Genomic DNA, 110,102 nt, shown 5'->3' with positions numbered 1-110,102 from the left:
ACGCCCTGGTGGACGCCGGCAAGCAGATCATCGTGAGCGCGGACAAGTCGCCCTCCGATCTCTCCGGCATCGAGGATCGCCTCCGCACCCGTCTCGGCTGCGGCATGGTCGCCGACCTGCACGCCACCACCTACGAACTCCGCATCTCCATCCTGCAGGCCAAGGCACAGAGCCAGGGCGTGCCGGTGCCGCCCAAGGTGATGGAATTCCTCGCCCACAAGATCACGTCCAACGTGCGTGAACTGGAAGGCGCGCTGAACCGCCTGATCGCCCACGCGAACCTGTTCGGCCGGCCCGTGACGCTGGAAGGCGCGCAGGAAGTGCTGCACGACATCCTCCGCGCCCATGACCGCCGCGTGACGATCGAGGAAATCCAGAAGCGCGTCGCGGAACACTACAACATCCGCCTGACCGACATGTCCTCCCCCCGCCGGGCCCGCAACGTGGCCCGGCCGCGACAGGTGGCGATGTACCTGGCCAAGCAACTCACCAGCCGGTCCCTGCCGGAAATCGGCCGCCGCTTCGGCGGACGGGACCACACCACGGTGATGCACGCGGTCAGCCGCGTGGCGGAGCTGATGCAGGCGGACAGCGCCTTCGCGGAAGACGTGGAACTGCTGCGGCGGATGCTGGAGACGTGAAGGAAGGCCAGGGGCGCCGCCCCTGGACCCCGGCAGGAGGCAGCGGCCTCCTGCACCACCGTCAATGGGCGCGGAGCGCCGTCAGTAGGTCCGCGAGCAGTTCGGGCAGCGCCAAGGGCGTCGCGTCACCGCCACCGCGGCCGAAATGGCCGGCAGCCTCCGCGGGGGTCTTGCCCAGGCGGACCGCCAGGCGCGACAGCCCATCCTGGCACTGGTCCCGCGTCGGCAAGGCCGTCAGGCGCAGATCCGCCGGCAGCAGGTCATTCGCGCCCACCAGCGGCAAGCGCTCCGCCCCCACCTGGCGCTGCGCGACGATGCCATGGGCGGCGCGCTCACCTTTCGCCACGACGAAGCTGCGATGCGTGAGGCCCGGCGCCACCCAGCTGATCCGCCGCGTATAGACGCCGCCGAACCGCGCCAAGGCCTCCGCCACCACCCGTGCCATCTCGTTGTGCATCACGACATAGGCGCGCTTCTCGGCGGGACCCCACTTCCACCGCGTGGCGCTGACCCGGACGGCGGTATGGTCAGCCCGCCAGGGGGAGACCGCATTGCCCCGCTCCTCGAACAGGCCGGGATCGTCATAGAGCACGGCCGGCGAAACGCCGCCGGGATAGGCCAGCATGTGCTCATAGGGCACCAGGCCCAGCGGTTCGCTGATGACCGCGCGATGCACCACGATGCCATCGGGATGCAGCAGCGGCGCCAGGCTGAACAACGCCTCGCTCTCCCCCTCCTCCCGCAACGCCAGCAGAGTCGGATCGGCCGGCGCCATCGGCACGAAGCCAGCCGCGATCAACGCGGCATTGATGCGCCTGTGCTCGGTGGACAGGATGTAGGGCTTCGTTCGCGTACAAGGCAGCAGCAGCAGCACGCGGCGCGGCGCATCCGGCAGCACAGGGTTGTAGTCCCGGCCGACGAAGTCGAACCACGCCCTGATGCGGGGATGCGCGAGGCTGTCGACATTGTCCTGCGGGCAATACAGTGCCAGCGAGGGCTCAAGCGTGAAGGGCGCGCGGAACTTCTGGGCGGATTCGCGCACGCGCGTCGCGCGGTCATCGGTCGTGACCATCGGTCAGGTTTCCAGCAGGGAAGCAGGGAACAGATCCTCCGGCGCCAGGTCGCGCTTCAGCAGTCCCTCATCCCGCATGTAACGGATCAGCGTCGCGAAGACGTGGCGGTTGGCGGCGAAGCCGGTGGACCAGAAATCCGCGCCCAACACGCGCTCCGTCTCCTCAAGGTGTTGCACCAGGAAGGGCAGGCCGAAGGCGAGCGTCGCGCTGTCATGCAGCCGCAGCCGCGACTGGCGCTGCGATTCGGCGAAGGCGTCGTAGAGCGCGCGTGGCAGCCAGGGATTCGCCTCGGCGATGGGCTTCTTCACTGCCACCAGGTGCATCGGCGGGAAGATGCCGGAACGCTGGAAATAGTCGATCTCCGCCGCCATCGGATCGGCGAAGAGCCGTCCGACCTTGTCGGGTGACTCGAAAAAGCTGTCGGGCGCGCGGGCGGTGTAGATCGCATCGATCTCGCCGCTCTCCAGCATCGCCGACAGCGACCTGTCCGTGACATGTTCGATGGTGACGCCGGGCGGATAGTCCTGCGGATGGTCCTCCCCCGCGCGAGCCGCGTTCAGCCCCGCATTGACATAGATCGGCGCGGCGACGGGAAGGCCGTAGTACTCCGCGAAGATGCCGCGCAGCCAGACCGCGGCGGCCATGTCCCACACCATGGCGCCGACGCGCCTGCCCGCGAGGTCCGCGGGCTTCGTCAGCCCCTTCGCCTTGTTCACATAGACGCAGGAGAAGCGGAAATGGCGGGAGGGGAAGACGGGGATGCCGACGTAATCCTGCACCGGCCGGTCGAAATGCCGCAGCCAGGTGGCGATCGGGAATTCGCAGCAATCGAATTCATGGGTGGTCATCTGCAGGTTGAATAGCGGCTGCAGCGGCATGACGGTCGTCGCTGCCTCGACACAAGCGATCGGCACGCGGCCTTCCGCCAGCGCGCGGGCACGGTCGCAATCGGAGACGCCGATGGTCAGGCGAAGCGGCGATGTCATGCGAGGCTGCTCTCCACGGGGATTTTCCGCGCGAAGGGCAGCGCGGCACGCCCCTCCCGCTCGGCATAGGCGACGACATGCGGCTCCAGCCGTGCCGCCAGCGCGCGCGATGGCGCCAGGCGTTCCATCAACGCCGCCAGCGCATCCCGCGCGCGGTCGCGCAGCGTCGCGGCAACGGGTGCAAGGCAGCGGCCCTGCGCCACCACCTGGCGCCCGCCGACGAAGACCTCCCTGACGCTGCCGGCGGTGTTGCAGGTCACGGCCTGGTTTGCTGCGTCATGCAGCGGCACGAAGGCGCGGTGGCCGAGGTCGAGCAGGGCGAGGTCCGCGGGCGCGCCGGGCGCGATGCGCCCGCCCTCGATCCCCAGCACCGCGGCGCCGCCTTCCGTCGCCATGCGCAACACATCGGCAGCCGCCAGCCATTCATCGCGCGGCACGTCGCGAAGGCGGGAGAGGTGGGAGGCCAGACGCATCGCCTCCGCCATGTCCAGGCTGTCCGCGGAATTGCAGCCATCGGTGCCGAGGCCGACCGTGATGCCCCGCGCGCGCATCGCGCTGATGCTCGCCACACCCGCGCCGAGCCGCATGTTGCTCGCCGGCATATGCGCCACGGTGGCGCCATGCGCGGCCAGCAGGTCCAGCTCCGCCGCCTCCAGCCACACCGCATGGGCCGCGGTGAAATGCGGCCCCAGCAGGCCGAGGCGGGCGATGTGGTGCACCGGCCCGGCGCCCCACATCTTGCGCGCGATCAGCGCCTGCAGCCTGGACTCCGCGATGTGCATGTGCAGCCGCAGGCCGCGCGCGGCCGCCAGGTCACGGCAGCCCGTGACGAAATCATCGGTGCAGTGATGCGGGATGGTCGGCGCCAGCGCGAAGCGGATGCCATCCGGTGGCGTGACACCTGAGAAGGAATCGCGCAGCGCCGCCAGCGTCTGCGCGGCTGGCGCCAGCCGGAAGGCGGCGGCCTGTTCGCGCAGATCGTCCGGCAGCGTGTCGAGGAAGCCTGGCAGGATCTCGAACAGCGCGCGGTCCGCCACCATCGGCGCGACCACCGCCCGCATGCCTGCCTCCGCATAGGCCGCGGCGACCGTCGCCAGCCCTTCCGCGCTGGGGCCGGGGAATTCGAAGAACAGGTCGTAGCAGGCGGTACAGCCGGCCTCGAGCATCTCCACCGCGCCAAGCAGGGTGGACAGCCGGATGATATCGCGGTCCCGGCGGCCGCCCATCCAGGCGCCGTTGGTCAGCGAGGATTCCAGCATCCACCGATCCGCCACCCCTTTCATGAGGGTGGCGTGCCCATGGGTATGCGCGTTGACCAGGCCCGGCAGCACCAGCCGGTCCCGCGCATCGAAGCGCGGCCCGTCGTCAGGCCCCTCCCCCGGCGCCAGCACCGCGGCGATGCGGCCTTCCCGCAGCAGCAGGTCCCGCGGCGCCGCCGTGCCGCCGTCCCAGACCAGCCCGCCGGTGACCAGCAGCGTCGTCACGCCAGCGCCGGCGCCAGGGCCTCCGCCGCCGCCAGCAGCATCGCGTCCTGGTAGGGCGCCGCGACCAGCGACAGGCCGAAGGGAATGCCATCCAGCGTGCCGGCCGGGATGTTGACCTGCGGCAGGCGGCAGAGGCTGGCGATGCAGGTCAGCGCCAGCGTGTTGTCGCGGAAGGCGAATTGCGCGGAGACCGGCGCGTTGCGGAGCGGCGGCAGGTCATGGGCCGTCGGGATCACCAGGATGCCGTCCTGGCCGAGCAGCGCGCGGATATGCTCGGACAGCTTCTCCCGCCGCACCCAGGCCGCGGCGATGTCGGCCATCGGCACGGTGGAGGCGAGCGCGATGCGGTCCCGCACCGCGGGGCTCAGCCGCCGTCCCGGCGCCGTCGCCCAGCTGCCATGGGTCGCCCACAACTCGCCGAGTTGCAGCGGCTTGAAGGTCTCCAGCCAATAGCCGTGCCCCCAATCGCCATAGGCCCGCACGCTGTCCATCGGCCCGAGCTTCGACGCGGCGTCGCGCATCACCTCGCCCAGCAGCGGCACGGGAATCTCGAAGGCGTCCTCGGCAAAGAGCAGCCGTGGCGTCACGGAAGGCGCGCTGCCGAAGAACAGCGACCCCACCTTCCGCAACAGCCCCGCATCGCGGGCGAACCAGCCGACCGTGTCGATGCTCGGCGCCATCGGCATCAGCCCGGCGGTGGAGACGCGGCCATGCGAGGTCCGGATGCCGAAGACGCCGCAGAAGGAGGATGGCACGCGGACGGAGCCGCCCGTATCCGTGCCGAAGGCGAAGTCGCAGAACCCCCCCGCCACGGCGACGACGGAGCCGGACGAGGACCCCCCCGGCACGCGGTCCGGCGCCACCGGGTTGATCGGCGCGCCGTAATGCGGGTTCTCCCCGAACAGCCCGCAGGCGATCTCATCCGTATGCGTCTTGCCGATCATCGTCGCGCCGGCGGCGAGTGCCGGCAGCAGCGCGCTGGCCGTGGTGGCGGAAGGCGGCGTCTGCTCCACGCGGTCCGGGTTGCCCCAGCCGCTGATGGTGCCCGCCACGTCGAACAGGTCCTTCACCGCGAAGGTGAGGCCCGAGAGCGGGCCTTCCGCCGCGCCTTCCACCCGCACATCGCCATGCGCGACGAAGGCGGAGGCCCTGATCCGGTCGGGCGTCATTCCGCGGCCGCCTTCGCCGGGGCGCGGTCAAGCCCGTAGCTGTCCATGAAGCCCTGCACCATGGCCTTTGGTCCCGTCCAATCGTGGAAGCGGTAGGAGTTACCGCGGATCGCGAATTGCGGGCCTGAGTAAAACATCTCGTATTGCAGGTGTCGCGAGCCGAATTCGGACCCGACGGCGTCCCAGGCCAGCTTCATCAGCTTCACCCGGTCCTCGCTGCCTGCCACCGGGGATCGCTGGCTGGCCTGGATGATGCGCTCCACCTCCCCGCCATCGAAATCGGCGGCGGAGGATGGGACCATGACGAGCCCGCCGCCGGACAGGCCGCGGATCGCCTCGATGAATTCCGGATAGATCGTCTGGGCCAGCACCTGCGCGGAGACCAGCAGCCGCCGATCCGGCACGAAGACCCCGTGGAAATCCTCGCCCTGCGCCTCCATGGCAACCACCATCGCCTCGATGCTGCTGGCCTTGGCGGCGAGCAGGCCGAGCGTCTCCCGCGTCTGGGGGAAGCCCAGGATGCCGTTGGTCTCCGCGATGCGATGCGCGAGGCCGAGCAGGAAGCGCAGCTTGACGGAAAGCCGCACGATGCATTGGTAGTTCTGCATCACATGGGCGCGCGTCTCGTGCCATTGCGCCTGCATCATGCGCAGGTCCCGGTGCACGAAGACGCGGTCCCAGGGGATCTTCACATCCTCGAAGAAGACGACGGCATCATTCTCGTCGAAGCGGGCGGAGAGGGGATAGTCGAAGACGGAGGTGACGGCAGCCTCGTAGCTGCGGCGGGACAGCAGCTTGATGCCCTTCGTCGCCAGGGGCATGACGGCCGTGAAGGCGTAGGGCTCATCCCCCGGCATCAGGGCGACGATGCCGGAGACCATCAGCTCATTCGCCATCACACCCGCCGTCGCCAGCATCTTGGCGCCGCGGATGGTGATGCCGCCGGCATCCTCATCCACGATCCGCGCGACCAGGTCGCCGCCGGGCTGGTCCTTCGCCTGGCGGGACTTGTCGGCCTGCGGATTGATGATGACGTAGCCGATCCAGTGATCGGCGCGGCGCGCTGCCTCGAAATAGGATGACAGCGCCGCGCCACCCCGCGAATCATAGGCGTGGCGGCCGGCCATGAAGCCCACGAAGGTGGAGGCGACGTGGTCGGGGCTCCGCCCCATCATCCCGCAGCTCCGCGCCGCGATGCGTTCCATCGCCACGCGGCGCTTCACGAGTTCCGCGTGGTTGCGGGGCAACATCCAGGCGAGCCCCGTGCGCGTGCCATCGCCGAGGTCGAAGGTCATGCCCTCCGGATCCTCAGCCTGGAGGTCGTAGAGCGACGCGGCCGAGGCCACCGCGCCGGCGAAGGCGGGGTCCGTCGTCACATCCGCCACACGCCGTCCATCGATGAAGATGGTGCGCGCGTCACGCAGGCCGCGCAGATGGGCGGCGCCGTCCTTCACCATGGGCGTGTCCCTTCCGATGCCAGGGTCAGGTCGACCAGCTCACGCTCGTCATAGGCGGCCAGCGCGGCATGGTCCGCTTCCGCCTGGTCCAGGAACAGGTCGCGCGTGATGCCGCGCGCGATGCGGTCGACCGTCGGCCGCAAGGTGGAGATGCCGCCGGAGGAGGCGGTGCTGGCCATGGCGGCGAAGGACGAACTGCGCAGCCGCCGCAGCCAGGGCGCGCTGCCCTCCACCCGTTCCGTGAAGGCGAAATCGGCGGTGAGGTAGGGGAAGGCGCCGAGCGCGGCATCCTCCTCCCCCGCCGGCGGGGTGAAGCGGTCCCGCCACCGGGCGATATGGGGCGCGGCGGCGGCGAGTTCCGTCCGCAGCGCGGGCTCCACCACCAGCCCCGTGCCGACGATGAGGAAATCCGCCGTGACGGCGCCGCGCGGCGTCTCCAGGATGATCGCGTCACCCTCCATCCGCAGCGCCCGCAGGGGCGCCGCGAGATGCAGATGAAAGACGGCATGCGCCGCGCATCTGGAGAATGTCTCCTGCGGCGGTGGCTGGTTCATCGCGAAGATGGTCCGCATGAAGCGCCACTTCAGCGCATCCGGCAGGTCCGCGAAGTGGTTGAGGAAGCCGGCGAACTCCATCCAGCGATAGGGATTGACCGCCGGCAGCCGGGGCCGCCGCGCCAGCAGGTCCAGCCGCGCCGCGCCATGTTCCAGCGCCATCGCCGCATTGTCGAAGGCCGAGGCCCCCGCACCCAGAACCGCCACGCGCCGCCCCGCCAGCGCCGCGAAATCGATGGGCTGCGCGGTATGGGCGTAGCGATCCGCCGGCAGCGATTGCGCGACGATCCCCGGCACCTGCCAGGCCCCCGCGCCATCCACCCCCGTCGCCATCACCACATGCCGCGAGAGCCAGCGCGCCCGCATCCCATCATCCCGTTCGGCGGTGACGGCAAGCAGGTCATCCGCCTCCGGCGTCACCGCGCCCACCCGCCAGCCGGCTTCCACCGGCAGCGCCAGCATGCCTTGCAGCCAGTCGAGATAGGCCTGCCACACCGCGCGCGGGATCTTCGCCAGGGAAGCCCAGGCGTGTTCGCCAAAGCGGGCCTCGAACCAGGCGCGCACGGAGAGCGACGGCACGCCGAGTTCCGGCCCCGTCACATGCTTCGGCGTGCGCAGCGTGTGCATGCGGGCGAAGCGCAGCCAGATGCCGGCGGGCGTGCCGGCCTCCAGCACTTCGGTGTTCGTGACGCGCGCGCGCCGCAGCGCGAATGACAGGGCGAGGCCGCATTGCCCGCCGCCCACCACCACCACGTCCCGCACGCCATCGCCGCGCGGCCGCACCCAGTCCCGCGCGGGATAGGCGAGCGTGGATAATTCCCACGCCACGCGGTCCGCCAGCGCAGCCAGCCGCGCTTCCGCATCCGGCAGGGGCATCAGGTGGAACGGGGGCAGCGCATCCATGGCCTGCGGGTCAGCTCCTGGCGACGGGCGCGCGACGATGCATCCCCTGCGGGACGCCGCCACGCCATGTCGCCCAGGCCCGTTTCTCCGGCTCACCAGGACATTGGAAATCTATCATGGCGGCGCGCAGGCGCGAAGATGTCATGAGGCCTGGCCGAACCACTTCTGGTCCAGCCCCGGCAGGAAGCCATCCGCCTGCATGGCCGCGAGGTGCCGGTTGATCTCCGCCATCAGCGCCACATCCGCATGCCGCGTGTTGATGCCGATATCCCGCGCATCCCAGACCGGGGAGACGCCGAGCCGCACGCGCGTGTTGCGCGCGATGTTCCAGCGCAGCACGGGCTGGGTGTTCACCACCGCCTCGATCCGCCCCACCACCAGATCCTGCAGGGCCAGCGGGAATTCGTTGTAGACGCGGATCTCCCTCACGCTGCTGGCGTGGTTCTGCCGCACGAACTGCTCGCCTGACGTGCCGACCTGCACGCCGACGATGCGCCCCGCCAGATCCTCCGGCCGGTCGATCGCAAGCCCCGGGCGGTAGCCCGCCGCGATCCCGGTCTTGTAGTAGGGGATGGAGAAGGCGATGCGTTCCGCGCGGTCCGGCGTCCAGGCCATGGCCGTGATCAGGCAATCCACACGGCCGGAGGTGAGGCCCGCGATCAGCCCCGCGAAGGCGATCACCTGCCACTGGATGCGCAGGCCCATGCGCCGGCCGAGTTCCTCGCCGAGATCGACGTCGTAGCCCGTCAGGCGGCCATTCTCCATGAACTCGAAGGGCGGGAAGGCGCCGCCATTGCCGACGACGAGGACGCCGGCGGCGCGCGCCTTGGCAAGCGTGTCACCCTCCTGCGCCAGCGCCGGTGTCGCCAGCGTGGTCGCCAGCAGCGCGCGGCGCGTGATCCGGATGCGGTTCATCGTTCCAGTCCCCCTCATGCCTCGATCGATTCGGGCCTCAGCACGCGGCCCAGGAATTCCCGTGTCCGCGCTTCCCGCGGACGGCCCAGCACCTCGGCGGGTGGCCCCTGTTCCACCACCAGCCCGCCATCCATGAAGATCACGCGGTCCGCCGCTTCGCGCGCGAAGCCCATCTCATGCGTCACGACGAGCATGGTCATGCCGTCCTTCGCCAGGCCGCGCATCACGGCCAGCACTTCGCCCACCAACTCGGGATCGAGGGCGGAGGTCACCTCGTCGAACAGCATCACCTCCGGCTGCATGGCGAGCGCGCGGGCGATGGCGACGCGCTGCTGCTGCCCGCCGGAGAGGTCGGCCGGGTAGGCATCCGCCTTGTGCGCAAGCCCGACCCGCGCCAGCAGTGCCCGCGCCTCCGCCTCTACCACCGCGCGCGGGCGCTTCAGCACCTGGACGGGCGCTTCCATGACATTGGCCAGCGCCGACATGTGGGGGAAGAGGTTGAACTGCTGGAAGACGATGCCGATGCGCCGGCGCGCGAAGGTCATCTCGCGCTCCGGGATGCGGGCGCCGCCACGGCCCCAACCGATATGCTGGCCAGCGACGATCACCTCCCCGGATTCAAAGGGCTCCAGGCCGTTCAGGCATTGCAGCAGCGTCGACTTCCCGCTGCCGGAGGGACCGATGACACAGACCGTCTCCCCCTTTGCGACCGCCAGGTCCACGCCCCGCAGCACGGGCGTCTTGCCATAGGATTTGTGCAGGTTGCGGACCGCGATGACGCTCATCGCAGCGCCGCCAGGGCGGGCGGCACCAGCGCGCCGTCCCGCATCAGGAAGTCGCCATCCCGCAGCACATGCGTCAGGTCCCGCGGGCGTGCCGCCAGCAGCAGGCGCGTGGCGATCTCATCGGGCTTGGCGCCAGCGAAGGCGGCGGCGCGGAGGTCGAAGGCAATCACATCCGCCCGCGCGCCCGCCACCAGCCTATGCCCGCCCGTCGCCATCTCCAGCGTCTGCGCAGGCGTCGGCCATTCCGCATCGGGGCGCCCGGCGCGCGGCAGCAGCATGGCGAACTTCGCGGCCTCCAGCATGTCCTGCGTATCGTTGCTGCCCGGGCCGTCCGATCCCACGCGCAGCCTGACGCCGCGGGCCAGTCCGCGCGCCACGGGCGCGATGCCGCTGCCGAGGCGAAGATTGGCCAGCGGGTTGTGCACCATGGTCGTGCCCCGCGCCACCATGCGGTCCAGCTCCGCATCCCTCAGATGGACGCAATGCGCGTATTCCACATGGGAACCCGCCAGGCCGAGGCGTTCCAGCCAGGCCACGGGATCATCGCCACCCGCCCGGGCGCGGCAATCCACCGCATCCTTCGCGGTCTCGCAGAGATGGAGATGCACGAAGGCCCCGTGCCGCTCCGCCAGCCGCGCCACGCCGCGCAGCAGATCGTCGCTGCAGCGCTGCGGGGCGGAGGGGCCGAGGCCGACCGTCGCGCCCGGCGGCGGATCGCGCAGCAGCGCCGCCGCCACCGCCAGCGCCTGGTCGGTGCTGGGCGGCGTGAAGCTGGCGGAGGGCGAGGGCAGGTCGCGCAGCATCATCGCGACGCGCGCGCGGATGCCGCCCTCCGCCCAGGCGCTGGCCGCCGCGGCCACGCTCTCCACGCTCGGCGGGATCTGGCGGAAATGGTCCGTCACCTGCACCGCGCCACCGCGGATCGCCTCCGCGCAGCTGATCAGGATGGCCTGGCGGATGCGCGAAGCGGGCAGCGCATCCTGGCCATCGGCGTATTCCACCGCGAGCCAGTCATCCAGCCGCGCCATCGGCGCCCGCCCGCGTGCGAGAGCTTCGGGCGAATGGGTATGGGCGTTGACGAAGGCGGGCAGCAGAAGGAGGTGCGACGCGTCGATGACCGCCGCGGCCTCCACAGGCCCCTCGGCGACGACGCCGTCGCGCAGCAGCAGGTCCACACCCGCGACGGGCGCCCAGTCATCGCCGCCGCGCAGCAGCGTCGCACCCCGGAACAGCACTGCGCTCATGCCACCCTCCAGCGGGATTCCAGCCGCGCCACCAGCCAGACCAGCGGCAGGGTCATCATCAGGTACATCAGCGCCACGCCCGCGAAGGGGCTGAAGGTATTGGCCTGCCAGGTCATGATGTCCGTCCCCGCCCGCAGCAGGTCCGGGATGGCGATGACGCTGACCAGCGCCGTGTTCTTCAGCAGGGTGATCGCCTCATTCCCGATCGGCGGCAGCACGCGCCGCAGCGCCTGCGGCAGCACGATCCGCCGCATCGCCAGTGCCCACCCCATGCCGAGCGACCGCGCCGCGCGCATCTGCCCGCGATCGATGGACTGGATGCCGGCGCGCACGATCTCCGTCACATAGGCGCCGTTGGTCAGCGACAGCGCCAGGATCGCGACGGTCTTCGCCTCCAGCAGCAATCCCAGGGAGGGCAGGCCGTAGTAGAAGAACAGCATCGTCACCAGCAGCGGCACGCCCCGCAGCAGCGTGACGCAGAACAGCGCGAAGGCGTTCAGCGCCGCGATGCCGGAGACGCGCGCCAGCCCGCCCATCAGCCCCAGCACCAGCCCCCCGCAGATGGAGACGAAGGCCAGCTCCGCCGTCGTCGCCGCGCCGCGCGCCAGCGCGGGCAGGCTCTCGACGAAGAGTGTCCACTCGAAATCCATCCCTCACACCACCGTCGCCGCATGGCGCGCGATGTCGCCAGGCCGGCAGAGCCACACTTCCTCCTGTGCCGCCGCGATATGCGCGAAGACGCGGCGGAGGTGTTTCAGGCGAAAGGCATGCCCCACGAGGAAGGGATGCAGCGACAGGTTGAAGGTCAGCGGCCATTTTTTCGACAAGCGCCGCTGCTCCTCGAACTGGTCGATCAGCGCATCGGCCCAATCCGCGGGCGGCCATTTCGCAGCGTGCAGGATGGGGATGTCGTTGGTCGGCTTCGAATAGGGCACCGTCACCAGCGACCCGGCGCCGCGCGTGACCAGGCGCGTCGGCTGGTCATCATGCGTCCAGTCCATGACATAGTCGAAGCCCGCCTCCGCCAGCAGGTCCGGCGTCACATGCGTCTCCGCCACCCAGGGGCCCATCCAGCCACGGGGCGCCACGCCTTCCTCCGCCGCGATGCGCGCGCGGCATGCGGCGATCATCGCGCGCTCCGTCGCCTCATCCATGTCGCATTGCCGTTCGGCATTGGTGCGGCCATGGCCCACCACCTCATCGCCCCTGGCGCGGAAGGCCTCGGCGACGGGCGGGCAGAGGTCGTAGATCGCGGTGTTCATCAGCGCGGCGGCAGGCAGCGCGTATTCGTCCAGCGAATCGAGCAGGTTCCAGACGCCGACGCGGTTGCCCCAATCGCGGAAGCCGTAGTTCTGCACATCGGGCTCCGGCAGCGGATTCACGAGCGGGATGCCCATGCCTTCCGCAAAGGGAAAGGCCTCCAGGTTCACCGCGATGAACACCGCGAGCCGCTTCCCGCCCGGCCAGTCCCAGGCCGGCCGTTGCGCGATGGCGGAATAGGCGTAGCGCCCGTGGTCCCGCATCACGGCTCGATCGCGAAGGCGACGCCGAATTCGGCATCGAGGCGCACCGTGTGGTGGTCCACCTCATTCGTGTCCGAGAGTTCGAGGTTCAGGAAATCCTGCGTCTCAGCCTCGAAGAACGGTCCCGCATGCCAGGTGCCGCGATGCAGGGCCAGCGCCTTGTCGCCGGGGATGCGGAAGATGCGGATCGCGGCCGGGTCGGGCTTGGCATCGGGCATGTCGGCATCGCCGGCGGGCGCCAGGCCGATGAACCACTCGCCCCCCATCGTCGCCGCCAGGCATTGCGTCACCCGGGTGTGGCGCGTGATGCCGCGCACCAGCATCGGGCGCTTCACCAGCCGCATGATGTAGAGCCGCGGCGTGCCGCGCCCCAGTTCAAGCCGCGCATCGGCGGGGCCGAAGGGCGTGCCGTCCTCCCCGGCCTCCACCAGCGTGCCGAAGGGCGCCAGGGCTTCCACCGTCGCCGCTCCCGGCTTCACGGGGATGATGCGTGGGTCGCTCATGCGGCTACGGTCTCCGGCAGGGTGGAAGGGGGCAGGTTGAAGGGGGCGAGTTCGGCGTGGTCGCCGCCCAGGAACCAGGCCCAGTCGCTTTCCTGCTGGTCCAGGAACAGCCGGCGTTTCACCCCCTCCACCAGCCGCGGCGCGACGTATTTCATCGCGCTGATCGACGCCGCGACGGGCCCCAGGCTGAGCGAGGCGTTGTTGGTGATGGTGAAGATCCGTCCGAGCCACGGCGCCGCCCCCGGCAGCCTTTCGGTGAAGCCGCCGAAGCGGTCGAGGTAGGGCTGCCGGCCGAGCCTGGCATCCGCCTGTTCGGCCGGCGGCGTGAAGCGGTCCCGCCACAGCGCGGCATGCGGCAACAGCGCGGCGTATTCGGACCTCATCGCCATGTCGGCGGTGAAGCCGGTGGCGATCACCAGCCGGTCGAAGACCAGGCGCTTGCCATTGCCTTCGACGATGATCTCGCCGCCCGTCCAGCGCACCTGGTCCCAGGGCATGCCGGTGCGCAGCCGGAAGCCGGGCTCGGCCATCGCGGCATCGAAGGTGGGCTGCGGCGGCGGCTGGCCGATCTGGCGCAGCCGGGTCGCATAGGCCCATTTCGCGGCATCCGGCAGGTCCACGTAATGGGCCAGGTGCCCGGCGCTTTCCATCCAGCGCCGCGGATTGTCGCGCGGCAATTCGGGCCGCCGCACGCAGACCTCCGCGCGCGTCGCACCGGCCTGCAGCGCCGCGATCGCGACATCGAAGGCGGTCGCCCCCGCCCCCAGCACGCCCACCCGTTCACCGGCGAAGGCGCCGAGGTCCAGGATGTCATTCGCATGCAGCACGCGGCCGGGTGGCAGGGCGCGGGCGATCGGGGCGGGAATCGCATGGCCGCCGGCGCCGCCGGTGCCGGTCGCCATCACCACGCTGCGGGCGTGGCGCAGCAGCGGGCCGTCCGGCGTTTCGAACAGCAGCCCGATCATCGTGCCATCGGCCGTCGGCTGCATCTCCCGCAGCCGCCAGCCATTGCGCACCGGCAGGTCCAGGACGCGGCGGAACCAGGTGAGGTAGGTGGCCCAGGCGGTGCGGGGGATGCGATACATCGCTTCCCACGACGCCTGCCCATGCTGGGCTTCCCACCAGGCGCGGAAGGTCAGGGATGGCAGGCCGCATTCCGGGCCGGCCAGGTCCTTCGGCGTGCGCAGCATCGTCATGCGCGCGAAACTCATCCAGGGGCCTTCCATCCCCGCCCGCGCCGCATCGAAGACGGCGATGCGCGTCACGCATTCGCGTTTCAGCAGCCCGGCCAATGCCAGGCCGTATTGGCCACCACCGATGATGGCGCAGTCCAGCGCCTCCGCCCCATCGGGCGCGACCAGGGGCGCCACCCAGGGGGCGGTCGGGAAGGCAGTCTGGGCAAGTTCGCGCGCCACCAGGCGCTCCAGCGCGGGCAGGCCTTGCGGGCAGGTCATGGCAACTCCGCCAGGGTTCCGGTTCGGGGATGATCAGGGTGTGGGACACCCACCGCGCGTCCCGGTGCGGGACGCGACGGCCACGGGATCAGGCCGTTGGTCGCCACCGGCCGCGCGCCCGGGCCAGCCCATGGGCGCGCGCCGGCCGGCCAGGGCGCCTGGGGCGGCCGGCGGCGGGACGGGCGGGAAGGGGCGGCCAGGGTGGCATGGGCCGCGGTCTCGCAAGGCCCGTGCCAGCCCCGCGGATGGCCTTTCGCCGCCGTTGCCCCCCGGCGCTGGCCGCGCTTTCGGCAGTCCTGCCCGATCCGCAGGCACCGGATGCCCCCGTTGCACCCTGGTGGGCGCCGTGGGCATTCTCCGCCCGCATGGACGCCGCGACCGACCTTTCCCCGCTGCTGTCAGCCGTCGCCGGGGGCGACCGGCACGCCTTGCGGGCGGTCTATGAACGCCAGTCGACGCGACTGTTCGGCGTGGCCAATGCCATCCTGCGGGACCGGGACGCCGCGGCGGATGCGCTGCAGGACGCCTTCCTGAAGATCGCCCGCCGGGCGGACCAGTTCGACCCCAGCCGCGGCAGCGCGGAAGCCTGGCTGGCCGCCATCGTCCGCTACGCCGCCCTCGACCTGGCCCGCGCCAGGGGGCGGGAGATCCCGACCGACGACCCCACCCTCGGCGACACCCCCGTGGAATCCGACGCGCTGGACCGCATCGCGGCGGAGGCCGAGGGCGCGCGGCTGCGCGAATGCCTTTCGGGGCTGGAGGAGCGGAACCGCCGCGGGATCGTGCTGGCCTTCGTGCATGGCCTGTCCCATGCCCAGATCGCGGCGCGGCTCGACCTGCCGCTCGGCACCGTGAAGGCGTGGATCCGCCGCGGGTTGCTGCGGCTGCGGGAGTGCCTGGCATGACCCCCCTGGGCATGACACCAGAGGAGAGGGAGGCGCTGGCCGCCGAATACGTCCTCGGCACGCTGGAAGCGCGGGAGGCCGCCGCCGTCGCCGCCGCGCTACCCCTCGATGCCGCGCTGGCGGAAGCGGTCGCGGCGTGGGAGGCGAAGCTCGCCCCCCTTGCCACCCTCGCCACGCCGGAAGCCCCGCCGCCCGATCTGTGGCGCCGGATCGAGGCCGCTCTGGACCCCGCGCCGGCCCTCCCCGCCGCGCCCTGGTGGCGGAAGCTGCTCGACCCCTGGCGCGCGGGGGCCATCGGCGCCACCGCCGTCGCCGCCGGCCTGGCCGCGTTCATGGTCCTGCGCCCGGCGCCGGAGCCGCGGCTGATGACCGTGCTGCTGACCGATCGCGAACAGCCGGCCTGGCTGGTGGAGGCCGATCGCGCCGGCATCCGCCTCGCCTCCCTCAACACGCGGCCGGCACCGCCGGACCGGGTGCTGGAATTGTGGGCGCTGCCGCAGGGCGCGACGGCGCCGACCTCGCTCGGCCTGATCCCGGCGGATGGCCGCATCACCGTCCGGCCGGCCACGATCCGCCCCAGCCCGGGGATGCTGATCGAGATCACGCTCGAACCGCCGGGGGGGTCGCCGATCGGCCGCCCGACCGGCCCGATCCAGTTCATCGGCCGCCTGGCGCCGGCCACGGGTTCGTGATCGCGATTATTTCGTAGCGGCTGCGTCCAGCCGCACCCGCCCTCCGTAACGCCGCCAGCGAGGCCCGATCGGCCCCGTGCCCGACAACGGAGAAACGCGATGTCCCCGACCCTGCGCTACAGCCTGTTCGCCGCCGCCCTCATCGCCGCCGCCCCCGCCAGCGCCACGACGCTGATCGGCCTGACGGCCGAGAACAGCCTGGTCCGCATCGATGGCGAAACCCGCCGCGCGAGCGCGCCGGTCCGCATCACCGGTGCCGAGGGCCGCGTCATCGGCATCGACCAGCGGCCGCAGGATGGCCGCCTCTATGGCGTGACGGATCGCAGCCAGATCGTCGCCATCGATCCCGCGACGGGTCGTGCCACGCAGGTCTCCCGCCTCGCCATGCCCTTCGATGGCGGCGGCCGCGCCGTGGTGGATTTCAACCCGGTCGCCAACCGGCTGCGCCTGATGGGCATGAACGGCACGAATTTCCGCGTGAACGTCGATACCGGGGAAGTCGTGCGCGACGGCACGCTGAAGTATGGCGAAGGCGCCAACGCCAACACCACGCCGCGCATCACCGCCGGCGCCTACAGCAACAGCGTCGCGCCGCCCGCCAATGCGCCGGCAGCCGGGCAGCCGGGCGCGCCGACGACGGCGCTCTACACGCTCGATACCCTGCTCGGCAGCTTCAACCTGCAGGCGCCGCCGAATGACGGCGTGCAGCAGCCCCGCGGCATGGTCGGCATGACGCTGCCCGCCAGCACGGCCTTCGACATCCTGACCGATGCGCAGGGCGGCAATACGGGCTTCGTGCTGGCCAGCGGCACGCTGCACACCATCGACATGGCGAATGGCCGCCTGACCGCGACCGGCGCCGTGGCCGGCCTGCCCCCGGCCGAGGTGATCGATATCGCCGCGATGCGGTGATGCGGTTCCACCGCGGCACGCCTGCGGCGTGACGCGGTGGTGGAGCCCACCATGGCCGGCCACCCCTCCCACCCCGGCCGGCCATGAGGCGGCGGCGGCGAACGCCCGCGATGCGGGATCGCGCCGCCGCCGCCCTGCGGGGACAGGGCGCTGCCGCAAACCGGCAGGCCGCAAGGCGGGCCGGGGCAGCGATCCCGGCCTCGCCCCGTTCGGCAGGGATGTCAGAACAGCGACATCTGTACCGGCCTCGCCGCGCGGGCGAAGGCGGTTTCCGGCACCAGCAGCCCGCGCAGCCCCGGCCGCTCCAGCCCCCGCGCGCGATGCCCTGGCAGGAGCACGAAGGGCAGCACCTTGGGGAGCGACACGCGCAGCCGCGCCAAATCCTCCGCCCGCACCAGCATGTGCCGGCGCGCGGCGATGATCCGGTCCACGGTCCTGGCCCCCAGCCCCGGCACGCGCAGCAGCGCCTCCCGCGGCGCGGTGTTCACATCGACGGGGAAGTGTTCCCGGTGCTTCAGCGCCCAGGCGGTCTTGGGGTCCAGTTCCAGGTCCAGCATGCCGCCCTCCCCGCCCGCCATGATCTCCTCACGCGAAAAGCCGTAGAAGCGCAGCAGCCAGTCGGCCTGGTAGAGGCGGTGTTCGCGCACCAGCGGCGGCGCGATCGGCGGCAGCAGGCGGGATGCATCGGGGATGGGCGAATAGGCGGAGTAGTAGACGCGGCGCATCCGGTACCCCGCATAGAGGTCCGTCGCGGTGCCGAGGATCACGCCGTCATCCGCCCCGTCCGCGCCCACGATCATCTGGGTGGATTGCCCCGCGGGCGCGAAGCGCTTGGGCTGCGCGCGGCGGGCGGTCTTCACGGCGTCCTGCGATTCCTCGATCCGCCCGCGCAGCCCCGCCATCGCCACCCGGATGCGGCGGAAATCCTTCTCCGGCGCCAGCGCCGTCAGGCTCTCCGCCTTCGGCAGTTCCACGTTGATGGACAGGCGGTCGGCGTGGCGCCCCGCCTCCGCCAGCAGTTCCGGCGCGGCATCGGGGATGGTCTTCAGGTGGATGTAGCCGCGAAATCCATGCTCCTCCCGCAGCGTCCGCGCCACCAGCACCAGTTGTTCCATCGTGTAGTCCGGGGACCGGATGATGCCGGAGGACAGGAACAGCCCCTCGATCGTGTTGCGGCGATAGAAGGCCAGCGTCAGGTCCACCACCTCCCGCACCGAGAACCGGGCGCGGCGGACGTTGGAGGATGCTCGGTTCACGCAATAGGCGCAGTCGAAGACGCAGGCATTGGTCAGCAGGATCTTGAGGAGGGAGATGCAGCGGCCGTCCGGCGCATAGGCATGGCAGATGCCCGACCCCTCCGTGCTGCCGAGGCCGCCCTTCAGGCTGTTGCGCTGCGTGGTGCCGGAGGAAGCGCAGGATGCGTCATACTTCGCGGCATCGGCCAGGATTTCGAGCTTCTCGCGCAGCTCCATGGGGGACGGAATCCAGCAGGTTTTCGTTCATGTTATGTTCAAGTCGCCGGGGCGCAAGGGCTGCCGCCCGCTACCGGATCCGCCAGCGCCGCCACATCGCCACCCAGGCGCCCAGCCCGCCGACGAAGACCGTGGTGGCGACCGCCCAGACCAGCAGGATCACGATCACCGCCTTCAGCGGCGACGGGCCTGCCATCATGGTCGCGGCCAGGCCGGCTGCCTCAGGCAGATGTTCAGCCGATGCGCTGCGCATGCGTCTCCTCCCGTCCCGATTGGGGCACCAACGCGGCAGCGCGGAAGTTCCCGCAACCGGATCGCTTTCTTGTGATGACCGGGGGGGCGGGCGGTCCCCTCGTCGCCCCTGGGCGGATGAAAGCCGGTGCGCAATGTTACGCCGATGAAGCGCTCGGACACGGATTGCATACCGCCGGTGAACACCCCGTCCCCGGCGGCGCCGTCGCTGGAGACCATCCTGGCGGAGCTGCGCCGCCTGGCGATCGGGGCGCTGGATGGCGGCCATCCGGTGGTGGCCGCGAGGATCGCCGCCGTGGCGGACCAGGTCGAGGCCGCCGCCTGGCCGCCCCGCCCCCCTCGCCCGCGCTACGGCGCCGGTCGCGCCGCCGCGCCGGCCGAGGAGACGCCACCGCCCATCACCGGCGCGCCGCCCCCGGCGTGATGCCGAAGGCCGCGCGGAAGGCCGCGCCGAAGGCCGGCGCGCTGGCATAGCCCACCGCCGCCGCCGCCCGCGCCGGCGTTTCCCCGCTGGCCAGCCGCGATGCCGCCTCCGCCAGCCGCAGAGTCTGCCGCCAGCGCGCGAAGCCCATGCCGGTCTCCGCCAGGAAGAGCCGTTCCAGCGTCCGCGGGCTTGCGCCGGCCTGTTCGGCCCAATCCTCCAGCCGGCGCGGGCTGGCGGGATCCTGCCGCAGCGCCGCCGCCAGGCGCTTCAGCCGGGCGTCGCGGGGTTCCGGCACGCGGAAGGGCAGCGCCGGCGCGCGGGCGATCTCATCGAGGATCAACGCCGCCAGGTGCCCGCCGCGTCCCGCGGGGTCCCATTCCAGCGGCTCCGCGCAGGCAGCCAGGATGAGTTCGCGCAACAGGGGCGAGACGGCGAGCACCGTCGCCTCCCCCGGCCCCGCCGCCGCGGCATCGGCGCGCAGGAACAGCGCCCGCATCGCGACGCCGCCTTCCGTCTCCACGCGATGCGGCTCCCGCGCCGGCATCCACAGCGCATGGCCCGGCGGCACCACGAAACCCGCCGCGTCGGTGGCGATGCGCATGGTGCCCCGCGTGGCCCAGAGGAGTTGCGCGCGGTCATGCGCGTGGCGGGGAACACCCTCCCCATCCGCGTAGTCCCGCGCGAAGGCGGCGAGCGGCCGGTCCACCCCGTCCTGCGGCAGGTCGCGCCGCGGGGCAGGCGCACGGTCGGTTTGGCGGTTTGGCGACATGGACTGTCGGGACGTCTCCGATGCGCCAGCCTAGCATGGTCCCAGTCAGGATAGTTGGAAACGGCACTCATGGACGCGGCCCGGCGGACGATCTGGTTCATCAACGCGGCGCATATCTTCACCCATTACGGGCTGCTGATCCTGGCCACCGCCGTGCTCGGCATCCTGCTGCAGGAACCGGAGGTCTTCGGCACCGGCTACGGCCCGATCGTCGCGCTCGGCACGGGCATGTTCGTGGTCTACGGCATCGGGTCGCTGCCCATGGGCAATCTGGCGGACCGCTTCGGCCGGCCGGCGCTGATGGCGGCCTTCTTCCTCGGCACCGGGGCCGCGATGGTGGCGGCGGGCTTCGCGACGGGGCCTGTCACGCTGGCCCTCGCACTCGGTTTCATGGGCGCCTTCAGCGCCATCTACCACCCCATCGGCACCGCCATGCTGGTGGATGCGGCCGGGGAGAAGGTGGGCCGCGCCATGGGCATCAACGGCGTCTTCGGCAATGCCGGCGTGGCGCTGGCCCCGGCCGTCACGGCCTTCCTGGCCGCCGCCATCGGCTGGCGCTGGGCCTTCATCATCCCGGGCCTGCTCTGCCTCGCCGTCGGCCTGCTCTACCTGCGCGAAGGCCCGGAGGACAGCGCCAAGGCCAAGGCGGGCTCCAAGCCCTTCCCGGAGATCCCGCCCGCCATCGTCCGCCGCGCCGTGGTGGTGCTGATGAGCCTGGCCGCCGTCTCCGGCTTCATCTTCAACGCCTTCACCATCCTGCTGCCGAAGCTGATGGAGGAGCGGCTGGCCAATTCGCCGGAGCTGCTGCCAGTGGTCGGCGTGCTCGCCTTCCTCGCCATCATCTGCGGCGGCATCACGCAACTCACGGTCGGGCGTCTGATCGACCGCAACACGCTGAAGCGCGTCTTCCTGCCGCTGGCCTGCGTGCCGCTGCCCGGGCTCGCGCTGCTGTCCTTCCTGGATGGCTGGGCGGTACTGCCCGTCGCGGGCCTGCTGGCGGCGGCCATCTTCGGCCAGGTCACGGTGAATGAGACGATGACGGCGCGCTATGTCGGCCCCGCCCTGCGCACGCGGCTCTATTCCATCCGCTTCTTCGTAGGCTTCCTCGGCGCCGCCGCGGCCAGCCCCGTCATCGCCTGGCTGCACGGCACGGCGGGCGGGCTTGGCAGCGTGTTGCTGGTGCTGTCGGCCTTCGGCGGCGTCACCTTCCTCTGCGCCCTGGCCTTCCCCGACCGGCGGGAGGAGCTGGCGCCGGAACTCTGGGCGCGCGCGCCGGAAGCGCCGCGCGGGCTGGCGCAGGCCGCGGAATAGCCGCCGGGCCGGGCAGCGACCGTCAAGCCCTGCTGTCCCGGCCGAAATCCCGCGCGACCGGCCCGAGCCGGTCGCGCATCCCATCGGTTACGCCCAGGAAGAAGGCCCGCAGCGCCTGCCAGCTTCGCCCGGCCGCGGCGTACAGCACGGATTGCGCCGCGATGGTCAGCGCCGCGCGGCATTTCCACGCCACCGGCACGGAGGCCAGGCGCAGCATCGCCACCTGGTTGCGCGCATGGGTGTACAGCCGCCGCGGCGGCTGCCGCGCCAGCCGCAGCCCGAGCAACGGCACGCGCAGCACCCCGCTGCCCAGCCGGTGCGGCATGGGCATGGTCGCCAGCATCCAGCAGGAGAAATGCCCCGCCCAGGCGCGCAGGCACCATTCGATGTCCACGGCATCGATGAAGAAATCCTCGCGGAACCAGCCCACCGCCTCGAAGGCCGCGAGGTCGATGAGCGAGCCGGAGGAGATGACGAATTCGAGCGGCACGGCGCCCGCGACCGGCGCCGCCGCGCCCCGGCGGAAGGCCCGCGGCGCCTTGCAGCCGCAGCCCCGCGCCGCCACGGGCATGGGGCCCACCACCGCCGGGCATTCGCCAGCCGCGATCAGCCGCGCCCGCGCGCCCCGCAGTGCCGCCACCATCGCTGATGGGGGGGAACTGTCCTGGTCCAGCAGCAGCAGCGCCTCGAACCCCTCCGCCCGCGCCACCGCCGCCATGCGGTTGTAGGCGACGCCAAGGCCCTGGTTGCTGCCATCCCCGAGCAGCACCGGCGCCCGCCGGCCCGGGCGGTCCAGCACCGCGCGCGCCGCCGCATCCAGTGGCGCGTTGAGGAACAGGTAGACCCGCGTCACGGAGGCCTCGAGCGCCGCCAGCGACTCCTCCAGCAGCGCCGGCGCGGGGTGGAACAGCACGATGCCGGCGGCGATCATGCCGCGCCCTCCCGCGGCCAGCCGAAGCGGGAGAAGGTGCTGTCGGCCGTGCAGGCCGCCAGCTGCGGCAGGTTCGGGTTGTGGAAGGGATCGGCGGCCAGGGTCTCCGCCCAGCGCTGGCGCATCACCGCGCGTGCCGCCTCCATGGCCGCCAAGCCTTCCGGCAGCGGCCCCGGCAGGGCGTCCAGCACGCCACGATGCATCAGCATGGCGAAGGGCGTGTGCAGCACGCGCATCCCGCGCCAGCGAAGCCGCAGGCACAAATCCACGTCATGCATCGCATGCGGCAGCGCCTCCTCATCCAGCCCACCGGCGGATTCGAACACCGCGCGGCGCAGCATCATGACGGCACCGGACACGGCGGAAACCTGCCGCGCCAGCGCCAGCATGCCGCCCGGGCCGACCTCCCCGGCCATGGCATCCGGCGCCACGGGCCGCACCACCGCCGCCGGGTCCAGCGCATAGCCCGCATGCAGCAGGCGCCCGTCATGGCCCATCAGCTTCGCCCCCACGGCGCCCACGGGCTGGCGCAGCGCCTGGCCGGCCAGTTCCCCGATCCAGTAGGGGGACAGGACATCCATCGCGGGGTCCAGCAGCAGCAGCAGTGAACCCCGCGCCTCCGCCGCCGCCAGGTTCAGCGCGCCCGCGCGGCTGGTGCCCGGCGGCACGTCCAGGAAGCGGACCCGCGCATCGAGCGGGCGGAAGGCGCCCGCCGGCGGACTGGCCGGATCGCCGCCGCGCTCCTGCATGGGCGCGGCGACGATCATCTCCAGCTCCGCCCATTGGGTCCTGCGCAGCACGCCATCGGCGCATTCCGGCAGCCGGCCGCCCCGCGGCATCGCCACCAGCACGCTGACCAGCGGCCGCGGCATGCGCACCGGATGCACCACGCGGTGCCAGCTCGGCGCCAGCGGCGCCGGCTGCAGCACCACCCCCACCTCGCCCGCGGCGGCCAGGCTTTCCATCACCGCGGCGCGGGAGGCACGGACGCAGCGCGCGGCCTCCCGCTTCGAGTAGCTGCCCTGGGCCGGCTGCCGCCAGTGATAGAGGATGCGCGGGATGTGATGGATGCGCGCCGGTGTCGTCGCCGCCGCCGCGCGCAGCGCCAGGTCATGGTCCTGGCTGCCATTGAAGCCCGGCCGCAGCCCGCCGATCCGCCGCAGCAGCCGCTTGGAATAGACGCCGAGATGGCTGACCAGGTTCTGCGCCAGCAGCAGGTCAGGGTCGAAATCCGGCTTGAAATAGGGCGCGAAGCGCCGCCCCTGCGCATCGATCTTGTCCTCGTCCGAATAGGCGATGTCGAGGTCGGGGTGCTGGCGCACCAGCGCCGCCACGTCATGCAGCGCGCGGGCCGGCAGCAGGTCGTCATGGTCCATCAGCAGCACGAAATCGCCGCGGGCCATGCCGATGGCATCGTTGGTGGCGCGGGCGATGTGGCCGTTGCGCGTGCGCCGGCGCCAGCGGATGCGCGGATCCACCGCCGCCATCTCCGCCAGCAGCGCCTCCACATGGCCGGATGGCGAGGCATCGTCCACCGCGCAGAGTTCCCAATGGGGGTAGGTCTGCGCCTTCAGGGATTCGATCGCCTGGCGCAGCAGCGCCGGCGGCGTCTCATGAACCGGCATGGCGATGGACAGCAGCGGCGGGTTGCGCCGCTCCATCGCCTCCCGCCGCATCGCCTGCGCCTCGGCCTCCGTCAGCGTGTCATGCGCCTCGATCCAACGCTGGTAGCCCAGCGCATCGGGCGTCGGCAGGGCGCGCAGGCAGGGACGCAGCAGCGGCAGCGCGGGACGGGCCAGGCCGCGAAGGCCGGCGCGCAGCGCGGGGTGCCGGCGCAACTCCCCCAGCAGCGCGGCGGCGATGCGGGCAACGGGCCGATGGGAAGCAAGGGGCTTGGAGGAGGTCATCACGGGGTCCGCCTTGTGGTCTGGCCGCACCATAGAGTGGGAAATTTTCCCACGTCAACGATGTGGGCTGATTTCCCACGTCACGACGTGTTACGCTGGCGCACACCCGGAAGTGTCCGTCCCTTGTCCGACCCGCCCACGACCCCCCAGGGCACCCCCCCCCAGGGCCCGCCCCTGGCGCCGGCCCTCATGCGGCCGCTCGCCCGGCTGCTGCGCCCGCTACTGCGGCTGATGATCCGCGCCGGCCTCACCTGGCCCGTCTTCGCGGAGCTGGTCCGCGCCCTCTATGTCCAGGTGGCGGCGGAGGAGATCGCGACCGCGGCCGCCCGCACCGACAGCCGCCTCAGCCTGATGACGGGCGTGCACCGGAAGGAGATCCGGCGCCTGCGCGAACAGCCCCCGGATGCGCCCGCGGTGCCGGCGGTGGTGACGCGCGGCAGCCAGCTCGTCGCCCGCTGGCTCGGCCTGCCCGCCTTCACGGATGCCGAGGGGCGGCCCCTGCCCCTGCCCCGCACGGCGCCGCCCGGCGAACCCTCCTTCGAGGCGCTGGTGAGCGCCGTGACGCGCGACATCCGGCCCCGCGCCGTGCTGGATGATTGGCTGGCCCAGGGCCTGGTGCGCCTGGACGGGGAGGATCGCGCCATCCTCCAGGCCTCGGCCTTCGTGCCGCGGCCGGGGACGGAGGCGCAGCTGCACTACTTTGCCCGTAATCTACACGACCACCTGGCCGCCGCCACCGCGAATGTCGCGGGCGCCTCGCCCGCCTTCCTGGAACGCGCCGTGCACTATGACGGCCTGCCGGAGCCGGTCGCGGATCGGATGGAGGCGCTGAGCCGGGCCGCAGTGGAACGCCTGCTGGTGGAGGTGAACCGGGAGGTCCTGCAGCTGCTGGACAACCAGCCCGACCCGCCGCCGGGCACGCCGACCCGCCGGGTCAACCTCGGCATCTATCTCTATGCCGAACCGGAGGTCCCCGCGGCCCGACCGGCTGCCCGGGCGGAGCCGCGGGCATGAGGGGATGCGCTGCCCTGCTTCTGCTGCTGGCGATGGCGGCCTGCGCGCCCGCGGCGCCGCCGGCCCACCCGGCCTGCCGGATCGGCCCGGATGACGGTCCCGTGCTCGGCAGCGGGGATCGCGGCATCGGCGGCACCGGCGGGCCCGTGGCCACAGGCGTCATGGCGGGCGGGGACCGCGGCATCGGCGGGACGGGCGTGATCGGCGTGGTCACCGGCTTCGCCAGCATCTGCGTCAATGGCGTGGCGGTGGAACATGGCACCGGCCAGGCCGCGGTGCCGCCCGATGGCGGCATCGGCCCCGGCGCCCCGCTGCGGGCCGGGCAGGTCGTCGTCATCCGCGCCCTGGGCGAGGGCGCGGTACTGCGCGCCGACACTGTCGCGGTGCGGCATGCGGTGGTGGGGCCCGTCACCGGGACGCGGCCCGACGGGCTTGTCGTCGCGGGCCAGCCCATCGGCTTCGCCCCGGCGCTCCGCGGCGGCAAGGGCTGGGCGCCCGGCACCTGGGTCGCCGTCAGCGGCCTCGCGCGGCCGGATGGGGTGATCGAGACCACCCGCATCGACCCCGCCACGCCTGGCCCGGTCCTGCTGCGCGGCATGGTGGAACGGGATGACGCCGGGCTCCGGCTCGGCGCCGCGCGCCTGGCGCTGGGGGGCGTCGGCGGCCTGGCACTCGGCCAGCCCGTGGTCGCCACGGGGATCTGGCGCGATGGCCTGCTGGTGCTTGATGCCGTGGCGTCGGACCTGACGCTGGCCGACCCGTCGCGGCGTTTCGGGCCGGACACAAGGCGCCTGCTGGTGGAAGCCTTCGTCGGCGGCGGCACGGATGGGCTGCGGCTGGGTCCCGGCGGGCCGGTCGTGCCAGTCGCCGCCCCCGCATTCCCGGCGCAGGACACCCTGGCGCAGGCGGCGGCAGCCCGCCTGGTCGTGGAAGTGACGCGCCAGGCCGATGGCCGCTTCCTGGCCATTGCCGCGATGCCCCCGCCGGCGATGTCCGACGGGAACGGGCCCCCGGGCGGGGCTGGCGGCCTGGGCGGCCCGCCGGGCGCCGCGCCCCCCGGGGTGGGGCCATCGGGCGCGGGGCAGCCGGGGGGCGGGGGAGGTAGCGGGCCAGGCGGCGGCCCGGGAGGCGGCCCCGGTAGTGGCCCCGGTGGGGGGCCGGGTGGCGGCCCCGGTGGGGGGCCGGGTGGGGGGCCGGGTGGGGGGCCGGGTGGCGGCCCCGGCAGTGGGCCGGGGGGGCGCTGACCCCGCGCGCGGCCTTTCCGCTGGCCTTTCGCCCCCTTCCATGCCATAGCCCCGCCCGGGCCGGTCCCCCGACGGGGCCCCGGCCTTCGCTGCGATGGCAGCGGATGCTTCGAGGATGGGCCGTTCCCGGATGGGAGGATGACGGCGCCTCCGGCCACATGGGCGGCCTTCCCACTGCGCAGACAACGCGGTGGGCCCTCCGCCTCCCCATGCCGCCCGAGTCGCCGACCATCCCTGTCCGATCGGACAGGAACGACATCGCGCGCATCCGTCTTCCTCGCATTCAGCCGTCCGCGGGAAACCCGCGCGGGCGGTGTCATGACGTGGCCCCGCATCCGGCGGGTCCGAGAAGGACGACGCATGTTCGACAAATACTTCCGCAAGGACATCTCCTGGGGCGGCCAGCTGCTGACGCTGGAGACCGGGAAGATTGCCCGCCAGGCGGATGGCGCCGTGATGGCGCGGCTCGGCGACACCATCGTGCTCTGCACCGTGGTCGGCGCCCGGAGCGTGAAGCCCGGCCAGGACTTCTTCCCGCTGACCGTGAACTACCAGGAGAAGGCCTTCGCCGCGGGCAAGATCCCCGGCGGCTTCTTCAAGCGCGAGGGTCGCCCCTCCGAGAACGAGACCCTGGTCTCCCGCCTCATCGACCGCCCGCTGCGCCCGCTCTTCCCGGACGGATTCCGCAACGAGGTCCAGGTGGTCGCGACCGTGCTGTCGCATGACCTCGAGAACAATCCGGACATCGTCGCCCTCGTCGGCTGCTCCGCCGCGCTGACGCTGTCGGGCATCCCCTTCTTCGGCCCGGTCGGCGGCGCGCGCGTCGCCTACATCGATGGCCAGTACGTCCTGAACCCCACCGCCGCCCAGCTGGCGCAGAGCGACCTCGACCTCGTCGTCGCCGGCACCGCCGAAGGCGTGCTGATGGTGGAGTCCGAGGCGAAGGAACTGTCCGAGGACGTGATGCTTGGCGCCGTGGAGTTCGGCCACAAGTCGTTCCAGCCGGTCATTCAGGGCATCATCGAGCTGGCCGAAGTGGCCGCCAAGGACGCCTGGGCCCTGCCGGAGGAGAGCGAGGCCACCCGGACGCTCAAGGCCCGCATCGCCGAACTCGGCCGCACGCCGATGGCCGAAGCCTACAAGATCGTCGAGAAGCTGACCCGCCAGAACGCCGTCGGCGCCGCCAAGAAGGCCGTCGTCGCCGCGCTGGAGGCCGAGGGCCTGGATGCCGGCGCCGCCAAGGGTCTGCTGAAGGAGCTGGAAGCCGACGTCGTCCGCAACGCCATCCTGGACACCGGCCTTCGCATCGACGGCCGCGATACCAAGACGGTCCGCCCGATCGTGGCCGAGGTCGGCATCCTGCCGCGCTCGCACGGCTCCGCCCTGTTCACGCGCGGTGAGACGCAGGCGCTCTGCGTGGCCACGCTGGGCACCGGGCAGGATGAGCAGATCATCGACGCCCTCGCGGGCGAATACCGCGAGAACTTCATGCTGCACTACAATTTTCCCCCGTATTCCGTGAACGAGACCGGCCGCATGGGTTCGCCCGGGCGCCGTGAAATCGGGCATGGGAAGCTGGCCTGGCGCGCCATCCACCCGCTGCTGCCGGAGAAGGAGAAGTTCCCCTACACCATGCGCGTGGTGTCGGAGATCACGGAGTCCAACGGCTCCTCCTCCATGGCCACCGTCTGCGGCACCAGCCTCGCGCTGATGGACGCCGGCACGCCGCTGAAGCGCCCCTGCGCCGGCATCGCCATGGGCCTGATCAAGGAAGACCGCGCCTTCGCCGTGCTGTCCGACATCCTGGGTGACGAAGACCACCTGGGCGACATGGACTTCAAGGTGGCGGGGTCGGAGAACGGCATCACCGCGCTGCAGATGGACATCAAGATCACGTCCATCACCTTCGACATCATGAAGATCGCGCTCGGCCAGGCCAAGGACGGCCGCCTGCACATCCTGGGCGAGATGGCGAAGGGCCTGTCCGGCGCCCGCGGCGACGTGGCGGCCACCGCGCCCCGCATCACCGTGATCAACATCAACAAGGACAAGATCCGCGACGTCATCGGCAGCGGCGGCAAGGTGATCCGCGAGATCACGGAGCAGACGGGCTGCAAGATCGACATCGAGGATGACGGCACCATCAAGGTCGCCGCCGTCAGCATCGAGGCCGCGCAGAAGGCCATCGACTGGATCCAGGGCATCGTGGCGGAGCCGGAGATCGGCAAGATCTACAACGGCAAGGTCGTGAAGACGGCCGAATTCGGCGCCTTCGTGAACTTCCTCGGCGCCAAGGACGGCCTGGTCCACATCTCCGAACTGGCGAATGAGCGGGTCCAGAAGACCAGCGACGTCGTCAAGGATGGCGATGCGGTCAAGGTGAAGGTCATCGGCTTCGACGACCGCGGCAAGGTGAAGCTCTCCATGCGCGTGGTCGACCAGGCCACCGGCGCCGACATCACCGAACAGGTCGGCGCCCGCCGCCCGCGCGAGGATGGCGAAGGCGGCGGCGGTGACCGTGGCGATCGCGGCGGTGACCGCGGCCCGCGCCGCGACCGCGGCGGTGAGCGTGGCTTCCGCCCCCGCCGCGAAGGCGGCGAATAAGCCACCCGCGCCGCGCAAGCGGCGGGTGAGCGACAAGGGGCGGAGAGTTTCCGCCCTGTCCCGGCCGGCGTTGAGGGCAGGACTCGGGTAATCCCGGGTCCCCCCCTCCCGCTCGGGCACCGGACACGCCATATTCACGCAGGACGGGACGTCTTCCGGGACGTCCCGTCATTCGCATGAGCCACCCCTCGTCTGAGACAGTCACCGGAGCCTAGAGCCTTGAAGGCGATCAACCCGATCCGCATGGGCGGCGTCGAAGTCCTGCCGCTTGTCGAAGGCGGCAAGGGCGTGGCGGTGTCCAACGGCGCCACCTGCGGCGGCTGGGCCTCCGGCGGCGGCGTCGGCACCTTTTCCGCCGTCAACGCCGACAGCTACGATGCCGATGGCAACGTCATCCGGCAGACCTACACCGGCCGCACGCGGCGCGAGCGGCATGAGGAGCTGGTGGCCTACGGCATCGCCGGCGGCATCGCCCAGGCGCGGGAGGCGCATGAACGCGCCGGCGGCCAGGGCCGCATCCACATGAACATCCTGTGGGAGATGGGCGGCGCCGAACGCGTGGCGCGCGGCATCCTCGAAGGCGCCAAGGGCCTGGTCCATGGCGTCACCTGCGGCGCCGGCATGCCCTATCGCCTGGCGGATCTCGCCCGCGAATACAACGTCCACTACTACCCCATCATCTCCTCCGCCCGCGCCTTCGCCGCGCTGTGGAAGCGGTCCTACAACAAGCAGCGCGAATTGCTGGGCGGCGTGGTCTATGAAGACCCCTGGCTGGCCGGCGGCCATAACGGCCTGTCCAACAGCGAAGACCCGAAGCGGCCGGAGGATCCCTATCCCCGCGTCCTGAAGCTGCGCCAGCAGATGCGCGAATTCGGCCTGCACGACGTGCCGATCATCATGGCCGGCGGCGTCTGGTGGCTGGAGGAATGGGAGCACTGGATCGACAGCGAGGAGCTTGGCCCCGTCGCCTTCCAGTTCGGCACCCGTCCCCTGCTGACGCAGGAAAGCCCGATCAGCGAGGAATGGAAGACCCGCCTCCTCCAGCTGAAGGAGGGCGACGTGCTGCTGCAGCCCTTCAGCCCGACGGGCTTCTACTCCTCCGCCGTGCGCACCGACTTCCTGAACGAGCTGGAAGCGCGCAGCGAACGCCAGGTGCCCTTCACGACCGAGCCGAATGAGGCACACACGGCGCCGCTCGGCATCGGCCCGCGCAAGCGCCTGGTCTATCTGAAGCCGGACGACCTGCCCCGCGCTGAAGGCTACATCGCGGCCGGCTTCACGGAAGCACTGCGCACGCCCGACGACACGCTGGTATTCGAGACCCCGGCCGCGGCGCGGGAGATCCTGAACGACCAGACGGATTGCATGGGCTGCCTGTCCCATTGCCGCTTCTCCAACTGGACGCAGAACGGGCCCGACTACAGCACCGGCAAGAAGGCCGATCCGCGCAGCTTCTGCATCCAGAAGACCCTGCAGGACATCGCCCATGGCGGCAGGCTGGAGCGGAACCTCATGTTCTCCGGCCACAACGCCTACCGCTTCGGCACCGACCCCTTCTACTCCAACGGCTTCGTGCCGACGGCGAAGCAGCTGGTCGAGCGGATCATGACCGGCCGCTGAAACACTGTTTGCATCGTTGCAACGGTTTCACCGCGCCGGTCCGGCGCGGTGACATGGCCCGGTTCCACTCGGTAGATTGCCCCTGTTGCTCCGGAGCAAAGGGAAATCATGGCGTCGCCGAGCCGCATCGCGGTGGTCGAGGATGAAGCCGATCTGCGCGAGGTGGTCGTCGACTACCTTCGGCTGCAGGGTTTCGCTGTCTTCGCCTGCGCCGACAGCACGGCGCTGGATGCCGTCCTCGCGGGCGGCGATGTCGATGTCGTGCTGCTGGACCTGAACCTGCCGCGGGAGGGTGGGCTTTCCATCGCCCGCCGCCTGCGCGCCCTGCCCCGCCCGCCCGGCATCATCATGGTCACGGCGCTGGGCGAGACGGTGGACCGCGTCGTCGGGCTGGAGGTCGGCGCCGACGACTATATCGGCAAGCCCTTCGAATTGCGGGAGATGCTGGCGCGGCTGCGCAGCGTGTTGCGTCGCCGCGTCGCCGTCCCCGTGGCGCCTTCCCCGGTCGCGGCGCCGCCGGAAGCGCCTGTCGGGCCGCGCAGCACCACCCCGCCGGCACCTGCCGCCCGCGCGACGCACCTCCGCTTCGCCGGCTTCACCCTCTGCCAGGACAGCCGCCGCCTGCTCGATCCGACGCAGCGGGAGGTGCCGTTGACGACGATGGAGGTGGACCTCCTCCTCATCCTCGCCACCCATCCGGGCCAGGTCCTGTCGCGCGAGAGGCTGCTGGTGCTGGCGCGTGGCAAGGATGCCGATCCGCTCGACCGTTCCATCGATGTCCGCATCACCCGGCTGCGCCGCAAGATCGAAGCCGATCCCGCCAACCCGCGCCTGATCCGCACCCTGCGCGGCCAGGGCTATGTCTTCACCCCCGATGGCACCCCCGATGGCGCATGACGAACCCGCCCTGCTCGCCCGGCTGACGGAAGCGGAGGCGCTGAAGCAGGGCGTGATCGATGCCGCGCTGGATGCCGTCATCACCGCGGACCGGGATTGCCGCGTCATCGGCTGGAACGCCGCGGCGGAACGCATCTTCGGCCACCGGCGGGACGAGATCATGGGCCGCCCGATCGGCGACACCATCGTGCCCCCGCATCACCGCGCGGGGCATGAGGCCGGGCTCGCCCGCTACCACGCCACCGGCTGCCCCCATGTGCTCGGCCAGCGGCTGGAGATGGAGGCCATGCGCGCCGATGGCAGCGTCTTCCCCTGCGAGATGTCGATCCATGAGGTGAAGGCCGCCGGCCGCACCTTCTTCACGGCCTGGCTGCGCGACCTGACGCCGATGCGGGATGCGGAGGCCGAACTCGCCCGCCAGCGCGAACGCCTGCACCAGACGGAGAAGATGTCGGCGCTCGGCAGCCTGCTGGCCGGCGTGGCGCATGAGCTGAACAACCCGCTGGCCGTCGTGGTCGCGCAGACGACCATGCTGGAAGCGGTGGCGGAGGATCCGGCGGTGCGCGACCGCGCCGCGCGCATCCATGCCGCGGCCGCGCGCTGCGGGCGGATCGTGAAGACCTTCCTGGCGATGGTGCGCCAGCAGCCGCCCAGCCGCAGCGCCGTCGACCTCAACGGCATGCTCCGCGGCGCGCAGGAGCTGGTTGCCTATGCGCTGCGCAGCGCCGGCATCGCGGTGGAACACGCGCTGTCGCCGGGGCTCCCGAGCGTGGAGGCGGACCCCGACCAGCTCGGCCAGGTGGCGGTGAATCTGCTGGTCAATGCCCAGGCCGCGCTGGCGGACCAGCCGGAACCACGCCGCCTGCGCATCGAGACCTTCGCCACCCCCGATGGCGGCGCCGGCTTCGCGGTGGAGGATACCGGCCCCGGCGTCGTCCCCGCGATGCGGGAGCGGATCTTCGAGGCCTATGTGACCACCAAGCCGCTGGGCGCGGGTACCGGCCTTGGCCTCGCGGTCTGCCGCAACATCCTCGGCGCCCATGGCGGCACGATCACGCTGGAGGACGGGTTGCTGGGCGGCGCCCGCTTCGTGGTGCGGCTGCCGCCGGGTGGTGGTGGCACCGCCGCCGCGCTGCCCGAAGCCCCCCGCGCCGCCCCGCGCCGCCGCCTGCTGGTGGTGGATGACGAGCCGGAGGTGGGGGAGGCGCTGGCCGACCTGCTGGCCGTGCAGGGCGTGGCGGCGGAGGTGGTGACCGACATCCCGGCGGCGCTGGCGCGCCTGGCGCAGGGCGGGCTGGATGGCGTCTTCTGCGACCTTCGCATGCCCGGCGGCGGCGGCGGCGCCTTCTATCGCCGCGCCATCGCCGCCCATCCCGGGCTGCGCGGCCGCTTCTGCTTCGTCACCGGCGATACGGTGGCAGGGCCTTCCGCGGTGGCCTCGCTGGACCCGGACAAGCCGCCGCCCGTGCTCGAAAAACCCTTCGGCCCGGCGGAGGTCGCGGCGGCGCTCACCACCATCGCCGGGCCGTAGGGCCCCTTACTCGCCCAGCGCCGGCATCGGGGTCCCGGTCTCACGCCGCATGCCCATGCGGGCGATACTGCCCCAGGCGCGGTCGTATTGCGGCGGCGTCCGCGCCGCATCGACACGGCCGAGCGCCACCGCGGCGCGCATCGGCCAGTACGGATCGCGCAGCGTGGCGCGGGCCAGCAGCACCAGATCGGCGCGGCCTTCCGTGATGATCGCCTGGGCCTGCTCCGGCTCCGTGATCAGGCCGACGGCGGCCACCACCATCCCGGCACCCTGCTTCACCGCCTCTGCCCCCGGTACCTGGTAGCCCGGGCCGAGCACGATCTTCTGCCGGGGATCGATGCCGCCCGAGGACACGTCCATGCCATCGATCCCAGCGGCCTGCAGGCGCTTCGACAATTCGATGGTTTCTTCGGTCGTCCACCCGCCCTCGATCCAGTCGGTGTGCGACACGCGGACGAACAGAGGCAAATCCTCGCCCACCGCTTCCCGCACGGCCCGGGCGATGGCCAGCGGCAGGCGCGCCCGGCCCTCGAAATCCCCGCCCCAGCGGTCATTGCGCGTGTTGCTGATGGGCGAGAGGAACTGGTGCAGCAAATAGCCATGGGCGGCGTGCAGTTCGACCAGCCGGTAGCCCGCGGCCACGGCCCGCTTCGCGCAGGCGGCGAACAGCGCCGGCAGCGCCTCGATCTCCTCCGCCGTCATCATGGTCGGCGTGGTGAAGTGGCCCATGGGGATGGCGGAGGGGGCCTTGATCTCCCAGCCCGGATCGGCCGGCGCATCGTCCCAGGCGGGCGCGCGGCTGGCCTTGCGGCCGGCATGGCCGATCTGGATCGCCGGCACCGCGCCGGCATGGGCGATGGCGGCGGCGAGCCGCGCATGGGCGGGGATCTGCGCATCCTCCCACAGGCCGAGGTCGCCGGGGGTGATGCGCCCATCCGCCGTCACGGCGGTGGCTTCCGCCATCACCATGCCCGCGCCGCCGATGGCGCGCTGCAACAGGTGGGCCAGGTGCCAATCCGTCGGCCTGCCATCCGGCCCCGCGCAGTACTGGCACATGGGGGAGATGCCGATGCGGTTCGGCAGGGTGACGGTGCGAATCGTGAGGGGCGCGAAGAGTTCGGCCATGGCGGTCATGCTCCGGGGCCCGGGATGCGGGCGGCTTGCCCCTGGCATACAGCCGGGACGCCAGCGGTCAATCGGCCACGGGCCGCCATGGCGGCAGCCGCCCGAGCCGGCTTTCCACCAGCAGCAGCAGCGGCCGGCGGCCCGGCGGCGCCGGCAGCAGGCGGCCATCGGGGCTGGCGGGATAGCGCGTCATCGTCACGGCATCGAGGACATTGCCCCCCACCGCCTGGACCTGCCCAGGCGGCGTCGCCACCACGATGTCGCAATGCATGGCCCGCGCGCGCCCGGCCTCCGCCAGGCGATCCGTCCAGTGGCGCAGCGGCGCGGCGCCGCGGTCGAAGCACAGCAGGTCCCCGGGGGCGGGGGCGCGATCCTCCGGCGCATGGGGGATGAAGGGGGCCTCGGCCGGGAAGCGCCGGGCGGTCTCGATCAGCCCGTCCAGGTAGAAGGCGTGGGTGGCGCTGGGCGGGAACTCCGCCACATCCACCCCCGCCGCGCGGAAGACCCAGGAGATGAAGGCCGCGGACCAGTAGGGGGTGGCCCAGAGCGCCGCGCCATCGGGCTGACGGGCGAGGGCCGCGGCGTAGCGCCGGCGGTTCAGCGGGATGGCGCCGTGATCCTCCGGCACCGCCTGCCAATAGGCCATGACGCGCGGAAAATTGACGGGATCGGCTTCCCGCGCCGGGGCTTCCGCGGCGTCCGTCCAGGCGTCGCGCGCGACCTCTCCCCAATCCCGCCACTCCGCCAGGGCGATGCGCACCACGCGGTCGGCCGCGGCGGGGGGATAGGACAGCGGCGGCGCGGGTGCCGGTGGCGGCGTGGCGCAGCCGGCCAGCACCAGCAACGCCGCCAGCCCGCCCAACCGCCTCACGCCGCTGACGCGGTGCCCCTTCACGCCGCTGACGCGGCGAGGCCCAGGATCACGGCATCCGGCGCCATCAGGCCGAGGATCGCGGCCGCCTGGGTCGTGGGCTCGGGATCGCCGCCGAAGGGGGAGGGCATGACCTCCAGCACCCCGCCCTGCAGCCGCACCAGGGGGCGGAGCAGCGCGATGGCCTGGTGGTGCAGTTCCTCCGCCTGGCCGATCGTGGCCTCCGCCAGCACGCCGGGGCTGGCGGTGGCGGCCAGCACCACCGCGCCGGCGGCCCGGGCCATCAGCGAGACCCCTTCGGCGTAGCGAAGCTCCGATTGCCGGATGGCATCGCCCACCCGCAGCCCCTCCGCCGCCACCAGGCGCGGCCCGGCCACGAGTTCCACCGTCGCGGGCCAGACCGCGGCGACCGCGGCGTGGATGGCGGGGGCCAGGCGCGCGGGGTCCAGCTGCGGCAAGGCGCGGGCCAGGGCCAGCAGCGCCTGGGCATGCGCGGCCGGGCTGGCGATACCGCCATCACGTTCGCGGAAGGCGCCATCCTCCCCCTGCAGGGCCAGCAGTCGCCCGGCCAGGTCGCCGAGTGCCGCGGCATGACCGGGCCGGCCTTCCGTGCGCAGTCGCGCCTCCACGCCCAGCGCCGCCTGGGCCAGGTCCTCCAGCCCCGGATCGCCGGCCTGCAGCCGGGCCAGCTGGGCGTCGAACCAGGCAGCCAGCGCGGCCCGGCGTTCCGCCGGCACGGGGGTGCGATAGGCCTCGGCGGCGGCGAACAGCAGATGGGTGCCGATGGCGTTCAGCGTGGCGCCCTGGGGCGGCAGGGGGTGCCGGTCCAGCCCCTCCATCCCCGCGCCCGGCAGCATTGCCCGCGCGGCCTCCGGCCCTGTCAGGCCGATGGAGAGGAGCCGGTCCTCCCGCACCGTCAGAGACCCGCCGGGCGGCAGGTCGATCGGACCGTGACGGAGCAGCAGCCAGTGCAGCTGGCCCGCCTTCAGGGCCGTGGCGCTGGCGTGCATCACCCGGGCGGGATCGGCGGGACGCAGATGCAGCGAGGGACCATCCGGCCACCAGCCATCGGTCGCCACCCCCAGATGGGTGACCGGCCCGGTCGGCGACACGGCGGCGGTGCCCGCCGCGGCGGGGGGCGCGAAGGCGGTCCAGGCCCCGGCGGCGTGGACCGAGACGTCGGCGAAGCCGCTGTCGGACAGGCCATCGGCCGCCGTCGTCACGCGCAGCCGCCGCAGCGCCGCGGTGGCCGTGAAGGTGACGGTGACGCGCAGGAGGGGGGAGCTGGCGGAGATGGCGTATTCGTAGCGCAGTCGCCCGGCTTCCACCGGGCGGGGCCGCAGCCAGCCAGCCCGGCCCATCACGCGGCTTTCATGCCACAGGACGATCTCGTCCCCGTCCTGGCGCAGGCCGGAATCGGTGATGGCGTTCTCCACATCCTCGCAATGGCGACGACGGCCGAGCTGGAACTCCACCAGGTTGCCGCTGTGGGTCACGGCGACCAGGCCGGCCAGGGGGCCGCGCGGGCGCTGGTGCAGCAGCCCGGCGGAGAGGTCGCCGGTGAAGACGTGGAAGGGCGTCAGCACCACCAGGTCCCGCGGATCATCCCGCTGCACCACCAGCCCGTGGTTGCCGAGGCAGCGGGAGGGCGCGGGCGCATCCTCCATCGCCATGGCGAAGTCGATGGCGGTTTCCACGAGGCCGGGCGCGGCATCATGGATGTCGGGCATGGCCAGCAGTTCCGCCGCCCGTGCATTGGCCGGGGCGACGCAGTAGCTGCCCCCCGCCGCGCCTTCCGCCAGCGCCCCCACGGGACGGCCGCCCAGCGTGACGACACGGTCGATGGGACCGCGGAACCAGGCGGCCAGGCGATCGCGGTCGGTTGCGTGCAGCAGGTTGCGCATGAAGGGCCGGGGAGCCTTCGCCATCGGGTGGGGCCGCGCAGGATACAGCGCCCGCCGGGGCTCCGTGAAGGCTGAGGCGCCGCGAAGGCTGGGACGCCGGGTCCGATCGCCCTATCCTGCCGCGCATGGGCACGAATGATGGCGGCCGCCTGTTCTTCCGATCCGAGGTCTTCACCCCGCGGGCCCGCGCCCGGCGGGCCGATACCGGCCTGACGGTGCGGGAGGAAGCGCGGGACATCCCCGTCCATGCCGAGTGCGACGTGCTGGTGGTGGGCGGCGGCCCCGCCGGAACCGCCGCCGCGGTGGCGGCCGCCAGGCTCGGCGCGCGCACCATCCTGCTGGAGCGCCACAACCACCTGGGCGGCCTGTCCACCGGCGGGCTGGTGGTGTGGATCGACCGGATGACGGGCTGGGACGGCAGCCTGCTGATCCGCGGCTTCGCGGAGGAGCTGCTCGGCCGCCTGCCGGCGGAGGTCGTCGCCGGCCCGCCGCGGGAAGCCTGGGGATCCCGCGATGCCGCCACCGCCGCCTGGTGGGCGCTGCGCACCGCCGCCTTCCACGGCACCGTCACCCATTCCCCCACCGTCTGCCCGGAGCATCTGAAGGCCGCGAGCCTGGAGCTATGCGCGGAAGCGGGGGTGGAGATGCTGTTCCATGCATGGGGCGCGGCGCCCATCCTGCGCGATGGTGCCGTCGCCGGCGCGATCTTCGAGAGCAAGCAGGGCCGCCGCGCCGTGCTGGCGAAGGTGACGGTGGATGGCACGGGGGATGGCGACCTCTATGCCCGCGCCGGCGCCGCCTTCGCCGAGGATGTGGACGAGCGCGATATCCACCACTGCATGAATACGTCCTGGACCTGGGGCGGCGTGGACATGCCGCGCTACCTGGCCTGGCGGGCGGAAAAGCCGGACGAATTCAGCGAGTTCATGCGCCGCGGCAAGGAAGCGGTCGGCTTCTTCGACAAGGCCTTCGCCAGTTGGCGGGACGATGTGGCGCTGTTCATGGGCCCGCGCCTGGCGGGCTATTCCGCCGTGATGGTCGATGACCTGGCGGCGGTGGAGGTGATCTCCCACCGCCTGATGTTCCGCCACCTCGACCGCTATCGCGCGGAATGCCCGGGCTTCGAGCGCGCCTTCCCGATGCTTTCCGCGCCGCAGCTCGGCGTCCGTCACGCGCGGCGGCTGGCCGGCGTCACGCCGGTGACGCGGGCGTGGTGGGATGGGCGTATCTCGGCGGAGGAGATCGGCGTCTCCCCCAGCCTGGCGCCTTCCTTCGCGCCGGTCTCGGTGCCCTTTGGGGCGATGGTGCCGGTGGCGCTGGACGGGCTGCTGGCGCCGGGCCGGCACCTGTCCTGCGATGCCACCAGCCATTCCTTCCTGCGGGAGATCCCGCAATGCTGGCTGACCGGCCAGGCGGCGGGGGTGGGCGCCGCGCTGGCGGCCGCGCGGGGCGTGGCGCCGCGGGCGGTGCCGGTGGCGGCCATCCAGGCGGCGCTGGTCGCGCAGGGCGCCTTCCTGCGCCGGCCCGCGGAAGGATCAGCGCCGGCATCGATTGCAGCGCAGCGTGGCTGACCAAGGCTTCACCTGCCGGTCACGCCGGCGTCAGGCCGGAAGGCGCAGAGGATGGACGGTCAAGGCATTGCCTCGACGTTTTCTCCCGGCGGTCTCGCACATGGTGTGCGGACCAACACTTCCCCGGCGCTGCGAGGCGTCGGGGTTTTTTTTGGCCCGCGCTTTCCGGGCCCCGTCGTTCCGGGTCGGCCTGTGGCCGGGGCGCCACTAAAATCTAAAGCCCCTTTAGCCGATTTAGGACGTTTAGCACCGTTTTCGGGGCCATCCCCGCGGCGGCCGGCCGGCCGGCCGCCGCGGTCAGCGCTTGCGCGTGGCGGCGGCGCCACAGGCGCGGAGGGCCCAAGGGCCAGCCGGCGGGCGTGATGGGGCCGCTTGGTGGCTTGAACATAACAGGAACACAGCGCCGCCGCCAGCGGTTTCGCGCTCAATCCAACAGGGCGGCCCCCAGCGCCGCCTTCTCCGCCTCGTCCAGCGTCCGCCAGTCCCGCCCCTGCAGCCCGGCCGCCATGGCCCAGAGCAGGTTGCGCGACGGCTTCGCGCCCATGAACCGCAGCCGGCGGAAGGCCCCCGCCGCACCCAGCGCGCGAAGGTCGCCCACCGTCTCGATCCCCGCATCCGCCAGCATGGCGGCGCTGCGGGGGCCGAGGTTGCGCAGCCGATGCACCCCGGCGCGATCCACCAGCGCTGCGCCGCTGCCCATGGTCCCGGCCTTCACCCGCCCGCCTTCAGCCCTTGGCGCGGTCGGCCTCGTAGCGGGCCTTGGTCTCGGCATTGGGGGGATAGAGGCCGGGCAGCGGCAGGCCCTTCTCGACCTCCTGCATGATCCAGCCTTCCAGGCGCTCCTGCTCCACCGCCGCTTCCGTCACGGCATCCAGCAGCGCGGCCGGGATCACCACGGCGCCGTCCTGGTCCGCCACGATGATGTCGCCCGGCACCACGGTGACGCCGCCGCAGCCGATCACTTCCTGCCAGCCCACGAAGTTCAGCGCGGCGACGGAAGCCGGGGCGACATAGCCCTGGCAGAAGACCGGCAGGCCGGTGCCGATCACCCCGGCGCCGTCCCGCACCATGCCATCCGTCACCAGCCCCGCCACGCCCTTCTTCGCCATGCGGGCGCAGAGGATGTCGCCGAAGATGCCGGCGGCCGTGTTGCCCATGGCATCCGCCACGGCGACGCAGCCCTCCGGCATGTCCTCGATCGCCGCGCGGGTGGAACGGGGGGAGGACCAGCTCTCGACCGTCGCCAGGTCTTCCCGCGTCGGCGTGAAGCGGAGCGTGAAGGCCGGGCCGACGATGCGCTTCGTCGGGCCCTGCACGATCGGGCGGCTGCCGGCGATGTAGCAGAAGCGCACGCCCTTCTTCAGCAGCACGGTGGTCAGGGTGGCGGTGGTGACGCCCATCAGGGCGTCGCGCGTGGCGGGGTTCATCGGCGTGGCTCCGGCTGCCATGGCAGTATGGTGGCGCGCTTGAAGCCCAGCAGGGCGCCGCCGTCCAGGGTCACACCCGCGCGAGCGACACCCCCCAGCCATGCAGCACGCCATCCGGCGGCGGCACTGCGGGGCCAGGGAGGGGGCTGCCGGCAAGGGCCATGCCGCCCGCCAGGCCGGCGGGCAGGGGGACGGGATCGGGCGACAGGTTGAACAGGCAGCGGACGCGATCCATGCCCTCCGCCCGATCGAACCCCAGCAGCGGCGCGGGCAGGTCGAGGGGGCGGAGGCTGCCCGCCACCAGCGCCGGGCTGGCGCGCCGCGCCGCCAGCAGGGCGCGGGTGAAGGACAGCACGCTGCCCGGCCCCTGCTGGGCGGAAACCGCAAGCGCCCGATGGGTGTCGGGCACCGGCAGCCAGGGCGTGCCGCTGGTGAAGCCGGCATGGGGCAGGGCCGCGTCCCAGGGCATCGGCGTGCGGGATCCGTCGCGGCCCGCGAAATCCGGCCAGAAGCTGATCCCGAAGGGATCGCGCAGCGCCTCGAACGGCAGATCGGCCTCGGGCAGGCCCAACTCCTCCCCCTGGTAGAGGCAGGCGCTGCCGCGCAAGGTCAGCAGCAGGGCCAGCAGCAGGCGCGTCACGCGGGCCTCCGGCACGCCGCCGGGGGACCAGCGCGTGGCGGCGCGGACCACGTCGTGGTTGCTGAAATTCCAGCAGGGCCAGCCCTCGGGAATCGCGGCGGCTTCCACCAGCCCTCGGGCCACGGCGTGGTCGAAGCCGGCGCGGAGCGGCGCCAGGGTATAGGCCATGTGCAGCAGGCCGGGCGCCGTGGCGCGGGCGACGCGCGCATGGGCGCCGGGCTGGGACGACAACTCCCCCAGCAGCACGGCGCCGGCCTCGTCGGCCTCCGCCCGGAAGCGCCGCAGGATGGCGTCCGTCCCCTGCCCCATCATGTCGTGCTGGTGGCGTTGCATCCCGAACAGCTTGGCGGGCGGATCGGGGCGCGGCGGCGCGGCCGGGTTGTCCCGCAGCGCGGCGTCATGGGCGAGGAAATCCAGCGCATCCAGGCGGAAGCCATCCACGCCGCGGGACAGCCAGAAGCGCATCACGCCCGCCACGGCATCGAGCGTGGCCGGGTCCTCCAGGTTCAGCGCCGGCTGGTCGGGCAGGAAATGGTGCAGGTAGTACTGGCGGCGCCGCGGCTCCCACCGCCAGGCCGGGCCGCCGAAGACGGAAAGCCAGTTGTTGGGCGGCGACCCATCGGGCTTCGCCTCCGCCCAGACATAGCGGCGGGCCAGCGGCCCGTCCCGCCGCGCGCGGCTTTCCCGGAACCAGGCATGGGCGGTGCTGGTATGGCCGGTGACGAGGTCCAGCATGACCTTGAGGCCGCGCGCATGGGCGCCGGCGATCACGGCATCAAGGTCCGCGAGCGTGCCGTATGGCGGGTCCACGGCGCAGTGGTCGGCGACGTCATAGCCGAAATCCGCCTGGGGTGAGGCATAGACGGGGGCGAGCCAGACCGCGTCCACGCCCAGCGCCGCGATATGGTCGAGCCCCCGGAGGATGCCCTTCAGGTCACCCACCCCGTCGCCATCCGAATCCCGGAAGGACCGCGGATAGATTTGGTAGATCACCGCGCCCCGCCACCAGCCCGCCATGCCACGCCCTCCGTCGTTCCGGGACTGCAAGGCGCGACAGCGCCGCGGGTTCCGCGCAACCCCCACGCCTCGCCTGGCGTTCCCGGCCCTCAGCCAGGAGGACTTCCATGGACGACAAGGACAGGAACGACGAGGCCCGCGGGTCCGAGGACGCGCTGCGGCCGACCCTGCCGGGGGGCGAGCGGGTGCGGCCCGGGGAGACGGGCGACGACGCGGACGACAACCGGGCCGCCGGCCAGGTGGATGATCCGATCCATCCCGGGGAGACGCAGCCGGGGGAGATGATGGAACAGGCGCAGCTGCGCGGGGGGCCGGTGGATGTCTCGCCGGACCGGGTGCGGCGCGGGTGACTTTCGGGGAAGGCGCCGCCTTCCCCGGACCCCTACCGCCAGGGGGCAGAGCCCCCTGGACCATCATCAATGATCTCCCTGTCCAGGGTCCGGCCGGACCCTGGCGAGGAGGTCAAGGGGGAGCAGCGCTCCCCCTTCGCACCAGCCAGCGCCACACCCCGAACAGGTTCAGCGCCAGCAGCACCAGGTTGGTGAGGCCGAGCTGGCTCTCCTGCTCCAGCTGCGCGGCAGCCAGCCAGCAGGCCGATCCACCCGCCAGCAGCGCGAAGCCCCAGCCCGTGGCGCGCCTTCCGAGATCGGCGGCGGTGGTGCCCGCCCCCGCGATGGTCAGCGCCGTCGCGCCCCATTTGAGGATGTCGGGCCAGGTGGCCCCGCCGATCGCCATGCCGCCCACCCTGCCCGTATCGGGCGCGAACGCCGGCAGCGGCGGCGCGTTGCCCTCGGCGGGCGCGCCGGGAAACCTCGGCGGGCGCGCCGGGAAACGTGGAAGATATCCTGAACGCGCGGTCAGGCCGGCTTGTAGCCTTCCTCCGCCACCGCGGCGGCGACCTGGGCGGGAGTCAGCACCGTCTCCGCCGTGATGGTGCCGGTATCGAGCGCCACGGCGACGCGGGCGGCGGGGTCCAGCGCCTGGATCGCGCCGGTTACCGCCTTCACGCAATGGCCGCAGGTCATGCCGGCGACGCGGAGTTCAACGGTCATGCGATCTTGCCTTCCAACTCGTCGATGATGGGGCAGTCCGGGCGGTCATCGCCCTGGCAATGGTTGGCGAGGTGACGAAGGCTGTCCGCCACGGCCTGGAGGGATGTGGCCTTCGCCTCCAGCGCCGCAACATGGTCCAGCGCCAGGCGCTTCACATCGCCGCTGGCGCGGGACCGGTCCTGCCACAGCGCGAGCAGCTTGCGGATATCCTCCAGCGGGAAGGCCAGGTCCCTTGCATGGCGGATGAAGCGCAGCACGGCGACATCCTTCGGGCCATAGCTGCGGTAGCCATTGGCCCGCCGCGTGGCGCTGATCAGGCCGATGGATTCGTAGTGCCGGATCATCTTGGCGGAGACGCCCGAGCGGGACGCGGCTTCGCCGATATTCATGCCGCGGGGCCGGATGGACGGGGGGGCTGCGCTTCTGGTTTCCAGCGCGCCAGCAGCAGCGCGTTCGCCACCACCGAGACGGAGGACAGCGCCATGGCCGCCCCCGCCACCGGGGGAGAGAGCCAGCCCGCCGCCGCCAGAGGAATGCCGAGCAGGTTGTACCCGAAGGCCCATGACAGGTTTTCCTTGAGCTTGCGATAGGTTCTGCGGGTGATGTCGAGCGTGGCCGGGACCAGCCCCGGATCGCCCCGCATGAGGGTCACGCCCGCCGCCGCCATGGCGACATCGGTGCCGGTGCCCATGGCGATGCCGAGATCGGCCGCCGCCAGCGCCGGCGCGTCATTCACGCCATCGCCAACCATGGCGACGCGCTGGCCTTCCCGCCGCCAGGCCGCGACATGGCCGGCCTTGTCCTGGGGCAGGACCTCGGCCTCGACCCGGTCGATGCCGATGCGGGAGGCGGCCTCCACCGCCGCGGCGCGGTTGTCGCCGGACAGCATCGCCACCCCGACCCCCAGCCGCTTCAGCGCGGCGATGGCGGCGGTGGCGCCTGGCCTCGGCGCATCCTCGAAGGACAGCAGCGCGAGGACACGGGGGGCGGCGGGGTCAATCAGCCAGGCGATGCTGCGGCCCTGCGCGGCCTCGGCCTGCGCGGTGGTGGCAAGCACGCCGGGATCGGCGCCGGATTCCGCCAGCAGGCGGGGGCTGCCAAGGGCCAGGCGGCGGCCGGCGACCAGGCCCTCCACCCCCCGTCCCGGCAAGGCGCGGAAGGCCTGCGCGGGTTCGGGGGTGGCGCCGAAGGCGGTGAGCACGGCGCGGGCCAGCGGGTGTTCGCTGCCGGATTGCAGGGCAGCGGCCTGGGACAGGGCCTCGCCCGGGTCGATGCCCTCGGCCGGGTGCAGCGAGGCGAGGCGGGGCTTGCCCTCCGTCAGCGTGCCGGTCTTGTCGAAGGCAACGAGGGAGATGCCCTGGGCGCGCTCGATCGCCTCCGCATCGCGGATCAGGATGCCGGCGCGGGCGGCGGCGCCGGTGCCGGCCATGATGGCGGCCGGCGTCGCGAGGCCGAGCGCGCAGGGGCAGGCGATGACCAGCACGGCGACGGCGTTGAGCAGCGCGGCCTCGAACCCCGCCCCGGCCAGCAGCCAGCCGATGAGCGTGGCGGCGGCGATGGCGATGACGACGGGGACGAAGATGGTGCTGACGCGGTCCACCAGCTTCTGCACCGGCGCGCGGCTGGCCTGGGCGGCGGCGACCATGGCGGCGACGCGGGCCAGGGTGGTGTCGGCGCCGATCGCCGTGGCGCGCAGCACCAGCCTGCCATCCAGCACCACCGTGCCGGTCGCGGCGCGGTCGCCGGGGCGCTTTTCCACCGGCCGGCTTTCGCCGGTCAGGGCGCTTTCGTCGATCCCGGCCTCGCCATCCTCGATGACCGCATCGACGGGGATGCGTTCGCCCGGCCGCACCACGACGCGGTCGCCGAGTGCCAGGGCGGCGGCGGGGATCTCATGTTCCCGCCCTTCGGCGTCGAGGCGCCGGGCGGTGCGGGGGCGGAGGTCGAGCAGCGCGCGGATCGCGGCCCCCGTGCCGCGCTTGGCGCGGGCTTCCAGGTATTTCCCCAGCATCACGAAGAAGATGACGACGACGGCGGCTTCGAAATACAGCGCATGGGCATGGCCGCCGCCGTGGCGGATGAGCAGCCAGACGCTCATCGAGAAGGCCGAGAGCGTGCCGATGGAGACCAGCAGATCCATGTTGCCGGTGCGGTTGCGCAAGGCCGCCCAGCCCGCGCGGAAGAAGCGCGCGCCGAACCAGAACTGCACGGGGATGGCAAGCGCCAGCTGCAGCCAGCCATTCGGCAGCCAGTCCTGGCCGAAGGGCATGCCGGCCATGCCGATGAGGAAGGGCGCGGCGAGCAGCCCGGCCAGGACCAGGTCCCGCCGCTGGCGCGCGAGCTTCGCGGCCGCTTCCTCCTCCGCCGCCGCAGAGCCGTCGGGCGCGGTGGCCAGGGCATAGCCGGCGCGGGACAGCGCCGCGGCCAGCGCCGCATCCTCCACCCCCGCCAGCATCCGGACCGTCGCCTGGTCCGAGGCCAGGTTCACGGCGACGGAGAGCACACCCGGCACCTTCGCCAGCGCGCGTTCGACGCGGCCGGCGCAGCTCGCGCAGGTCATGCCCTCGATGCCCAGGGTGCGAAGCTGTTCCGGCACCTGGTAGCCGGCGGCGCGGATCGCGGCCGCCAGATCGGCGGGGCGCGCGGTGCCGGAGACGGTGGCGGTTTCGGAGGCGAGGTTGACGCTGGCGGAAAGCACGCCCGGCACCTTGCCCAGCGCACGCTCCACCCGGCCGGCGCAGCTCGCGCAGGTCATGCCCTCCACGGGGAGGGAGACGGTGTAGGACGGCACGAGGGGGGCCTCGGGCATCGGGGGCTTGGGTTCCATGGGGCGGAGATGGGGCCTCCCACCATGGGAGGGTCAACCACCATCGCCTCGATTTTGCGGAGATTGACCGGGCTGGAAGGCGGGCGCCTTGATCCATCGCAGGTTTCGCATCGGATTCCGGGCGGTGTTGTTGACGGGGGCCGGGCGCGGGCCGACATGCGGCGCGCCATGCGCAACATTTCCCTCGCGATCCTGCTGTCCCTGACCCTGGCCGCGCCCGCGGGCGCCCAGGCCCCCCCGCCCACGCCCGCACCCGCCCAGGCGGAGCCGGTGCGGATCGTCAACCGCACGGGGCAGGAGGCGACGGCGCTTCATGCCGTGCGCAGCGGCAGGCCGGATTGGGGCAGCAACCTGCTGAACCGCGGGCCGCTGCCCGCCAATGCCGCCTTCGCGCTGCGGGTGAACCAGGATGCGGGCTGCCGCTTCGACATCCGCATGGTGCTGGCCGATGGGCGGGAGGGGCTGCTGCGGGACCGCGACATCTGCGCGGAGACGCGGATCGAGATCGCGACCGCGGCCGCGCCGCTGCCGCCGGTGGCGCAGGCGCGCCCCAACCAGAATGCGCGGCGCGTGAGTTCGGGGACCGGCTTCGTGATCGCGCCGGACCGGGTGCTGACGAACCATCACGTGATCGATGGCTGCGGCCGGATCCTGGCGCGGACCGCGGACGGGCGCTGGCTGGCGGCGACGGTGCAGGGGCAGGCGGATGCGCGGCTGGACCTGGCGCTGCTGGCGGTGCCGGGGAATCCCGGGCCGACGCTGGCCTTCCGGACCACGCCGGCGGTGCGGCGGGGTGAGGGCGTGGTGGCCTATGGCTTCCCGCTCTCCGGCCTGTTGTCATCGGACCCCAAGCTGACGCGGGGCGAGATCAATGCCTTCGGCGGCGTCGCCAACGACCAGACGCGCTTCCAGATCAGCGCGGAGGTACAGCCCGGCAATTCCGGCGGGCCGCTGCTGGACATGCAGGGGAATGTGGTGGGCGTGGTGGTCGCGAAGCTCGACAGCCGCCGCGTGCAGAACGTGGACAATGTGAACTTCGCGGTGAAGGGGGAGACGGCGCAGGGTTTCCTGCGGCGGTTGAACCAGGAGTTCAGGACGGCGGAGAGCCGGGGGGCGGACAAGAGCGCGGCGGATGTGGGCGACATCGCGCATCGGGCGACGGTGATGCTGCGGTGTGAGCCGTAGGGAGCGCCGCAGGGGGAGCGCTGCTCCCCCTGGACCATCGTCAATTGAAGACGGTCCAGGGGGGTCTCCCCCCTGGCGGATGGGGTGTGGGGAAGGCAGCGCCTTCCCCACGATCAGGCATCCCCTTCCGCCGGCATCTCGACCCAGGCCCTGAAGGCGTCGGAGGCCTGCACATCGCCCGACGCGATCAGCCCGCGCCACAGCCCCGCGGCGTGGACCACGTTGGGCAGCCCCGCCGGCTGCACCGTCAGGCACATCGCCTCCGCCATCCAGGCTTCCTCCACCCCCGCCGCGTAGCCCGCGCGGAGGTAGCGGGTGACGCCCGCGGAATCGCGCCGCGCCGTGCAGGCGGCCAGCAGCGCGAGGGCGCGGCGCGACGGCGGCAGCGCGGGGGTCAGGGCTTCGAGGGCCGCGGCCTCCGCGGCCGGCGCGTCCCAGCCCGGCAATTGCCCGGCCCAGGCTTCCGCGGCGAAGTCGAAGCGGGACCGGGCGGCGGCGAAGCCGGCAAGGCGCAGCGCCGCCTCGACACCCTCGATCCCCCCGCCCGCTTCCCGGTAGCGGCGGACATGGTGGCGAGCGGTGGCGCTGCCGACCACGGCCGTGATGACCAACCAGAGAAACTCCTTCTCCTCCGCCGGCAGCGCGACGGGTTGCAGGGCGAGGCGGCCATAGGCGGCCTCATAGGCTTCGGCGAAATCGGGGGAGAGCAGGCGGAACAGGCCGTGATGGGGCAGCAGGTAGCCGCGCTTCGCCCGCGCTTCCTCCAGCCCCGCGCGGAAGGCGTCGCTCATCCGAAGGCCTCGGCGCGGATGGAGGGGTCGAGGTAGCGGGACGGGTCGTCGAGCTGCTTGCCGGTGAAATGGCTACGCAGCCGCAGCACGGTGCGCAGGCCGTCATCGCTGATCGCCTGGTCGCGGATGATGCCGCGCAGGGGGTCGAGCAGCGCCGCGACCGCGCGGGCCGCGACGGGCGGCGGCATCTTCGCATGGTCGGCGAGGATGGCGGCGGCCTCCGCGTGATCGGCATCGAGCAGCGCGAGGGTTTCGCGGAAGGCGCGGGCAAAGGCGACCAGCGCCGCGCGCCGTTCCGCCAGCACACCGGCGCGCGATGCCGCGACGATGCCCTGGTAGGGGCCGACGACATCCTGCGCGCGGGCCAGGCGGCGAAAACCCTTCGCCTCCGCCGCCAGGTCGAGCGGCGTGTTCAGCAGGGTCGCGGCCTGCGCGCCTTCGACCAGCGCAGCCAGGCGTTGCGCGCCGCCGCCGACGGCGACCCATTCGACGGCATCCGCGATGCCGGCGCGGCCCAGGATCTCGCGCAGCACGAAGGCGAAGCCGGTGGTCATGGCATCGACAGCGACGGTGCGGCCACGCAGCGCGGCGATGTCCGCCACATCCGGCGCGGCCATGACGTTCAGCATGCCGTCATCGACGCCGAGCCAGGCGACGAAATCGGCGGGGCCGGGGAGTTCGACCTCCCCCTGCCCCTCGTCATAGGCGACGATGTTGTCCACCGCCGTCAGCGCCAGGTCGAAGCGGCCGGCGTAGAGGTCACTCGCCATCGCCTTGGAATTGGGCGTGAGGGAGAGCGCGATCTCCAGCCCATGGCGCGCGAAGACGCCATGCTTCTGCCCGGCCCAGAGGGCGAGGTTGGAGGCGCCGGCGAAGGCGACGACGTTCAAGGTCTGCATGGTCACCCCAAGAAAAAAGGCAGGGATGCGGGTGCATCCCTGCCCGTGGCAGTCGTCAGGCGAAGCCCATCAATCCGCGAACTGGCCCGCAGCCTGCAGGATCGGGCGCCAGCGCGCGATTTCCGACACGAGATGCGCGCGGTGCACGTCGGGGTTCTGGCGCTCCACCGGCTCCGGCGGGCTGCCGAGTTCGTTCATCCGCGTCACCACGCGGGGATCGGCCAGCGCCGCGCGCATCGCCTGGTTGAGGCGCATCACGACCGGCGTGGGCGTGCCCTTCGGCGCGTAGATGCCGTGCCAGATGCCGATCTCGAAGCCCGGCAGCCCGGCCTGGCCGGCGGTCGGGATGCCCGGCAGTTGGGCCATCGGCTCCGCCGTCGTCACCGCCAGGCCGCGCACGCGCCCGCTGGTGACGAAGGAGGAGGCGGAGGTGGTCTGGTCGCAATAGATGTCGAGGCGATCCGCCATCAGTTCCGGATAGATCGGGCCGGAGCCGGTGTAGGAGACGGTGGTGAAGCGCACGCCGAGGCTCGCCTGGAACAGCGTGCCGCAGAGCTGGCTGGCGGAGCCGAGGCCGGCATTGGCGAGGTTCACGGCCTCACCGCGTTCGCGGACATGGCGGATCATCTCCGCGAAATTCGTCACCGGCAGGCCGGGGCGGGCCAGCCAGATCATCGGCGTCGCCGTCACCAGGCCGATCGTCTCGAAGGCCGTCACGGGGTCATAGGGCAGGCGGCGATAGAGGGTCGGGGCGGTGGCGATGCCGATGTTGTGCAGCAGGATGGTGTAGCCATCGGGTGCCGCCGCCGCGACGCGCGCCGTGCCGGTGGTGCCGCCGGCGCCGCCGACATTCTGCACCACGACGTTCTGGTTCAGCTCCCGCCCCATGGCTTCCGCGATCATGCGGCCGACCACATCGGTCGGGCCGCCGGGCGCGAAGGGGATCACCATGGTGATCGCGCGCTCCGGCCAGGTCTGCGCGCTTGCGCTGCCGCCGATCATGGGCAGGGCCAGCGCGGCGGCCGCCAGCAGGCGGCGCGTCGTCCTCATCATCATGGTTCGTTGTCCTCCGTTATTGTTCAGTGATCTTGTCAGCGTCCGCCGCCGATATCCACCAGCGTTCCCGTCATGTAGGAGGCGGCCGGGGAGAGCAGGAAGGTGATGAGCTGCGCCACCTCCTCCGGCTCCCCGGGCCGACCGAGCGCGATGGCGGCGGTCATGGTCTTGAGGCGTTCGGCACCCGCCTTGGCTTCGTGGGTGGCGGTGCGGATCACACCCGGCCGCACGGTGCAGACGCGAATGCCGAGCTTACCGACTTCGTTGGCGAGGCCGGCGGTAAAACCATCCACGGCGCCCTTGGCGGCGGCGTACATCACGCGGCCGGGCTGGCCGCCGAGGACGCTGGCGCGGGAGCCGACATTGACGATGACGCCGCCCTCCCCGCCCCGGTCCGTCGCCATGCGGCGCACGGCTTCGCGCGCGCAGAAGACGGTGGTGCGGAGGTTGCTGTCCATCATCCGGTCGTAATCGGCCGTGGTGAGGTCGGCGATCTTCGCATCGGCGCTGCCGCCGGCATTGTTCACCAGGCCCTTCACCGGGCCGATGGCATCGGCCGCTTCGAAGAGGGCGGTGATGCCAGCTTCGGACTGCACATCGGCCTGCACGGCATGCGCCTTGCCGCCGGCGGCTTCGATATCGGCCACGACGGCGGCGGCGCTGTCGGCATCGCGGGCGTAGTTCACCACGACGGTCCAGCCATCCGCCGCAGCCGCCTTGCAGGTGGCGGCGCCGATCCCTCGGCCGCCGCCCGTCACCACCAATACGCCGCGCGTCATCGCGACCAGCCGCCGACTTGCGACAATTCGGCGCGGGCTTCGGCGGCGGTCATCGGCTCCACGCCGAATTCGCGCAGCAGGCGCACGGCGCGTTCCACCAGCACGGTGTTGCTGGTCGCGAGTTCGCCCTTGTTGAGATAGATGTTGTCCTCCAGCCCGACGCGCACATGGCCGCCCAGCAGCCAGGCCTGCATCAGCATGGGGAATTCCATCCGGCCGATGGCGAAGGCGGCCCAGGGGCTGCCGGCGGGCAGGATGGATTTGGCGTAGTTCAGCGTCTGCGGGTCCCAGTCGAAGCCCCAGCGGATGCCCATGCAGACCTGGAACAGGCAGGGGCCCTTCAGCACGCCCTGTTCCATCAAATTCTTCGCCAGGCCGATGTCACCGGAATCGAAGACTTCGAGTTCCGGGATGGTGCCGACGCTGTAGATCAGCTCCGCCATCTTGGTGACGGACCAGGGCGCGTTGATGACGACGGCATTGCCCGACCACATGGTGTTCAGGTCGAGCGTCGCGATTTCCGGCTTCAGCGCGACGATGTGCTCCACGCGCTTTTCCGGCGGCAGCAGCGTGCTGTTCGGGCCGGCCACGCGGGGATTGTCGCGGGACGGGTCGAAGCGGCCGCCAGGGCCGGTCGTCAGGTTGATGACGACATCGGTGCCGGAGGAGCGGATGCGGTCCACGACTTCCTTGTAGAGGTCGAGGGACATGGACGGCTTGCCCGTCTCCGGGTCGCGCACATGGATATGGGCGACGGCGGCGCCGGCCTTGGCGGCATCGATCGCGGCATTGGCGATCTGCTCCGGCGTGATGGGCAGGTAGGGCGTCTGCTCGGGGGTGGTGATGTTGCCCGTCACCGCGCAGGTGAGGATGACCTTGCGACGCATTTTCTTCAGTCCTTGGCAGCGTTCAGGGGTGCATCCGCCTTCGGGATGCGGAATTCGTAGGTCAGCCGCGCGGGCTTGCCTTCGGCCTTGGAGGCTTCCCAATCCGTGACGAGGGAGGCCTTCACGCCGAAGACCGCGTCGTCATGCAGGTAGGGATCACCGTCCTTGAAGATGTGGGTGATCAGGTCCCGGTAGCCCGGCTTCTTGATCCAGAAATGGACATGGGCGGGGCGCATCGGCCCGCGGCCCATCGCCGCCAGCACGCGGCCCACCGGGCCGTCATGCGGCACGGGATAGGCGGCGGGCACGACGGTCGGGAAGGCGACCACGCCATCGGGGCCGGTGACGAAGCGGCCGCGCATGTTGTGCTCATCACCGAGTTGGCTGTCGTAGAAGCCTTCCGGGGAGGTGTGCCAGGTATCGACCTGCGCGCCCTCCAGCGGATTTCCGTCAGCATCGAGGATGCGGATCTCGACCTCCAGGGGCTCGCCCTCCACGCCCGGGGACATGTTTTCCCCATTCTTCATCACCGGCGGATTCTCGCGGTGGAAGGGGCCGAGGACCGTGGTTTCGCTGACGCTGGCATGGGTGCGGTGGGCGATGGCGTCGACCAGCATGGAGACGCCGAGGATGTCCGACAGCAGGATCACCTCCTGCCGCTTGTCGTCGCACCAGCGGCCGAGTTCGGTGATGAAGCCGACGCCCTGTTCCCATTCCTCCGGCGTGAGTTCGACTTCCTTCACGAACTCATGCACGTGGCGGATCAGCGCGGTCATGACCTTCTGGATACGCGGATCGGCGTCGGGGCGGATGCGATCCAGCACCGCCTCGGTCAGGTTCTCGCTGGTGTAGGTGATGTGGCCGTCGGCCATGGTGGTTCTCCTTCCCGCCAGGCGGGGTGCTTATCGCATCGTCAGCACGACGCGCCCGCGGGTGCCGCGGGCGACGGAGGCGTAGCCGGCAGCGCCATCCGCCAGCGCGTGGCGTTCGGCGATGGCGGGGGCGGGGTAGGCGCCGGATTCGAAGCCGGGGCGCAGCGCATCCATCATGGGCGCGCATTCGGCCGCCTTGCGCTTCAGGCTGTCCACGCCGATCAGGCGGCATTCGCGGCGATAGAAGGGGATCATCTCCACCTTCATGCTTTCACCGGGGCTGCCCGAGATGAGGATGGCGCGGCCCCCGAAGCCGAGCGCGGCGAGTGCCGCCTCCACCAGGTCCGGCCGGCCGACGCAATCGAAGACGATGTCGATCGCCTTGCCGCCATTGGCCTTGGCGATGGAGGCCGCGAAATCGGGATCGTTCAGGTCGATGAAATTGTCGGTGGCATGGCGCGCCGGCGATGCGGGATCGGCCTGGCCGCGACAGGCCGCGATGACCGACGCCCCCTTGCCGCGGGCGATGCCGCAGGCCGCGCCGCCGACACCGCCGCTCGCGCCGATGACCAGCAGCGTCTCCCCTTCCCTGATCTGCGCGTAGTCGAGGCCGATCCAGGCGCTGATGTAGTTCACGCCAACCGCGCCGGCCTGCTCGAAGGTCAGGTTGGCGGGCTTGCGGGAGAGCGCGGCGACGGGAACCGTGAGGTAGGCGGCGTGCGTGCCATCCCGCGTGAAGCCGATATCGCCGCCGGTGCCCCAGACCTCCGCGCCCAGCCATTCGGCGGGGCCGGCCACGACGACGCCCGCGAAATCGCGGCCCGGCGTACGGGGCGGCACGGTCTGCTTCATCCGGCCGAGCACGTTCTTCACGTCGGACGGGTTGATGGAGGCGGCATGGATTGCGACCAGCGCCTCCCCCGCCGCGGGGGCAGCGACCGGCATCTGTTCCAAGGCCAGCACTTCCGGCCCGCCATGGCGCTGGAAGCGCAGGGCCGGGGCATGGCTGGGCAGGCTGGCGCCGGGCCCTGGAACGAGGGGGGCCAGGGCGAGCGGCGCGTCATTCATCGGTGGACGGTTCCTCAAGCGGGCGTTGGGGGCTTCGTAAGCACCGGCGCGAAAGGGGTCAAGCATTTTCTGCAATCGATTGCATTGCCTCATTCCCGCCAAGCCGCGCTAGGATGGTGCGGCATGCCCGACAGCCGCCTTCCCGGGGACCCCGCCCCGCCCCTACCCCCACCCGGCCGGGCCACCATCGCCGATGTCGCCCGCGCGGCGGGGGTCCATGCCTCCACGGTCTCCCGCGCCCTCAACCCCGCCACGCGGGGGATGGTGACGGAAGCGGTGGCGTTGCGGGTGGCGCAGGCGGCGGAGCGGCTGGGCTGGCGGCCCTCGGCGCTCGCGGCCGGGCTGCGCACGCGGAAATCCCGCACCATCGGCATCCTGGTGCCGGACCTCGTGAACCCGATCTTTCCGCCCATCGTCCGCGCGGCGGAAACGCTGCTGGCGGCGCAGGGCTATGCGACGCTGGTGGCCAACACCGACAATGATCCGGCGCGGGAGGAGATGCTGATCTCCCGCATGGCGGAGCACCTGGTGGATGGGCTGATGCTGGCCTCCGCGGCGGAGGGCACGCGCGCGATCGAGCTGTGCGCGCGCTGGTCCATCCCGGCGGTGCTGATCAACCGGCGCCTGCCGGGGGTTGCGACATCGGCGGTGACGAATGACGACCGGCACGGGATCGGGCTGGCGGTCGGGCACCTGGTCGCGCTCGGCCATCGCCGGATCGCGCATCTGGCGGGCCCGCCCGGCGTCTCCACCGCCATCGACCGGCGGGAGGGTTTTTTCGAGGCCCTGCGCGCGGCGGGGCTGGAACCCGCGGCGGTGGTGGATGCGTCGGGCTATACGCGCGCCGCGGGGCAGGTGGCGATGCAGGCGCTGCTGGCGGGACCCAGCCTCACCATGCCGGCCTTCACCGCGGTGGTGGTCGCCAACGATATGTTATGCCTCGGCGTCTATGACGTGCTGCAGGGGTGCGGCCTGCTGGCCGGCGCCGACCTTTCCGTCACGGGGTTCAACGACATGCCCTTCGTGGACCTCATCGACCCGCCGCTGACCACCATCCGCATCCAGCACGCGGCCATGGGGCGGGAGGCGGCGGAAGCGCTGCTCGCGGAAATCGCGGAACCCGCCACGCCGCGGCGCGACACGCGCCTGACACCCGAACTCATCATCCGCGCCTCCACCCGCGCGGCGAAGCAGGAGTCCTGATGCCCATCATCGTCGCGCAGGTCTCGGACGCGCATCTCGGCCCGCGCACCACCGTCTTCCAGGCCAACATGGCCCGGATCGAGGCCGTGCTGCATGCCGACCCGCCGGCGGCGCTGGTGGCCAGCGGCGACCTGTCGCTGGACGGGGCGGATCGCGATGCGGACCTGTCCTTCGCCGCCACCGCCTTCCGCCGCGCCGCCGGGCGGGCGGCGCTGCTGGCGATACCGGGCAACCACGATGTCGGCAGCACGCGGGAGACGATGCCGACCCAGACGGTGGATGAGGCGCGGCTGGCCCGCTGGGACCAGATGCTGGGCGCCGACCGCTTCGTGCAGGATCTGGATGGGCCCGGCGGCGAATCCTGGCGACTGGTCGGGCTGAACACGGAAATCATGGGCACGGGCCTGGCGCGGGAGGCGGAGCAGGCCGCCTTCGTCGGCGCGGCGCTGGAAGCGCTTGGCCGCCGGCGCATCGCGCTGTTCCTGCACAAGCCGCCCTATCTGCAGGGCATGGAGGATGGCTTCGACTACTGGTCGGTGCCGCCCGCGGCGCGCGCCACGCTGGTGCCGCTGCTGTCCCACCCGGCACTGCGGCTCGTCGCCTCCGGCCACCTGCACCTGCACCGGCTGCTGCGTCGGGGCGACGTCACCCATGCCTGGGCGCCGCCGGCCTCCTTCATCTGCGAGCCGGAGATCCAGCCCGGCATCCCGGGGGAGAGGCTGGCCGGCTTCCTGCGGCACCGCCTGCATGCGGACCATGTGGAGGTCGAGCTTGTCTCCCCCACCGGAATCCGCGCGCCGTTCCTCGATGAGGTGAGGGCGGAGACCTATCCGCGGCAGGGTTGAGTGGACGTCGCGATAACGAGAACAAGCCTATTTTTGGAGCATGTCGTAAATGATCTTTCGCAACCCTTGATCGGTTTCCGGGCAGAATCGACCCGGCTATGACATCAGGGCGGTCAGACAGGGGCGGCAATGTCGCAGGCCAACAAGCCAAAATCGGAATTCCTGGGGTTGCGCGACCCCTATGCGGAAGCAACGCCCGGTGAGGCGCAGGTCCGCCCGCCCGCCGAGCCGCTGATGACGCGGGAGAAGGCCGCGGAACTCGGCCGCGCCACCGCCGCTCTCGCGGTCCTGCTGCTGGTCATCGCCGCGGTGGTTGCCGCCATCAGCTGAGCGCCGTCACGAAGCGTGACACTTCATCACCCACGGGTGATGGACCGGCCTGTAGGACAGCATCCGTGACCTGACGGATGCCCTCCATGACCAAGGCCCTGTTCCTCAAGCTGCATCGCTGGGTGGCGCTGGCCTCCGCCCTGCCGCTGATCGCCATCATCCTCTCCGGCCTCGTGCTGTCCTTCGAGCCGGCGCTGAAGGCGACGACGCCGGATGGCACCGTCACGCTGGAACGGCTGGAGCGCATCGTCGCGGCCGCGGGGCCGGCCGGGCGGGGCGGGGCGCTGGCGATCCAGGGCTATGCGGGGACGGCGAGCCTCGGCGGGCGCGGGGCGTCCACCACCTATGACCTGGCCAGCGGGGTGGCGGTGCAGCCGACCTTCCTGCCGGGGCTGTTCCGCACCATGCGGGGGCTGCATGAGAGGCTGCTGCTGGACCTCGGCTGGCTGGTGGTGGCCAGCACCATCGCGCTGGTGCTGCTGGGCCTCATCGGGTTGCTGCTGGGCTGGCCGAGGCTGCGCAACACGGTGGGCGGCTGGCATCGCGTGACCGGCTGGGCGCTGCTGCCGCTGCTGGTGGGAAGCCCGCTGACGGGGCTGGCGCTGGCCTTCGGGATCACCTTCACCACGCCCGTGCCGCCGCCGCCGGGCGCCACGCCCCCGCTGATGGAGACGATCCGCCAGGTGGCGGCGGTGCATGACCTCGATGGGCTCGACTTCATCCGGCCGATCGGCGGCGGGCGGCTGGTGCGGGTGCTGGATTCCAGCGGCACCGCCATCGCCTATCGCGCGGGGCCGGAGGGGCTGGTGCGCCAGCCCAGCAACTGGCCGCGGCTGCTGCATGAGGGCGGCTGGGGTGGCGTGTGGGGCAGCGTCGTGAACCTCGTGACCTCGATCGCGCTGGTCGGGCTGCTGGGCACGGGGCTGTTCATCTGGGCGCGGCGCAGCCTGGCGAAAATGCGCGCAAAGGCAGCGCGCCGGCGGCCTACTGCTTCGGCGGCAGGGTGATCCCCGTCAGTGCCTCCCACACCCGGATGACGAAGCCATCATCGGCGCGGCCATGGCCCATGGCGCTGGCCGCGGTGAAAAGCTGCTGCGCCTGGGACGCGAGCGGCACGGGGTGGTTCAGGCCGCGCGCCATCTCCGCCACCAGGCCGAGGTCCTTGACGAAGATGTCCACCGCGCTGCGGGGGGCGTCGTCCCCGGTCAGGACGCGGGCCATCCGGTTCTCGAACATCCAGGAATTGCCGGCGGCACTCGTCACCACGTCATAGAGCTGTTGCGGATCGGCGCCGGCACGGATGCCGAGTGCCATCGCCTCCGCCGCCACGGCGATGTGCACGCCGGCCAGCAGCTGGTGCACGACCTTCACGGTGGCGCCGATGCCGGGCGCGTCACCGAGTTCCCAGACCTTGGACGCCACCGCATCCAGCACCGGCCGGGCCTTGGCGAAGGCGGAAGCGGCGCCGGAAGCCATGACCGTCATCTCGCCACTCGCGGCCTTGGCGGCGCCCCCCGATACCGGGGCATCGAGGTAGAGGAAGCCCGCTTCCTGCGCCTTTTCCGCCAGGCGCTTCGCATCCGCCGGGCCCATGGTGGCGGAGGCGATGATGACGGCGCCGGGCGCGAGGCGCAGCGCGCAGCCGCCAGGCCCGAAGAGCGCCGCTTCCGTCTGCGCGGCGTTGACAACCAGCAGCAGGACGGCGTCGGTGCCGTCCGCGATCTCCCCGGCGCTGGCGGCGGTGATGCCGCCAGCGGCGGCAAAATCGGCGCGCGCGGTGTCGCGCATGTCGCAGCCCGTGGTCGCAAGCCCCGCGCGGAGGCAGGACAGCGCCGCGCCCATGCCCATGGCCCCGAGGCCGATCACCGCCACCTTCATCGCCCGATCCCCCTGCGTGTCGCGCGCACCCTTACCGGGCGCGGGGCTCAAGACAAGACGAGGCGCGCGATCTGCACGAGGGCGGAGATGACGACCAGCACCAGGACGATGCGGCCGAGCTTGTCGGGCGAGGGCATGGCCGCGCACATGGTCACGGCGGCATCGGCGTCCAAGGGCGGGGGAGCGCTGCTCCCCCGCACCCCCTCGCCAGGGTCCAGCGGGACCCTGGACCGCGATCAGCCGGCGAGATCACGCAGAAGCGCCTTCAAGGCGGGGGCGGCCCCCGCATGGCGGGCGAGCAGCACAGCCTCATGCGCGCGGGCCTCCGCCACCAACTCGGCGGCCAGGGCGGCGCCAGGCGCCGTCAGCAGGATGCGCATCGAGCGGCCCTGGCGCTGCCGCACCACCAGGCCATCGGCCTCCATCCGATCCAGCAGCTTGGACATGGTGGGCTGCTGCATCAGGCAAATTCCGGCCAACTCGCCCACCGTCACACCCTGCGGCGCACCCTGCAGCGTCGCCAGCACACGCCAGACCGGCACCGCGACGCCGCGCGCCTTGAGCCGGGCGTGGAAGCCGGCGGAGGCCGCGTGGCTCGCCCGCGCCAGAAGCGCCAGCAGATAGCCATCCACGAAGCGGGGGGATTCGCGCATGACGGCCAATATATGACTTTTCATATGTCGCGGACCAGCGTTATCGTCGTTCCAACGTCAGGGAGTGACCGGGATTGCGCGACGACCGGATCGAGCCGCAATGGATCGAGGCCTTCGAGGCCGTGCTGCGCCTGTGCAAGGCGCAGCACGGGGAGGTCGTCTGCCTGCTGGCGGAGAGCCAGTCGCGGCCGCTGAACATCGACCTGGCGGAGCTGGCGGCACATCGCCTGGGATGCCGGCCCTTCCGGCTGGTGGTGCCGACGCCGCGGCAATCCGCGCCGGTGCCGGTGCGATCCACGGGCGCGTCGCGGGCCTTGCAGGGGCATCCGGGGGCGCTGGCGGCGCTGAAGGCGTCCTCCCTGGTGCTGGACCTGACGCTGGAGGGGCTGCTGCACGCGCCGGAGCTGAAGGAAATCCTGGCGGCGGGTGCGCGCATCCTGATGGTGTCCAACGAGCATCCGGAGGCGCTGGAACGCCTGGTGCCGCTGCCGGCGGATGAAGCGCCGGTGAAGGCCGCGGTGAAGCGGGCACGGGCCGCGCAGCGCATGACGGTGACGAGCGCGGCGGGCACCGACCTGACCGTGGACATGGCCGGCGCCATCACCGCGGGGGTCTGGGGCTGGACCGACCGGCCCGGCACCATCGCGCATTGGCCGGGCGGTGTGGTGGTCAGCTTCCCGCGCGCCGGCACGGTGAACGGCACGCTGGTGCTGGCGCCGGGCGACGCGAACCTGACCTTCAAGCGCTACATCGAAAGCCCCGTCCGCCTGACGCTGGTGGATGACCATGTCACGGCGATCGAGGGCGCGGGCGTCGATGCCATCGCGATGCGCGAGTACCTCGCCGCCTGGGGTGATCGCGCGGCCTATGCGGTCAGCCATGTCGGCTGGGGGATGAACCCCCGCGCGCGGCGGGAAGCGCTGCTGGCCTATGGCGCGCGCGACACCAACGGGACGGAGCTGCGCGCGGCGGCGGGGAATTTCCTGTTCTCGACAGGCGCCAATGAATTCGCGGGCCGCTTCACGGAGGGGCATTTCGACATCCCCGTCTTCGGCTGCACCATCGCGCTGGATGGCGAGCCTGTCGTCATCGAGGGGAGGCTCGTTCCATGACCACCATCCTGCTGCACGGCATCGGCGGACCCTCCTGGGGTGATTTTTCTCGAATTGCCCTCGACTGGCCCTTCCCGGGATTCTGCGGCACGGCGCCCCTCCCCGCCATGACCTTTCCCGCGCTGACGGCGGCGCTGCTGGATACGATGGATGCGAAGGGCATCGCCAAGGCGACGCTGGTCGGCCATTCCATGGGCGGGATGGTCGCGCAGGATTTTGTCGCGGCCCATCCCGGGCGCGTCGCGAAGCTGGTGCTGTACGGCACCACGCCGGCCTTCGGCGGGCGGGACCCGAGCTTCGCGGAAGCCTTCCTGCGCGCGCGCCTCGGCCCGCTGGAAGGCAGCACGATGCGGGACGCGGCGGCGGCGATGCTGGAGGGGATGTTCGGCCCCGATGCCGCGCCGGATGCCTTCGCCCGCGCGCTGGAAGCGATGCAGGCGGTGCCGGACGACGTCTATCGCGACACGCTGCGCTGCCTGACCACCTTCGACCGCCGCGCGGACATGGCGAGGATCGGCGTGCCGACGGTGCTGATCGCGGGCGACCGCGACCAGGCCGCGCCGCTCAAGACCATGCAGCGCATGGCGGAGACCATCCCCGGCGCGCGGATCATCGTGATCCCGGAAGCGGGGCATCTGATCCATCTGGAGAAGCCGGCGGCGTTTCGCGCGGCGCTGCGCGACGCATTGGAGAGCTGAGCATGGACGCCCTGCCCGCCACCACGCTGGAAGACGCGCCGATCTTCGACGCCGCGGCCTTCCGCCTGACCCCGTTCGAGGCCGAGCTGACCAGCAAGGCGCGCCGCTTCGGCGCCGCCGTGCTGGCGCCCCGCGCATCGCGCTGGGACCGGGAAGCCACCTTCCCCACCGACAACTACCGCGACATGCATCGCGAAGGGCTGCTCGGCATCTGCATCCCGAAGGATGAAGGCGGGCTCGGCGCGGATTTCCGGGCCTATTGCATGACGGCGGCGGAGCTTGGCCGCTATTGCGGCGCCACCGCGCTGACCTGGAACATGCATGTCTGCTCCACGCTCTGGACCGGCGCGCTGACCGAGGATCTCGACATCCCCGCCGAGGCCCGCGCGGAACATCGCCGCCGCCGGCAGATCCACTACGACCGCATCCTGGCCGATGGCGCGATCTATTCGCAGCCCTTCTCCGAAGGCGGCGCGGCGGCGGCGGGCGCGGCGGCCTTCGGCACCACGGCGAAGCGGGTCGAGGGCGGCTACCTCATCAACGGCAAGAAGATTTTCGCCAGTCTCGCGGGGCACGCGAACTACTACGGCATCCTCTGCACGGAGGTGCATGACGGGGAGAAGCTGTCGCGACGGGATACGCTCTATCTCGGCGTGCCGGCGACGGCGCCGGGCGTGACGGTGGAGGGCGAGTGGGACCCGCTCGGCATGCGGGGCACCGTGTCGCGCAACCTGCTGTTCAAGGATGTCTTCGTGCCGGACGACGCGGCGCTGATGCCGCCGGGGCTGTATTTCCAGGCCGCCACGCGCTGGCCGCACATGTTCATGACGCTGTCGCCGACCTATATGGGCATCTGCCAGGCGGCCTATGACTTCACCGTGAAATACCTCCGCGGCGAGGTGCCGGGCACGCCGCCGGTGAAGCGCCGGATGTATCCGACCAAGCAGATCGCGGTGGCGCAGATGCGCGTCATGCTGGAACAGACCAAGGCGCTGTGGTTCCAGGCCATCACCGATGCCAGGCCCGATCCCAGCAAGGACCAGATGATGCGCGCGCTGACCGCGCAGTACACGGTGATGGAGAATGCGAACGCGCTCTGCGCGCTCGCCATCCGCACCTGCGGCGGGCAGTCCATGCTGAAGTCGCTGCCGCTGGAACGGCTGTACCGCGACAGCCGCTGCGGCGCGCTGATGCTGCCCTGGACGGCGGAACTCTGCCTCGACCGCCTCGGCCGCGACACGCTGTATGAGAAGGGCGAGGTCGATTGACCGCGATGGTCCATGGCTGGGCGGCGTCCCACCCGCCCGATCGCGTGGCGCTGCGCTTCGGGGATGCGGCGCTGACCTATGCCGCTCTGGATGCGGCAGTGGGCGCCATGGCCGGCGCGCTGGCGGTGCGCGGCATCGGGCGGGGGGATCGCATCGGCTTCCTCGGCCACAACCACCCCGCGCAGATCGTGGCGCTGCTGGCCTGCGCGCGGATCGGCGCCATGCAGGTGCCGCTGAACTGGCGCCTCGCCGCGCCGGAATGGCGCTTCATCCTGGAAGACGCCGGTGCCTCGCTTCTGCTGGCGACGCCTGATTTTCTCCAGGCGGCGGCGGACGCCGCACCGGCAGGCTGCGTCGTGGTGGATGCCGCGACGCTGCACGGCGATGCAACGCCGGCAGCCCTGGGTACCGATGATGACCCCCTGCTGCTTGTCTATACCAGCGGCACCACCGGCCGGCCCAAGGGCGCGGTGCTGGACCAGCGGGCGCTGCGCTTCAACGCGCTGAACGCCGCCGCCACCTTCGACCTCTCCGCCGATGACCGCGTGCTGACGGTACTGCCGCTGTTCCATGTCGGGGGCCTCAACATCCAGACCACGCCGGCGCTGATGGCGGGGGCGGAGGTGATCCTGCATCCGCGCTTCGACGCGGACGCCTTCTTCGACACGGTGGAACGCGACCGCCCGACGCTGACGCTGCTCGTGCCGGCCGTGATGCAGGCGTTGGTCTCACACCCCCGATGGGAAGGCGCCGACCTTTCGTCGCTGCGCGCCATCGGCGCCGGATCCTCCGACGTGCCGCTGCCGCTGATCGAGGCTTTTCACCAGCGCGGCATCCCCGTGCAGCAGGTCTATGGCGCGACGGAGACCTGCCCCATCGCCATCGTGCAGACCCGCGACGAAGCCCTGGCCGCCCCCGGCTCCATCGGCCGGCCGGCGCTGCACGCGGAATGCAGGCTCGTCGACGCCAGCGGCGCCCCTTGCGCGCCTGGCACGGACGGCGAGATCCAGGTGCGCGGCCCCGCCGTGCTGCGCGGCTACTGGAAGCGCGACGATGCGCTGACGGCGGATGGCTGGTTCCCGACCGGCGATGTCGGCCTTGTCGACAACCAGGGCCGCTGGTGGTTCACCGACCGCCTGAAGCACGTGATCATCTCGGGCGGTGAGAACATCTATCCCGCGGAGGTCGAGCGCCTGCTGCGCAGCGCGCCCGGCGTCGCGGAGGGCGCCGTGGTCGGCCGCGACGACCCGCGCTGGGGGGAGGTGCCGATCGCCGTCGTCGTGCCCGGCGAAGGTTTCGACCCCGCGCGCGTGCTGGCGCATTTCGAGGGCCAGATCGCGCGCTTCAAGCAGCCTCGTGCCGTCGTCGCCCTGCCCGCGCTTCCGCGCACGGCACTCGGCAAGGTGGAGGTCGCGCGGCTCAGGGAGATGGTGGCCGCACACCCCAATCGCTGAACTCCCGCGCGGCCACCGCGCGATCCTCCAGCACCACGACATCGCGGTAGCGCCAGTCCCGCTTCAGCCGCGCGAAGGCGTTGCGCACGGCACGCGGCGGGCCTTCCAGCACCTGGCCGATGCAGTGGCCGCGCAGCGACAGGCAGCCGGTCACGCCGCGCGCCAGCAGGCCGGCGCGCAGCCGCGCCGCCAGCGCGGCCACGGCGGCGGCATCCGCCGCCACGCCGGGTTGCCCCACGCTCATCGCCACAATGCGGTGGAGGGTCATGCCGCGCGGAGCGTGGCCAGAACGTCCTGGACCTGGCGGCGCAGTGCTTCCGCCTGCTGGGACAATTCGCTGGCGGTGGCGTTCACCTGGGTGGCCGCGCCGCCGGTCTCCCCGGCTGCCTGGCGCACTTCCTCGATCCGGGTGGCGACGTCGCGCGTGCCGCTCGCGGCGGCCTGGACGCTGCGGGCGATGTCCTGCGTCGCGGCGCCCTGCTGTTCCACCGCGGCGGCGATGGCGACGGCGATGTCGCTGATCTTCACGATGGTGTCGCGGATGGCAGCGATCTCCGTGGCGGCGCCGCGCGTCGCGTCCTGCATCGCCTGGATCTGCTGCGCGATGCCTTCCGTCGCCCGCGTCGTCTGGCCGGCAAGGGACTTCACCTCGCTCGCCACCACCGCGAAGCCCTTGCCGGCATCGCCGGCGCGCGCGGCCTCGATCGTCGCGTTCAGCGCCAGCAGGTTGGTCTGGCCGGCGATGCTGCCGATCAGCTTCAGCACTTCCTCGATCCGCTGGGATGCGTCGTTGAGGTTGGCGACGGTGCTGTTGGTGCGTTCCGCCTGTTCCACCGCCGCGCGGGCGACGGCGGAGCTTTCATTGACCTGGCGCGCGATCTCGGCGACCGAGCTGGCCAGTTCCTCCGTCGCGGCGGCGACGGTGGCGACATTCTCGCTGGTCGTGCCGGTCACGTCGCTGACGGTATTGGCGCGCACCGCGCCCTGTTCGGCGATGCCGACGAGGGAGGTGGCGGCGGCGTTGAGTTCGGTGGAGGCGGAGGCGATGCCCTCCACCACCCCGCCGACGCGCGTTTCCAGCTGCTGCGCGACGCGCTCCAGGTCCTGCTTGCGGGTGATCTCCAGCGCGCGCTTCTGTTCCTCCTGCGCCGCCCGCAGCGTGGCGGCTTCGCGCAGGCCCTCGGCGAAGGTGGACAGGGCGCGCGCCATGGTGCCGACCTCATCATCGCGGCCGGTCTCGGGAACCACGGTATCGAGCTTGCCGGCGGCGACGCTGGTCGTCGCATCGTTCAGGCGCTTCAGCGGGCGCACCACGGCACCGAGGGCCATCGCCACCGCCACAATCACGGAGAGCAGGAGGGCGCCGGCGAGGACGGTCGCGGCGATCAGGACCGAGGCGTCCACTTCATCGGAGACGACGGCGCTGCGGCGGTCAGCGCGTTCCACCAGCGCATCCGTCAGGCTGCGGGTGGCGATGCGCAATTCATTCACCTGGCTCACGAATTCGCGGCGAAGCTGCGCCTCCGCCACGCGCTGCTGGCCTTCCGCCATCAGCCGGAGGGCGCTGAGCGCCGTTGAGCGCAGCACCTGGAAGCGCTGCTCGATGGCGTCCACCTGCGCCACCAGCGGCGTCCCGGCGACCGCCTCTCGCAGGTCGCGGATGCGCGTCGTCATCAGGGCGCCCGCCTGCTCCACATCTCGCTGCGCCTCGGCGATCGCGGCGGGTTCGCCGATGGCCAGGCTGCGCCATACCAGCTGCGCCATGTCGAGCAGCACGGGGTTGATGCGCGCCGAGGCGGTGGCGGCGCTGGCTTCACCCTCCACCAGGGCGGAGTAGGTATGGTCCACCTCGTTCGCCAGGCGCAGCGCGTAGGTGGCGCTGCCGGCGGCCACGGTGACGAGCAGTGCCACCGGCAGCATCGTCTTCCAGAGCAGAGACAGGTTGTTGAACCAACGCCGCATCGGATTCTCCCGCCAGGACCGGGCGATGGTCGCCCTTTGTCGCGGCTGCACGGCCGCGACGGTCCACTGGCATGGCTACCCTTCAGTAATCGCTAACGCGGTTCATTCCGTGATGGAAACACGCCAGGTGAAGCGCCGCGTTTCCCCCGCATTCAGCATCTCCATCCCCGGCTTGGACCAGACATCGACGTCATAGCCGTCGATGTCGGCATGGCCGGCCCAGGGTTCGATGCAGAGGAAATCGGCGCCCGGCTTCATCCAGAGGCCGAGCTGTCCGAAGCCCTGCCAGGCGATCTCCAGCCCCGGCGCGCCCGCGGCCGCATAGCGCAGGCGGCGGCTGGCGGGGTTCAGCAGGATCATCGCGCTGGGGCGGAACAGATCCTCCCGCAGTCCGAGAATCCTGCCATGCGTTGGCAGGGGGTGCGGCGTCTGGTCGATCAGGCCGCGGTCATTGAGGCGGAAGAAGGGGCCGGCTTCCTCCTGCTCGAACTCGATGCGGTGGGCCAGCTTGCCGGCGCCGCCGGGCAGCGGCCAGCGGAAGGCGGGGTGCGCCCCGACCGAGAAGGGCAGCGTGCCCTCCCCCGCATTGGTGACGGCATAGGTCACGCCGAGTGTCGCGCCATGCAGGGCGTAGGCGACCTCGAACCGGAAGGCGAAGGGGTAGATGGCGCGCGTCGCTTCCGAATCCGTCAGCAGGAAGCGGCAGCCGGTGGCGTCCTGTTCCACCAGCGTGAAGCGGCTGTCGCGGGCGAAGCCGTGCTGGCCCATGGGGAAGCGTGCATCGCCCAGGCGGAAGGTATCGTCCTTCACGCGGCCGACGATGGGGAAGAGCACGGGCGAATGGCGTGGCCAGGCTTCCCCGGCCTGCCAGAGCAGTTCGCGTCCCTCCGCATCCCTCAGGCTGGTGAGTTCGGCGCCATCCGCCTTCACCTCCGCGCGCAGCTTCGGCGTCGCCAGGCTGACGCGATCCGTCCCGGTGGTCATGGCAGTCGCTTCGCCTCCTGCCGCTGGTCATGCGCACGGGCGTGCAGCAGGGCAGCCGCGTGCAGATCCTCCGGCACCCCCGCCGCGCGGGCGGCGTCGGTGAGGAAGCCGAGGATGTGCTCCGCCTCCGTCCGCCCGCCCGCCTCCAGGTCCCGCAGCATGGAGGCTGTGTAGGCGCTGGCGGCGTCGGAGAACATGGCGCGGTAGCTGTCCATGAAACCGGGCGACATGGGGAAGCCGTTGGCCGCGGCGATGGCGGCGTTGCGTTCCAGCAGGGCGAGGAGAAAGCCGCGGCCGCCGGCGCGCACGATCTCGCCCACGCTGGCGCGCATCAGCACCGTGCCGGCGGCGACGGTGCCGAGGTGGACCAGCTTCTCCCACATCCGGCGGCGGATATCGGGCACCGCTTCCGCCACCAGCCCCGGCGCCTGGCCCAGCGCCGCGGCGAAGGCGGAAGCGCGGCCATCCATGGCGCCGTCCTGCTGGCCGAAGGTCAGCCAGTGCCAGTCATTCAGGTGCTGCACCGTGCCGTCGGGCCGCAGCGTCGCCGCGCATTTGGCAAGGCCCCCCCAGACGCGATCCGCACCGAAGGCGGCGTTCAGGCGGTCGATATGCGACAGGCCGTTCAGCACGGGCAGGACGCAGGCGCCGGCCTCCACCGCCGGGCGGATCGCCCCGATCGCCGCATCCAGGTCATAGGCCTTGCAGGACAGCAGCACGACGTCGAAGCCGGGGGTGGCTTCCACCAGGGTGGCGATGGGGGTGTCGAGATCGCCATGGATGCTCCGGATGCGCAGCCCGTCCCGCGCCAGGGCGGCGGCCCGGGCGGGGCGGACCAGGAAGGCGACTTCCAGCCCCCGCTGCATCGCCCTGCCGCCGAAATAGCCGCCGAGCGCCCCCGCACCCAGCACCAGCATCCGCATCGCCATCATCCGTTTCCCCGCATGGGGTGAACATCACCGATGCGGGCCGCCCGTCCAAGCCCCGACGACTCGCTTGAGGCCGGGCAATATGTTCTATATTTGTTCCATCAGCCTCGAAGGAGCATGGCATGGCGGTCGCGGCGATCCTGGCGGGCCCGGCGGATTTCGCGGGATGGCGGCAGGCGGCGCGCGGCCTGGTGGCGGCGGGGCTGGCGCCGGCGCAGGTGGAATGGCGCGTGGCTGGCGATGCGCCCGGCCTGTTCGGGGATGCGCCGCCCCCCGCCGCGCCCGAACACCCCGGCCGCTTCACCGTGCCCCGCGCCTTCATGAGCCTGGCGGAAGTCGCGATCCGGCACAGCGATCCCGAACGCTTCGCCCTGCTCTATGGCCTGCTGTGGCGTCTGCAGAACGGGGAGGCAGCGCTGATGCAGGTGGCGACGGACCCCGCCGTGGCGCGGGCGGAGGCGATGGCCAAGGCCGTGCGGCGGGATGCGCACAAGATGCACGCCTTCCTCCGCTTCCGGCAGGTGGAGACGGAGGCCGGCACCCGCCACGTCGCCTGGTTCGAGCCCGAGCATCACATCGAGGAGGCGGAGGCCGATTTCTTCGTCCGCCGCTTCGCAAGCCTGCGCTGGACCATCGTGACGCCCCGCCGGACGGTGGGCTGGGACGGGGAGAGCCTGTCCCTCGGCCCGGGCGGCAACCGCGCCGACGTGCCGCCGGATGACGCGGTGGAGCCCCTCTGGCGCGCCTATTACGGCGCCATCTTCAACCCCGCCCGGGTGAAGCCCAACGCCATGCGGGCGGAGATGCCCCGCAAATACTGGCGCAACATGCCGGAGACCTTCGAGATTCCCCGCCTGCTGGCGGAAGCGCCGCAACGCGTGAGGGAGATGGTGGCCCGCGGCGGCGCCGCGCCCAACCCGCAGCCGCAGCGCGCCATCCATGTGCCCCCCCAGGCGCCGATGGGGCAGCCCATCGCCGCCCCGCGCGTTGAGGGGGCCATGGACCTGCTCGACACCGCCCGCGACCCGTCCCTGGCGCTGGCCGACCTCCGCCAGGAACTGCTCGGCCGGGGTGACTGGCCGGACTGGGCAAGCCGCGCCACGCAACCCGTCCTCGGAGAGGGGCCGGTCGGCGCGCCGCTGCTCTTCGTCGGCGAACAGCCGGGCGATGAGGAGGACATCCAGGGAAGGCCCTTCGTCGGCCCGGCGGGGCGGCTGTTCAACCGGGCGATGGACGCCGCGGGCCTGCCGCGCGATGCGGCCTATGTCACCAATGCGGTGAAGCACTTCAAATTCACCCCGACCGGCAAGCGGCGCCTGCACCAATCACCGGATGCCGGCGACATCACCTACTACCGGCCCTTCCTGCTGCGGGAGATCGGGCTGGTGGCGCCGAAGCTCGTCGTCGCGCTGGGGGCGACGGCGTTGCAGGCGCTGACGGGGAAGAAACTGCCGGTGATGAAGTCGCGCGGCACGGTGATCACGGGGCTCGACGGGCACCAGATCTTCGCGACAGTGCATCCGAGCTACCTGCTGCGGATACCGGACGAGGAAGGGCAGGCGCGGGAATTTGCGCGATTCGTGGAGGATCTGAAGGCGGCGGGGCAACAGGTGGCGTAGGACGCCCGGGGGAAACGCTGTTTCCCCCGATACCCCCTTCGCCAGGGCCGAACCGGCCCTGGACCGTCGTCAGTTCAGGCGCTGGCGTAATTCTTCCAGCAGGCCGCGGACACGCATGGCCTGCGGACCCTCCGGCACCAGCTTGAGAAAACTCTCCAGCGCGGCGATGGCGGCGCCGATCTGGTCAAGGCGCTGATGCATCAGGCCGGCTTCCCGCCACAAGGGCGCGGCATCGGGGGCGATGCGCAGCATGTCCTCCGTGCAGGCCACGGCGCCGGCCAGATCGCCATCCCGCAGGCGGCGCACCTTGATGTTGTTCTGGAGGCGCAGCAGCACGGCGCGCTTTTCCATCCGCGCGAGCGACGCCGGGCCCAACTCCGCCTGGTCCCCCGCGAAACGCTTCAGGGTGGCGCGAAGGTCACGCGCCTCCATCGCACGGCCGCCGGCGAAGACATCCACCACCACCTGGCCGCGACCGGCCAGTGCGATCAGGAAATGGCCGGGGAAATCGATGCCATGCGCCTCCCACCCCGCGGCCTCCGCGGCATGCAGCCAGAGGATGCCGAGCGCGACCGGCAGGCCCCGCCGGCGTTCCATGACGCGCAGCAGATTGGCATTGGCCAGGTCCTCGTAATTCTCCTCATCCCCGGCGTAGCCGAACTGGCCATGGATGACCTGGGCGAGGACGGCGCGGCGGCGGGCGACGTCACCGGCATCGGCTTCCTTGTCCCCGGCGGCGGCGTTGACGGCGGCACGGGCCAGCGCGGTCAGGTGTTCCGCCCCCGCGCGCCAATCGGCATCCAGCGCATCGACGCGCGCGAGTTGCAGCGCGGCCAGGCCGATATCGATCTCGGAATCCGGCAAGGTGCCGAGCGCGGCCAGCGCCGACCGCGCATCCTGCAGCGGATTGCTCATGGCTCAGCCCTGGGGCGCCGGGACCATCCGGCCGACGCGGCGGCCGCCGAAGATATGGACGTGGAAATGGGGCACCTCCTGCCCGCCATCCTCGCCCATGTTGGACAGGATGCGATAGCCTGCGGATTCCAGCCCGAGGTCGCGCGCCACCCGGCCGACGGCACGCCAGAAGCCCGCAACCTCGGCATCGGAGGCATGCGCGCTGAAATCGGCGTGGGAGACATAGGCCCCCTTCGGGATCACCAGCACATGCACCGGCGTCTGCGGGTTGATGTCGTGGAAGGCCAGCGCGAATTCATCCTCATGCACCCGCTTGCAGGGGATCTCGCCCCGCAGGATGCGCGCGAAGATGTTCTGCGGGTCATAGGGCGGCAGGCCGGTGATGCGCGTCATCGTCGAAGCTCCGCAGGCGTGGTCTGGGCGCCTGTTCTGGTGTTGCCGGCCGGGCCGCGCAAGCGGCGCCGGGCGTCAGGGCAGCTTGGTGGTATTCGCGGCGCGGACCAGGCCCTTCGGGCGGGACGCCTTCTCCGCAATGCCGGAAATGCCCTGGCGGCGGGCAAGCTCCGCCCAGACCTCCGCCGGCGCGATGCCGGCATCCACCCAGAGCACCAGCAGGTGATAGAGCAGGTCGGCGCTTTCCAGCACCGTCGCGGCGCGGTTGCCCATCGTCGCCTCGATCACGCATTCCACCGCCTCCTCCCCCAGCTTCTGGGCGACCTTGGCGGTGCCGCGGGCCAGCAGGCGGGCGGAGTGCGAATGCTCGATGTCGCCGGCGGCGCGGCGGGCCTCGATGGTGCGCCACAGCGTGTCGAGGATCGCGGCCTCCGCGCCCTCCACCCTGAAGGGGCCGAGCGCGCCGGCGCCGGCGGCGGACGCGGCCTTCGGCATGGCGAGTTGCTGCGCCACCGGGATGCCGGGCGGCAGCGGCAGGCTGGCCGCGACCTTCAGCGCCTTCTTCTTCGCCTTGGGCAGCTTGGGCTTGGCCAGCTTGGCCTTGGGCAGCTTCGCCTTCACCAGCTTGGCCTTCACGGGCTTCGCCTTGGCCGGCTTGGCCTTGGGCGCCTTCGCCTTGGGCGCCTTCACCGGCTTCGCCTTGGGGATCGCGGCCTTGCCCATCACGCAGCCTCCGCCATGGGCCTGGTCGGCAGTCCTGCCGTCTCCAGCGCCGCCTTGGCCTCCGCGATGCGCATCTGGCCGTAATGGAAGACGCTGGCGGCCAGCAGGCCGGTGGCCCCGGCCCTGGCGCCTTCGACGAAATGCCCGACCTCACCCACGCCGCCGCTGGCGACGATCGGCAGCCGCACCGCCGCGCGCGCCGCGCGCAGCAGGCCAAGGTCGAAGCCCTGGCGGGTGCCGTCCCGGTCCATCGAGGTCAGCAGGATCTCCCCGGCGCCGCGGCGCTCGGCCTCCCGCACCCATTCGATGGCGTCGATTCCGGTGCCGCGGCGGCCGCCATGGGTGAAGACCTCCCACTTCCCGTCGCCGGAGGACCGGGCATCGATGGCCACGACGATGGCCTGGCTGCCGAAGGCCTCCGCGCCACGGGTCACCAAGGCGGGGTCGGTGACGAAGGCGGAGTTGACGGACACCTTGTCGGCGCCGGCCAGCAGCAGGCGGCGCATATCCTCCACCGCGCGGACGCCGCCGCCGACGGTCAGCGGGATGAAGACCTGGGCCGCGGTGCGGGAGACGACGTCGAGCATCGTGTCCCGCCCCTCATGGCTCGCGGTGATGTCAAGGAAGGTGATCTCGTCCGCGCCTTCGCGGTCATAGATCCGCGCCTGCTCGACGGGGTCGCCGGCGTCGCGGAGCTCGAGGAAATTCACGCCCTTGACGACGCGGCCGTCCTTGACGTCGAGGCAGGGGATCACGCGCAGGGCCAGCACCGGGGGCGCTCCGCTGGGGGACAGGCAAGTCCGGGTTTGTCAGGGGCCGCGCCGGGTGGCGAAGGCCCGGGTTGATTGCGACCGTTGGCGCCGCCGGTCAAGCGATGATCTGGCGGGCCCAGCCCAGCAGCAGCCCGGCGAGGACCAGGACCAGCGCCGCGCCGGCATCCCGGCGGCGGAAGGGCTGGCCCTTCACCGCCCGTGCCAGCGCCCGCACGGCCAGCCAGGCCGCGAGGATGAAGCAGGCCGTCTCCGCCAGTTGCAGCGGGGCGGCCATGCGCGGTTCAGGCGGCGGCGAGTGCCAGGGCGGCGGCGGGTTCCACGCGCCCGTCATACAGCGCGCGGCCCAGGATGGCGCCCGCCACGACGCCTTCGGCCTTCAGCGCCACGATATCGTCGGTGGAGGCGACGCCGCCGGAGGCGATGACGGGCATGGTGACCGCGCGGGCCAGCGCGGCGGTGGCGGTGACGTTCACGCCGCTCAGCATGCCGTCGCGGGCGATGTCGGTGTAGATGATGGCGGCGGCGCCCGAACCCTCGAAGGCGTTCGCGAGATCGACCGCCGTGGTGCTGCTCGTCTCCGCCCAGCCTTCGGTGGCGACGAAGCCGTCCCGCGCATCGATGCCGAGTGCCACGCGCCCCGGGAAGGCGCGGCAGGCGGCGCGGGCGAAGTCGGGGTCCTTCACGGCGGCGGAGCCGAGGATGATGCGGGTGACGCCGGCGGCGAGCCAGGCTTCCGCCGTCGCCATGTCCCGGATGCCGCCGCCCAATTGCACGGAAAGCCCGGGGACGGCAGCGATGATGCGCTGCACCGCCGCCACATTGGCGGGCTTGCCGGCAAAGGCGCCGTCGAGGTCCACGACATGCACCCAGGCGAAGCCCTGGCCGGCGAAGGAGGCGGCCTGGGCGCCGGGATCATCGGCATAGACGGTTGCCTGCGCCATGTCCCCGCGCTTGAGGCGCACGACCTGGCCGCCCTTGAGGTCGATGGCGGGATAGAGAACGAAACCCATGGGTATCACCCGCCCCCGATCAGGCTTTCCGTGCTGCGCCCGCGGCCGGGTTCCAGCAGCTTGTGGTAGAAATGGCCCGCGACGGTGCGGCCATCCACCCGCGCATAGGCGGGATGGGTGCCCCAGCGCGTGTAGCCGAGGCCCTCGAACAGCGCGATGGCGCTTGCCTGCGTCTCCCGCACATCGAGGTTCAGGACGCGGATGCCGGTGCCGGCGGCGTATTCCTCCACGCGCTCGACCAGCTGCCGGGCCAGGCCATGGCCGCGGGCATAGGGGGCGATATAGGCGTGGGTCAGCTGGGCGGCGAAGGCCTGCGCCTCGTTGTTGCGCGGCGGGCGGACCAGCTGCGCGCTGCCGACCACCGTGCCATCGAGGCGCGCGACGAAGAGCGTGCGGTCCGGCACCAGCAGCACGCCCTTGAAGTGGCGGGCCAGCGCGGCGCGGTCCTGGCTCTGCACCCAGCCGAAGCCGCCGCCTTCGATGATCGCGGCGTTCGTCGCCTCGCAGAGTTCGTCGAGGTCATGGGGCGAGAGCTCGGTGGCGATCTCCACCGCCATCTTGTGCTGGCCGGCACGCTGGATGGTGGGGCTCATGGGGTCCATCGCAGGAAATTGGCGAGGATGCGGAGGCCCACCAGGCTGCTCTTCTCCACATGGAATTGCGTGCCGGCGATGTTGTCGCGCCCGACGATGGCGGCGACCTTGCCGCCATAGGTGGCGCTCGCCAGCAATTCGCCCGGCCGGCCGCCGGACAGCGCGTAGGAATGCACGAAATAGGCGTGCGCGCCGGGGGCGATGCCCGCCAGCAGCGGATGCGCCGGCTGGTCCAGCACCAGGGCGTTCCAGCCCATCTGCGGCAGGGGCAGTGCCGCGCCGGCATCGTCGCGCGGGTCCATCGGCGCGATCTCGCCGCCGATCCAGCCGAGGCCGGGGGTCACGCCATGTTCCAGCCCGCGCTCCGCCATCAACTGCATGCCGACGCAGATGCCGAGGAAGGGCCTTTTGCGGGTCATCACAGTGTCGGTGAGGGCATCGACCATGCCCGGCAGGGCATCGAGGCCCCGGCGGCAGGCGGCGAAGGCGCCCTGGCCGGGCAGCACCACGCGGTCGGCGGCGCGGACATCGGCGGCATCCGTCGTCACCGCGACCTCCGCCGCGATGCCGGACTCACGGATGACGCGTTCCAGCGCCCGGGTGACGGAGGCGAGGTTGCCCGAGCCGGGATCGACGACTGCAATTTTCATGGCAGCACGCGCACCAGATCGGGCCGCTGCTGGCCGAGGCGGAACCAGGCAGTATCGAGGCTGTCCGCCACCACCACGCCCTGTTCCGGCAGGCCGAGGCGCGCCAGGCGGGCGCGAAGACGGTCCCGCGCCTCGAACCCCGCCAGGACGTGCAGCGCGACGGTGGTGGCGCTCAGGATCGGCTCCGGCAGCAGGAAGGCGGCGGCGACGGTGAGCAGGAGCAGGCCGGCCGCTTCCCACCAGAGCCGGTTCCAGGCGAACCAGAAGGGGCCGAGGATGGTGGCGGCGAGGGAGAAGCCCTCCGGCACCAGGACCGGGGCGCGGGTCTTCGGCTCCGGCCAGCCCTCCGGACCGGGGGGTGGGGGCGGGGCCGCGTGGACGGTGTAGAGCTTCACGATCAGCCCTCCAGCGAGCCCTTGGTGGAGGGAATTTCGCCGGCCATCCGCGGATCGGCTTCCACCGCCATGCGCAGCGCGCGGGCCACCGCCTTGAAGCAGGCCTCGGCCACATGGTGGGCGTTGGTGCCCGCCTTCAAGGTCACATGCAGCGTAATGCCCGCGTTGAAGGCAAACGCCCGAAAAAATTCCTCGACCAGCTCGGTGTCGAAGCTGCCGATCTTGGGGCGCTGGAAGGGCACCGACCAGGCGAGGAAGGGACGGCCGGAGATGTCGATCGCGGCCTCGGCCAGCGCCTCGTCCATCGGCAGCAGGCATTGCCCGAAGCGGCGGATGCCGCGCTTGTCGCCCAGCGCCTGGCGCAGCGCCTGGCCGAGCACGATGCCGACATCCTCCACCGTGTGGTGGTCGTCGATATGCAGGTCGCCCCTGGCCGCGACGGTGAGGTCCATCAGCGAATGGCGGGCGAGCGCGGTCAGCATGTGGTCGAAGAACCCGACCCCGGTCGCGACCTCGACCTGGCCGGTGCCGTCCAGGGCAAGGGTCAGGCGGATATCGGTTTCGGAGGTGGCGCGGGCGATGCTGGCGGTGCGCGTCATGGGCGCTGCACTAGCGGATAGGGCGGGCGGGGTCCACGCCCGGGTGATGGCGGGGGTGCAACAATCGGGGTGACGGCTGCCGTTGTTGCATATTTGTTCTGCATCATCGTTGCTGCCGCCCCGCATTGCACTGACACCGAGCCGATGCCACATGCGCGGGCCATGGACACCTCCCCCTCCCCGCATGATCCCCTCGGCTGGCACGGCACCACCATCCTCTGCGTCCGCAAGGATGGGCGCGTGGCGATGGCGGGGGATGGCCAGGTCTCGTTGGGCCAGACCGTCGTGAAGGGCAATGCCCGCAAGGTGCGGCGCATCGCCCAGGGCCGCGTCCTGGCCGGCTTCGCCGGGGCCACGGCCGACGCCTTCACCCTGCTGGAACGGCTGGAGGCGAAGCTGGAACGCTTCCCGGACCAGCTGGAACGCGCCTGCGTCGAACTCGCCAAGGATTGGCGGACGGATCGCTACCTGCGGCGGCTGGAGGCGCTGCTCGCGGTGGCGGACGGCAAGCGGTCCCTGCTGCTGACCGGCCAGGGCGACGTGCTGGAACCGGAGGACGCCGTGATCGGCATCGGCTCCGGCGGCAACTACGCGCTGGCGGCGGCGCGCGCGCTGCTGCCGGTGGAGGGGCTTTCGGCCGAGGAGATCGCAAAGCGCTCCATGGCCATCGCCGCCGGCATCTGCGTCTACACCAACGGCAACATCGTTCTTGAAATGATTGAATCGTGACAGAGACGGTAAACCTCTCGCCGCGGGAAATCGTCAGCGAGCTTGATCGCCACATCGTCGGCCAGAACGACGCCAAGCGCGCCGTGGCCATCGCGCTGCGCAACCGCTGGCGGCGCCAGCAACTCGCGCCCGGGCTGCGCGAGGAGGTGGTGCCGAAGAACATCCTGATGATCGGGCCGACGGGCTGCGGCAAGACGGAGATCGCGCGCCGCCTCGCGCGACTCGCCAATGCGCCCTTCCTGAAGGTGGAGGCGACGAAGTTCACCGAGGTCGGCTATGTCGGCCGCGATGTGGACAGCATCATTCGCGACCTGATCGAAGTCAGCATCACGCAGACGCGGGAAAACTCGCGCAAATCCGTGCAGGCGAAGGCGGAGCTGGCAGCTGAAGAAAGGCTGATCTCCGCGCTGGTCGGCGAAGGGGCCTCCGGCGAGACCCGCATGAAATTCCGCCGCATGCTGCGGGAGGGCCAGCTTGAGACGCGGGAGGTGGAGGTCCAGGTGGCCGACACGACCGGCGGCATGCCGATCGGCATGATGGACATGCCCGGCGCCCAGGGCCTGCAGATGCAGAACATGCAGGAGATGCTGGGCAAGATGTTCGGCGGCCGGCAGAAGCCCCGCAAGATGACGGTGGCGGAGGCGCGGCAAGTCCTGCTGAAGGATGAGGCCGACAAGCTGCTGGACCAGGAGGCGCTGACGCGCGAGGCCGTGGCCAATGCCGAGAACAACGGCATCGTCTTCATCGACGAGATCGACAAGGTCTGCGCCCGCACCAGCGAAGGCGGCACGCGGGGCGGCGACGTCTCCCGCGAAGGCGTGCAGCGGGACCTGCTGCCGCTGATCGAGGGTACGACCGTCACCACCAAGCACGGCCCGGTGAAGACGGACCACATCCTCTTCATCACCTCCGGCGCCTTCCACCAGGCGAAGCCGTCCGACCTGCTGCCGGAACTGCAGGGCCGCCTGCCGATCCGCGTGGAGTTGTCCGCCCTGACGCGCGACGACTTCCGGCGCATCCTGACGGAGCCCGAGCATTCGCTGGTGAAGCAGTACATCGCGCTGCTGGGGACGGAGGGTGTCACGCTCGACATCACCAGCGACGCGACGGATGCGATCGCCGAACTGGCGGCCGAGATCAATGCGACGGTGGAAAACATCGGCGCACGGCGGCTGGCGACGGTGATGGAACGTCTGCTGGACGAGATCAGCTTCACCGCCTCCGACCGGGGCGGGGAGACGATCACGGTGGATGGCGCGCTGGTGAAGACCCGCGTGGCCCCGCTGGCGGGCAGCGCGGACCTGTCGCGGTTCATCCTGTAGGACCGACCAGGGCACAGGGTCGTGTGGCGATACTTTTGGTATCGACTTACCGCAAGATGGTAAGTTATAACTTTCGTTGACACGGCATCCCTGGCGATGCCATGACGGAGGCATGAGCCGTGGCGACCCTGAAGCTGCGCGCGGTTGGCAATTCGGTGGGTGTGGTGCTGCCGAAGGAACTGCTCGCCCGCCTCAACCTGGCGGAAGGCGACAGCCTCCAGGTCGTGGAAAGCCAGGACGGGTTGCTGCTGACCGTCGTGCCGCAGGAAACCGAGGCGCAGCTCGACCTCGGGCGCGAGATGATGCGCAAGTACCGGGAGACCTTCGCGGCACTGGCGAAGTAGCGGGGGCGGCGTGAGCACCCCCCGCTGGCTCGACAAGCGGGCTTTGCTCTACCTCCATCGCGAAAGCCTGCGGCAATTCGGCGGCGCCGATGGGCTCCGGGATGAGGGGCTGCTGGACAGCGCCCTCGCCCCCCCTCTCAACCGTCATGCCTATGAGGCTGAGACGGATATGTGCCGCCTGGCGGCGGCCTATGCCCATGGCATCGTGCGAAACCATCCCTTCGTGGATGGCAACAAGCGCGCGGCCTTCGTTGCGGCGGGCGTCTTCCTGATGGCGAACGGGCTGGACCTGGTGGCGCCTCCGGCGATGGCCACGGTGGCAATGCTCGACCTCGCCGCCGGCGACCTGTCCGAAGACGAATTCGCGACCTGGCTGCGGGACCATACGGCGCCCCGTGCGTCATGACGCACGAACCCCCGTATGGTGTCGCATGTCCCTCACCATCGCGCCTCGCCCCTCTGGCATCCTGACCGACGACGCGCGGGAGGAACTCGCCCGCGCCGTCTTGCAGCTGGAGACCGTGTCGCTTGCCGCGCGCATCGCCGGCATGGTCGGCGCCCCCGTGGAGGCGCTGCGGTCGCGCCTGCCGGCGGGCGTGCAGTCCATGCTGGATGGCGCGGTGCGGAAGGCGTTGGCATCGGCCATGCAGGCGGCGCTCAAGGCCTCACCCAGCGCCAACCCGACCCCCTTCCCCACCGCCTGGTTCCATCGCGGCCTGGCGGCGGCGACCGGTGCGGCGGGCGGGGCGCTCGGCCTGCCGGGCACGCTGGTGGAGTTGCCCGTCTCCACCACGCTGCTGCTGCGCCAGATCGCCGCCATCGCCGCGGAGCATGGGGAGGACCTGGCGGACCCGCTGGTGGCGGCGGAATGCCTGAAGGTCTTCGCGCTCGGCGGGCGGGATGCGCGGGATGACGCCGCCGAATCCGGCTATTTCGCCGTCCGCGTCGCGCTGGCGGAGGCGCTGAAGGGCGCGATCGGCAAGGGTGTGGCGGGGATGCTGCTGCCGGGCTTCCTCGGCCCCATCGCCGCGCGCTTCGGCGGGCCCGTGGCGCTGAAGATCTCCGCCCAGGCGGCGCCGCTGATCGGCGCGGCCGGCGGGGCGGCGATCAACATCGCCTTCCTCGAACATTTCCGGGGCGTGGCCCAGGGGCATTTCACCGTGCGGCGCCTGGAAAGGCTGCATGGGACGGATGCCGTGAAGACCGCCTATGAGGCAATCGCCGCCACGCGCGACGCCCGCTTCATGGCCTGAATGCGGCAGCGGCACCGCGCGGGGCGCCATCGCACGCCGTCGTGACCAGCCGGAAAGAGAATTTCCCGCAACGTTACGCGGCCCCGCGCGCTGATTCTCACTAGCCCGTCAGTGCGCCGAACCATGACGGGCCCACGGCATTGCCCCCCCGAACAACAACCGGGGGCCACCGACCTTGCAGCTCGATCTCATCCTTCGCGGCCAGTCCAACGCCGCCTATCTCGCCGAACTCGACGGCTTCGCTGGTGCGGGAAGGCTGGTGACGGAGGTGGAGCGGCTGCTCGGCTTCGATGGCGTGAATGATCGCGTCACGCTGGTCTATGACCGGGATGCCCAGGGCGGCGACACCGCCTATCCCGCCACCGCCTTCCTCGATGAATGGATGGACCCAGCGCCGGGGGGTGGCTGGCAGGCCGGGGAGCTGGAGCAGCTTTTCCTGAGCCGCATGCGGCAATATCTGGCCGACGGGCCGGGCGACGCCACCGCGCTGGTCTGGCTGCACAGCGAATATGACAGCCGGGATGCCGATCTTTCCGCCTCCTCGCTCGCCCAGGCCATGCGGGTCGATGCGGGGCTGGTGCGCCAGGTGCTGGGGCGGGACATCCCCTACCTCTACGTCGCCGCGCATCCCTATGGCGACGGCACGGATAGCGGGCACCAGGCCATCCGCCAGGCGATGGAGACGCTGGCCGCGGACCCCGGCTTCAACGCCCGGATTGCGGCACGGGCGCCGGACCTCAACGTCGATCTCGACAACTACGATGGCAATGAGGCGACGCGGGAATATGGGGGCGCGCATATCTCGGCCTCCGACGCGCTGATCGTCGCGACGCGCATCGCGCGCGTGGCGGCGGAGGAATTCGCGGCCTATGCGAAGCCGGGATCGCCCGTCGCGCTGGCGGGCGGAAACATCGCCTCCGACGGGCCGCAGGTGGTGGCGGCGACGCGGCTGGAGCCGACGCGCCTGCAGGTGGATGTGCGGCATGACGGGGTGGCGGGCTTCGCGGCGCTGGATGCGGATGCGGCGGCCGGCGTCGGCTGGTCCGCGCTGCTGCCGAATGGCACGCGGGTGCCGGCGACCGGCGCGGCGATCCTCGATGCGGACAGCCTGGTGGTCAGTTTCGGCCAGGCGCTGCCGGTGGGCGCGGTGCTCGACTATGCCTGGGGCATCGGCAAGCTCTGGGGCGCGAATGGCACCGGCCAGGGCCATTCGGTAGCGGATAGCGCGGGCCTGCCGGTGTGGACGGCGGCGGCCGGCGTGGTGATCGGCAACGCGGCCCCGCCCCCCGTGGCGGCGCCCTCCCCCGCCCCGGCGCCCGCGCCACCGGTGGTGGCAGAACCCGCGCCACCGGTGGTGGCAGAACCCGCGCCACCGGTGGTGGCAGAACCCGCGCCACCGGTGGTGGCAGAACCCGCGCCACCGGTGGTGGCAGAACCCGCGCCACCGGTGGTGGCAGAACCCGCGCCACCGGTGGTGGCCGAGCCCGCGCCCGCGCCGGAACCGATCCCGGCACCCGCCCCGCAGCCCGGCACCCCCGCGGCGATCGACACCACCACCCTCCTGCGCGACCAGGCCACCGTCACGCTGCTGGCCCCCGACCTCGCGCTGGTGACCACCGCGGATGGCCGCAGCACGACCGTCGGCGGCAGCGAGATCCGCTTCGCCGATGGGCGGGAGGTGATCGGCAATGGCGGCAACGCGGCGCTGGTGGACCGGCTGCACGACATCGTCCTCGGGCGCGATTCCTCGCTGCTCGGCACCGGCTGGGCGGCGGATGCGCTGGATGCGGGGCGCATCCAGGCGCGGGACCTGGCAGACGGATTCCTCGCCCAGGGCGGCATCGGCGCCATCGGGGATGATCGCGCCTTCGTCACCGCGGCCTGGACCAACGCCGCCGGCGCGCCGCCCACCGAGGGCGGCGTCGCCTTGCTGCTGGAACGGCTGGAGGCCGGCAACCGCGCCGATTTCCTGGTCATGGTCGCGACCGAGGCCTACGTCATTGCTGCCCAGCCCGCACCCCCCAGCGGTACCTTCGTCGCGGATTGGGGCATGAGCTTCGGGGCCGGCCTGGTGCGGATGGCCTATGGCCGCGACGCCACGCTGGCGGAGCTTCGTGCCCTGGACGCGCAACTCGATGGCGGCTGGTCCCCGGCCGATGTGGCGCGGGCGCTGACGGCGACGGATGAATACCAGTCCCGCATGACCGGGCTGGACGAGGCCGGCGTGGCGACGCTGCTGCACCAGGGCGCACTCGGCCGCGCGCCGGACGCGGCGGAGCTGGCGGAATGGAACGGCCTGTTCGCCAACGGCGCCACCACCACCGACCTGGCCGCGGCCCTGGCCGATTTCTGGGAATTCCAGGCCGTCGTGCAGACCCGCGCGGTGGACGGCGTCTCCGTCATCGCCTGACCTGCATGGCCCGACCGGCCGCCGCGTCCCCGGGCTGATCCCGGGGCCGCGGCTTGCCGTTGTTTCACGTGAAATCCTCCGCGCCAGGGCTTAAATTGCGAACGACTCGCAATTGCAGAAAGCCCTGCCCCCATGTCCCTCATGCTCGATGCCGGCCTGATCCTGCTGCGGGAGGGCCTCGAAGCCGTCCTCGTCCTCGCCGCCCTTGCCGCCTTCGTCGGCCGCGCCGCACCCGAACGCGCCGGCGCGCTGGGGTGGGGCGCGGCCGCCGGGCTCGGCGCCAGCCTGGTGGTCGCCGTGCTCTACGCCATCTTCCTCGGCGGCGAGCATGATGACCGGATCGAGGCCGCGACCTGCCTGCTGGCCGCGGGGCTGATGCTGTGGACCGGCGGCTGGCTGGCACGCCATGCCGATCCCCGTGCCTGGTCGGACGCCCTGAAGCAGCAGGCGGGCCGCGCGCTGGAAAGCCGGCGCGTGGCGCTGGCCGTCGCCGCGATCGGCTTCCTCGCCGTGTTCCGCGAAGGGGCGGAGACAGTGCTGTTCCTGGCGGCGCTGGGGGCGGAGGCACAGCCGCTGCCTGTCCTCACCGGCGCGGCCGTGGCGGCGGTGCTGCTGTTCGGCTTCTGGCTGGCGATCCGCCGTGGCACGCGCCGCCTGCCGCTGCGGCCGCTGTTCCTGGGCACCAGCCTGTTCCTGCTGGTGATGGCGGCGCGCTTCACCGCGGCGGCGGTGCAGGAGATGCAGGAACAGGCATTCGTGAGCTTCACCCCGGTCGACCTGCCGGCGGCACTGGTGGCGATCGGCCTGCCGGAAAGCGCGGAGGCGCTGGTGGCCTTCCTGGTGGTGCTGTGCCTGGCGCCGATCGCGGTCCTGCCCCGGCGGCGGGTGGCGGCAGGGCCGGCGGCGGCGGAGTAGCGCCGCCCCCCGCAACCAGCACCGCCCCGCAGGGGGGCGCCGCCCTCCTGCAACCCCCGGCCAGGGTGCGGCGGGACCCTGGACCGCGGGATTCGGTGTCGGGGCAACGGGGCGTGACGGTTACCCCGCCCACCGGCATCCTCTCCCCATGCATCCGTCGCTCCACACCGGAATTCGAGAGGCCCTCGGCGCCCCGGCCTTCGCCATGGGGGCCACCTTCCTCGCCTTCGGGGCCGCGGTGGCGGAAGCCGGGCTGTCGCTGCCCTGGGCACTGCTCTGCACCGGCGCGGTCTATGGCATGGCAGGCCAGCTCGTGCTGCTGCAGGTGGCGGCAGGGGGCGGGGCGGCGCTGCCGGCGGTGGTGGCAGCGACGGCGGCCAATGCGCGCTTCCTGCCCATGGCCGTCGCCATCGCACCGCTGCTCGGCCGGGGCCGGGGGCGATACCTCGCCCTTCCGTTCATCGCCATCACGCCCTGGGCCGCCGGCATGCGCGTGCTGCCGGGGCTGCCGGAGCCAGCGCGGCGGCCCTGGTTCCTCGGCTTCGCCATCGCCTCCTGGTGCGCCGCCATGGCCGCCACCGCCGCCGGGCACCTCGCCGCGCCGAACCTGCCGGCCGAACTCCGCGCCGCGCTGCTCTTCGCCAACCCGCTCTACTTCGCCCTGCTGCTGGCGGCCGATGCGGCCAGGCCGGGCGTCGCGCCGGCACTGGCCGCCGGTGTGCTCGCCGCGCCCCTCGCCCTTGCCGTGGGCGGCGCCTGGGGGCTGCCGCTGGCGGGGCTGCTGGGTGGCACCCTCGCCTTCCTCTGGGGCCGCCGGCATTGAGCAGCGCGGATTGGGCGCTGGCGCTGACCGTGGGCATCGGCCTGGCGCTGCGGGGCTGCGGCCTGCTGCTGGGCGGCGCGCTGCGGCCGGATCACCCGGCCATCGCCTGGGCCTCGGCCGTGTCCGTGGCCACCCTCGCCGCCTTCGTCACCCTGGCGATCGCCGCCCCCGCCGGGCTGCTGGCCACCGTGCCATGGCCGGCGCGACTGGCCGGCCTTGCCGCCGGCGGCCTGGCCTACGGCCTGTGGCGCCACCGCCTGCTCCCGGCCATGGCGGCTGGACTCGTTACGCTGCTGCTGGCCCGGCTCTGGACGGGCTGATACACCACTCGCTGGAAGGACAAACCGAGGGAGCGGACGCCTGCACGACGTGTCGCCTGGATGATCGGCTTCGACCTGGGCTCGGAAGCCGGCCGGGAACGAGCGCGGCTGGCGATGGAGAATTTCGGCATCGCCTTCTTTGAATCGGACGTCGCCACCGGACTGGTCGTGCTGAGCCCCAACGCCTTCGCCATGTTCGGCCTGCCCGTGCCGCCCCGCATGCCGGTGGACCGCACGGGGTTCTGGGAATGCTACCACCCCGAGGATGTGGAGGCCGCCCGCGCCACCTTCGCCGCCGACCTGCGCGGCGAACGCAACCGCGACATCTACTGCGAGCGCGTCCGCATCATCCGCCAGACCGACCGCGCCATCCGCCATGTCGAATTCCTCGGCCGCATGTTCGGGCCGCCCGGCGCGCGCACCCACATCGTCGGCATGCTGCGTGACGTGACCGATGAGGCGGAGGCCGAGGCGCGCCGCAACCTGCTGGTGCGGGAGGTGAACCACCGCGCCAACAACACGCTGTCCGTCGTGCAGGCGCTGCTGCGGCTGACCCAGGCGGCGGATGTGCCGGACTACAAGCGGCGGCTGGAGGGGCGGATCCTCTCGCTCGCCCGCACCCAGACGCTGTTGGACCAGGCAGCGCAGCATCCGGCCGCCTTCGCCCTGCTGATCGCCTCCGAACTCGCCGCCTATCGCGACCACCTGACGCTGGAGGCCGATGACGTGCCGGACCTGGTGGCCAATGCGGTGCAGCCGGTGGCGATGATCCTCTACGAGATGGCCACCAATGCCGCGAAGCACGGGGCGCTCGCCCTTCCCAGCGGAGAGGTGCGGATCGAGGCAAGGGGCGAGGGGGCGGAGGTGGTGCTGCGCTGGACGGAACAGGGCGGCGCCCCTGTCACCGCGCCGCCATCGCGCAAGGGCACCGGCATGGCGGTGATCCAGTCGCAGATCCGTCGCCTCGGCGGCACGCAGCTTCTGGACTGGACGCCAGCCGGGTTGCAGGCGGAGCTGCGCTTTCCCCTGGCAAGCTGGGCCGGGAAGACGCCCGCTGAGGATCAATCGAAGCCGTAGAGCCGCGCCGGGTTGTCGACCAGGATCGCCTGGCGCGTCGCCGCCGCCGGCGCCCATTCCGCCAGCCGGTCCAGCAGCGCCGCATCGTCCGGGATGGTCGTGGCGTTGGGATGCGGCCAGTTGGTGCCCCAGACCAGCCGTTCCGGCACCGCCGCCACCAGCGCCCGCGCCAGCTCGCCCACCGCCTCAGGCCGCGCCTGGTCCAGCGCATAGGGGGAGGACAGCTTCATCCAGCCGCGCCCCGCCTGCATCAGGTCCATCACCACGGCCCAGGCCGGGCTTGCTCCCCAGTCCGAAAGCGGCAGCTGCGCGAAATGGTCGAAGACCACCGGGCAGGGCAGCGCGCGCAACACGGGCGCGAGCCCCGCGATGATGGCCGGCGTCGCATAGAGCTGCAGGTGCCAGCCGAGTTCCGCCATGGTCCGGCCCAGCGGCGCGACATCATCGACGCTCAGCGGGATGCCCTGAACGAGGTTGGCCCGCGCGCCGACCACGCCCTCCGCCGCCATGGCGCGGAGTCCGGCGCGCGGCGTGTCTGGCGCGACCACCGCCACCATCCGCGCGCGCCCGCGCCCGGCCTGGCGCAGCGCCGCCAGGTGCAGCGTGTTGTCGAGCCCGTAGGTGGAGGGCTGCACCAGCACATGCCGATCGACGCCGAGCCGCGCCAGCACGCGCGCATGGTCCGCCAGGCTGGCATCCGCATGGGGCCGCCCGCCCGGCGCCACCGGCGACGCCGCGTCATAGACGTGGTGATGGCAATCCACCGCGCCCGGCGGCACCGGCAGGCGGGGCGGGGCCGTGCCCGCGGTGAAGGGGATCTCGTGCGTCGTGCTCATGCCGCCTAGGCTAGGCGCAGAAGAACCAAAGGGCGAGACGTCCATGCTGCGCGTGTTCCTGACCCATACGCCCGAGATGCGGGCCGGCTACTACCCGCCCCGGGCGGAGGCCGCGCTGCGGGCGGTGGCGGAGGTCGTGCTCCACACCGGCGACCGGCCGCTGGCGGGCGAGGCGCTGGCAGGCGCCGCCGCCGGCTGCCACTGCATCGTCGCGGACCGGTCGACCCCCGGCCTGCCCGCCACCTTCGCCGCGGCGCCTGATCTGCTGGCCTTCCTGCGCGTGGCGGTCGACATCTCCACCATCGACGTGCCAGCGGCCAGCGCGGCCGGCGTGCTGGTGACGCAGGCGACGCCGGGCTTCACCGCCAGCGTGGCGGAACTCGCCATCGGGATGATGGTGGATCTGGCGCGCGGCGTCTCCGCCAGCAGCACCGCCTACCACAACGGCACGCTGCCGGAGGTGCGGATGGGCGTGCAGCTGGAGGGCAAGACACTCGGCCTGATCGGCTGGGGACGCATCGCCCGGCGCATCGCGCCCATCGCCACGGCGATGGGCATGCGCGTCGTGGTGCATGACCCTTACGCGGCGGTGGAAGGCGCCGAGGCCCTGGGACGCGACGCGCTGCTGGCCGAGAGCGACGTGGTGATGCCCCTCGCCGTCTCCACGCCGGAGACGCGGCACCTGATGAATGCGGACGCCTTCGCGCGCATGAAGCGCGGCGCCTTCCTGGTGAATCTCAGCCGGGGGGAGCTGGTGGATGAGGACGCGCTGGAGGCGGCGCTGGAAAGCGGCCAGCTGCGCGGCGCGGCGATGGATGTCGGCAGCGCGCCGGACCAGCGGCCGGCGCCCCGCCTGGCCGCGCGCGCGGATGTGGTGGCCACGCCGCATGTCGGCGGGCTGACGCCGGAAGCCGCGGAGCACCAGGCGATGGATACCGTCCGCCAGGTGGGGATGCTGGCGCGGGGCGAGATGCCGGATGGCGCGGTGAACGCCGATGCCGCGACGCGCTTCGCGGCCTGGGCGAAGGCGCGCTGACTACGCCGTGCGGCGCGCGGGCTCGGCCTCCCGCGCGCGCACGATCTCCCGCGCCAGCTGGTCCACCGTCAGCTCCTGCTCCACGGCACCGATCTGCATGGCGGCCTTGGGCATGCCGTAGACGACGCAGCTCGCCTCCGTCTGGCCGAGCGTCCGTGCCCCGGCGCGCCGCATGGCCAGAAGGCCGTTCGCGCCATCCTTGCCCATGCCGGTCAGGATGATGCCCATCGCATTCGCGCCCGCTGCCGTCGCGACGGATTGGAACAGCACATCGACCGAGGGACGGTGGCCGGATACCGCCGGGCCATCATGCAGGCGGCAGGCGTAATGCGCGCCGGTGCGCGTCACCTCCAGGTGGCGCGCGCCGGGGGCGATATAGATCTGGCCCGGCAGGATGCGCCGACCATCCGTCGCCTCCACCACCGTCATGGCGCATTGCTGGTCGAGCCGCCTGGCGAAGCTGGTCGTGAAGCCCGCCGGCATGTGCTGGGTGATCACGATGGCCGGCGCCGTCGCCGGCATCTGCAGCAGCAATTGCTGCAGCGTCTCCACCCCCCCGGTGGAGGCACCGACCGCGACGATGCGCCCGGCGGTGGAAAGGCGGGCATCCACCTGCAGCGGCACGCTCGCCACCGCACGCATGGCGCGGGCGCGCGGCCTGGCCGCGGCGGCCGCGCGGACCTTCGCGACCAGCTCCTCGCCCAGCGCCGTCATGCCGCTGCGGATATCGATCAACGGCTTCGCGACATAGTCGATGGCGCCCAGTTCCAGCGCCCGCAGCGCCGCATCCGTGCCCTTCTGCGTCAGGGTGGAGACGACCACCACCGGCATCGGCCGCAGCGCCATCAGCTTCTCCAGGAAGCTGAGGCCATCCATCTTCGGCATCTCGATGTCGAGCGTGAGCACATCCGGCGACAGCGCCTTGATCTTCTCCCGCGCCACCAGCGGATCGCCCGCCGTGCCCACGACCTCGATCCCCGGATCGGCGGAAAGGAGTTCCGTCAGCAATTGCCGGATCAGGGCACTGTCATCCACCACGAGCACCCGGATCGGCATGCCGCTCACCCTTCCTGTCATTCGAACATCTCGATGCTGCCGCCGACCGGACGATTGGCGAGGTGACGGCGCAGCTTGCCCTCCTCGGCGCAGACGATCTCCTGCGCCTCGGGCAGCAATCGCATGAAGGCGCGGCCGAGCACGGGCTGGTAGACGACACTGCGGGCGCGCGCACCGCCGAGGTGCCGCGCCACCGCCTGCATCCGTTCCGCCTTCAGATAGGCATCGATGAATTCGATGTTGCGGCTGCCGACGCTGTCCGTGCTGGCGCCGAGCCGCGCGCCGCCGAACAGCTTGACCTCCATCCGCCCGCGGTGCGCACCGCGCGCCAGCAGGTCGTTGACCAGGCGCTCCATCGCGAAATTGCCGTAGCGCAGGCTGGCCGCCGCCTTGCCCCATCCGCCATCGACGCTCGTCGGCAGCATGAAGTGATTAAGGCCGCCAACCCGCGCGACGGGGTCGCGGATGCAGGCGGAGATACAGGAGCCGAGCACGGTGACGATCACTGCCTCCTCCTCCGCCGAGACATGGTATTCGCCAGGGCCCACCTTCACCGCCCGCCGCCCGGCCAGCGGATCGCCGGACAGCAGCAGGCGCGATTGCAGCGCGGCGCCGGCGGTGGCCGGGGCCGACACCGCCAGGGCGGGGCTCATTTGACCCTGCGGTATATGGTCCGGCCGAGATGCGTGAAGCGTTCGCTCACGCGGTAGAGGCTTTCGGAATGGCCGACGAACAGGATGCCGCCGGGCTTCAGCATATCCGCGAAGCGGTCGAACAGCACGCGCTGCGTCGGCTTGTCGAAATAGATGACGACATTCCGGCAGAAGATCGCATCGAAGGGCCCGCGCATCGGCCAGGGGCCGAGCAGGTTGAGCGACCGGAAGGCGATGAGGTCCTTCAGCTCATCGCCCATGGCGACGGTGGAGGCATCGACACGCCGCACATGGGCACGCCGCAACTCCGCCGGGATGGCCGCGACGCGTTCCATGCCATAGAGTCCGGCGGCGCCATGCGCGACCATGTCGGTGTCGATGTCGGTCGCCAGCACCTTCGCGTCCCAGGTATCGAGGTCCGGCATGGCGCGATGCAGCGTCATGGCGATGGTGTAGGGTTCCTCGCCCGAGGAACAGCCGGCGGACCAGATCCGCAGCCGCCGCTGGTCCCGCGACAAGGCGGGCAGCACGCGGTCACCCAGCGCCTCGAAGTGATGGGGTTCGCGGAAGAAGCCGGTGAGGTTCGTGGTGATCGCATTGATCATCCGCACCCGTTCTTCCGCGCCGTCCGGGCCTTCCAGCATGGCGCGGTAGTCGCTGAAGCTGAGGAGGCGGAGCGCCCGCAGGCGCCGCCGCAGCCGCCCATGCACCAGGTCCCTCTTGTTCTGGCCGAGGACGATGCCCGAAGCCTCCCGCACCATGGCGGCGATGGCGACGAAATCCTCGTCAAGCAGGAGCACTTCCTGCATGAGCGCAGTGACCGAGGGTCCGGGCAGGGTTGCCGCGGCGGACATGGATCAGAACTCCTTCCACTCGTCATCCGATGCCGTGGCCTTGGCCTGGCTGGGCTGCGCGGGGCGTGAGGCGGGCCGCGCGGCGGCACGCGGGGCACCGCGGCCCTTGGGTGCGGGCGGCGCCTGGTCGGCGTTCAGCACGAAGGCGGAGACCATGCCGGACAGCGCCTCCGTCTGCTCCTCCATGGATTTCGCCGCGGCCGCCGCTTCCTCGACCAGCGCGGAGTTCTGCTGCGTGATCTTGTCCATCTGCGCGACGGCGACGTTGACCTGCTCGATCCCCGCCGATTGTTCCTGCGACGCGGCCGAGATCTCCGCCATGATGTCCGTCACGCGCTTCACCGATCCGACGATCTCATCCATCGTCTGGCCGGCCGCACCGACAAGCTTGGAGCCACTGTCCACCTTCTGCACGCTGTCGGAGATCAGTGCCTTGATCTCCTTCGCCGCATTGGCGCTGCGCTGCGCCAGGCTGCGCACTTCCGCCGCCACCACCGCGAAGCCGCGGCCCTGGTCCCCGGCGCGGGCCGCTTCAACCGCCGCGTTCAGCGCCAGGATGTTGGTCTGGAAGGCGATCTCGTCGATCACGCCGATGATGTCGCTGATCTTGCGGCTGGACTGCGTGATGCCGTCCATCGTCCGCACCACCTCCGTCACCACCATGCCACCGCGCGTCGCGATCTCGCTCGCCGAGGCCGCGAGCTTGTTGGCCTGCAGCGCGCTCTCGGCGTTCTGCTTCACCGTGCTGGTCAGCTCCTCGAGGCTCGCGGAGGTCTCCTCCAGGCTCGAGGCCTGCTCCTCCGTCCGCTGCGAGAGGTCCGTGTTGCCCATCGCGATTTCCCGCGACGCGGTGGCGATGGTGCCGCAGCTTTCCGTGATGCCGGCGACGACCGACGACATGGTGTCCAGCAGCCCGTTGATGCCGCCGCAGAGCGCGCCGATCTCCCCCGCCTTGCCGTCCAGCGGCACGCGATGGCTGAGGTCATTGGCCTGGGCGGATGCCACCACGGCCTGGGTCTGTGCCACGGCCAGCTTCAGGGCTTCCGCCGCATCCACCTGGGCGGTGATGTCGGTGGCGTACTTCACCACCTTGAAGGGCCTGCCGTTCATGTCGAGGATGGGGTTGTAGCTCGCCTGGATCCAGACCGTTCGGCCGCCCTTGCCGATGCGCTTGTACTGGCCCGCATCGTTCTCGCCCCGCGCGAGCTTGTCCCAGAATACGCGGTATTCCGGGCTCTGCCGATAGGCGGCCTCGACAAACATGGAATGATGCTGGCCGCGCACCTCTTCCAGCGAATAGCCGAGGGTATGGAGGAAATTCGCGTTGGCGCCGAGAACCCGACCATCCAGGCCGAATTCGATCACCGCCATCACCTTGTCGATCGCCGCGATCTGGCCGCGGAAATCGGCGTCCTGAAGCTTCGCTTCCGTCACGTCGGTGGCGTATTTCACCACCTTGAACGCCTTGCCATTGGCATCGAGGATCGGGTTGTAGGTGGCCTGGATCCAGACTTCCCGGCCACCCTTGGCGACTCGCTTGTACTGCCCCGCATCGTATTCGCCGCGGCCGAGCTTGTCCCAGAACGCCTTGTATTCCGGGCTCTGGCGATAGGGGGGATCGACGAACAGGGAGTGGTGCTGGCCGCGCACCTCATCCAGCGTGTAGCCGAGAACGGCGAGGAAATTCTCGTTCGCATGGACGACGCGGCCATCCAGGGTGAATTCGATCACCGCCATGGCCTTGTCGATGGCCGCGAGCTGCCCCTGCTGGGTGCGGAGCGTCGTCACCTCCTGCCATTCCAGGATGTTGCCGTCATAGGTGCCGTCGGGCGCGTGGCTCGCATTGACCGTGAGGGCGAACTTCACCTCGCCCACGCTGATGTCGGTGCGGTGGGGCAGGCGGGATTCGTCCGCCAGCATCCGGCGCTGATGCCGGGGATCACGATGGAAGGTGTCGATGCACATGCCGACGATCCGTTCCGGCACGAAGTTCGGCCAGACCTTGCGGAACTCCGGCTCGTAGCGCTTCAGGAGATCGACGGTCGTGCTGTTGACGTGGGTGACGACGAAGTCGCGGTCCACCATCATCATCGCCGCCGAGACCTTTTCCAGCGACTGGCCGATGTGATGGCTCTTCGCCTCCTCCATCGCCTGGGCGGTGACGTCGCGCACCAGGACCGCCAGGCGGGCCGGGCGGCCCGGTTCGGCCGCGAGAGGCTGCATCATCAGGTCGAGCGTGACGGTGTTCCCGCCGGCACCGGCATGGCGCAGCCGCGCATGGCCGGCCTGGCCCGCGGCGACGGCATCGCGGAACCGGCGAAAGGCCGCGCTGTCACGCTCCGCCTCCGCGAGCAGCGCGGCATGCGGCCGCCCCGCCAGCGCATCCGCCGACACGCCAAGCAGCGCGGCCAGCGGGGCATTCGCGTCCTGCACCACGCCGTCGGCGCCCAGCAGCATCATCGGCTGCGCCATGTCGATCGCCGCCATCATGGCCGCCATGTCGCGCGCGGAGGCGCGGCGATCGCCACCGGAGCGACGATCCGTGAAGCTCGCGGGCAGCAGGGCCCGTACCGTCCGGCTCATGAACATGGTCGTTCCTTCGCTGACGTCGTCAGGACAGGGTTGCGGGCATGCCCGGCGCCAAATCGGCGTCCGGCAGATTGAGAAGGTTGTCGAGCGAGACGAGGGAGACCATGGCGCCCTCACGCGGGATGAGGCCCGACAGCAGCCGTTCCGGCACGCTCATGCCGACTTCCGGCACGGGCCGGACTTCCTCCGCGCCGACGGTGATGATGTCGGACACGCTGTCCACCAGCAGCCCCGCCATCCGCGTCGCCGTCTGGATGATCACCACCACATGCATCGCCGTCACCGCCGTCTGTCCCAGCCCGAAGCGCGACCGCAGGTCGAGGATCGGCACGATGGTGCCGCGCAGGTTGATCACGCCCCGCACCCAGGCCGGCGCGTGCGGCAGCGCCGTCGTCTCCGACCAGCCCTTGATCTCCCGCACCGACAGGATGTCGATCCCGTATTCAGCATCGCCCAGCGTGCAGGTGACGTATTGCGCCACCATACCGCCAGCGCCGGCGCCTGCCGCCATCGCCAGGCCGCGTGCCTGCGCATCGATCCCGGCCATCCGGGGCTGCACCGAAATCTGCATCACAGTCTTCCCGCCTTGGGCCGGTGCCGGATGTCCCGCCACCGCACCCGGTTCCTGCGCGATCGACAACGTCCCCGCGGGGGCGTCAGAATGCCCGCCAATCGGCATCACCATCCCGTGCCGCGACCCGGGCGGGTCGCCGCGCCGCCGGTGGTGGCGCCTCTGCCGGTACCGGCCGCTTCGGAGCAGGCTTTGCTGCCTGTCCTTCCGCGATGCTGAAGGCAGACACCATCTGCATCAGCGTATCCGCCTGCTGCTCCATCGACTTCGCCGCGGCCGCCGCCTCCTCGACCAGCGCGGAGTTCTGTTGTGTGATCTTATCCATTTGTGCGACTGCGACGTTAACCTGCTCGATCCCCGCCGATTGTTCCTGCGACGCGGCCGAGATCTCCGCCATGATGTCCGTCACACGCTTCACGGAGGTCACGATCTCCTCCATCGTCTGGCCGGCCGCGCCGACGAGCTTGGAGCCGCTGTCCACCTTCTGGACGCTGTCGGAGATCAGCGCCTTGATCTCCTTTGCCGCGTTGGCGCTGCGCTGCGCCAGGCTGCGCACCTCCGCCGCCACTACCGCGAAGCCGCGGCCCTGGTCGCCGGCACGTGCCGCTTCCACCGCCGCGTTCAAGGCCAGGATGTTGGTCTGGAAGGCGATCTCGTCGATCACCCCGATGATGTCGCTGATCTTGCGGCTGGACTGCGTGATGCCGTCCATCGTCCGCACCACCTCCGTCACCACCACTCCGCCACGCGTCGCGATCTCGCTGGCCGAGGCGGCGAGCTTGTTGGCCTGCACGGCACTCTCGGCATTCTGCTTCACCGTGCTGGTCAGTTCCTCCAGGCTCGCGGAGGTCTCCTCCAGGCTCGAGGCCTGTTCCTCCGTCCGCTGGGCAAGATCCGCGTTGCCCGTGGCGATCTCCCGCGATGCGGTGGTGATCGTGCCGCAGCTCTCGGTCATCGCGGTCAGCACGCTGGTCATCGTCTCCAGCAGCCCGTTGACGCCGCCGCACAGCGCACGGATCTCACCCGCCTTGCCGTCGAGCGGCACACGGCGCGTCAGGTCATTCGCCTGCGCCGCGGCAACAACCTCCTGCGTCTCGCTGACGGCGAGGCGCAGCGTCTCGCCGAAGCGGAACTGCGCCGCCATGCCGTCCACGATGCGGTTGAGACCATCTGCAAGGCGCGCGATCGGTCCTTCGACGCCCTCGGCCGGAACACGGCGGGTGAAGTCATTGGCCAGCGCCGCGCTGACCGCTTCCTCCGCCTTGCCGACCGTCACGGCCAGGGCCCGCTCGGCCAGCACCTCGGCCGTCACGTCGCTGGCGTACTTCACCACCTTGAAGGGCCGGCCATTCAGGTCGAGGATCGGATTGTAGCTCGCCTGGATCCAGATCTCCCGCCCGCCCTGGCCGATGCGCCGGTACCGGCCGGCATCATACTCGCCGGCGCCCAGCTTCTCCCAGAAGGCACGATAGGCCGGCGTATGCCGCTCCGCCGGATCGACGAACATCGAATGGTGCTGGCCGCGGACCTGGTCGAGGGTGTAGCCGAGGGTCGCGAGGAAATTCGCGTTGGCGGTCAGGATGCGGCCATCGAGGCTGAATTCGATGACGGCCTGCGCCTTGTCGATCGCCGCGATCTGTCCCCGCAGATCGGCTTCCTGCAACGCCGCGGCGGTGACATCGGTGGCGTATTTCACCACCTTGATGGGCTTGCCATTGGCGTTCAGGATCGGATTGTAGCTGGCCTGGATCCAGACCTCGCGCCCGCCCTTGCCGATGCGGCGATAGCGCCCGGCGTCGTACTCGCCCAGTGCCAGCTTGTCCCAGAAGGCGCGATAGGCCGGCCCCTGCCGATCGACCGCATCGACGAACATCGAGTGATGCTGGCCGCGGATCTCCTCCATCGTATAGCCCAGCGTCGCGAGGAAGTTCTCGTTGGCGTCGATGACGCGGCCGTCGAGCGTGAACTCGATGACCGCCATGACCTTGCTGATGGCGGTCAGCCGGCCGGCGGCCTCGGCTTCCCGCTCGCATACAGCCGTCACGTCCGTCGCATACTTCACCACGCGAACGGGCTTGCCTTCCGCATCCAGGACGGGGTTGTAGCTGGCCTGTAGCCAGACCTCGCGCCCGTCCTTGGTCAGGCGCCGATAGCGCCCCGCATCATGCTCCCCGCGCGCCAGCTTCTCCCAGAAGGCGCGGTAGGCGGGCGCCTCGCGATCGGCGGCATCGACGAAGATCGAATGATGCTGGCCACGGATCTCCGCCAGCGTGTAGCCGACCAGGGTGAGGAAATTGGCGTTGGCATCCACCACGCGTCCATCGAGCGCGAATTCGACCGACGCCATGGCGCGATCCAGCGCCGTCATCCGGCGTGACAGATCCGTCTGGCGCGTGATGTCGCGCCATTCGACCAGGCGCTGCGACGTGCCCTCCAGCGGCATCACCGCGACGCTGAAGCGGGCGTCGCCGATATCGACCTCCGCGCGATGGCCACCACGGCGACGGGACAACAGTTCGCGCGGCAGGCCATCCAGCTGCGTACCTTCCAGCGTAGCGGGATCGGCCTCCGGCCACCGGGTGCGGAAGGCGGCCGCATGGTCGCGCAGCATCGCATGGGCGGCCTCATTCGCATGGCGGACGACGACATCGTCATCCACGAGCATCATCGGCAGGGCCGACTGGGCGATGGCGGCGCGATCGACAAGGCCGCGTGCCTCGGTCGCCGCCGCGGCCGTCAGGTCCCGGGCGAGGACGGCGATGGTTCGTGCCGCACCCTCATCCGCCGCCATCACGGCTGCGGAGAGTTCAAGCAGCACGCCGGCGCCGCCCGCGCCCTGGTGCCATAGCCGGGCCACCGTGTCCCGACCCTGCGCCAACTGGTCGAGGAAGCGTCGATAGGTAGCGCCATCCCGCTCTGCCAGTGTCAGCAGCGCGGCATGGGGGCGATCGGCGACAGCCGCCGGCGCAAGGCCCAGCAGCGCGGCGAAGCGGTCATTGGCCTCCAGCACCAGGCCGTCGGCCGACAGGGTCAGGCAGGCCTCGGCCCGCTGGATCGCTGCCTGGGCAGCCACCAGCCTTCGCATCTCCGCGCGGCGATCCCGGCCTGACCGGCGATCCGTGAAGCCGACAGGCAGCAAGGCCCTGGCGGCGCGTCCCATGAACATCGCTTTTCTTCCTCAGTCACGTGTTATTGGGCCGGCGTCGTTTCGGCGTCCGGCAGGTTGAGAAGGTTGTCGAGCGAGACGAGGGAGACCATGCCGCCCTCGCGCGGGATCAGGCCGGCGAGCAGCCGTTCCGGCACGCTGGTGCCGATCTCCGGCACGGCGCGCACTTCCTCCGCGGCGACGGCGATGATGTCCGACACGCCGTCCACCAGCAGCCCGGCCATGCGCGTCGCGGTCTGGATGATCACCACCACATGCATCGCGGTCGTGGCCGTCAGCCCCAGGCCGAAGCGCGCCCGCAGGTCCAGGATCGGCACGATGGTCCCGCGCAGGTTGATCACGCCCCGCACCCAGTCCGGCGCATGCGGCAGGGCGGTCGTCTCCGACCAGCCCTTGATCTCCCGCACCGACAGGATGTCGATCCCGTACTCCGCATCGCCCAACGTGCAGGTGACGTACTGCGCTTCAGCCGTCGCCGAAGGCCCGCTGTCCGGCCGTGTGGCGAGGACGCTCAATGCAGCACCGCGGCGGCCGGCGGGGCATGGCGGGTGGCGGCGCCGCGGTCCGTCGTCTCCGCGAGCCCGGCGACATCGAGGATCAGCGCCACGCGCCCATTGCCGAGGATCGTGGCGCCGCCGATGCCCGGGATGCGGCCGTAATTGCCTTCCATGCTCTTCACCACGACCTGGTGCTGACCGACGAGGTCGTCGACCAGCAGACCGACGCGCCCGGCATGATCGGTCTCCGCGATCACCACGATACCGCGCGACGGATCGAGGACCGCATCGGCGACACCGAAGGCGCGATGAAGGGCGAGAAGCGGGATGTAGGCACCGCGGATGGAGAGCACCTGGCCACGCCCCACGACATCATGGATGTCCTGCGGCCGGGGACGCAGGCTTTCGACGATGGAGGCGATGGGCAGGATATAGGCTTCCCGCCCCACCGAGACGACGAGGCCATCCAGCACCGCGAGGGTCAGCGGCAAAGAGAGCACGAAGCGCGATCCCTGCCCGAAGCGTGACTCCACCGCGATGCGGCCACCCAGAGACTGGATGTTGCGCCGGACGACATCCATGCCGACGCCACGACCCGAGACGGCGGAGACGACGGCGGCAGTGGAGAAGCCCGGCATGAAGATCAGCTCATCGACCTCGTTATCCGTCAGCACGGCGTCGGGCGCGACGATCCCCCGTTCCTTCGCCCGCGCAAGGACGCGGGCGCGGTCGATGCCGCGGCCATCGTCGCTGAGTTCGATCAGGATGCGACCGCCCCGCTGTTCGGCGGACAGATGCACCGTGCCCTGGCGCGGCTTGCCGGCAGCCTCCCGCACCTCCGGTGTCTCCACCCCGTGGTCCAGGGCGTTGCGCAGCAGATGCGTGAGCGGATCGGCCAGTTGCTCCACCACCGTCTTGTCGATTTCCGTCGCCTCCCCGGTCACGACAAGGCGGACATCCTTGCCGAGTTGCGCCGACAATTCGCGGACGAGGCGCGGCATGCGGGAGAAGACGGATTTCACGGGCTGGGTGCGGATGGCCATGACGCCCTCCTGCAGCTCCCGCAGGTGCTGGGATAGCGTCTCCAGCCCCGCGACCAGGCCGGGGCAGGCTTCCGGCGGCACGGCGTTACCGATTTGGACGAGCATCGCCTGGTTGATGACCAGCTCCCCCACCAGGTTCACCAGCCGGTCGACCTTGGCGACATCCACGCGCACCGACTGGACAGCCGCGGCCTGCTCCGTCCGCGGTACAGCGGTCGGGGCCGCCGCCATGGGCGGCGCGTCGGACGGCGCATCGACGGCCTCCGTGACCGTCCGGCCCAGGGGCTCGATGGTCAGATCGCATTCATCAACGACGAACTCGAAAATCTCCTCGACCTCGGCACGGGGCACCGGCGCGGCCAGGTCGAGCGTCCAGGCGAGGCAGGCGTCCTCGGGCTCCAGCACTTCCAGCCCCGGCAGTCGGCCCAGATCGACGGAGACGGAGACCGGGCCCAGTGCCCGAAGCGCACGGATCAGCAGCAGCGGTTCATTGGCATGGCGGAACAGCGCGGCATGCGGCCGGAAGATGATCCGCCAGCCCGCGCCGTCCGTCGCGGCGGGCGTAAGCGCGGTGGCCGGCAGGCCGGTCTTCATGGCGCGGCCTGGCGATTCCACCACCGCGGCGAGCGCGGCGATCAGACCTTTCTCGAAGCCCTCGGGCATCGCCTCGTCACGCTGCTCGGCCCCCAGCAGGTCCGCCAGCGCATCCGTCGCCTTCAGCAGAAGCGCCATGCGATCAGGCGTGCTGGCCAGGCTGCCATCGCGCAGATGATCCAGCAGCGTCTCCATGACATGCGCCAGGCCGACAAGGCGGGTGAAGCCGAAGGCGCCACCGCCGCCCTTGATGGAATGGATGGCCCGGAACAGGGCATGCATCGTGTCACCATCCGCGCGGTCCTCGGCAAGGGCCGACAGCTGCGCATAGGCGCTTTCCAGCAGTTCGGCGCTTTCCTCGAAGTAGGTGGCGCGGAGGTGATCAAAGCTCATGGCTCAGCCCGCGACGCGCTTGACGACATCGACCAGCTTGTCGGGATCGAAGGGCTTCACGAGCCAGCCGGTGGCCCCGGCGTTCTTACCCTCCATCTTCTTCCCGGAATCGGATTCCGTCGTCAGCATCAGGATCGGCAGCGACCGGCATTTCGGGTCGGCCCGCAGCGCGCGGATCAGCGCCACGCCGTCCATCACGGGCATGTTGAGGTCGGTGATCACCACATCCACCGGCCTTGACTGCAACGCCGACAGTGCCTTCTGGCCGTCCTCCGCCTCGCTCACCTCGAACCCTGCCTTGCGCAGGGTGAAGGAGACCATCTCCCGCATCGTCCGCGAATCATCGACGGTCATCACACGCTTCGCCATGTCACCTGTCCCCTTCAAGGGCCTTTCCCAATCCAAGATCCTCGATCGCATCGACCATCGCGGCCGATGGATGTTCCAGCCGGAAGACGATGCCGCGCGCCCGCGCCGTGGCGGCCGCGGCGGCCAGCACCTGCAGGCATGGCGTCATCGCGCGTTCCACCGCGCCGCCATCGACGCGGATCGGCCCGTCGGGCAGCAGGGCACGCAGCGCCGCCGCCAGGGACTCCGCCGCCGCCAGGTCCAGTTCCGGCGGCAGGCGATAGGCTTCGTGGCTCGGGGGCGTCGTGATGTCCGCGTCAGTCATTCATTCCATCCCGTCGGCCTGTGCCGGCGCCGCGTGCCGCACGGCACGTGAAAACAATCCGCCACAGGGCGGGTCAAAAAAGCTCGATGTCCCCCGCGCCCTCGGCCTCGTCGACCAGGGGCCCGCCCTCGTCATGCAGCAGGCGATTGAGGAAACGCTGCCGGACGCTGCTCAGGGATTGCTGGTCCAGCATCCGCCGCAGCAGCGGACCATCGGCCCGGACATGCGGCGCGAGGCCCGGCAGGGCGCGCATCGTGTCCGCCTGCAAGGCCCCCGCCGCCTCCCCGATCGCGCCCATGGCCTCGACCACATGGGTCAGGTGCTGGGTCGTGCGATCCTGGAACTGCGTGCCGGTCACGAGGCTGTCGACGATCGAATCGATGCCGGCCGCGGCGTCGCGCGCCTCCGACAGCGTCTCCGACAGGGCCCGGTTCTGTTCCACCATGCCGGCCATCACCGCGGCGAGCCTCGCCTGGCCATTGCCGACTTCCGCATTCTCGCCGCCTGCGATGCGCGCCAGGTCCAGCCGGGCGGCGCTGACGCCGCGGCCGGCGGCGGTGATGCGTTCATGCACCAGGCGCGACGTCGCGTTGGTTTCCTTGGCCAGTTCCTTCAGCTCATGCGCGATGACCTTGAAGGTCCCGCCGGCGCCTTCGGCGCGATGCGCCTCGATCGTGGCATTGATCGCGACGAACTGCGCCTGGCGATTGATCGCCTCGATCCTCGTGACGCATTGCTCGACACCGCGCACCTCGCGCGTCACCTCGTCCAGCGCCTTCATCATGCGCGCGGCCTGTGCGGCGGCATCGAGCAGGCCGCTGACGGCCCGCCCCAGCATGGCCTCGACGAAGGCCGTCGCCTCCGCCAGCGGCATAGGGCGCCCCTCCACCTCAATCATGCGCGCTATGGAGGCCACGCGCTCGACCCGCGCCGTCTGCGCTTCCGCCGCTTCCGCCAACTGCCTGAACCGGGCGCTCAGCATGACAGTGCTGTCCTCGATGAGGCGGGAGGAAGCGGTCACCTCCTCCGTCATCGCGATGAAGGCGCGGCGCTCGATCTCACCGAGTTCGACCCATTGCGCCAGGAGGGCCTCCGCCGCACCCGATCGGGCGGCCGGCGTTGGTTCCGGCGGGTTGGGCGGGTCATAGGGGGGCACGGGACATGTCCGCTGGTGGGGTGGCGACCCAGCCTGCGAGACAAGTGTTTAGCCTTTGTTGATTCCCGTCTGGCGCGACATTTCTCAACCGTTACCGACGCCGAAGCCCTGCACGAGGCTGCCCGCGATCAGCTGCCAGCCATCGACCAGCACGAAGAAGACGAGCTTGAAGGGCAGGGAGATCGCCGGCGGCGGCAGCATCATCATGCCGAGGCCCATCAGCACGCTGGCCACGACGATGTCGATGATAAGGAAGGGCAGGAAAAGGAGGAAGCCGATCTCGAAGGCGCGGCGCAACTCGCCAACCATGAAGGCGGGGACCAGGGCGCGCCAGGGCACTTCCTCGCCAGCCGCCGGCACGCGCAGGTTCGCGAGGTCGAGGAACAGCGCCAGGTCGGCGTCGCGCGCATGGGTCACCATGAAGGCGCGGAACGGTTCCGCAGCCGCCTTCAGCCCCGCAATCTCATCCAGCGTTCCCTGCGACATCGGCTGCAGGCCGAGGGCCCAGGACTGCTCCAGCACGGGCTGCATGACGAACCAGGTCAGGAACAGTGCCAGGCCGATCAGGACAGGGTTCGGTGGTACGCCCTGCGCACCGATCGCGCTGCGCAGAAGCGACAGCACGATGATGATGCGCCCGAAGGCCGTCGCCATCACCAGCAGGGACGGTGCCAGCGACAACAGGCCGATCAGGGCCGTCAGCTGCACCAGCCGCGCGGTGGCGCCAGCGCCGCCCTGCTGGCCCATGTCGATGTTCACGCTCTGCGCCAGCGCCAGGCTCGGCACCAGCAGGAGCATGCAGGCCAGGAGGATCAGGATGCGGCGCATCAGCCCTCCCCCGCCTGCGACGTTGTTGGAAGGGGCATGAGCACGTCCTGCGGGCCGCCGGTCAGCAGCAGCATCGGGCGGTTGTCGCAGCGCAGCAGCAGCAGGCGGCGCCGGCCGTCGATCGGCAACGATCCCTCGACTGCCAGGCGGCGCGTGCCGCTGCCGGCGGCCGCCGGCGCCCAGCCGAGGCGTCGCAGGCCGCGCGCGAGCAGCATGATGAGGATCAGGACGCCAGCCAGCGCAGCCAGTGCCGTCCCGATCGATTGGGGGTCCATGAAGCCGGCCTCCTGCCGTGCCAGTCGATGGACCTGAAGGAGAACCCTGGCCGTTTATTCGCTGTTAACCACGCGGATCAGGCGCGGACGGAGAAGGCGACCGCGCCGGCACCCGGACGCGCGGGGCGCGCATAGCCGGGCATGCCATTGCCTTCCGGCCTCGTGGCGACGCGCGCGATGGCCTTCACAACGCGGGCCTGCAGCGCCAGCGCATCCTCCAGCGCCGCGCGGTTGGCGGCGGCGCTGTCGCGCAGCCCGTCCACCAGCATCGCGACGCGGTGATCCAGCGGGCCGGCTGTATCGAGGCTTGCGCGGGCCTTCACGAAATCCTCCACCGCGATGGTCTTGGCGGGCTGCAACGCCGCGGCGGCGCGCAGGTCGCGGGCCTTCAGCGCGGCCGTCTCCTCCCGCAGCAGGGCTTCCAGGACCTCGGCGGCCTCGATCAGGGTCATGCTCATCGGCTGTTCCTTTGCATCTCACGCAGCACTGACTCGGCCAGGCCCAGTCCGCCCTGGCGTGCGACGGCATTGCCCATTTCCTGCACCAGCATGGGGCGCCACTGCGCCTCCCCCGGCCCGCCGGAGAACAGGCCCTTGCTGTCGAGGCCGGCAAACATTGGCTGGAGCAGCGCACCCAGCACCTGGCCTTCGAAGTTCTGCGCCGCGGTGCGCTGCGCGGCGGTGGTCGTCCCCGCCGTGGGCGGACGGGGCGCGTTGATGGCGGGCATGGTGCCGCCGGGCGGTCGCGATGCGATTTCCATGGCCGCTACCTCACTTCCAGTTCGGCTTGCAGGGCGCCGGCCGCCTTGATGGTCTGCAGGATCGAGATCATGTCGCGCGGCCCGACGCCCAGCTGGTTCAGCCCCTGCACGAGGTCCTGCAGCGTGGTCCCCCCACGAAGGATGCCGAGCCGCCTTTCGTTCTGGTCGTCCACTTCGATATTGGTCCGGGGCACCACCACGGTCTGACCGTTGGACAGGGGCCCGGGCTGGCTCACCTGCGGCGTTTCCGTCACGCGGATGGTGAGGTTGCCCTGCGCGATGGCCACGGTGGAGATGCGGACATTCGCGCCCATGACGATGGTGCCGGAGGCTTCCTCGATTACCACGCGCGCGACGTTGTCGGGCTCCACGCGCAACTGCTCGATCTCCGCGATGAGGCCGATGGCGTCGCGGCCCGCGAGGGTGATGGTGACGCTGCGCGGATCGGTCGCGCTGGCCGGGTTGCCGGGGGCGAAGCGGTTCACTGCGGCGGCAATGCGCCGCGCCGTGGTCAGGTCCGGGTTGCGCAGCGCCAGGCGGACGACGGGGCGGGAGGCGAAGGCGAAGGGCACTTCCCGCTCCACGATCGCGCCATTGGTGATGCGCGCCGCCGTCGGCACGCCGCGCGTGACGGAACTGGCCGCGCCGCGCGCCGCGATGGCGCCGGTGGCGACGGCGCCCTGCGCCACGGCATAGACTTCGCCATCCGCGCCCAGCAGCGGCGTCACCACCAGCGTCCCGCCGGTCAGGTTCGTGGCATCGCCCAGCGCGGAGACGGAGACGTCGATGCGGCTGCCGGTGCGGGCGAAGCCCGGCAGGTTCGCCGTCACCATCACGGCCGCGACGTTGCGCGTCTCCAGCTGGCGTTCCTGGTCGCGCGTATTGACGCCGAGGCGTTCCAGCATGCCGATCAGCGACTGGCGCGTGAACACCGCGTTGCGCAGGCGGTCACCCGTGCCGTTGAGACCGACGACCAGGCCGTAGCCCACCAGCTGGTTGTCGCGCATGCCTTCGACATCCGCGATGTCCTTGATGCGCACGCCACCCTGGCCCAGCGCGGGCAGGGAGACGAGCAGACCGAGCAGGAAGATGAGGCTGCGCATGGTCAGAACGGCAGGATGATGTCGAGCAGCTGCTGCCCGTAGCGGGGCTGCTGCACATCGCTCATCGTGCCGCGTCCGCCATAGGCGATCCGCGCTTCCGCCAGGCGGTCATGCTTCACCGTGTTGTCGCTGGCGATGTCCTGCGGCCGGATGATGCCGGAGACCTGGAGGTCCCGCAGTTCATGATTGACCCGCACCTGCTGGCGCCCCGCGACGACGAGGTTGCCGTTCGGCAGGGCCTGCGTGACCGTGGCGGCGACGCGCAGCGTGACGGTTTCCGTCCGCTGGATCTGGCCGGAGCCGGCGGAGGAACTGTCGGAGGCGCCGGAGACGAGGCGCGACGGGTCGATCCCCCCCGGCAGCAGGCGCGCATAGCTGGACTCGATGCCGAGGATGCGCGGCAGGCCCAGTGATTCGGTGTTGGCGCGCGACCGTTCCGTGGTGTTCTGCAATTGCGCGCGATCCTCGATGGCGACAAGGACGGTGACGAGGTCGCCGACTTGGGCCGCGCGCTGGTCGCGCAGGAAGGTGCGGCTGCCCTGGCGCCACAGCGAATTGGCCTCCGCCGGCGCGGTCTGCGCGGCTGGCATCGGCATGCTGACCGGGCGCGAGCCCGGGTTCTCGATCGGCGCCATCGAAGGCGCGCGGCCCAGTTCCGACAGCCGTTCCGAACAGCCCGCCAGCGACAGGACCAGGATAAGGGGGAGGGCGGGCTTCATCTTGAGGCTTGTTCCCTGCGGTTGACGCGGGCGGCGATGGCGGGGGGCAGGCTGGTGGCGGGCGCGGTGCCGATGGCGCGGGCGCGGCCCGGGCCCAGCACCTCCGCCTGCACGACGCTGCCGGTGCCGAGGTTGAGGACAAGGACGGTCCGCCCGCGGAGCCCGTCCTCCAGCGCGCGGGCCTGCGCGATGAGCGTCAGGCCGGGCGCCTGATGCGTGAGCTGCACGATGGAATCGCGCGCGATGACCGGCACGGCCACGACATCGGCGACGGCCAGCGCCTGGCCAGCGGCGAAGGCGCGGCGAAGGCGCTGGCCCACGACCAGATCCGCATCCTCCGCCGCATTCGTGGCGGCGCGGTCCACCGCCTGGCGCGTGACGCTGACGTCCGCCGGCATCACCATCTCCCCGGCCCGCAAGGCCCGGGCGGCGACGACGACATCGCGCATGGCGACGGCGCGGCCGCTGACACGCTGGTTGAAGGTGGGCATGCCCTCCGCCACCACGACCAGCGTGGCGGAGAAGCGACGCGTGGCGCCATCCCACAACGCGCCATCGACGGCGATGCGGGCATCCGGCGCGCCCGCGGGCAGGTTGGGGGGCTGGAAGCCGGGGATGTCCAGCTCCAGCTCCGGATCGGCGCCCAGCGCCACCAGTTCCAGCCGCAGCGGTTCCAGCACTTCCTCCCGCCGCATGGCGCGTCCGGGGCGTTCCACGACCACACGCTCATCGCCCACCATCGGGCGCCAGGCCAGGCCGAAGTCGCGCGCGATGGCGGCGAGTTGCGGTGCCTCCACCACGAAGCGCCGGCCCGGCGCGGGGGCGGGGCCGAGCGTCGCATCGGCGCGCGGGCCCGCATTCTCGAAGATGTCGCCCAGCGTCACGACCGAGGCTTCCACCACCGCCTGCGCGCGCGGCGCTGGGCCCTGGGCCAGCGCCGGCAAGGCAAGCAGCGACAGCGCGAGGATGGACGACAACGCGCGCATCAGCGCATCCGCGTGAGGGTGGACAGCATCTCGTCACCCGCGGTGATGACCTTGCTGTTCATCTCATAGGCGCGCTGCGCGGTGATGAGGTTCGTGATCTCCTGCACCACGTTCACGTTGCTCGACTCGAGAAAACCCTGCTGGATCTGGCCGTAGCCGACCGCGCCGGGCACGCCCGGCTGCGCCTGACCGGAGGCGGGGGTGGCGAGGAAGAGGTTGTCCCCCGTCGCTTCCAGCCCGCCCTCATTCGGGAAGATCGCGACCTGGATCTGGCCGACATTCTGCGGCTGCACCTGGCCATCGAGCTTGACCAGCACCTCGCCCGCCGCGTTGATCGTCACGTCGCGCGCCGCGGCCGGCACGACGATGCCGCCGGCGACGGGGAAGCCATCGGCCGTGACGATCGTGCCATCCGGCGCCAGGCCGAAGCTGCCGGCGCGGGTATAGGCGGTCTCGCCGGACGGCAGCGTGATGGGGAAGTAGCCATTGCCGCGCACCGCCAGGTCGAAGCGGTTTTCCGTCTGCGTCAGGCTGCCCTGTTCGGAGATGCGGTAGATCGCCGCCGTGCGCACGCCGAGGCCGAGCTGCGCGCCGGAGGGCAGCACCGTGCCCTGGTCGGAGCTCTGCGAGCCCGCGCGGCGCAGGTTCTGGTAGATCAGGTCCTGGAATTCGGCGCGGCGGCGCTTGTAGCCCGTCGTGCTCATATTCGCGATGTTGTTGGAGATGACCTCGACGTTGGTCTGCTGGGCCTGCAGGCCGGTCGCGGCGATATCGAGTGCGCGCATGGCGTTTTCGGTTCCTGTTCGTTCAACGGCGACGGAGGATGCGGTCGACGGCGGTGCCGAGCCGCTCGCTTTCCTTTTCGATGAATTGCGCGGCGAACTGGAATTCACGCAGCCCCGCGGTCAGCCGCGTCAGCTCCGCCACCGGGCTGACGTTGGATTCCTCCACGGCGCCCTGCACCACGCCGGGTGCCTCGACGGGCAGCGCATCCACGCCCTGCGGCGCGTTGAACAGGCGGCTGCCTTCGGCCTGCAGGCGCTGCGCATCCTCGAAGCGCACCACGCGCAGCCTGCCGATGGGCCCGCTCTCGCTTTGCAGCGTGCCATCGCCCTTCACCTCGATCCGCACATCGCCGGGCGGCAGGGTCAGCGGCTGGCCACCCTCGCCCAGGACGGCGTTGCCCTCCGCGTCCACCACGCGGCTGTCGGGAGACAGGGTGAAGTGGCCGGCGCGGGTGAAGCGTTCGCCCCGCGGCGTCTCCACCGCGAAGAAGCCGTCGCTGCCCAGCGCCAGGTCCAGCGGATTGCCGGTCTGCCGCAGGCTGCCGGCCGACATGTCGCGCCAGGTGGCACGGTCCTGCGTGAAGGCCAGCTGGTCGCCGCCCGTCGGCGTCTCCGCACCGGACTGGCGGGACAGTTGCTGGGCGAAGATGGTCTGGCTGGCCTTGAAGCCCGGCGTGCCGGCATTGGTGATGTTCGCCGCCAGCACATCCGTGGCGCGCGATTGCGCCGCCAGGCGTGACAGGACGATGTAGCCAGGCGTGTCCATGCGCCGCGGTCCTTCCTGGTCGCATCCCCCGAAGCCGGGCGATGCGCGATGGGGCAGGCGGTCGGGATCTTCGCGACCGCCTCGTCGGCCTTCCGGCCAGCAAGGGTCCACGGCAGCTCTTCCGCCTCGGCTCTCGATCTACGGTTCAGTTGTTGCCGGGGTCTGAAGGGGCGTTCCGCCGGGCAAGGACACGTTAACAGCCGGGGCATAGATCGATCCTGCATTCCAGGACGGGGGCCCCATGACCGACGGCGCAGCAGCAGCGAAGGACGCACCGGCGAAGAAGGGAAAGGCGCGCCTCCTCATCATCGGCGCTGCCGTGGTCCTGCTGGCCAGCGGCGGGGCGGGTGCCGCCTTCTTCCTGAAGCTCGGCCCCTTCGCCGGTGGTGGCGCCCCGCATGAGGAAGCCGGCGCGACCCAGGCGGCGCCGCCGGTCTTTGTCGAGATTCCCGACATCGTCGCCAACCTGAATGCCGGCGCGCGCCGGCAATCCTTCGTGCGCCTCAAGGCACGGCTCGAGGTCGCGCGGCGGGAGGATGTGGCGATCGCGACCGCGGCCATGCCGCGCCTGCAGGACCTCTTCACCACCTATCTGCGGGAGATGCGGCCGGAGGAACTCCGCGGCAGCATCGGCACGCAGCGGCTGCGCGAGGAGCTGCTGGCCCGCGCCAATCTGGCGACGCGCGCCGGCACCGTCACGGATGTCCTCTTCGTCGAACTGATCGTGCAATGAGCGACGAGCCGACCCTTCCCGCCGCCGAGGAACCCGCGGAGGATGATTGGGGCGCCGCCCTGGCCGAGGCCGGGGAGGATGACCTGGCCGCCCAGGCAGCGGCGGAGCGCATCCTGCTGGAAGCACCCCCCCTGCCCGCCGCGGCGGAGCCGACGCGGGTGCTCAACCAGGCCGAGATCGACAGCCTGCTCGGCTTCGGCAGCGGCAATGGCGGCGACGATGGCGGCGGCAGCGGGATGGAGCGCGTCATCGCGCGCGGCCTCGTTTCCTACGAACGCCTGCCGATGCTGGAGATCGTCTTCGACCGGCTGGTGCGCATCCTGTCCACCACGCTGCGCAACTTCACCTCTGACACGGTCGAGGTCTCGATCGACGAGATCCAGTCGCTGCGCTTCGGGGACTACCTCAACTCCATCCCCCTGCCCGCCATGCTGTCCGTCTTCAAGGCGGAGGAATGGGACAATTACGGCCTGGTCGTCGTCGATTCAGCGCTGATCTATTCGGTGGTGGACGTGCTGCTCGGCGGACGGCGCGGAACCTCGGCCATGCGGATCGAGGGCCGCCCCTACACCACCATCGAGCGCACGCTGGTGGAGCGACTGGTCAATGTCGTGATGAACGACCTGTCGGAGGCCTTCGCGCCGCTCTCCCCCGTGCGCTTCAAGTTCGAGCGGCTGGAAGTGAACCCCCGCTTCGCCATGATCTCCCGCTCCTCCAACGCCGCCGTGCTCGTGCGCCTGCGCATCGACATGGACAGCCGGGGCGGTGAGCTGCAGCTGATGCTGCCCTATGCGACGCTGGAGCCGGTGCGCGACCTGCTGCTGCAGCAGTTCATGGGCGAGAAGTTCGGCCGCGACAGCATCTGGGAAACACATCTGGCCGAGGAGTTGAGGCAGACGGGCGTCGCACTCGACGTCGTGCTGGATGAGCAGAGCATGGCCCTTTCCGATGTGCTGCGCCTGCAGGTTGGCGACCAGATCCTGCTCAGCGTCGGCCCCGGCGCGCCCGTGCGGCTGCGCTGCGGGGAGACGTCGCTGTTCGAGGGGCTGGTCGGGCGCCGCAACGACCGGCTGGCGGTGCGGATCGAGAATGTGCTGGCGCGCGAAGACGCCGGCCGGGCGGCGGAGGAAACGGCATGAACATGGCGATGATGGAGTGGCTGCTGGAAGCTGCGCTGGTGGTGGGCATCGTCGCCGCCCTGCCGGCGGCGCTCCGGCTGGAACGCGCGCTGAGCGGCCTCAGCAAGGACAAATCCGTCGTCATGGACAGCGTGCGCGGCTTCGCGGAAGCGACGAAGCAGGCGGAATCCTCCATCGTGCGCCTTCGTGCGACGGCCGACAGCGCATCGCGCAGCGTGGCGGAACAGGTGCAGGCCGCGACGGCGCTGCGCGATGACCTCCGCTTCCTGACGGAACGCGCGGGCGTGGCGGCGGACCGCCTGGATACCAGCCTGCGCGGCGGGAACCGCGGCCCGGCGCAGGAGCCCGCCGGCACCACCGCCATCCCCCGCGCGCGCGCCGAGCAGGAGCTGCTGCGCGCCATCAGCCGGAGCCGCAGCGCATGAACGCCGCCAATGCCGTGCGCGTCCTCCTCGTCATCGCGGGCTTCCTGCTTGGGCTGAAGGGCATGGCGCTGGTCCGCGATTTCCCGGGCATGACGGGGGCCCTGACGGGCTTCTCCGCCCCCGCCATGGCGGCCGATCCGCCGGCCGCCGCGGCGCCCACCCTGGCACCCGCGCCCGCCGCCGCCGCGCCTAGCGCGACCGATGCGATGGCCGCGGGCCTGCGCGCCCGGCGCGAGGCGCTGGAGGACCGGGAGCGCGCGATCGCCACGCGGGAAGCGCTGCTGGCGGTGGCCGAGCAGCGCCTGGCCGCGCGGCTTGCGGAGCTGACGGCCCTGCAGGGGCGCCTGGAACAGGCCGATGTCGATGCGCGGGAACGCGAGGAATCGCACTGGCGAACCATGGCCAAGCTGTACGAGACGATGCGGCCGCGCGAAGCCGCCGCCGTCTTCAACGAGCTCGACCTGCCCGTCCTGGTGCAGGTCGTCGAACGGATGAACGACCGCAAGGCCGCCCCCGTTCTCGGCGCCATGCTGCCGGACCGTGTCCGGCAGCTCACCGTCGAACTCGCCCGCCTCCGCGCCGCACGCCCCCCCGCCTGACCGCGGTCGCGTGACTCATACGGCCTGAAAACGCCGCCTGAACAGAAGGGACAGGACTGCCATGACCATCGACCGCAACATGAAGGTTCTCGTCGTCGACGACTACAAGACGATGACGCGCATCATCCGCAACCTGCTGAAGCAGATCGAGTTCAACGAGACCGATGAGGCGTCCGACGGGCATGAGGCGCTGGCCAAGCTGCGCGCCGGCAATTTCGGCCTGGTGATCAGCGACTGGAACATGCAGCCGATGACGGGCCTCGACCTGCTGAAGGAAGTGCGCGCCGATGCGCGGCTGAAGCACCTGCCCTTCATCATGGTGACGGCGGAAAGCAAGACCGAGAACGTGGTCGCGGCCAAGCAGGCCGGCGTGTCCAACTACATCGTGAAGCCCTTCAATGCGGAGACGCTGCGCGACAAGATCGAGAAGGTGCTGGTCCATGCCTGACCAGGCGCCACCCGTCGCGATCCGGGGCGACCTGGACACGACCGTCCAGTCCTTGATGTCGGAGCTGGATGCGCTGAGCCGCATCATCGCCGATGCACGGCAGGAAGTCGCCGCGCTGCGGGCCGATGATTCGGATGTCGCCGACATACCCGGCGCGACGGATGAGCTGGCGGCCATCGTCTCCCACACCGCCCAGGCGACACATGAGATCCTGGACAGCTGCGAGGCGCTGGAAACGGTAGCCGCCCGCGTCGGCGACGTGGATGCCGATGTCCTCCAGCACGCGATCACGCGGATCTACGAGGCGTGTTCCTTCCAGGACATCACCGGCCAGCGCATCGCCAAGGTCGTGGCGGCGCTGCAGGCGGTGGAACGGCGGATCGCACGGGCGCGGCAGGGGATTCCCGACCGCATCCCCGCGATCGCCGCGGCGGCCACGCTGCTGAACGGCCCGCAGCTGCCGGGCAACGGCATCAGCCAATCCGCCATCGACGCGTTGTTCGACTGAGGGCACGGGCGCAGCGCCGCCCGCGGCCCTGTGCCCCTTCCTGCCCCATCGCCGGGGCTCGCCCAAGCCGAGGTTTCGCCTGATGTCCCGCACCCGTGTCGCCGCCTGGCTCTGCGCCGGCCTTCTCGCCCTGGGTGGACCCGTGGCCGGGCAGGACGTGCGGAGCGGATCCGCCCCTTCGGTCCGCGTCCGCACCGGCATCCACCCCACCTTCACGCGCATCGTCTTTGACTGGCCGGAGAACGTTCCCTACAGCGTCGTGCAGAACGGGGAAACGGCGGAGCTGCATTTCGGCCGCGCCGCGCGGCTGGACACGACCGCGCTCGGCCGCCCGTTGCGCAATTTGGCGGGGGCGGAGCACTCAGCGGAGGGCATGGTCTTCGCGCTGCGCCCGGGCGTGCGGGTGCGCCACCTCACGGTCGGGACCTCCGTCGTGGTGGACCTGATGGACCCGGTCGCGCCCGTCGCGGCGGAGCCGCGCCGCCAGCCGCAGCCGCCAGCGCCGCGCCCGCAGCAGGTGCAGGCGCCGCAGGCAGTGCCCCCCCAGGCGACGCCCGCCCAGGCGCCAGGGCAGCCGCGCCCGCCGGCCGCCGTGCCGCAAGCCTTGGCGCCCACCCCTGCGCCGCCGCCGGGCAAGGCGCCGCAACCCACCGCCGCCACAGCGGCCCCGGCGCCGCCGCCCATCGCCGCGCCGCCTCCATCGCCTCCCCCGGTCGCCAGCGCCACCCCCATGCCGCCACCGCCCATCGTGGCCGCGCCGCCGGGCACGGAAACCGGCCCCGCGCCCATCCGCCTGCCCTTCACCGGCGCCACCGCTGCCGTCATGCGCGGCGACAGCGTGCTGCTGGTGTTCGAGGATGCGACTGCGCCTGACATCGCCAGGCTGCGCCGCATCAGCCCCCTGCTGGCCGGGGCGGAGATCGTGGAGATGCCTGGCGGCACCGCGCTGCGCCTGCCCGCGGCATCCGGCATCAGTCGCGATGCCCAGGGCTGGCTGATCACGCCCGCCACCGGCCCGTCCCCGCGCGGCACGCCGATCGATCCCACGCGGCTCGGCAATGCGCTGTCGCTGCTGCCGGATGCGCGGCACCCGATGGCGGCGCACGCCAACATCCCGCGCCTGCTCCATCTGCGCGACGAATCCGACTCCAGGCTGCTGGCCCGGCGGCAGGACCTGCTGGCGCGCATCGCCGCCGCCCCGGCCGCGATACGGGATTCGCTGCGCGGCGAGTTGGCGGAGACGCTGCTCGCCCTCGGCCTGGCGCCGGAAGCGCAGGCCGCCCTGAAGCTCGCCACCGGGGATGATCCGCGCCGCGTGCAGCAGCCCCAGGCGCTGCTGCTCTCCGCCGCCGCATCGCTGATCGCCGGCCGGCTGGAGGAAGCGCGGGAGGCGCTGGCGAATCCCGGCCTGCCCACGGACGGGGAGGTTGCGCTATGGCGCGGCATCGCCGGGATCCAGGAGGATGGGGGCGTCGCCGATCCTGCCTTCCGCGCGGCGCTGCCGCTGCTGACCGCCTATCCCGGCGCGCTGCGCAACCGCCTCCTGCCGCCCATTGCCGCCGCGCTGGCCGAAGGGGGTGCCATG

General features: G+C 71.4%; 114 protein-coding genes (2 of these 114 cut by a window edge). 42 read left to right on the top strand and 72 right to left on the bottom strand.

Features of this window, described 5'->3' with window-relative positions:
• Window positions 1-641: the 3' end of a chromosomal replication initiator protein DnaA gene (dnaA, locus tag BM041_RS01065; protein ID WP_092954198.1), read on the top strand. 868 nt of this gene lie to the left of the window's left edge; 641 of the gene's 1,509 nt are visible here — the last part of the coding sequence; the start codon falls outside the window, past its left edge; its stop codon occupies window positions 639-641.
• Window positions 642-702: 61 nt separating this feature from the next.
• On the opposite strand, the gene BM041_RS01060 is transcribed toward dnaA, so the two are convergent.
• The 13 genes from BM041_RS01060 to BM041_RS01000 all read right to left on the bottom strand — a co-directional run bounded on the left by BM041_RS01060 (window position 703) and on the right by BM041_RS01000 (window position 14,691).
• Complete coding sequence (locus BM041_RS01060; RefSeq protein WP_092954195.1) at window positions 703-1,713, bottom strand: hypothetical protein; 1,011 nt, start codon at window positions 1,711-1,713, stop codon at window positions 703-705.
• Window positions 1,714-1,716: 3 nt separating this feature from the next.
• The gene (locus BM041_RS01055; RefSeq protein WP_092954191.1) at window positions 1,717-2,700 is read right to left on the bottom strand and encodes a substrate-binding domain-containing protein; all 984 of its coding nucleotides are present in this window, start codon (window positions 2,698-2,700) and stop codon (window positions 1,717-1,719) included.
• Complete coding sequence (locus BM041_RS01050) at window positions 2,697-4,184, bottom strand: amidohydrolase family protein (protein WP_092954188.1); 1,488 nt, start codon at window positions 4,182-4,184, stop codon at window positions 2,697-2,699. Before BM041_RS01050 ends, BM041_RS01055 begins: the two co-directional genes overlap by 4 nt.
• Window positions 4,181-5,353 carry an amidase gene (locus BM041_RS01045; protein ID WP_092954185.1) on the bottom strand — a complete coding sequence of 391 codons (1,173 nt, stop codon included), beginning with the start codon at window positions 5,351-5,353 and terminating at the stop codon, window positions 4,181-4,183. Before BM041_RS01045 ends, BM041_RS01050 begins: the two co-directional genes overlap by 4 nt.
• A complete protein-coding gene (locus BM041_RS01040) occupies window positions 5,350-6,810 on the bottom strand; it encodes a 4-hydroxyphenylacetate 3-hydroxylase family protein (protein WP_092954182.1) in 1,461 nt (486 codons plus the stop codon). Before BM041_RS01040 ends, BM041_RS01045 begins: the two co-directional genes overlap by 4 nt.
• Entirely contained in the window at window positions 6,804-8,267 is a 1,464-nt protein-coding gene (locus BM041_RS01035) for an NAD(P)-binding domain-containing protein (protein WP_245761873.1), read from the bottom strand. The genes BM041_RS01040 and BM041_RS01035 overlap by 7 nt, the downstream gene beginning before the upstream one ends.
• 141 nt (window positions 8,268-8,408) lie before the next feature.
• Window positions 8,409-9,182, bottom strand: coding sequence for a substrate-binding periplasmic protein (locus BM041_RS01030; RefSeq protein WP_175533650.1), 774 nt, complete (start codon window positions 9,180-9,182; stop codon window positions 8,409-8,411).
• 14 nt (window positions 9,183-9,196) lie between these two features.
• Entirely contained in the window at window positions 9,197-9,967 is a 771-nt protein-coding gene (locus BM041_RS01025) for an amino acid ABC transporter ATP-binding protein (RefSeq protein WP_092954176.1), read from the bottom strand.
• A complete protein-coding gene (locus tag BM041_RS01020; protein ID WP_092954173.1) occupies window positions 9,964-11,211 on the bottom strand; it encodes an amidohydrolase family protein in 1,248 nt (415 codons plus the stop codon). The genes BM041_RS01025 and BM041_RS01020 overlap by 4 nt, the downstream gene beginning before the upstream one ends.
• Window positions 11,208-11,861 carry an amino acid ABC transporter permease gene (locus tag BM041_RS01015; protein WP_092954170.1) on the bottom strand — a complete coding sequence of 218 codons (654 nt, stop codon included), beginning with the start codon at window positions 11,859-11,861 and terminating at the stop codon, window positions 11,208-11,210. The genes BM041_RS01020 and BM041_RS01015 overlap by 4 nt, the downstream gene beginning before the upstream one ends.
• Window positions 11,862-11,864: 3 nt before the next feature.
• Window positions 11,865-12,734, bottom strand: coding sequence for a polysaccharide deacetylase family protein (locus BM041_RS01010; protein ID WP_092954167.1), 870 nt, complete (start codon window positions 12,732-12,734; stop codon window positions 11,865-11,867).
• Window positions 12,734-13,237, bottom strand: coding sequence for an ureidoglycolate lyase (locus BM041_RS01005; protein ID WP_092954164.1), 504 nt, complete (start codon window positions 13,235-13,237; stop codon window positions 12,734-12,736). Before BM041_RS01005 ends, BM041_RS01010 begins: the two co-directional genes overlap by 1 nt.
• On the bottom strand, window positions 13,234-14,691 hold the full coding sequence (locus tag BM041_RS01000; protein WP_092954161.1) for an FAD/NAD(P)-binding protein: 1,458 nt from the start codon (window positions 14,689-14,691) through the stop codon (window positions 13,234-13,236). The genes BM041_RS01005 and BM041_RS01000 overlap by 4 nt, the downstream gene beginning before the upstream one ends.
• 365 nt (window positions 14,692-15,056) lie before the next feature.
• Between BM041_RS01000 and BM041_RS00995 the strand changes: the two genes are divergently transcribed.
• From BM041_RS00995 to BM041_RS00985, 3 genes are all read left to right on the top strand, one after another.
• Window positions 15,057-15,596, top strand: a complete 540-nt coding sequence (locus BM041_RS00995) for a sigma-70 family RNA polymerase sigma factor (protein ID WP_092954158.1) — start codon at window positions 15,057-15,059, stop codon at window positions 15,594-15,596.
• Window positions 15,593-16,288 (top strand): anti-sigma factor, encoded by a 696-nt coding sequence (locus BM041_RS00990; protein WP_092954155.1) that lies wholly within the window; start codon window positions 15,593-15,595, stop codon window positions 16,286-16,288. The genes BM041_RS00995 and BM041_RS00990 overlap by 4 nt, the downstream gene beginning before the upstream one ends.
• A 99-nt stretch (window positions 16,289-16,387) precedes the next feature.
• Window positions 16,388-17,200 (top strand): DUF4394 domain-containing protein, encoded by an 813-nt coding sequence (locus tag BM041_RS00985; protein WP_092954152.1) that lies wholly within the window; start codon window positions 16,388-16,390, stop codon window positions 17,198-17,200.
• Window positions 17,201-17,421: 221 nt separating this feature from the next.
• On the opposite strand, the gene BM041_RS00980 is transcribed toward BM041_RS00985, so the two are convergent.
• Together BM041_RS00980 and BM041_RS00975 are read right to left on the bottom strand one after the other, a co-directional pair.
• Window positions 17,422-18,672: a putative DNA modification/repair radical SAM protein gene (locus BM041_RS00980; RefSeq protein ID WP_092954149.1), complete on the bottom strand. Its 1,251-nt coding sequence runs from the start codon at window positions 18,670-18,672 to the stop codon at window positions 17,422-17,424.
• 70 nt (window positions 18,673-18,742) lie between these two features.
• On the bottom strand, window positions 18,743-18,925 hold the full coding sequence (locus BM041_RS00975; protein ID WP_092954146.1) for a hypothetical protein: 183 nt from the start codon (window positions 18,923-18,925) through the stop codon (window positions 18,743-18,745).
• 144 nt (window positions 18,926-19,069) lie between these two features.
• Between BM041_RS00975 and BM041_RS00970 the strand changes: the two genes are divergently transcribed.
• Complete coding sequence (locus tag BM041_RS00970; RefSeq protein WP_092954143.1) at window positions 19,070-19,348, top strand: hypothetical protein; 279 nt, start codon at window positions 19,070-19,072, stop codon at window positions 19,346-19,348.
• Here the strand turns inward: BM041_RS00970 and BM041_RS00965 are convergent.
• The gene (locus BM041_RS00965; RefSeq protein ID WP_245761872.1) at window positions 19,323-20,054 is read right to left on the bottom strand and encodes a helix-turn-helix domain-containing protein; all 732 of its coding nucleotides are present in this window, start codon (window positions 20,052-20,054) and stop codon (window positions 19,323-19,325) included. The genes BM041_RS00970 and BM041_RS00965 overlap by 26 nt on opposite strands.
• Window positions 20,055-20,186: 132 nt before the next feature.
• Here BM041_RS00965 and BM041_RS00960 point away from each other — a divergent pair, with 132 nt between their 5' ends.
• Window positions 20,187-21,428, top strand: coding sequence for an MFS transporter (locus BM041_RS00960; RefSeq protein WP_092954137.1), 1,242 nt, complete (start codon window positions 20,187-20,189; stop codon window positions 21,426-21,428).
• Between the two features lie 22 nt (window positions 21,429-21,450).
• Here the strand turns inward: BM041_RS00960 and BM041_RS00955 are convergent, their stop codons facing one another.
• Entirely contained in the window at window positions 21,451-22,359 is a 909-nt protein-coding gene (locus BM041_RS00955; protein ID WP_092954134.1) for a glycosyltransferase family protein, read from the bottom strand.
• On the bottom strand, window positions 22,356-24,266 hold the full coding sequence (locus BM041_RS00950; protein ID WP_175533649.1) for a glycosyltransferase: 1,911 nt from the start codon (window positions 24,264-24,266) through the stop codon (window positions 22,356-22,358). The genes BM041_RS00955 and BM041_RS00950 overlap by 4 nt, the downstream gene beginning before the upstream one ends.
• 189 nt (window positions 24,267-24,455) lie before the next feature.
• On the opposite strand from BM041_RS00950, the gene BM041_RS00945 reads away from it, so the two are divergent.
• The 6 genes from BM041_RS00945 (at window position 24,456) to BM041_RS00920 (ending at window position 33,176) form a co-directional block, all read left to right on the top strand.
• A complete protein-coding gene (locus tag BM041_RS00945) occupies window positions 24,456-25,280 on the top strand; it encodes a DUF6502 family protein (RefSeq protein WP_092957290.1) in 825 nt (274 codons plus the stop codon).
• Window positions 25,277-26,524, top strand: coding sequence for a hypothetical protein (locus BM041_RS31725; RefSeq protein ID WP_139225922.1), 1,248 nt, complete (start codon window positions 25,277-25,279; stop codon window positions 26,522-26,524). The genes BM041_RS00945 and BM041_RS31725 overlap by 4 nt, the downstream gene beginning before the upstream one ends.
• 360 nt (window positions 26,525-26,884) lie before the next feature.
• Entirely contained in the window at window positions 26,885-29,128 is a 2,244-nt protein-coding gene (gene pnp / locus BM041_RS00935; RefSeq protein ID WP_092954125.1) for a polyribonucleotide nucleotidyltransferase, read from the top strand.
• Window positions 29,129-29,347: 219 nt separating this feature from the next.
• Window positions 29,348-30,748, top strand: a complete 1,401-nt coding sequence (locus BM041_RS00930) for an NAD(P)H-dependent flavin oxidoreductase (RefSeq protein WP_092954122.1) — start codon at window positions 29,348-29,350, stop codon at window positions 30,746-30,748.
• 108 nt (window positions 30,749-30,856) lie between these two features.
• Window positions 30,857-31,645 carry a winged helix-turn-helix domain-containing protein gene (locus BM041_RS00925; protein ID WP_092954119.1) on the top strand — a complete coding sequence of 263 codons (789 nt, stop codon included), beginning with the start codon at window positions 30,857-30,859 and terminating at the stop codon, window positions 31,643-31,645.
• On the top strand, window positions 31,623-33,176 hold the full coding sequence (locus BM041_RS00920; protein ID WP_217648574.1) for an ATP-binding protein: 1,554 nt from the start codon (window positions 31,623-31,625) through the stop codon (window positions 33,174-33,176). Before BM041_RS00925 ends, BM041_RS00920 begins: the two co-directional genes overlap by 23 nt.
• 6 nt (window positions 33,177-33,182) lie before the next feature.
• On the opposite strand, the gene BM041_RS00915 is transcribed toward BM041_RS00920, so the two are convergent.
• From BM041_RS00915 to BM041_RS00905, 3 genes are all read right to left on the bottom strand, one after another.
• A complete protein-coding gene (locus tag BM041_RS00915; protein ID WP_092954114.1) occupies window positions 33,183-34,301 on the bottom strand; it encodes an NADH:flavin oxidoreductase/NADH oxidase in 1,119 nt (372 codons plus the stop codon).
• A gap of 67 nt (window positions 34,302-34,368) precedes the next feature.
• Window positions 34,369-35,196, bottom strand: coding sequence for a DUF2272 domain-containing protein (locus tag BM041_RS00910; RefSeq protein WP_245761871.1), 828 nt, complete (start codon window positions 35,194-35,196; stop codon window positions 34,369-34,371).
• Window positions 35,193-37,100, bottom strand: coding sequence for a hypothetical protein (locus BM041_RS00905; protein WP_139225921.1), 1,908 nt, complete (start codon window positions 37,098-37,100; stop codon window positions 35,193-35,195). The genes BM041_RS00910 and BM041_RS00905 overlap by 4 nt, the downstream gene beginning before the upstream one ends.
• A gap of 101 nt (window positions 37,101-37,201) precedes the next feature.
• Here BM041_RS00905 and BM041_RS00900 point away from each other — a divergent pair, with 101 nt between their 5' ends.
• Window positions 37,202-38,647, top strand: coding sequence for an FAD-dependent oxidoreductase (locus BM041_RS00900; RefSeq protein WP_092954108.1), 1,446 nt, complete (start codon window positions 37,202-37,204; stop codon window positions 38,645-38,647).
• Window positions 38,648-39,071: 424 nt separating this feature from the next.
• Here BM041_RS00900 and BM041_RS00895 read toward each other — a convergent pair whose 3' ends face one another.
• The 3 genes from BM041_RS00895 to BM041_RS00885 are packed head-to-tail and all read right to left on the bottom strand — an operon-like array spanning window position 39,072 to window position 41,731.
• Window positions 39,072-39,347: a TfoX/Sxy family protein gene (locus BM041_RS00895; protein WP_175533647.1), complete on the bottom strand. Its 276-nt coding sequence runs from the start codon at window positions 39,345-39,347 to the stop codon at window positions 39,072-39,074.
• Window positions 39,348-39,372: 25 nt separating this feature from the next.
• On the bottom strand, window positions 39,373-40,095 hold the full coding sequence (locus BM041_RS00890) for a ribonuclease activity regulator RraA (protein WP_092954102.1): 723 nt from the start codon (window positions 40,093-40,095) through the stop codon (window positions 39,373-39,375).
• A 49-nt stretch (window positions 40,096-40,144) separates the two neighbouring features.
• Complete coding sequence (locus BM041_RS00885) at window positions 40,145-41,731, bottom strand: alpha-amylase family glycosyl hydrolase (RefSeq protein WP_092954099.1); 1,587 nt, start codon at window positions 41,729-41,731, stop codon at window positions 40,145-40,147.
• 107 nt (window positions 41,732-41,838) lie between these two features.
• On the opposite strand from BM041_RS00885, the gene BM041_RS00880 reads away from it, so the two are divergent.
• Window positions 41,839-42,081 carry a hypothetical protein gene (locus BM041_RS00880; protein WP_092954096.1) on the top strand — a complete coding sequence of 81 codons (243 nt, stop codon included), beginning with the start codon at window positions 41,839-41,841 and terminating at the stop codon, window positions 42,079-42,081.
• A gap of 112 nt (window positions 42,082-42,193) precedes the next feature.
• Here BM041_RS00880 and BM041_RS00875 read toward each other — a convergent pair whose 3' ends face one another.
• From BM041_RS00875 to BM041_RS00860, 4 genes are all read right to left on the bottom strand, one after another.
• A complete protein-coding gene (locus tag BM041_RS00875) occupies window positions 42,194-42,466 on the bottom strand; it encodes a hypothetical protein (protein ID WP_092954093.1) in 273 nt (90 codons plus the stop codon).
• A 122-nt stretch (window positions 42,467-42,588) separates the two neighbouring features.
• The gene (locus BM041_RS00870; RefSeq protein WP_092954090.1) at window positions 42,589-42,783 is read right to left on the bottom strand and encodes a cation transporter; all 195 of its coding nucleotides are present in this window, start codon (window positions 42,781-42,783) and stop codon (window positions 42,589-42,591) included.
• Complete coding sequence (gene cueR / locus BM041_RS00865; protein WP_092954087.1) at window positions 42,780-43,172, bottom strand: Cu(I)-responsive transcriptional regulator; 393 nt, start codon at window positions 43,170-43,172, stop codon at window positions 42,780-42,782. Before cueR ends, BM041_RS00870 begins: the two co-directional genes overlap by 4 nt.
• On the bottom strand, window positions 43,169-45,610 hold the full coding sequence (locus BM041_RS00860; protein ID WP_245761870.1) for a heavy metal translocating P-type ATPase: 2,442 nt from the start codon (window positions 45,608-45,610) through the stop codon (window positions 43,169-43,171). The genes cueR and BM041_RS00860 overlap by 4 nt, the downstream gene beginning before the upstream one ends.
• Before the next feature lie 168 nt (window positions 45,611-45,778).
• Between BM041_RS00860 and BM041_RS00855 the strand changes: the two genes are divergently transcribed.
• Window positions 45,779-46,795 (top strand): S1C family serine protease, encoded by a 1,017-nt coding sequence (locus tag BM041_RS00855; RefSeq protein WP_092957280.1) that lies wholly within the window; start codon window positions 45,779-45,781, stop codon window positions 46,793-46,795.
• Between the two features lie 113 nt (window positions 46,796-46,908).
• Here BM041_RS00855 and BM041_RS00850 read toward each other — a convergent pair whose 3' ends face one another.
• From BM041_RS00850 to BM041_RS00820, 7 genes are all read right to left on the bottom strand, one after another.
• Window positions 46,909-47,586: a hypothetical protein gene (locus BM041_RS00850; RefSeq protein WP_092954084.1), complete on the bottom strand. Its 678-nt coding sequence runs from the start codon at window positions 47,584-47,586 to the stop codon at window positions 46,909-46,911.
• The gene (locus BM041_RS00845; RefSeq protein WP_092954081.1) at window positions 47,583-48,485 is read right to left on the bottom strand and encodes an ABC transporter substrate-binding protein; all 903 of its coding nucleotides are present in this window, start codon (window positions 48,483-48,485) and stop codon (window positions 47,583-47,585) included. Before BM041_RS00845 ends, BM041_RS00850 begins: the two co-directional genes overlap by 4 nt.
• 69 nt (window positions 48,486-48,554) lie before the next feature.
• Window positions 48,555-49,541 (bottom strand): tripartite tricarboxylate transporter substrate-binding protein, encoded by a 987-nt coding sequence (locus BM041_RS00840; protein WP_245761869.1) that lies wholly within the window; start codon window positions 49,539-49,541, stop codon window positions 48,555-48,557.
• Between the two features lie 35 nt (window positions 49,542-49,576).
• The gene (locus BM041_RS00835) at window positions 49,577-50,320 is read right to left on the bottom strand and encodes an SDR family NAD(P)-dependent oxidoreductase (RefSeq protein ID WP_092954078.1); all 744 of its coding nucleotides are present in this window, start codon (window positions 50,318-50,320) and stop codon (window positions 49,577-49,579) included.
• Window positions 50,317-51,207: a BKACE family enzyme gene (locus BM041_RS00830; protein WP_092954075.1), complete on the bottom strand. Its 891-nt coding sequence runs from the start codon at window positions 51,205-51,207 to the stop codon at window positions 50,317-50,319. Before BM041_RS00830 ends, BM041_RS00835 begins: the two co-directional genes overlap by 4 nt.
• Before the next feature lie 5 nt (window positions 51,208-51,212).
• Entirely contained in the window at window positions 51,213-52,079 is an 867-nt protein-coding gene (locus BM041_RS00825; RefSeq protein ID WP_245761868.1) for a dioxygenase family protein, read from the bottom strand.
• Window positions 52,080-52,109: 30 nt separating this feature from the next.
• Window positions 52,110-53,147: a quinone oxidoreductase family protein gene (locus tag BM041_RS00820; protein ID WP_092954072.1), complete on the bottom strand. Its 1,038-nt coding sequence runs from the start codon at window positions 53,145-53,147 to the stop codon at window positions 52,110-52,112.
• A 123-nt stretch (window positions 53,148-53,270) separates the two neighbouring features.
• Here BM041_RS00820 and BM041_RS29705 point away from each other — a divergent pair, with 123 nt between their 5' ends.
• The 4 genes from BM041_RS29705 (at window position 53,271) to BM041_RS00790 (ending at window position 56,532) form a co-directional block, all read left to right on the top strand.
• Window positions 53,271-54,350, top strand: a complete 1,080-nt coding sequence (locus BM041_RS29705) for a LacI family DNA-binding transcriptional regulator (RefSeq protein ID WP_175533645.1) — start codon at window positions 53,271-53,273, stop codon at window positions 54,348-54,350.
• The gene (locus tag BM041_RS00800) at window positions 54,350-55,195 is read left to right on the top strand and encodes a metallophosphoesterase family protein (RefSeq protein WP_092954063.1); all 846 of its coding nucleotides are present in this window, start codon (window positions 54,350-54,352) and stop codon (window positions 55,193-55,195) included. Before BM041_RS29705 ends, BM041_RS00800 begins: the two co-directional genes overlap by 1 nt.
• A 129-nt stretch (window positions 55,196-55,324) precedes the next feature.
• Window positions 55,325-55,525: a hypothetical protein gene (locus BM041_RS00795; protein WP_092954060.1), complete on the top strand. Its 201-nt coding sequence runs from the start codon at window positions 55,325-55,327 to the stop codon at window positions 55,523-55,525.
• A gap of 86 nt (window positions 55,526-55,611) precedes the next feature.
• Window positions 55,612-56,532 carry a PepSY domain-containing protein gene (locus BM041_RS00790; RefSeq protein WP_217648573.1) on the top strand — a complete coding sequence of 307 codons (921 nt, stop codon included), beginning with the start codon at window positions 55,612-55,614 and terminating at the stop codon, window positions 56,530-56,532.
• On the opposite strand, the gene ltnD is transcribed toward BM041_RS00790, so the two are convergent.
• Window positions 56,510-57,403 (bottom strand): L-threonate dehydrogenase, encoded by an 894-nt coding sequence (gene ltnD / locus BM041_RS00785; RefSeq protein WP_092954054.1) that lies wholly within the window; start codon window positions 57,401-57,403, stop codon window positions 56,510-56,512. The genes BM041_RS00790 and ltnD overlap by 23 nt on opposite strands.
• 236 nt (window positions 57,404-57,639) lie before the next feature.
• Window positions 57,640-58,056, bottom strand: coding sequence for a MarR family winged helix-turn-helix transcriptional regulator (locus BM041_RS00780; protein ID WP_092954050.1), 417 nt, complete (start codon window positions 58,054-58,056; stop codon window positions 57,640-57,642).
• A 74-nt stretch (window positions 58,057-58,130) separates the two neighbouring features.
• Here BM041_RS00780 and BM041_RS00775 point away from each other — a divergent pair, with 74 nt between their 5' ends.
• Genes BM041_RS00775 through BM041_RS00760 form a run of 4 tightly spaced genes read left to right on the top strand, consistent with a single transcriptional unit; the run spans window position 58,131 to window position 62,588 of the window.
• Window positions 58,131-59,168: a M29 family metallopeptidase gene (locus BM041_RS00775; RefSeq protein ID WP_092954047.1), complete on the top strand. Its 1,038-nt coding sequence runs from the start codon at window positions 58,131-58,133 to the stop codon at window positions 59,166-59,168.
• On the top strand, window positions 59,165-59,866 hold the full coding sequence (locus BM041_RS00770; RefSeq protein ID WP_092954044.1) for an alpha/beta fold hydrolase: 702 nt from the start codon (window positions 59,165-59,167) through the stop codon (window positions 59,864-59,866). The genes BM041_RS00775 and BM041_RS00770 overlap by 4 nt, the downstream gene beginning before the upstream one ends.
• Before the next feature lie 2 nt (window positions 59,867-59,868).
• Complete coding sequence (locus BM041_RS00765) at window positions 59,869-61,134, top strand: acyl-CoA dehydrogenase family protein (protein ID WP_092954041.1); 1,266 nt, start codon at window positions 59,869-59,871, stop codon at window positions 61,132-61,134.
• A gap of 5 nt (window positions 61,135-61,139) precedes the next feature.
• The gene (locus BM041_RS00760; protein WP_092954038.1) at window positions 61,140-62,588 is read left to right on the top strand and encodes an AMP-binding protein; all 1,449 of its coding nucleotides are present in this window, start codon (window positions 61,140-61,142) and stop codon (window positions 62,586-62,588) included.
• Here the strand turns inward: BM041_RS00760 and BM041_RS00755 are convergent.
• The 4 genes from BM041_RS00755 to BM041_RS00740 all read right to left on the bottom strand — a co-directional run bounded on the left by BM041_RS00755 (window position 62,554) and on the right by BM041_RS00740 (window position 66,466).
• Entirely contained in the window at window positions 62,554-62,856 is a 303-nt protein-coding gene (locus tag BM041_RS00755; RefSeq protein WP_092954035.1) for a BLUF domain-containing protein, read from the bottom strand. The genes BM041_RS00760 and BM041_RS00755 overlap by 35 nt on opposite strands.
• On the bottom strand, window positions 62,853-64,550 hold the full coding sequence (locus BM041_RS00750) for a methyl-accepting chemotaxis protein (RefSeq protein ID WP_092954032.1): 1,698 nt from the start codon (window positions 64,548-64,550) through the stop codon (window positions 62,853-62,855). The genes BM041_RS00755 and BM041_RS00750 overlap by 4 nt, the downstream gene beginning before the upstream one ends.
• Before the next feature lie 102 nt (window positions 64,551-64,652).
• The gene (locus tag BM041_RS00745; RefSeq protein WP_092954029.1) at window positions 64,653-65,534 is read right to left on the bottom strand and encodes an aldose 1-epimerase family protein; all 882 of its coding nucleotides are present in this window, start codon (window positions 65,532-65,534) and stop codon (window positions 64,653-64,655) included.
• Complete coding sequence (locus BM041_RS00740; protein WP_245761867.1) at window positions 65,531-66,466, bottom strand: 2-dehydropantoate 2-reductase; 936 nt, start codon at window positions 66,464-66,466, stop codon at window positions 65,531-65,533. The genes BM041_RS00745 and BM041_RS00740 overlap by 4 nt, the downstream gene beginning before the upstream one ends.
• A gap of 119 nt (window positions 66,467-66,585) precedes the next feature.
• Here BM041_RS00740 and BM041_RS00735 point away from each other — a divergent pair, with 119 nt between their 5' ends.
• Entirely contained in the window at window positions 66,586-68,082 is a 1,497-nt protein-coding gene (locus tag BM041_RS00735; RefSeq protein WP_092954026.1) for a UdgX family uracil-DNA binding protein, read from the top strand.
• A 69-nt stretch (window positions 68,083-68,151) separates the two neighbouring features.
• Here BM041_RS00735 and BM041_RS00730 read toward each other — a convergent pair whose 3' ends face one another.
• The 10 genes from BM041_RS00730 to hisB form a co-directional block, all read right to left on the bottom strand.
• The gene (locus BM041_RS00730; protein WP_092954024.1) at window positions 68,152-68,997 is read right to left on the bottom strand and encodes a SirB1 family protein; all 846 of its coding nucleotides are present in this window, start codon (window positions 68,995-68,997) and stop codon (window positions 68,152-68,154) included.
• Between the two features lie 3 nt (window positions 68,998-69,000).
• Window positions 69,001-69,390, bottom strand: coding sequence for a histidine triad nucleotide-binding protein (locus BM041_RS00725; RefSeq protein WP_092954021.1), 390 nt, complete (start codon window positions 69,388-69,390; stop codon window positions 69,001-69,003).
• A gap of 75 nt (window positions 69,391-69,465) precedes the next feature.
• Complete coding sequence (locus BM041_RS00720; RefSeq protein ID WP_092954019.1) at window positions 69,466-70,113, bottom strand: phosphoribosyl-ATP diphosphatase; 648 nt, start codon at window positions 70,111-70,113, stop codon at window positions 69,466-69,468.
• Window positions 70,113-70,883 (bottom strand): imidazole glycerol phosphate synthase subunit HisF, encoded by a 771-nt coding sequence (hisF, locus tag BM041_RS00715; protein ID WP_092954016.1) that lies wholly within the window; start codon window positions 70,881-70,883, stop codon window positions 70,113-70,115. Before hisF ends, BM041_RS00720 begins: the two co-directional genes overlap by 1 nt.
• Window positions 70,884-70,980: 97 nt before the next feature.
• On the bottom strand, window positions 70,981-71,160 hold the full coding sequence (locus BM041_RS00710; protein WP_092954013.1) for a hypothetical protein: 180 nt from the start codon (window positions 71,158-71,160) through the stop codon (window positions 70,981-70,983).
• A 7-nt stretch (window positions 71,161-71,167) separates the two neighbouring features.
• Window positions 71,168-71,896: a 1-(5-phosphoribosyl)-5-[(5-phosphoribosylamino)methylideneamino]imidazole-4-carboxamide isomerase gene (gene hisA, locus BM041_RS00705; protein WP_092954010.1), complete on the bottom strand. Its 729-nt coding sequence runs from the start codon at window positions 71,894-71,896 to the stop codon at window positions 71,168-71,170.
• A gap of 5 nt (window positions 71,897-71,901) precedes the next feature.
• Complete coding sequence (locus tag BM041_RS00700) at window positions 71,902-72,489, bottom strand: GNAT family N-acetyltransferase (protein WP_245761866.1); 588 nt, start codon at window positions 72,487-72,489, stop codon at window positions 71,902-71,904.
• On the bottom strand, window positions 72,486-73,139 hold the full coding sequence (gene hisH / locus BM041_RS00695; RefSeq protein WP_092954008.1) for an imidazole glycerol phosphate synthase subunit HisH: 654 nt from the start codon (window positions 73,137-73,139) through the stop codon (window positions 72,486-72,488). The genes BM041_RS00700 and hisH overlap by 4 nt, the downstream gene beginning before the upstream one ends.
• A complete protein-coding gene (locus tag BM041_RS30360; protein ID WP_092954005.1) occupies window positions 73,136-73,534 on the bottom strand; it encodes a DUF2628 domain-containing protein in 399 nt (132 codons plus the stop codon). Before BM041_RS30360 ends, hisH begins: the two co-directional genes overlap by 4 nt.
• A 2-nt stretch (window positions 73,535-73,536) precedes the next feature.
• Window positions 73,537-74,133, bottom strand: coding sequence for an imidazoleglycerol-phosphate dehydratase HisB (hisB, locus tag BM041_RS00685; protein ID WP_092954003.1), 597 nt, complete (start codon window positions 74,131-74,133; stop codon window positions 73,537-73,539).
• Between the two features lie 162 nt (window positions 74,134-74,295).
• Between hisB and hslV the strand changes: the two genes are divergently transcribed.
• The 10 genes from hslV (at window position 74,296) to BM041_RS00635 (ending at window position 83,326) form a co-directional block, all read left to right on the top strand.
• Complete coding sequence (hslV, locus tag BM041_RS00680; protein ID WP_092954000.1) at window positions 74,296-74,862, top strand: ATP-dependent protease subunit HslV; 567 nt, start codon at window positions 74,296-74,298, stop codon at window positions 74,860-74,862.
• On the top strand, window positions 74,859-76,184 hold the full coding sequence (hslU, locus tag BM041_RS00675; RefSeq protein WP_092953997.1) for an ATP-dependent protease ATPase subunit HslU: 1,326 nt from the start codon (window positions 74,859-74,861) through the stop codon (window positions 76,182-76,184). Before hslV ends, hslU begins: the two co-directional genes overlap by 4 nt.
• 119 nt (window positions 76,185-76,303) lie before the next feature.
• Window positions 76,304-76,528, top strand: a complete 225-nt coding sequence (locus BM041_RS00670) for an AbrB/MazE/SpoVT family DNA-binding domain-containing protein (protein WP_092953994.1) — start codon at window positions 76,304-76,306, stop codon at window positions 76,526-76,528.
• A 10-nt stretch (window positions 76,529-76,538) separates the two neighbouring features.
• Window positions 76,539-76,934 carry a type II toxin-antitoxin system death-on-curing family toxin gene (locus BM041_RS00665; protein WP_092953991.1) on the top strand — a complete coding sequence of 132 codons (396 nt, stop codon included), beginning with the start codon at window positions 76,539-76,541 and terminating at the stop codon, window positions 76,932-76,934.
• A 25-nt stretch (window positions 76,935-76,959) separates the two neighbouring features.
• A complete protein-coding gene (locus BM041_RS00660; protein ID WP_092953988.1) occupies window positions 76,960-77,781 on the top strand; it encodes an EcsC family protein in 822 nt (273 codons plus the stop codon).
• A gap of 175 nt (window positions 77,782-77,956) precedes the next feature.
• Window positions 77,957-80,191, top strand: a complete 2,235-nt coding sequence (locus tag BM041_RS00655; protein WP_092953985.1) for a DUF4214 domain-containing protein — start codon at window positions 77,957-77,959, stop codon at window positions 80,189-80,191.
• 132 nt (window positions 80,192-80,323) lie between these two features.
• The gene (locus tag BM041_RS00650) at window positions 80,324-81,106 is read left to right on the top strand and encodes an FTR1 family protein (RefSeq protein ID WP_092953982.1); all 783 of its coding nucleotides are present in this window, start codon (window positions 80,324-80,326) and stop codon (window positions 81,104-81,106) included.
• Between the two features lie 148 nt (window positions 81,107-81,254).
• Window positions 81,255-81,929 (top strand): AzlC family ABC transporter permease, encoded by a 675-nt coding sequence (locus tag BM041_RS00645; protein ID WP_092953979.1) that lies wholly within the window; start codon window positions 81,255-81,257, stop codon window positions 81,927-81,929.
• Entirely contained in the window at window positions 81,926-82,249 is a 324-nt protein-coding gene (locus BM041_RS00640) for a hypothetical protein (RefSeq protein WP_092953976.1), read from the top strand. The genes BM041_RS00645 and BM041_RS00640 overlap by 4 nt, the downstream gene beginning before the upstream one ends.
• A 60-nt stretch (window positions 82,250-82,309) precedes the next feature.
• On the top strand, window positions 82,310-83,326 hold the full coding sequence (locus BM041_RS00635) for a PAS domain-containing sensor histidine kinase (RefSeq protein ID WP_092953973.1): 1,017 nt from the start codon (window positions 82,310-82,312) through the stop codon (window positions 83,324-83,326).
• Here BM041_RS00635 and BM041_RS00630 read toward each other — a convergent pair.
• The gene (locus BM041_RS00630; RefSeq protein WP_175533644.1) at window positions 83,311-84,162 is read right to left on the bottom strand and encodes an amidohydrolase family protein; all 852 of its coding nucleotides are present in this window, start codon (window positions 84,160-84,162) and stop codon (window positions 83,311-83,313) included. The two genes, BM041_RS00635 and BM041_RS00630, sit on opposite strands and share 16 nt — an antisense overlap.
• 43 nt (window positions 84,163-84,205) lie before the next feature.
• On the opposite strand from BM041_RS00630, the gene BM041_RS00625 reads away from it, so the two are divergent.
• Entirely contained in the window at window positions 84,206-85,198 is a 993-nt protein-coding gene (locus BM041_RS00625; RefSeq protein ID WP_092953966.1) for an NAD(P)-dependent oxidoreductase, read from the top strand.
• Here BM041_RS00625 and BM041_RS00620 read toward each other — a convergent pair whose 3' ends face one another.
• The 20 genes from BM041_RS00620 to flgF all read right to left on the bottom strand — a co-directional run bounded on the left by BM041_RS00620 (window position 85,199) and on the right by flgF (window position 104,665).
• The gene (locus BM041_RS00620) at window positions 85,199-86,254 is read right to left on the bottom strand and encodes a protein-glutamate methylesterase/protein-glutamine glutaminase (RefSeq protein WP_092953963.1); all 1,056 of its coding nucleotides are present in this window, start codon (window positions 86,252-86,254) and stop codon (window positions 85,199-85,201) included.
• 17 nt (window positions 86,255-86,271) lie between these two features.
• A complete protein-coding gene (locus tag BM041_RS00615; RefSeq protein ID WP_092953960.1) occupies window positions 86,272-86,907 on the bottom strand; it encodes a hypothetical protein in 636 nt (211 codons plus the stop codon).
• Window positions 86,904-87,716: a CheR family methyltransferase gene (locus BM041_RS00610; RefSeq protein WP_245761865.1), complete on the bottom strand. Its 813-nt coding sequence runs from the start codon at window positions 87,714-87,716 to the stop codon at window positions 86,904-86,906. Before BM041_RS00610 ends, BM041_RS00615 begins: the two co-directional genes overlap by 4 nt.
• Window positions 87,717-87,764: 48 nt before the next feature.
• Window positions 87,765-90,344, bottom strand: coding sequence for a methyl-accepting chemotaxis protein (locus BM041_RS31720; protein ID WP_217648571.1), 2,580 nt, complete (start codon window positions 90,342-90,344; stop codon window positions 87,765-87,767).
• Between the two features lie 28 nt (window positions 90,345-90,372).
• Window positions 90,373-90,921, bottom strand: coding sequence for a chemotaxis protein CheW (locus BM041_RS00600; RefSeq protein ID WP_245761864.1), 549 nt, complete (start codon window positions 90,919-90,921; stop codon window positions 90,373-90,375).
• 85 nt (window positions 90,922-91,006) lie between these two features.
• Entirely contained in the window at window positions 91,007-94,087 is a 3,081-nt protein-coding gene (locus tag BM041_RS31715; protein WP_092953954.1) for a methyl-accepting chemotaxis protein, read from the bottom strand.
• A 23-nt stretch (window positions 94,088-94,110) separates the two neighbouring features.
• The gene (locus tag BM041_RS00590; protein ID WP_092953951.1) at window positions 94,111-94,602 is read right to left on the bottom strand and encodes a chemotaxis protein CheW; all 492 of its coding nucleotides are present in this window, start codon (window positions 94,600-94,602) and stop codon (window positions 94,111-94,113) included.
• Window positions 94,599-96,614, bottom strand: coding sequence for a chemotaxis protein CheA (locus tag BM041_RS00585; protein WP_092953948.1), 2,016 nt, complete (start codon window positions 96,612-96,614; stop codon window positions 94,599-94,601). Before BM041_RS00585 ends, BM041_RS00590 begins: the two co-directional genes overlap by 4 nt.
• Before the next feature lie 3 nt (window positions 96,615-96,617).
• A complete protein-coding gene (locus BM041_RS00580) occupies window positions 96,618-96,983 on the bottom strand; it encodes a response regulator (RefSeq protein WP_092953945.1) in 366 nt (121 codons plus the stop codon).
• Window position 96,984: 1 nt separating this feature from the next.
• Window positions 96,985-97,287 (bottom strand): STAS domain-containing protein, encoded by a 303-nt coding sequence (locus BM041_RS00575; protein ID WP_092953942.1) that lies wholly within the window; start codon window positions 97,285-97,287, stop codon window positions 96,985-96,987.
• 73 nt (window positions 97,288-97,360) lie between these two features.
• Window positions 97,361-98,443 (bottom strand): methyl-accepting chemotaxis protein, encoded by a 1,083-nt coding sequence (locus BM041_RS00570; protein WP_092953940.1) that lies wholly within the window; start codon window positions 98,441-98,443, stop codon window positions 97,361-97,363.
• An 84-nt stretch (window positions 98,444-98,527) separates the two neighbouring features.
• Entirely contained in the window at window positions 98,528-99,271 is a 744-nt protein-coding gene (gene fliP / locus BM041_RS00565; RefSeq protein ID WP_092953937.1) for a flagellar type III secretion system pore protein FliP, read from the bottom strand.
• Complete coding sequence (locus tag BM041_RS00560; RefSeq protein WP_092953934.1) at window positions 99,271-99,546, bottom strand: hypothetical protein; 276 nt, start codon at window positions 99,544-99,546, stop codon at window positions 99,271-99,273. The genes fliP and BM041_RS00560 overlap by 1 nt, the downstream gene beginning before the upstream one ends.
• Window positions 99,547-99,623: 77 nt before the next feature.
• Entirely contained in the window at window positions 99,624-100,004 is a 381-nt protein-coding gene (locus BM041_RS00555) for a hypothetical protein (protein WP_092953931.1), read from the bottom strand.
• On the bottom strand, window positions 100,001-100,306 hold the full coding sequence (locus tag BM041_RS00550; protein ID WP_092953928.1) for a rod-binding protein: 306 nt from the start codon (window positions 100,304-100,306) through the stop codon (window positions 100,001-100,003). Before BM041_RS00550 ends, BM041_RS00555 begins: the two co-directional genes overlap by 4 nt.
• Window positions 100,307-100,311: 5 nt before the next feature.
• Window positions 100,312-101,409: a flagellar basal body P-ring protein FlgI gene (locus BM041_RS00545; protein WP_092953925.1), complete on the bottom strand. Its 1,098-nt coding sequence runs from the start codon at window positions 101,407-101,409 to the stop codon at window positions 100,312-100,314.
• Window positions 101,410-101,411: 2 nt separating this feature from the next.
• Entirely contained in the window at window positions 101,412-102,128 is a 717-nt protein-coding gene (flgH, locus tag BM041_RS00540) for a flagellar basal body L-ring protein FlgH (protein ID WP_092953922.1), read from the bottom strand.
• Window positions 102,125-103,114 carry a flagellar basal body P-ring formation chaperone FlgA gene (flgA, locus tag BM041_RS00535; protein WP_092953919.1) on the bottom strand — a complete coding sequence of 330 codons (990 nt, stop codon included), beginning with the start codon at window positions 103,112-103,114 and terminating at the stop codon, window positions 102,125-102,127. Before flgA ends, flgH begins: the two co-directional genes overlap by 4 nt.
• On the bottom strand, window positions 103,114-103,899 hold the full coding sequence (gene flgG / locus BM041_RS00530; protein WP_092953915.1) for a flagellar basal-body rod protein FlgG: 786 nt from the start codon (window positions 103,897-103,899) through the stop codon (window positions 103,114-103,116). The genes flgA and flgG overlap by 1 nt, the downstream gene beginning before the upstream one ends.
• Before the next feature lie 22 nt (window positions 103,900-103,921).
• Window positions 103,922-104,665: a flagellar basal-body rod protein FlgF gene (gene flgF, locus BM041_RS00525; protein WP_092953912.1), complete on the bottom strand. Its 744-nt coding sequence runs from the start codon at window positions 104,663-104,665 to the stop codon at window positions 103,922-103,924.
• A gap of 241 nt (window positions 104,666-104,906) precedes the next feature.
• Between flgF and BM041_RS00520 the strand changes: the two genes are divergently transcribed.
• From BM041_RS00520 to BM041_RS00490, 7 genes are all read left to right on the top strand, one after another.
• Window positions 104,907-105,398 carry a flagellar basal body-associated FliL family protein gene (locus BM041_RS00520; RefSeq protein ID WP_092953909.1) on the top strand — a complete coding sequence of 164 codons (492 nt, stop codon included), beginning with the start codon at window positions 104,907-104,909 and terminating at the stop codon, window positions 105,396-105,398.
• On the top strand, window positions 105,395-106,537 hold the full coding sequence (gene fliM, locus BM041_RS00515) for a flagellar motor switch protein FliM (protein ID WP_092953906.1): 1,143 nt from the start codon (window positions 105,395-105,397) through the stop codon (window positions 106,535-106,537). The genes BM041_RS00520 and fliM overlap by 4 nt, the downstream gene beginning before the upstream one ends.
• A complete protein-coding gene (locus BM041_RS00510; RefSeq protein ID WP_092953903.1) occupies window positions 106,534-106,962 on the top strand; it encodes a DUF6468 domain-containing protein in 429 nt (142 codons plus the stop codon). Before fliM ends, BM041_RS00510 begins: the two co-directional genes overlap by 4 nt.
• Complete coding sequence (locus BM041_RS00505) at window positions 106,959-107,561, top strand: MotE family protein (protein WP_092953900.1); 603 nt, start codon at window positions 106,959-106,961, stop codon at window positions 107,559-107,561. Before BM041_RS00510 ends, BM041_RS00505 begins: the two co-directional genes overlap by 4 nt.
• A 61-nt stretch (window positions 107,562-107,622) precedes the next feature.
• Window positions 107,623-108,009, top strand: a complete 387-nt coding sequence (locus tag BM041_RS00500; protein WP_092953897.1) for a chemotaxis response regulator CheY — start codon at window positions 107,623-107,625, stop codon at window positions 108,007-108,009.
• A complete protein-coding gene (locus BM041_RS00495) occupies window positions 108,002-108,517 on the top strand; it encodes a hypothetical protein (RefSeq protein ID WP_092953894.1) in 516 nt (171 codons plus the stop codon). The genes BM041_RS00500 and BM041_RS00495 overlap by 8 nt, the downstream gene beginning before the upstream one ends.
• An 82-nt stretch (window positions 108,518-108,599) precedes the next feature.
• Window positions 108,600-110,102, top strand: partial view of a hypothetical protein gene (locus tag BM041_RS00490; protein ID WP_092953891.1) — the 5' portion only. Its footprint extends 1,152 nt past the window's final position; the window shows 1,503 of its 2,655 coding nt (coding positions 1-1,503); it begins with the start codon at window positions 108,600-108,602; its stop codon lies beyond the right edge, outside the window.

The organism is Falsiroseomonas stagni DSM 19981, assembly GCF_900114315.1.
GTDB lineage: Bacteria > Pseudomonadota > Alphaproteobacteria > Acetobacterales > Acetobacteraceae > Falsiroseomonas > Falsiroseomonas stagni.
Note: the sequence above shows the minus strand (reverse complement) of the source record. Positions and strands in the feature narration are given on the sequence as shown.

Coding starts and splice junctions, on each gene's coding strand:
- BM041_RS01060 (WP_092954195.1), bottom strand. CDS start 1,713: ATGGTCACGACCGATGACCGCGCGACGCGCGTGCGCGAATCCGCCCAG.
- BM041_RS01055 (WP_092954191.1), bottom strand. CDS start 2,700: ATGACATCGCCGCTTCGCCTGACCATCGGCGTCTCCGATTGCGACCGT.
- BM041_RS01045 (WP_092954185.1), bottom strand. CDS start 5,353: ATGACGCCCGACCGGATCAGGGCCTCCGCCTTCGTCGCGCATGGCGAT.
- BM041_RS01040 (WP_092954182.1), bottom strand. CDS start 6,810: ATGGTGAAGGACGGCGCCGCCCATCTGCGCGGCCTGCGTGACGCGCGC.
- BM041_RS01035 (WP_245761873.1), bottom strand. CDS start 8,267: ATGGATGCGCTGCCCCCGTTCCACCTGATGCCCCTGCCGGATGCGGAA.
- BM041_RS01030 (WP_175533650.1), bottom strand. CDS start 9,182: ATGAACCGCATCCGGATCACGCGCCGCGCGCTGCTGGCGACCACGCTG.
- BM041_RS01025 (WP_092954176.1), bottom strand. CDS start 9,967: ATGAGCGTCATCGCGGTCCGCAACCTGCACAAATCCTATGGCAAGACG.
- BM041_RS01020 (WP_092954173.1), bottom strand. CDS start 11,211: ATGAGCGCAGTGCTGTTCCGGGGTGCGACGCTGCTGCGCGGCGGCGAT.
- BM041_RS01015 (WP_092954170.1), bottom strand. CDS start 11,861: ATGGATTTCGAGTGGACACTCTTCGTCGAGAGCCTGCCCGCGCTGGCG.
- BM041_RS01010 (WP_092954167.1), bottom strand. CDS start 12,734: ATGCGGGACCACGGGCGCTACGCCTATTCCGCCATCGCGCAACGGCCG.
- BM041_RS01005 (WP_092954164.1), bottom strand. CDS start 13,237: ATGAGCGACCCACGCATCATCCCCGTGAAGCCGGGAGCGGCGACGGTG.
- BM041_RS01000 (WP_092954161.1), bottom strand. CDS start 14,691: ATGACCTGCCCGCAAGGCCTGCCCGCGCTGGAGCGCCTGGTGGCGCGC.
- BM041_RS00995 (WP_092954158.1), top strand. CDS start 15,057: ATGGACGCCGCGACCGACCTTTCCCCGCTGCTGTCAGCCGTCGCCGGG.
- BM041_RS00990 (WP_092954155.1), top strand. CDS start 15,593: ATGACCCCCCTGGGCATGACACCAGAGGAGAGGGAGGCGCTGGCCGCC.
- BM041_RS00985 (WP_092954152.1), top strand. CDS start 16,388: ATGTCCCCGACCCTGCGCTACAGCCTGTTCGCCGCCGCCCTCATCGCC.
- BM041_RS00980 (WP_092954149.1), bottom strand. CDS start 18,672: ATGGAGCTGCGCGAGAAGCTCGAAATCCTGGCCGATGCCGCGAAGTAT.
- BM041_RS00975 (WP_092954146.1), bottom strand. CDS start 18,925: ATGCGCAGCGCATCGGCTGAACATCTGCCTGAGGCAGCCGGCCTGGCC.
- BM041_RS00970 (WP_092954143.1), top strand. CDS start 19,070: ATGAAGCGCTCGGACACGGATTGCATACCGCCGGTGAACACCCCGTCC.
- BM041_RS00960 (WP_092954137.1), top strand. CDS start 20,187: ATGGACGCGGCCCGGCGGACGATCTGGTTCATCAACGCGGCGCATATC.
- BM041_RS00955 (WP_092954134.1), bottom strand. CDS start 22,359: ATGATCGCCGCCGGCATCGTGCTGTTCCACCCCGCGCCGGCGCTGCTG.
- BM041_RS00950 (WP_175533649.1), bottom strand. CDS start 24,266: ATGACCTCCTCCAAGCCCCTTGCTTCCCATCGGCCCGTTGCCCGCATC.
- BM041_RS00945 (WP_092957290.1), top strand. CDS start 24,456: ATGCGGCCGCTCGCCCGGCTGCTGCGCCCGCTACTGCGGCTGATGATC.
- BM041_RS31725 (WP_139225922.1), top strand. CDS start 25,277: ATGAGGGGATGCGCTGCCCTGCTTCTGCTGCTGGCGATGGCGGCCTGC.
- pnp (WP_092954125.1), top strand. CDS start 26,885: ATGTTCGACAAATACTTCCGCAAGGACATCTCCTGGGGCGGCCAGCTG.
- BM041_RS00925 (WP_092954119.1), top strand. CDS start 30,857: ATGGCGTCGCCGAGCCGCATCGCGGTGGTCGAGGATGAAGCCGATCTG.
- BM041_RS00920 (WP_217648574.1), top strand. CDS start 31,623: ATGGCACCCCCGATGGCGCATGACGAACCCGCCCTGCTCGCCCGGCTG.
- BM041_RS00915 (WP_092954114.1), bottom strand. CDS start 34,301: ATGGCCGAACTCTTCGCGCCCCTCACGATTCGCACCGTCACCCTGCCG.
- BM041_RS00905 (WP_139225921.1), bottom strand. CDS start 37,100: ATGGCGAAGGCTCCCCGGCCCTTCATGCGCAACCTGCTGCACGCAACC.
- BM041_RS00900 (WP_092954108.1), top strand. CDS start 37,202: ATGGGCACGAATGATGGCGGCCGCCTGTTCTTCCGATCCGAGGTCTTC.
- BM041_RS00895 (WP_175533647.1), bottom strand. CDS start 39,347: ATGGGCAGCGGCGCAGCGCTGGTGGATCGCGCCGGGGTGCATCGGCTG.
- BM041_RS00890 (WP_092954102.1), bottom strand. CDS start 40,095: ATGGCAGCCGGAGCCACGCCGATGAACCCCGCCACGCGCGACGCCCTG.
- BM041_RS00885 (WP_092954099.1), bottom strand. CDS start 41,731: ATGGCGGGCTGGTGGCGGGGCGCGGTGATCTACCAAATCTATCCGCGG.
- BM041_RS00880 (WP_092954096.1), top strand. CDS start 41,839: ATGGACGACAAGGACAGGAACGACGAGGCCCGCGGGTCCGAGGACGCG.
- BM041_RS00875 (WP_092954093.1), bottom strand. CDS start 42,466: ATGGCGATCGGCGGGGCCACCTGGCCCGACATCCTCAAATGGGGCGCG.
- BM041_RS00870 (WP_092954090.1), bottom strand. CDS start 42,783: ATGACCGTTGAACTCCGCGTCGCCGGCATGACCTGCGGCCATTGCGTG.
- cueR (WP_092954087.1), bottom strand. CDS start 43,172: ATGAATATCGGCGAAGCCGCGTCCCGCTCGGGCGTCTCCGCCAAGATG.
- BM041_RS00860 (WP_245761870.1), bottom strand. CDS start 45,610: ATGGAACCCAAGCCCCCGATGCCCGAGGCCCCCCTCGTGCCGTCCTAC.
- BM041_RS00855 (WP_092957280.1), top strand. CDS start 45,779: ATGCGCAACATTTCCCTCGCGATCCTGCTGTCCCTGACCCTGGCCGCG.
- BM041_RS00850 (WP_092954084.1), bottom strand. CDS start 47,586: ATGAGCGACGCCTTCCGCGCGGGGCTGGAGGAAGCGCGGGCGAAGCGC.
- BM041_RS00845 (WP_092954081.1), bottom strand. CDS start 48,485: ATGCAGACCTTGAACGTCGTCGCCTTCGCCGGCGCCTCCAACCTCGCC.
- BM041_RS00840 (WP_245761869.1), bottom strand. CDS start 49,541: ATGATGATGAGGACGACGCGCCGCCTGCTGGCGGCCGCCGCGCTGGCC.
- BM041_RS00835 (WP_092954078.1), bottom strand. CDS start 50,320: ATGACGCGCGGCGTATTGGTGGTGACGGGCGGCGGCCGAGGGATCGGC.
- BM041_RS00830 (WP_092954075.1), bottom strand. CDS start 51,207: ATGCGTCGCAAGGTCATCCTCACCTGCGCGGTGACGGGCAACATCACC.
- BM041_RS00825 (WP_245761868.1), bottom strand. CDS start 52,079: ATGGCCGACGGCCACATCACCTACACCAGCGAGAACCTGACCGAGGCG.
- BM041_RS00820 (WP_092954072.1), bottom strand. CDS start 53,147: ATGAATGACGCGCCGCTCGCCCTGGCCCCCCTCGTTCCAGGGCCCGGC.
- BM041_RS29705 (WP_175533645.1), top strand. CDS start 53,271: ATGCCCGACAGCCGCCTTCCCGGGGACCCCGCCCCGCCCCTACCCCCA.
- BM041_RS00800 (WP_092954063.1), top strand. CDS start 54,350: ATGCCCATCATCGTCGCGCAGGTCTCGGACGCGCATCTCGGCCCGCGC.
- BM041_RS00795 (WP_092954060.1), top strand. CDS start 55,325: ATGTCGCAGGCCAACAAGCCAAAATCGGAATTCCTGGGGTTGCGCGAC.
- BM041_RS00790 (WP_217648573.1), top strand. CDS start 55,612: ATGACCAAGGCCCTGTTCCTCAAGCTGCATCGCTGGGTGGCGCTGGCC.
- ltnD (WP_092954054.1), bottom strand. CDS start 57,403: ATGAAGGTGGCGGTGATCGGCCTCGGGGCCATGGGCATGGGCGCGGCG.
- BM041_RS00780 (WP_092954050.1), bottom strand. CDS start 58,056: ATGCGCGAATCCCCCCGCTTCGTGGATGGCTATCTGCTGGCGCTTCTG.
- BM041_RS00770 (WP_092954044.1), top strand. CDS start 59,165: ATGACCACCATCCTGCTGCACGGCATCGGCGGACCCTCCTGGGGTGAT.
- BM041_RS00765 (WP_092954041.1), top strand. CDS start 59,869: ATGGACGCCCTGCCCGCCACCACGCTGGAAGACGCGCCGATCTTCGAC.
- BM041_RS00760 (WP_092954038.1), top strand. CDS start 61,140: ATGGTCCATGGCTGGGCGGCGTCCCACCCGCCCGATCGCGTGGCGCTG.
- BM041_RS00755 (WP_092954035.1), bottom strand. CDS start 62,856: ATGACCCTCCACCGCATTGTGGCGATGAGCGTGGGGCAACCCGGCGTG.
- BM041_RS00750 (WP_092954032.1), bottom strand. CDS start 64,550: ATGCGGCGTTGGTTCAACAACCTGTCTCTGCTCTGGAAGACGATGCTG.
- BM041_RS00745 (WP_092954029.1), bottom strand. CDS start 65,534: ATGACCACCGGGACGGATCGCGTCAGCCTGGCGACGCCGAAGCTGCGC.
- BM041_RS00740 (WP_245761867.1), bottom strand. CDS start 66,466: ATGATGGCGATGCGGATGCTGGTGCTGGGTGCGGGGGCGCTCGGCGGC.
- BM041_RS00735 (WP_092954026.1), top strand. CDS start 66,586: ATGGCGGTCGCGGCGATCCTGGCGGGCCCGGCGGATTTCGCGGGATGG.
- BM041_RS00730 (WP_092954024.1), bottom strand. CDS start 68,997: ATGAGCAATCCGCTGCAGGATGCGCGGTCGGCGCTGGCCGCGCTCGGC.
- BM041_RS00725 (WP_092954021.1), bottom strand. CDS start 69,390: ATGACGCGCATCACCGGCCTGCCGCCCTATGACCCGCAGAACATCTTC.
- BM041_RS00720 (WP_092954019.1), bottom strand. CDS start 70,113: ATGGGCAAGGCCGCGATCCCCAAGGCGAAGCCGGTGAAGGCGCCCAAG.
- BM041_RS00710 (WP_092954013.1), bottom strand. CDS start 71,160: ATGGCCGCCCCGCTGCAACTGGCGGAGACGGCCTGCTTCATCCTCGCG.
- hisA (WP_092954010.1), bottom strand. CDS start 71,896: ATGGGTTTCGTTCTCTATCCCGCCATCGACCTCAAGGGCGGCCAGGTC.
- BM041_RS00700 (WP_245761866.1), bottom strand. CDS start 72,489: ATGAGCCCCACCATCCAGCGTGCCGGCCAGCACAAGATGGCGGTGGAG.
- hisH (WP_092954008.1), bottom strand. CDS start 73,139: ATGAAAATTGCAGTCGTCGATCCCGGCTCGGGCAACCTCGCCTCCGTC.
- hisB (WP_092954003.1), bottom strand. CDS start 74,133: ATGACGCGCACCGCCAGCATCGCCCGCGCCACCTCCGAAACCGATATC.
- hslV (WP_092954000.1), top strand. CDS start 74,296: ATGGACACCTCCCCCTCCCCGCATGATCCCCTCGGCTGGCACGGCACC.
- BM041_RS00660 (WP_092953988.1), top strand. CDS start 76,960: ATGTCCCTCACCATCGCGCCTCGCCCCTCTGGCATCCTGACCGACGAC.
- BM041_RS00650 (WP_092953982.1), top strand. CDS start 80,324: ATGTCCCTCATGCTCGATGCCGGCCTGATCCTGCTGCGGGAGGGCCTC.
- BM041_RS00645 (WP_092953979.1), top strand. CDS start 81,255: ATGCATCCGTCGCTCCACACCGGAATTCGAGAGGCCCTCGGCGCCCCG.
- BM041_RS00635 (WP_092953973.1), top strand. CDS start 82,310: ATGATCGGCTTCGACCTGGGCTCGGAAGCCGGCCGGGAACGAGCGCGG.
- BM041_RS00630 (WP_175533644.1), bottom strand. CDS start 84,162: ATGAGCACGACGCACGAGATCCCCTTCACCGCGGGCACGGCCCCGCCC.
- BM041_RS00625 (WP_092953966.1), top strand. CDS start 84,206: ATGCTGCGCGTGTTCCTGACCCATACGCCCGAGATGCGGGCCGGCTAC.
- BM041_RS00620 (WP_092953963.1), bottom strand. CDS start 86,254: ATGCCGATCCGGGTGCTCGTGGTGGATGACAGTGCCCTGATCCGGCAA.
- BM041_RS00615 (WP_092953960.1), bottom strand. CDS start 86,907: ATGAGCCCCGCCCTGGCGGTGTCGGCCCCGGCCACCGCCGGCGCCGCG.
- BM041_RS00610 (WP_245761865.1), bottom strand. CDS start 87,716: ATGCAGGAAGTGCTCCTGCTTGACGAGGATTTCGTCGCCATCGCCGCC.
- BM041_RS31720 (WP_217648571.1), bottom strand. CDS start 90,344: ATGAGCCGGACGGTACGGGCCCTGCTGCCCGCGAGCTTCACGGATCGT.
- BM041_RS00600 (WP_245761864.1), bottom strand. CDS start 90,921: ATGCAGATTTCGGTGCAGCCCCGGATGGCCGGGATCGATGCGCAGGCA.
- BM041_RS31715 (WP_092953954.1), bottom strand. CDS start 94,087: ATGTTCATGGGACGCGCCGCCAGGGCCTTGCTGCCTGTCGGCTTCACG.
- BM041_RS00585 (WP_092953948.1), bottom strand. CDS start 96,614: ATGAGCTTTGATCACCTCCGCGCCACCTACTTCGAGGAAAGCGCCGAA.
- BM041_RS00580 (WP_092953945.1), bottom strand. CDS start 96,983: ATGGCGAAGCGTGTGATGACCGTCGATGATTCGCGGACGATGCGGGAG.
- BM041_RS00575 (WP_092953942.1), bottom strand. CDS start 97,287: ATGACTGACGCGGACATCACGACGCCCCCGAGCCACGAAGCCTATCGC.
- fliP (WP_092953937.1), bottom strand. CDS start 99,271: ATGCGCCGCATCCTGATCCTCCTGGCCTGCATGCTCCTGCTGGTGCCG.
- BM041_RS00560 (WP_092953934.1), bottom strand. CDS start 99,546: ATGGACCCCCAATCGATCGGGACGGCACTGGCTGCGCTGGCTGGCGTC.
- BM041_RS00555 (WP_092953931.1), bottom strand. CDS start 100,004: ATGAGCATGACCCTGATCGAGGCCGCCGAGGTCCTGGAAGCCCTGCTG.
- BM041_RS00550 (WP_092953928.1), bottom strand. CDS start 100,306: ATGGAAATCGCATCGCGACCGCCCGGCGGCACCATGCCCGCCATCAAC.
- BM041_RS00545 (WP_092953925.1), bottom strand. CDS start 101,409: ATGCGCAGCCTCATCTTCCTGCTCGGTCTGCTCGTCTCCCTGCCCGCG.
- flgH (WP_092953922.1), bottom strand. CDS start 102,128: ATGAAGCCCGCCCTCCCCCTTATCCTGGTCCTGTCGCTGGCGGGCTGT.
- flgA (WP_092953919.1), bottom strand. CDS start 103,114: ATGCGCGCGTTGTCGTCCATCCTCGCGCTGTCGCTGCTTGCCTTGCCG.
- flgG (WP_092953915.1), bottom strand. CDS start 103,899: ATGCGCGCACTCGATATCGCCGCGACCGGCCTGCAGGCCCAGCAGACC.
- flgF (WP_092953912.1), bottom strand. CDS start 104,665: ATGGACACGCCTGGCTACATCGTCCTGTCACGCCTGGCGGCGCAATCG.
- BM041_RS00520 (WP_092953909.1), top strand. CDS start 104,907: ATGACCGACGGCGCAGCAGCAGCGAAGGACGCACCGGCGAAGAAGGGA.
- fliM (WP_092953906.1), top strand. CDS start 105,395: ATGAGCGACGAGCCGACCCTTCCCGCCGCCGAGGAACCCGCGGAGGAT.
- BM041_RS00510 (WP_092953903.1), top strand. CDS start 106,534: ATGAACATGGCGATGATGGAGTGGCTGCTGGAAGCTGCGCTGGTGGTG.
- BM041_RS00505 (WP_092953900.1), top strand. CDS start 106,959: ATGAACGCCGCCAATGCCGTGCGCGTCCTCCTCGTCATCGCGGGCTTC.
- BM041_RS00500 (WP_092953897.1), top strand. CDS start 107,623: ATGACCATCGACCGCAACATGAAGGTTCTCGTCGTCGACGACTACAAG.
- BM041_RS00495 (WP_092953894.1), top strand. CDS start 108,002: ATGCCTGACCAGGCGCCACCCGTCGCGATCCGGGGCGACCTGGACACG.